101 protein-coding genes, 1 tRNA gene and 1 riboswitch (2 of these 103 cut by a window edge) are annotated in these 113,382 nt (G+C 66.9%); of the genes, 50 read left to right on the top strand and 52 right to left on the bottom strand.

Translation table 11 applies throughout. The features are described 5' to 3' along the window. The 3 genes from ACOYJQ_RS13615 to hemB all read right to left on the bottom strand — a co-directional run. Positions 1-953 carry the 5' portion of a cell division protein FtsX gene (locus ACOYJQ_RS13615; protein WP_433459123.1) on the bottom strand. Its footprint begins 46 nt before the window's first position, so only the first 953 of its 999 coding nucleotides appear in the window; it begins with the start codon at positions 951-953; its stop codon lies beyond the left edge, outside the window. A gap of 13 nt (positions 954-966) precedes the next feature. After that, positions 967-1,626, bottom strand: coding sequence for a cell division ATP-binding protein FtsE (gene ftsE / locus ACOYJQ_RS13610; RefSeq protein WP_433459122.1), 660 nt, complete (start codon positions 1,624-1,626; stop codon positions 967-969). 321 nt (positions 1,627-1,947) lie between these two features. After that, the gene (gene hemB / locus ACOYJQ_RS13605) at positions 1,948-3,006 is read right to left on the bottom strand and encodes a porphobilinogen synthase (protein ID WP_433459121.1); all 1,059 of its coding nucleotides are present in this window, start codon (positions 3,004-3,006) and stop codon (positions 1,948-1,950) included. A gap of 288 nt (positions 3,007-3,294) precedes the next feature. On the opposite strand from hemB, the gene ACOYJQ_RS13600 reads away from it, so the two are divergent. The 11 genes from ACOYJQ_RS13600 to ACOYJQ_RS13550 all read left to right on the top strand — a co-directional run bounded on the left by ACOYJQ_RS13600 (position 3,295) and on the right by ACOYJQ_RS13550 (position 14,040). Continuing rightward, complete coding sequence (locus ACOYJQ_RS13600; RefSeq protein ID WP_433459119.1) at positions 3,295-3,807, top strand: DUF6163 family protein; 513 nt, start codon at positions 3,295-3,297, stop codon at positions 3,805-3,807. A 168-nt stretch (positions 3,808-3,975) separates the two neighbouring features. Beyond that, complete coding sequence (locus tag ACOYJQ_RS13595; RefSeq protein WP_433459118.1) at positions 3,976-5,250, top strand: L,D-transpeptidase family protein; 1,275 nt, start codon at positions 3,976-3,978, stop codon at positions 5,248-5,250. Between the two features lie 281 nt (positions 5,251-5,531). Continuing rightward, on the top strand, positions 5,532-6,839 hold the full coding sequence (gene glyA / locus ACOYJQ_RS13590) for a serine hydroxymethyltransferase (protein WP_433459117.1): 1,308 nt from the start codon (positions 5,532-5,534) through the stop codon (positions 6,837-6,839). A 12-nt stretch (positions 6,840-6,851) separates the two neighbouring features. Continuing rightward, positions 6,852-7,382: a transcriptional regulator NrdR gene (gene nrdR, locus ACOYJQ_RS13585; protein WP_433459115.1), complete on the top strand. Its 531-nt coding sequence runs from the start codon at positions 6,852-6,854 to the stop codon at positions 7,380-7,382. Then, complete coding sequence (gene ribD / locus ACOYJQ_RS13580; protein ID WP_433459114.1) at positions 7,366-8,511, top strand: bifunctional diaminohydroxyphosphoribosylaminopyrimidine deaminase/5-amino-6-(5-phosphoribosylamino)uracil reductase RibD; 1,146 nt, start codon at positions 7,366-7,368, stop codon at positions 8,509-8,511. Before nrdR ends, ribD begins: the two co-directional genes overlap by 17 nt. After that, a complete protein-coding gene (locus ACOYJQ_RS13575) occupies positions 8,511-9,149 on the top strand; it encodes a riboflavin synthase (RefSeq protein WP_433459112.1) in 639 nt (212 codons plus the stop codon). Before ribD ends, ACOYJQ_RS13575 begins: the two co-directional genes overlap by 1 nt. A gap of 46 nt (positions 9,150-9,195) precedes the next feature. Next, on the top strand, positions 9,196-9,684 hold the full coding sequence (gene ribH / locus ACOYJQ_RS13570) for a 6,7-dimethyl-8-ribityllumazine synthase (protein WP_433459111.1): 489 nt from the start codon (positions 9,196-9,198) through the stop codon (positions 9,682-9,684). After that, complete coding sequence (gene nusB, locus ACOYJQ_RS13565; RefSeq protein WP_433459110.1) at positions 9,684-10,148, top strand: transcription antitermination factor NusB; 465 nt, start codon at positions 9,684-9,686, stop codon at positions 10,146-10,148. Before ribH ends, nusB begins: the two co-directional genes overlap by 1 nt. Before the next feature lie 34 nt (positions 10,149-10,182). After that, positions 10,183-11,175, top strand: coding sequence for a thiamine-phosphate kinase (gene thiL, locus ACOYJQ_RS13560; protein WP_433459109.1), 993 nt, complete (start codon positions 10,183-10,185; stop codon positions 11,173-11,175). Between the two features lie 290 nt (positions 11,176-11,465). Next, positions 11,466-13,589: a sodium-translocating pyrophosphatase gene (locus ACOYJQ_RS13555; RefSeq protein WP_433459108.1), complete on the top strand. Its 2,124-nt coding sequence runs from the start codon at positions 11,466-11,468 to the stop codon at positions 13,587-13,589. Positions 13,590-13,964: 375 nt separating this feature from the next. Then, positions 13,965-14,040: transfer RNA gene (locus ACOYJQ_RS13550), tRNA-Lys, on the top strand. Positions 14,041-14,433: 393 nt separating this feature from the next. Here ACOYJQ_RS13550 and ACOYJQ_RS13545 read toward each other — a convergent pair. Further along, the gene (locus ACOYJQ_RS13545) at positions 14,434-14,856 is read right to left on the bottom strand and encodes a DoxX family protein (protein ID WP_433459107.1); all 423 of its coding nucleotides are present in this window, start codon (positions 14,854-14,856) and stop codon (positions 14,434-14,436) included. 445 nt (positions 14,857-15,301) lie between these two features. Between ACOYJQ_RS13545 and ACOYJQ_RS13540 the strand changes: the two genes are divergently transcribed. The 5 genes from ACOYJQ_RS13540 to ACOYJQ_RS13520 all read left to right on the top strand — a co-directional run bounded on the left by ACOYJQ_RS13540 (position 15,302) and on the right by ACOYJQ_RS13520 (position 21,790). Further along, complete coding sequence (locus ACOYJQ_RS13540; RefSeq protein ID WP_433459106.1) at positions 15,302-16,462, top strand: acyl-CoA dehydrogenase family protein; 1,161 nt, start codon at positions 15,302-15,304, stop codon at positions 16,460-16,462. Beyond that, positions 16,462-17,583: a CaiB/BaiF CoA transferase family protein gene (locus tag ACOYJQ_RS13535; RefSeq protein ID WP_433459105.1), complete on the top strand. Its 1,122-nt coding sequence runs from the start codon at positions 16,462-16,464 to the stop codon at positions 17,581-17,583. Before ACOYJQ_RS13540 ends, ACOYJQ_RS13535 begins: the two co-directional genes overlap by 1 nt. After that, on the top strand, positions 17,583-18,419 hold the full coding sequence (locus tag ACOYJQ_RS13530) for an FAS1-like dehydratase domain-containing protein (RefSeq protein ID WP_433459104.1): 837 nt from the start codon (positions 17,583-17,585) through the stop codon (positions 18,417-18,419). Before ACOYJQ_RS13535 ends, ACOYJQ_RS13530 begins: the two co-directional genes overlap by 1 nt. Beyond that, positions 18,413-19,252 (top strand): HpcH/HpaI aldolase/citrate lyase family protein, encoded by an 840-nt coding sequence (locus tag ACOYJQ_RS13525; RefSeq protein WP_433459103.1) that lies wholly within the window; start codon positions 18,413-18,415, stop codon positions 19,250-19,252. The genes ACOYJQ_RS13530 and ACOYJQ_RS13525 overlap by 7 nt, the downstream gene beginning before the upstream one ends. 84 nt (positions 19,253-19,336) lie before the next feature. Beyond that, the gene (locus ACOYJQ_RS13520; protein ID WP_433459102.1) at positions 19,337-21,790 is read left to right on the top strand and encodes a DUF3772 domain-containing protein; all 2,454 of its coding nucleotides are present in this window, start codon (positions 19,337-19,339) and stop codon (positions 21,788-21,790) included. A 126-nt stretch (positions 21,791-21,916) separates the two neighbouring features. On the opposite strand, the gene ACOYJQ_RS13515 is transcribed toward ACOYJQ_RS13520, so the two are convergent. Together ACOYJQ_RS13515 and ACOYJQ_RS13510 are read right to left on the bottom strand one after the other, a co-directional pair. Further along, positions 21,917-23,527: a hypothetical protein gene (locus ACOYJQ_RS13515; protein WP_433459100.1), complete on the bottom strand. Its 1,611-nt coding sequence runs from the start codon at positions 23,525-23,527 to the stop codon at positions 21,917-21,919. Between the two features lie 11 nt (positions 23,528-23,538). Beyond that, a complete protein-coding gene (locus ACOYJQ_RS13510) occupies positions 23,539-23,994 on the bottom strand; it encodes a type III secretion system chaperone (RefSeq protein ID WP_433459098.1) in 456 nt (151 codons plus the stop codon). A 365-nt stretch (positions 23,995-24,359) separates the two neighbouring features. Between ACOYJQ_RS13510 and ACOYJQ_RS13505 the strand changes: the two genes are divergently transcribed. Both ACOYJQ_RS13505 and pbpC read left to right on the top strand, forming a co-directional pair. Then, positions 24,360-29,594, top strand: coding sequence for an alpha-2-macroglobulin family protein (locus tag ACOYJQ_RS13505; RefSeq protein ID WP_433459097.1), 5,235 nt, complete (start codon positions 24,360-24,362; stop codon positions 29,592-29,594). Further along, positions 29,591-31,678 carry a penicillin-binding protein 1C gene (gene pbpC / locus ACOYJQ_RS13500; RefSeq protein WP_433459095.1) on the top strand — a complete coding sequence of 696 codons (2,088 nt, stop codon included), beginning with the start codon at positions 29,591-29,593 and terminating at the stop codon, positions 31,676-31,678. The genes ACOYJQ_RS13505 and pbpC overlap by 4 nt, the downstream gene beginning before the upstream one ends. Before the next feature lie 7 nt (positions 31,679-31,685). Here the strand turns inward: pbpC and ACOYJQ_RS13495 are convergent, their stop codons facing one another. From ACOYJQ_RS13495 to ACOYJQ_RS13480, 4 genes are all read right to left on the bottom strand, one after another. Beyond that, positions 31,686-32,360, bottom strand: coding sequence for an exopolysaccharide biosynthesis protein (locus ACOYJQ_RS13495; RefSeq protein ID WP_433459094.1), 675 nt, complete (start codon positions 32,358-32,360; stop codon positions 31,686-31,688). A 148-nt stretch (positions 32,361-32,508) separates the two neighbouring features. Continuing rightward, positions 32,509-33,234 (bottom strand): Bax inhibitor-1/YccA family protein, encoded by a 726-nt coding sequence (locus tag ACOYJQ_RS13490; protein ID WP_433459093.1) that lies wholly within the window; start codon positions 33,232-33,234, stop codon positions 32,509-32,511. Between the two features lie 93 nt (positions 33,235-33,327). Continuing rightward, positions 33,328-34,077 (bottom strand): anti-sigma factor family protein, encoded by a 750-nt coding sequence (locus tag ACOYJQ_RS13485; RefSeq protein ID WP_433459091.1) that lies wholly within the window; start codon positions 34,075-34,077, stop codon positions 33,328-33,330. Then, positions 34,064-34,660: a sigma-70 family RNA polymerase sigma factor gene (locus tag ACOYJQ_RS13480; protein ID WP_433459090.1), complete on the bottom strand. Its 597-nt coding sequence runs from the start codon at positions 34,658-34,660 to the stop codon at positions 34,064-34,066. Before ACOYJQ_RS13480 ends, ACOYJQ_RS13485 begins: the two co-directional genes overlap by 14 nt. Positions 34,661-34,984: 324 nt before the next feature. Between ACOYJQ_RS13480 and ACOYJQ_RS13475 the strand changes: the two genes are divergently transcribed. Genes ACOYJQ_RS13475 through ACOYJQ_RS13465 form a run of 3 tightly spaced genes read left to right on the top strand, consistent with a single transcriptional unit; the run spans position 34,985 to position 38,405 of the window. Then, positions 34,985-36,541, top strand: a complete 1,557-nt coding sequence (locus ACOYJQ_RS13475) for a TerC family protein (protein ID WP_433459089.1) — start codon at positions 34,985-34,987, stop codon at positions 36,539-36,541. A 33-nt stretch (positions 36,542-36,574) separates the two neighbouring features. After that, the gene (locus ACOYJQ_RS13470; RefSeq protein WP_433459087.1) at positions 36,575-37,897 is read left to right on the top strand and encodes a UDP-glucose dehydrogenase family protein; all 1,323 of its coding nucleotides are present in this window, start codon (positions 36,575-36,577) and stop codon (positions 37,895-37,897) included. A 13-nt stretch (positions 37,898-37,910) separates the two neighbouring features. Further along, the gene (locus ACOYJQ_RS13465) at positions 37,911-38,405 is read left to right on the top strand and encodes a YbaK/EbsC family protein (RefSeq protein WP_433459086.1); all 495 of its coding nucleotides are present in this window, start codon (positions 37,911-37,913) and stop codon (positions 38,403-38,405) included. Positions 38,406-38,423: 18 nt separating this feature from the next. Here the strand turns inward: ACOYJQ_RS13465 and ACOYJQ_RS13460 are convergent, their stop codons facing one another. Further along, complete coding sequence (locus ACOYJQ_RS13460) at positions 38,424-38,993, bottom strand: HNH endonuclease (RefSeq protein ID WP_433459084.1); 570 nt, start codon at positions 38,991-38,993, stop codon at positions 38,424-38,426. 357 nt (positions 38,994-39,350) lie between these two features. On the opposite strand from ACOYJQ_RS13460, the gene ACOYJQ_RS13455 reads away from it, so the two are divergent. Beyond that, the gene (locus ACOYJQ_RS13455; protein WP_433459083.1) at positions 39,351-40,244 is read left to right on the top strand and encodes a DMT family transporter; all 894 of its coding nucleotides are present in this window, start codon (positions 39,351-39,353) and stop codon (positions 40,242-40,244) included. An 89-nt stretch (positions 40,245-40,333) separates the two neighbouring features. Here the strand turns inward: ACOYJQ_RS13455 and ACOYJQ_RS13450 are convergent, their stop codons facing one another. Next, positions 40,334-41,257, bottom strand: coding sequence for a D-alanine--D-alanine ligase (locus ACOYJQ_RS13450; RefSeq protein ID WP_433459081.1), 924 nt, complete (start codon positions 41,255-41,257; stop codon positions 40,334-40,336). A gap of 134 nt (positions 41,258-41,391) precedes the next feature. Between ACOYJQ_RS13450 and ACOYJQ_RS13445 the strand changes: the two genes are divergently transcribed. The 4 genes from ACOYJQ_RS13445 (at position 41,392) to ACOYJQ_RS13430 (ending at position 43,003) form a co-directional block, all read left to right on the top strand. Continuing rightward, positions 41,392-41,520, top strand: coding sequence for a hypothetical protein (locus ACOYJQ_RS13445; RefSeq protein ID WP_433459079.1), 129 nt, complete (start codon positions 41,392-41,394; stop codon positions 41,518-41,520). Between the two features lie 5 nt (positions 41,521-41,525). Beyond that, a complete protein-coding gene (lysM, locus tag ACOYJQ_RS13440) occupies positions 41,526-41,972 on the top strand; it encodes a peptidoglycan-binding protein LysM (RefSeq protein WP_433459077.1) in 447 nt (148 codons plus the stop codon). Positions 41,973-42,059: 87 nt separating this feature from the next. Then, positions 42,060-42,362, top strand: coding sequence for a SelT/SelW/SelH family protein (locus ACOYJQ_RS13435; protein WP_433459075.1), 303 nt, complete (start codon positions 42,060-42,062; stop codon positions 42,360-42,362). 89 nt (positions 42,363-42,451) lie between these two features. Next, a complete protein-coding gene (locus ACOYJQ_RS13430) occupies positions 42,452-43,003 on the top strand; it encodes a DUF1269 domain-containing protein (RefSeq protein ID WP_433459073.1) in 552 nt (183 codons plus the stop codon). A 66-nt stretch (positions 43,004-43,069) separates the two neighbouring features. On the opposite strand, the gene mnhG is transcribed toward ACOYJQ_RS13430, so the two are convergent. Genes mnhG through ACOYJQ_RS13400 form a run of 6 tightly spaced genes read right to left on the bottom strand, consistent with a single transcriptional unit; the run spans position 43,070 to position 49,184 of the window. Next, positions 43,070-43,474, bottom strand: coding sequence for a monovalent cation/H(+) antiporter subunit G (mnhG, locus tag ACOYJQ_RS13425; RefSeq protein ID WP_433459072.1), 405 nt, complete (start codon positions 43,472-43,474; stop codon positions 43,070-43,072). After that, on the bottom strand, positions 43,471-43,779 hold the full coding sequence (locus ACOYJQ_RS13420) for a K+/H+ antiporter subunit F (RefSeq protein ID WP_433459071.1): 309 nt from the start codon (positions 43,777-43,779) through the stop codon (positions 43,471-43,473). The genes mnhG and ACOYJQ_RS13420 overlap by 4 nt, the downstream gene beginning before the upstream one ends. Beyond that, positions 43,776-44,264 carry a Na+/H+ antiporter subunit E gene (locus tag ACOYJQ_RS13415; protein ID WP_433459147.1) on the bottom strand — a complete coding sequence of 163 codons (489 nt, stop codon included), beginning with the start codon at positions 44,262-44,264 and terminating at the stop codon, positions 43,776-43,778. Before ACOYJQ_RS13415 ends, ACOYJQ_RS13420 begins: the two co-directional genes overlap by 4 nt. A gap of 8 nt (positions 44,265-44,272) precedes the next feature. Continuing rightward, positions 44,273-45,913: a monovalent cation/H+ antiporter subunit D gene (locus ACOYJQ_RS13410; RefSeq protein ID WP_433459069.1), complete on the bottom strand. Its 1,641-nt coding sequence runs from the start codon at positions 45,911-45,913 to the stop codon at positions 44,273-44,275. Continuing rightward, positions 45,910-46,254: a Na+/H+ antiporter subunit C gene (locus ACOYJQ_RS13405; protein WP_433459068.1), complete on the bottom strand. Its 345-nt coding sequence runs from the start codon at positions 46,252-46,254 to the stop codon at positions 45,910-45,912. Before ACOYJQ_RS13405 ends, ACOYJQ_RS13410 begins: the two co-directional genes overlap by 4 nt. After that, entirely contained in the window at positions 46,254-49,184 is a 2,931-nt protein-coding gene (locus ACOYJQ_RS13400) for a monovalent cation/H+ antiporter subunit A (protein ID WP_433459067.1), read from the bottom strand. The genes ACOYJQ_RS13405 and ACOYJQ_RS13400 overlap by 1 nt, the downstream gene beginning before the upstream one ends. A 142-nt stretch (positions 49,185-49,326) precedes the next feature. Here ACOYJQ_RS13400 and ACOYJQ_RS13395 point away from each other — a divergent pair, with 142 nt between their 5' ends. Then, a complete protein-coding gene (locus ACOYJQ_RS13395) occupies positions 49,327-49,584 on the top strand; it encodes a transcriptional regulator (protein ID WP_433459066.1) in 258 nt (85 codons plus the stop codon). A gap of 131 nt (positions 49,585-49,715) precedes the next feature. Here the strand turns inward: ACOYJQ_RS13395 and ACOYJQ_RS13390 are convergent, their stop codons facing one another. The 5 genes from ACOYJQ_RS13390 to ACOYJQ_RS13370 form a co-directional block, all read right to left on the bottom strand. Further along, the gene (locus ACOYJQ_RS13390; protein WP_433459064.1) at positions 49,716-50,642 is read right to left on the bottom strand and encodes a metal ABC transporter solute-binding protein, Zn/Mn family; all 927 of its coding nucleotides are present in this window, start codon (positions 50,640-50,642) and stop codon (positions 49,716-49,718) included. A gap of 119 nt (positions 50,643-50,761) precedes the next feature. Continuing rightward, positions 50,762-51,517: an ABC transporter ATP-binding protein gene (locus ACOYJQ_RS13385; protein WP_433459063.1), complete on the bottom strand. Its 756-nt coding sequence runs from the start codon at positions 51,515-51,517 to the stop codon at positions 50,762-50,764. Positions 51,518-51,519: 2 nt separating this feature from the next. Further along, positions 51,520-52,524 carry a FecCD family ABC transporter permease gene (locus ACOYJQ_RS13380; RefSeq protein WP_433459062.1) on the bottom strand — a complete coding sequence of 335 codons (1,005 nt, stop codon included), beginning with the start codon at positions 52,522-52,524 and terminating at the stop codon, positions 51,520-51,522. After that, positions 52,521-53,345: an ABC transporter substrate-binding protein gene (locus ACOYJQ_RS13375; RefSeq protein WP_433459061.1), complete on the bottom strand. Its 825-nt coding sequence runs from the start codon at positions 53,343-53,345 to the stop codon at positions 52,521-52,523. Before ACOYJQ_RS13375 ends, ACOYJQ_RS13380 begins: the two co-directional genes overlap by 4 nt. Before the next feature lie 83 nt (positions 53,346-53,428). Next, positions 53,429-55,399 carry a TonB-dependent receptor plug domain-containing protein gene (locus ACOYJQ_RS13370; protein ID WP_433459060.1) on the bottom strand — a complete coding sequence of 657 codons (1,971 nt, stop codon included), beginning with the start codon at positions 55,397-55,399 and terminating at the stop codon, positions 53,429-53,431. Between the two features lie 116 nt (positions 55,400-55,515). Continuing rightward, positions 55,516-55,701: riboswitch (cobalamin riboswitch) on the bottom strand. Positions 55,702-55,976: 275 nt separating this feature from the next. On the opposite strand from ACOYJQ_RS13370, the gene ACOYJQ_RS13365 reads away from it, so the two are divergent. From ACOYJQ_RS13365 to ACOYJQ_RS13350, 4 genes are all read left to right on the top strand, one after another. Beyond that, the gene (locus tag ACOYJQ_RS13365; RefSeq protein WP_433459058.1) at positions 55,977-59,171 is read left to right on the top strand and encodes a DNA translocase FtsK 4TM domain-containing protein; all 3,195 of its coding nucleotides are present in this window, start codon (positions 55,977-55,979) and stop codon (positions 59,169-59,171) included. Positions 59,172-59,275: 104 nt separating this feature from the next. Next, complete coding sequence (locus tag ACOYJQ_RS13360; RefSeq protein WP_433459057.1) at positions 59,276-60,244, top strand: outer-membrane lipoprotein carrier protein LolA; 969 nt, start codon at positions 59,276-59,278, stop codon at positions 60,242-60,244. A 108-nt stretch (positions 60,245-60,352) separates the two neighbouring features. Continuing rightward, the gene (locus tag ACOYJQ_RS13355) at positions 60,353-61,186 is read left to right on the top strand and encodes an exodeoxyribonuclease III (protein ID WP_433459055.1); all 834 of its coding nucleotides are present in this window, start codon (positions 60,353-60,355) and stop codon (positions 61,184-61,186) included. Between the two features lie 166 nt (positions 61,187-61,352). After that, a complete protein-coding gene (locus tag ACOYJQ_RS13350; protein ID WP_433459054.1) occupies positions 61,353-61,730 on the top strand; it encodes a flagellar export protein FliJ in 378 nt (125 codons plus the stop codon). Positions 61,731-61,769: 39 nt separating this feature from the next. Here the strand turns inward: ACOYJQ_RS13350 and ACOYJQ_RS13345 are convergent, their stop codons facing one another. Genes ACOYJQ_RS13345 through ACOYJQ_RS13335 form a run of 3 tightly spaced genes read right to left on the bottom strand, consistent with a single transcriptional unit; the run spans position 61,770 to position 63,599 of the window. Continuing rightward, positions 61,770-62,654, bottom strand: coding sequence for a metal ABC transporter permease (locus ACOYJQ_RS13345; RefSeq protein ID WP_433459053.1), 885 nt, complete (start codon positions 62,652-62,654; stop codon positions 61,770-61,772). Positions 62,655-62,664: 10 nt separating this feature from the next. Next, on the bottom strand, positions 62,665-63,441 hold the full coding sequence (locus ACOYJQ_RS13340) for a metal ABC transporter ATP-binding protein (RefSeq protein WP_433459146.1): 777 nt from the start codon (positions 63,439-63,441) through the stop codon (positions 62,665-62,667). Positions 63,442-63,470: 29 nt separating this feature from the next. After that, positions 63,471-63,599 carry a hypothetical protein gene (locus tag ACOYJQ_RS13335; RefSeq protein WP_433459052.1) on the bottom strand — a complete coding sequence of 43 codons (129 nt, stop codon included), beginning with the start codon at positions 63,597-63,599 and terminating at the stop codon, positions 63,471-63,473. Between the two features lie 196 nt (positions 63,600-63,795). Here ACOYJQ_RS13335 and ACOYJQ_RS13330 point away from each other — a divergent pair, with 196 nt between their 5' ends. Further along, on the top strand, positions 63,796-64,437 hold the full coding sequence (locus tag ACOYJQ_RS13330) for a LysE family translocator (protein ID WP_433459051.1): 642 nt from the start codon (positions 63,796-63,798) through the stop codon (positions 64,435-64,437). Between the two features lie 68 nt (positions 64,438-64,505). Then, positions 64,506-65,750: a multidrug effflux MFS transporter gene (locus tag ACOYJQ_RS13325; RefSeq protein ID WP_433459050.1), complete on the top strand. Its 1,245-nt coding sequence runs from the start codon at positions 64,506-64,508 to the stop codon at positions 65,748-65,750. 6 nt (positions 65,751-65,756) lie between these two features. On the opposite strand, the gene ACOYJQ_RS13320 is transcribed toward ACOYJQ_RS13325, so the two are convergent. After that, positions 65,757-68,444: a hypothetical protein gene (locus ACOYJQ_RS13320; protein ID WP_433459048.1), complete on the bottom strand. Its 2,688-nt coding sequence runs from the start codon at positions 68,442-68,444 to the stop codon at positions 65,757-65,759. Then, on the bottom strand, positions 68,441-69,556 hold the full coding sequence (locus tag ACOYJQ_RS13315) for a metallophosphoesterase family protein (protein ID WP_433459145.1): 1,116 nt from the start codon (positions 69,554-69,556) through the stop codon (positions 68,441-68,443). The genes ACOYJQ_RS13320 and ACOYJQ_RS13315 overlap by 4 nt, the downstream gene beginning before the upstream one ends. Between ACOYJQ_RS13315 and ACOYJQ_RS13310 the strand changes: the two genes are divergently transcribed. Genes ACOYJQ_RS13310 through ACOYJQ_RS13295 form a run of 4 tightly spaced genes read left to right on the top strand, consistent with a single transcriptional unit; the run spans position 69,446 to position 73,872 of the window. Beyond that, entirely contained in the window at positions 69,446-69,718 is a 273-nt protein-coding gene (locus ACOYJQ_RS13310; RefSeq protein ID WP_433459150.1) for a hypothetical protein, read from the top strand. The two genes, ACOYJQ_RS13315 and ACOYJQ_RS13310, sit on opposite strands and share 111 nt — an antisense overlap. Next, positions 69,715-71,748, top strand: a complete 2,034-nt coding sequence (gene uvrC / locus ACOYJQ_RS13305) for an excinuclease ABC subunit UvrC (RefSeq protein WP_433459046.1) — start codon at positions 69,715-69,717, stop codon at positions 71,746-71,748. Before ACOYJQ_RS13310 ends, uvrC begins: the two co-directional genes overlap by 4 nt. A gap of 41 nt (positions 71,749-71,789) precedes the next feature. Beyond that, entirely contained in the window at positions 71,790-72,434 is a 645-nt protein-coding gene (pgsA, locus tag ACOYJQ_RS13300; protein ID WP_433459045.1) for a CDP-diacylglycerol--glycerol-3-phosphate 3-phosphatidyltransferase, read from the top strand. A 16-nt stretch (positions 72,435-72,450) separates the two neighbouring features. Beyond that, the gene (locus ACOYJQ_RS13295) at positions 72,451-73,872 is read left to right on the top strand and encodes an MATE family efflux transporter (RefSeq protein ID WP_433459144.1); all 1,422 of its coding nucleotides are present in this window, start codon (positions 72,451-72,453) and stop codon (positions 73,870-73,872) included. A 148-nt stretch (positions 73,873-74,020) separates the two neighbouring features. On the opposite strand, the gene ACOYJQ_RS13290 is transcribed toward ACOYJQ_RS13295, so the two are convergent. The 10 genes from ACOYJQ_RS13290 to ACOYJQ_RS13245 all read right to left on the bottom strand — a co-directional run bounded on the left by ACOYJQ_RS13290 (position 74,021) and on the right by ACOYJQ_RS13245 (position 82,215). After that, complete coding sequence (locus ACOYJQ_RS13290) at positions 74,021-74,668, bottom strand: hypothetical protein (protein WP_433459044.1); 648 nt, start codon at positions 74,666-74,668, stop codon at positions 74,021-74,023. A 46-nt stretch (positions 74,669-74,714) separates the two neighbouring features. Next, positions 74,715-75,212: a hypothetical protein gene (locus ACOYJQ_RS13285; RefSeq protein ID WP_433459043.1), complete on the bottom strand. Its 498-nt coding sequence runs from the start codon at positions 75,210-75,212 to the stop codon at positions 74,715-74,717. Between the two features lie 40 nt (positions 75,213-75,252). Then, complete coding sequence (locus tag ACOYJQ_RS13280; RefSeq protein ID WP_433459042.1) at positions 75,253-75,735, bottom strand: hypothetical protein; 483 nt, start codon at positions 75,733-75,735, stop codon at positions 75,253-75,255. A gap of 96 nt (positions 75,736-75,831) precedes the next feature. Continuing rightward, on the bottom strand, positions 75,832-77,019 hold the full coding sequence (locus ACOYJQ_RS13275; RefSeq protein WP_433459040.1) for a hypothetical protein: 1,188 nt from the start codon (positions 77,017-77,019) through the stop codon (positions 75,832-75,834). Positions 77,020-77,173: 154 nt separating this feature from the next. Further along, positions 77,174-78,190, bottom strand: coding sequence for a hypothetical protein (locus ACOYJQ_RS13270; RefSeq protein ID WP_433459039.1), 1,017 nt, complete (start codon positions 78,188-78,190; stop codon positions 77,174-77,176). A gap of 65 nt (positions 78,191-78,255) precedes the next feature. Then, positions 78,256-78,840, bottom strand: a complete 585-nt coding sequence (locus ACOYJQ_RS13265; RefSeq protein WP_433459038.1) for a hypothetical protein — start codon at positions 78,838-78,840, stop codon at positions 78,256-78,258. 132 nt (positions 78,841-78,972) lie between these two features. Continuing rightward, on the bottom strand, positions 78,973-79,389 hold the full coding sequence (locus tag ACOYJQ_RS13260) for a hypothetical protein (protein WP_433459037.1): 417 nt from the start codon (positions 79,387-79,389) through the stop codon (positions 78,973-78,975). Continuing rightward, positions 79,386-79,808, bottom strand: coding sequence for a hypothetical protein (locus ACOYJQ_RS13255; protein ID WP_433459036.1), 423 nt, complete (start codon positions 79,806-79,808; stop codon positions 79,386-79,388). Before ACOYJQ_RS13255 ends, ACOYJQ_RS13260 begins: the two co-directional genes overlap by 4 nt. Positions 79,809-79,846: 38 nt before the next feature. After that, on the bottom strand, positions 79,847-81,775 hold the full coding sequence (locus ACOYJQ_RS13250; RefSeq protein WP_433459035.1) for a hypothetical protein: 1,929 nt from the start codon (positions 81,773-81,775) through the stop codon (positions 79,847-79,849). 17 nt (positions 81,776-81,792) lie between these two features. Beyond that, positions 81,793-82,215: a hypothetical protein gene (locus tag ACOYJQ_RS13245; protein ID WP_433459034.1), complete on the bottom strand. Its 423-nt coding sequence runs from the start codon at positions 82,213-82,215 to the stop codon at positions 81,793-81,795. Between the two features lie 245 nt (positions 82,216-82,460). Between ACOYJQ_RS13245 and ACOYJQ_RS13240 the strand changes: the two genes are divergently transcribed. Both ACOYJQ_RS13240 and ACOYJQ_RS13235 read left to right on the top strand, forming a co-directional pair. Then, a complete protein-coding gene (locus ACOYJQ_RS13240; RefSeq protein WP_433459033.1) occupies positions 82,461-85,355 on the top strand; it encodes a hypothetical protein in 2,895 nt (964 codons plus the stop codon). A 201-nt stretch (positions 85,356-85,556) separates the two neighbouring features. Further along, on the top strand, positions 85,557-86,735 hold the full coding sequence (locus ACOYJQ_RS13235) for an alpha/beta fold hydrolase (protein ID WP_433459032.1): 1,179 nt from the start codon (positions 85,557-85,559) through the stop codon (positions 86,733-86,735). Positions 86,736-86,801: 66 nt separating this feature from the next. Here ACOYJQ_RS13235 and ACOYJQ_RS13230 read toward each other — a convergent pair whose 3' ends face one another. The 3 genes from ACOYJQ_RS13230 to ACOYJQ_RS13220 form a co-directional block, all read right to left on the bottom strand. Continuing rightward, positions 86,802-88,127, bottom strand: coding sequence for a hemolysin family protein (locus ACOYJQ_RS13230; RefSeq protein ID WP_433459031.1), 1,326 nt, complete (start codon positions 88,125-88,127; stop codon positions 86,802-86,804). A 212-nt stretch (positions 88,128-88,339) separates the two neighbouring features. After that, positions 88,340-89,329: a site-specific tyrosine recombinase XerD gene (gene xerD, locus ACOYJQ_RS13225; RefSeq protein WP_433459029.1), complete on the bottom strand. Its 990-nt coding sequence runs from the start codon at positions 89,327-89,329 to the stop codon at positions 88,340-88,342. 31 nt (positions 89,330-89,360) lie between these two features. Continuing rightward, positions 89,361-89,504 (bottom strand): histidine kinase, encoded by a 144-nt coding sequence (locus ACOYJQ_RS13220; protein ID WP_433459028.1) that lies wholly within the window; start codon positions 89,502-89,504, stop codon positions 89,361-89,363. Between the two features lie 233 nt (positions 89,505-89,737). Between ACOYJQ_RS13220 and ACOYJQ_RS13215 the strand changes: the two genes are divergently transcribed. The 4 genes from ACOYJQ_RS13215 (at position 89,738) to ACOYJQ_RS13200 (ending at position 94,797) form a co-directional block, all read left to right on the top strand. Further along, a complete protein-coding gene (locus ACOYJQ_RS13215) occupies positions 89,738-90,418 on the top strand; it encodes a shikimate kinase (protein WP_433459027.1) in 681 nt (226 codons plus the stop codon). Between the two features lie 55 nt (positions 90,419-90,473). Continuing rightward, positions 90,474-91,637 (top strand): 3-dehydroquinate synthase, encoded by a 1,164-nt coding sequence (gene aroB / locus ACOYJQ_RS13210; protein WP_433459026.1) that lies wholly within the window; start codon positions 90,474-90,476, stop codon positions 91,635-91,637. A 71-nt stretch (positions 91,638-91,708) separates the two neighbouring features. Continuing rightward, positions 91,709-94,291 (top strand): DUF3772 domain-containing protein, encoded by a 2,583-nt coding sequence (locus tag ACOYJQ_RS13205; RefSeq protein WP_433459024.1) that lies wholly within the window; start codon positions 91,709-91,711, stop codon positions 94,289-94,291. Continuing rightward, positions 94,288-94,797 (top strand): CAP domain-containing protein, encoded by a 510-nt coding sequence (locus ACOYJQ_RS13200; protein WP_433459023.1) that lies wholly within the window; start codon positions 94,288-94,290, stop codon positions 94,795-94,797. The genes ACOYJQ_RS13205 and ACOYJQ_RS13200 overlap by 4 nt, the downstream gene beginning before the upstream one ends. Positions 94,798-94,839: 42 nt before the next feature. Here the strand turns inward: ACOYJQ_RS13200 and ACOYJQ_RS13195 are convergent, their stop codons facing one another. The 11 genes from ACOYJQ_RS13195 to phnF form a co-directional block, all read right to left on the bottom strand. Continuing rightward, positions 94,840-96,420, bottom strand: a complete 1,581-nt coding sequence (locus tag ACOYJQ_RS13195; protein ID WP_433459021.1) for a peptide chain release factor 3 — start codon at positions 96,418-96,420, stop codon at positions 94,840-94,842. 183 nt (positions 96,421-96,603) lie between these two features. Then, the gene (locus ACOYJQ_RS13190) at positions 96,604-97,818 is read right to left on the bottom strand and encodes a lytic murein transglycosylase (RefSeq protein ID WP_433459020.1); all 1,215 of its coding nucleotides are present in this window, start codon (positions 97,816-97,818) and stop codon (positions 96,604-96,606) included. Between the two features lie 49 nt (positions 97,819-97,867). After that, on the bottom strand, positions 97,868-99,085 hold the full coding sequence (locus tag ACOYJQ_RS13185) for an MFS transporter (protein WP_433459018.1): 1,218 nt from the start codon (positions 99,083-99,085) through the stop codon (positions 97,868-97,870). Positions 99,086-99,197: 112 nt separating this feature from the next. Then, positions 99,198-101,624, bottom strand: coding sequence for a DNA topoisomerase (ATP-hydrolyzing) subunit B (gene gyrB, locus ACOYJQ_RS13180; RefSeq protein ID WP_433459017.1), 2,427 nt, complete (start codon positions 101,622-101,624; stop codon positions 99,198-99,200). 216 nt (positions 101,625-101,840) lie between these two features. Next, positions 101,841-102,395: an RBBP9/YdeN family alpha/beta hydrolase gene (locus ACOYJQ_RS13175; protein ID WP_433459015.1), complete on the bottom strand. Its 555-nt coding sequence runs from the start codon at positions 102,393-102,395 to the stop codon at positions 101,841-101,843. Beyond that, positions 102,395-103,702: an adenylosuccinate lyase gene (gene purB, locus ACOYJQ_RS13170; protein WP_433459013.1), complete on the bottom strand. Its 1,308-nt coding sequence runs from the start codon at positions 103,700-103,702 to the stop codon at positions 102,395-102,397. Before purB ends, ACOYJQ_RS13175 begins: the two co-directional genes overlap by 1 nt. A gap of 25 nt (positions 103,703-103,727) precedes the next feature. Continuing rightward, positions 103,728-104,435, bottom strand: coding sequence for a ribulose-phosphate 3-epimerase (gene rpe, locus ACOYJQ_RS13165; protein WP_433459011.1), 708 nt, complete (start codon positions 104,433-104,435; stop codon positions 103,728-103,730). 69 nt (positions 104,436-104,504) lie between these two features. Then, entirely contained in the window at positions 104,505-105,086 is a 582-nt protein-coding gene (locus ACOYJQ_RS13160; RefSeq protein ID WP_433459010.1) for a cytochrome b, read from the bottom strand. A gap of 89 nt (positions 105,087-105,175) precedes the next feature. Then, a complete protein-coding gene (locus tag ACOYJQ_RS13155) occupies positions 105,176-106,174 on the bottom strand; it encodes a MaoC family dehydratase (RefSeq protein WP_433459008.1) in 999 nt (332 codons plus the stop codon). 117 nt (positions 106,175-106,291) lie between these two features. Further along, positions 106,292-107,590 (bottom strand): MgtC/SapB family protein, encoded by a 1,299-nt coding sequence (locus ACOYJQ_RS13150; protein ID WP_433459007.1) that lies wholly within the window; start codon positions 107,588-107,590, stop codon positions 106,292-106,294. Between the two features lie 11 nt (positions 107,591-107,601). Then, positions 107,602-108,390 (bottom strand): phosphonate metabolism transcriptional regulator PhnF, encoded by a 789-nt coding sequence (gene phnF, locus ACOYJQ_RS13145; RefSeq protein ID WP_433459006.1) that lies wholly within the window; start codon positions 108,388-108,390, stop codon positions 107,602-107,604. Between the two features lie 223 nt (positions 108,391-108,613). On the opposite strand from phnF, the gene phnG reads away from it, so the two are divergent. The 7 genes in view from phnG to ACOYJQ_RS13110 are tightly spaced (at most 36 nt apart) and all read left to right on the top strand, a layout consistent with a single transcriptional unit that may run on beyond the window. Then, complete coding sequence (phnG, locus tag ACOYJQ_RS13140) at positions 108,614-109,084, top strand: phosphonate C-P lyase system protein PhnG (protein WP_433459005.1); 471 nt, start codon at positions 108,614-108,616, stop codon at positions 109,082-109,084. Beyond that, positions 109,084-109,710: a phosphonate C-P lyase system protein PhnH gene (gene phnH / locus ACOYJQ_RS13135; RefSeq protein WP_433459004.1), complete on the top strand. Its 627-nt coding sequence runs from the start codon at positions 109,084-109,086 to the stop codon at positions 109,708-109,710. Before phnG ends, phnH begins: the two co-directional genes overlap by 1 nt. A 2-nt stretch (positions 109,711-109,712) precedes the next feature. Further along, the gene (locus ACOYJQ_RS13130) at positions 109,713-110,822 is read left to right on the top strand and encodes a carbon-phosphorus lyase complex subunit PhnI (RefSeq protein WP_433459003.1); all 1,110 of its coding nucleotides are present in this window, start codon (positions 109,713-109,715) and stop codon (positions 110,820-110,822) included. Next, positions 110,819-111,745, top strand: a complete 927-nt coding sequence (locus tag ACOYJQ_RS13125; RefSeq protein ID WP_433459002.1) for an alpha-D-ribose 1-methylphosphonate 5-phosphate C-P-lyase PhnJ — start codon at positions 110,819-110,821, stop codon at positions 111,743-111,745. Before ACOYJQ_RS13130 ends, ACOYJQ_RS13125 begins: the two co-directional genes overlap by 4 nt. Continuing rightward, a complete protein-coding gene (gene phnK, locus ACOYJQ_RS13120) occupies positions 111,735-112,520 on the top strand; it encodes a phosphonate C-P lyase system protein PhnK (protein WP_433459000.1) in 786 nt (261 codons plus the stop codon). Before ACOYJQ_RS13125 ends, phnK begins: the two co-directional genes overlap by 11 nt. After that, on the top strand, positions 112,517-113,227 hold the full coding sequence (gene phnL, locus ACOYJQ_RS13115) for a phosphonate C-P lyase system protein PhnL (protein ID WP_433458999.1): 711 nt from the start codon (positions 112,517-112,519) through the stop codon (positions 113,225-113,227). Before phnK ends, phnL begins: the two co-directional genes overlap by 4 nt. Positions 113,228-113,263: 36 nt before the next feature. After that, a protein-coding gene (locus tag ACOYJQ_RS13110; protein ID WP_433458998.1) for an alpha-D-ribose 1-methylphosphonate 5-triphosphate diphosphatase crosses the window boundary here: on the top strand, positions 113,264-113,382 show its start. The gene runs 1,036 nt beyond the window's last position; the window shows 119 of its 1,155 coding nt (coding positions 1-119); it begins with the start codon at positions 113,264-113,266; its stop codon lies beyond the right edge, outside the window.

Genomic DNA, 113,382 nt, shown 5'->3' with positions numbered 1-113,382 from the left:
GCCGCTGTCACGATGGCCACGACAGCCGCGACGGCGAAAATCGTCGCATATCCCTTCCAGTCCATGTTGAAGGCGCCGAAAAGCGCCTGCAACTGATCGCCGCCGGGGCTTGCCCGCCACCATGCCGACATCACGCCGGCGCCAGCGAGAACGAACACGGCCGATATGCTGCCGAGCAGCCCGCCTCGCAGCCCCATGTGAAAGAAACGGGACCGATACTCGCCGACGATAAATCTGTCATCAGCGCCCACAAAATGCAACACGTCCAGAATCTCGCGATCGCCCGCCACAGCGCCGCGCGTCGTGGTGGCGATGGCCAGCGCCGCGGCCACCACGACCAGCGCCACGATCAGCGTCGCGACCAGAACCACCGTGCGCGCCATCACCGCGAGCCGTTCGATCCAGTTGCGATGGTCGTCGAGCGTGGCGCCGGGGATGGTGTCCGTCAGCTGCTGACGCAATTCGGCAAGATCCGTCGCCGTGGTTTCGCTGCCCTCGCGCAGGCGCAGGACGACGAGGCGCGGCACCGGCAGTTCCGCGAAATCCGCGCCCTTGCCCAGCCACGGCTCCAGCAGCCGCTCCGCCTCCTCGCGCGACTGCGCCTCGACGCCCGCGATGGAGGGATAGGCGCGGGCGATCTCGGCGGCCTGAAGCACATCCTCGTCGGCGTTTCGGCGCGCATCCGGCTTGATCTGGATGGTCGCCTCGCGCGCGATGGTGCTCGTCCAGTTCTGCGAGGCGGTGGTCACGAGCTGCGCGATTCCGGCGGCCAGCGCCGCCAGAAAGGTGAGAATCGCCACCACCGTCACCAGTGCCCGGCCTGACGTCGAATCAGGAGGCACCAGGGGCAGATTGCGCGAGAGATTGTCGGGAAGCCGGTCCTCGCCCTGCGCCGGCGTGACGATTGCGGCATCGGGCGCGTCATCGGCGAAGGAGCTGACGGAATCGCTCATGGATCGCTCCTTTTCAATCGAAGATGTGGAGCCGCCCGTCGCCCAGCACGAAGCGGCGGGCGTCGACGAGATCCATCAGGGTCAGGTCGTGGGTGGCGATGACGACGGAAGTGCCGAGACGGTTCAATTCGACGAAAAGCCGCAGCAGCCGCCGCGCCAGCGCCGGATCCACGTTGCCGGTCGGCTCGTCCGCCAGCAGCAGTTCGGGGCGCGCGATCAGCGCGCGAGCGATCGCCGCGCGCTGCTTTTCACCGCCCGAGAGCACCGGCGGCAGCACATGCATGCGCTCGCCGAGTCCCACCCAGCGCAGAAGCTCCACCACCTCGGAGCGATATTGCGCCTCTTCCTTGCCTTGCACGCGCAGAGGCAACGCCACGTTCTCGAAGGTGGTCAGATGGTCGAGCAGGCGGAAATCCTGAAACACGATGCCCATGCGCCGGCGCATCGCCGTCAGTTCCTCGCCCGAAATGTCGGAGACGTCGCGGCCGAACAGCGATACGAGCCCGCGGGTGGGCTTCAGCGAGAGCAGGATGAGGCGCAGCAGGGTGGTCTTGCCCGCTCCCGAGGGACCGGTGAGAAACTGAAAGGAGCGCGGTGCGATGGAGAACGTGAGATCCCGCAGGATCTCCGGGCCCATGCCGTAACGCAGGCCGACATTTTCAAAACGGACCAACAGCGCTTTCTCCCGGTTTCTGGCAAGGCCGCAGTTTCCCGCATGACCGTAACCCGGCGGGAACGGCGCGGCATCGTGCGGATTGAGCGGGAGCGAATTCTAGCATGCTTCGGTAAAGCATGTTCAAACGAAGTTGCCGCGCTGCACACGCAAATGCGACCCCCGAAAATCAGCCTCAGGGAATCGCCCGTGCCTCAGCGGGACAGCCGCAAAGCCCCCGACCGGCATGATTGTTTCGCCATGTCGGGGCGATTTTGTGGCGAAACGCGCCGTTCGCGTCCAAAGCGACTGCGGGAAAGGCAACCTGTGGAAAGCAGCCTGTCAGAGGCGGCCCTGCCTGAGGCGCTGGGCGACGCGCAGCGCGAAATAGGTCAGCACCCCGTCGGCGCCGGCGCGCTTGAAGGCGATCAGGCTCTCCAGCATCGCCTTGTCACCGTCGATCCAGCCCTGCCGAGCGGCACCCTCGATCATGGCGTATTCGCCGGAGACCTGATAGGCGAAAGTCGGCACGCGAAAGGCTTCCTTCACCCGGTGCACCACGTCGAGATAGGGAAGGCCGGGCTTCACCATCACCATGTCGGCCCCTTCGTCGAGATCGAGCGCGACCTCGCGCAGCGCCTCGTCGCCATTGGCAGGGTCCATCTGGTAGGTGCGCTTGTCGCCCACGAGGGTCGCGCTGGAGCCGACCGCATCGCGGAACGGGCCGTAGAAGGCCGAAGCGTATTTGGCGGCATAGGCCATGATCTGCACGTCGCGAAACCCTTCGCGGTCGAGCGCGGCGCGGATGGCGGCCACGCGCCCGTCCATCATGTCGGAGGGGGCGATCACGTCCGCGCCGGCGGCGGCCTGCACCAGCGCCTGCTCGACGAGGGCGGCGACCGATTCGTCATTCAGCACGATGTCATCGCGCATCAGGCCGTCATGCCCGTGGCTCGTGTAGGGATCGAGCGCGACGTCGGTGATGACGCCGATCTGCGGCACCGCCGCCTTGATGGCGCGCGTGGCGCGGCAGACGAGATTGCGGCTGTTGTGCGCCTCGCTGCCGGTTTCGTCGCGCAACGACGGATCGGTGTAGGGAAACAGGGCGATCGCGGGAATATCCAGCGCGGCGGCTTCCTCGGCCGCGCGCACGGCGGCCGGGATGCTCAGGCGGCTGACGCCGGGCATGGCGTCGACCGCGATTTCCGAATCGCCGTCGACAATGAAAAGCGGCCAGATCAGGTCGTTGGCGGTCAGTTCCACTTCCCGCACGAGGCGGCGCGACCAGTCAGCCCGGCGATTGCGCCGCGGGCGCTTGGTCAGGCCCAGATCGGTGAAGGGGATCGTATCGGCGTGAACGTCCTTGCGACGCTCGAAAGGGGTGACGACGCGGCTGACCATTGCCCTCATTTCCTGTCGGTGGCGCCATCGTGCTCCGGCACGCGACGCTTCTTGTATATATCGATATCACATAGGAACGGTTCAAAAAAAGTCGGATAAGTCGTCGCAGGCAAAGAATATGCACTTTCGTGCGCCGAAGGGCCCGCGGGGCCGCCGCCGGCGCGCGAGGGACGTTCCGTCAAGGAGTTTGCGCCGGGGCGCTGTTTTCACGCGCGGCGCGGTGCCATACTGAGGGGGAAGCAGTCGCGGCCGGCGGGCGCCGGGCCGCCAACGACAGGAAGACGCACATTGACCATCGACTCATCGGTTGTGACGGCTTCGGAGCCGGCCGCCCCCGGCGATTCGCCGGGCGGCATCCGGCAGCAGCGGGCCGTTCCCGCCCGCGAGTTTCCGCGCGGCGGCGCGCTGCACCTCGACGGACCGAAAAAGCCCTTCCGCTGGGACATCGCGCTCGTATGGTTCATGCGTGTGATCGCCGTCGTCTGGATCGCCAAGGGATTGGCGTACTGGGTGATCCTGCTCGGCTTTCTGCCGCAGGCGCCGGTTTTCGAGGCGCAAACGCTGCAATGGCAATCGGCAATCGTGTATTTCGCCGTCATCGACCTCGTGGCGGCCGTGGGCCTGTGGCTGGCGAGCGCCTGGGGCGGCGTGATCTGGCTGCTGTCGGCGATGAGCTACATCCTCACCGGCATATTCTGGCCTCACGCAGTTGTGAGCGGGCCGGCGGTGCCGGGTGTTCTCGGCCTTCTCGTCGTCGCATATTTCATACTGTCTTGGTTTGCCTCGCGAATCGAGCCCTGACCGGGTGTGCGGGCGGGCAGGGGGCGGCACCGCGGGCTTTTCATGCGCCGCGATCACCGTTGCTTAACTTCGGCGATGCTAAGGTGTAGACAATAATTGTTGGCGGCGGCGCGATCGGAATATCGAAGCGATGTCTCCGCCGGATCGCCAGAATTCGAGGTCAGGTTCGTGAAAGCTCGCATCGCCCGTTTCTCCACTGTCGCCGCAGGAGGCCTTGTCCTTGCGGCCTCCCTGGCGGCGGCTGCGCCCGCCACCGCCCAGCAACTGGCCTTCGGTCAGGCCGAATGGCAGCAGAACTATGATTCGGCGCAACGTGCGCGGGTGTCGCGCTCCAACACGCCGACGCTGTCGCCGGACGCGCTTGCGGCCACAGAGCAGACCATCGGATATTATCGCGCTCTCGTCGAGCGGGGGGGCTGGGCGCAGATCGGCAATGAGCGGCTGCGTCTGGGATCGCGCGGCCGCGCCGTGCAGGCGCTGCGCGAGCGGCTCGTCGCCTCGGGCGACCTCGATCCGTCGGCCGCCCAGGGCGATATCTTCGATTCCTACGTCGAAGCGGCGCTGCGCCGCGCGCAGGACAGGCACGGCCTGAGCGCCACCGGCGCGCTCAACCCCGGCACCATCGCGGCCCTCAACGTGCCCGCCGACGTGCGGCTGCGTCAGCTTGAGCTGAACCTCGTGCGCCTGCGCTCCTATTCCGGCAACCTCGGCCACCGCTATGTCGTGGTGAACCTGCCCGGCGCCGTGGTCGAGACGGTGGAAAACAACCATGTCGTCACACGCCATGCCGCCGGCGTGGGCAAGACCGACCGCCAGTCGCCGATCTTCAATTCCAAGATCACGGAAATCAATTTCAACCCGTTCTGGACGGTGCCGGCGTCGATCATCCGCAAGGATCTGATCCCGAAGATGCGCAAGGATCCGACCTATCTGACCGACAACAAGATCCGCATCTACAACGCGCAGGGCGAGGAAATCCGGCCGGAGCAGGTGGACTGGAACACCTATGAGGCCACGCGCTACCGTTTCCGTCAGGATCCGGGCGCGGACCTCAACTCGATGGGCTTCGTGCGCATCAACATCCCCAATCCCTACGGCGTCTACATGCACGACACGCCGGCGAAGGGCGTTTTCGGCGACGATTTCCGTTTCGTGTCCTCGGGTTGCGTGCGCATGCAGAACGTGCGCGACTACATCGGCTTCCTCCTCGCGGACACGCCCGGCTGGGGGCGCGAGCAGATCGAGGCCGCCATCGATTCCGGCAAGCGCATCGACGCGCCGCTCGCCAATCCCGTGCCGGTCTTCTGGACCTATATCACGGCGTGGGCGACGCCGGACGGGCTGGTTCAGTTCCGTTCCGATATCTACAATCGCGACGGCCTGGGGCTCGGCGGCCAGATCGCGGCGCTCGAGGCAAACGATTCCGAAGCGTCGCAATACTGAGCGGCGCGGAGCGTCCGCTTCGCTTGAAGACGTTCCCGGCGGATCAAGGACCACGGCGCGCAAGGCGCCGTGGTTTTTCGCATGTCAGGCGTGCCGCGTCATCGCGGCGCTTGCGGCAGGTCGGGCTTGATGTCGGGGCGAAAAAGAGCGCATGGTAGCGTCCTTGCCGAATCGCGGCGCGGCGAAGCGATGTCGCCAGCGCATGCGAGCCGGCCGCAACCCGACTGACGATCCTGCCGATGGTAATGGGGAACATCTCTCCCCGATGCGGAGCCTTGCTGATGAGCGCGAACGACCTTTCTCCCCGGAACACCCTTTCCAACAGCTTCTTTTCCGCGCCGCTCGCGGAAAGCGACCCGGAGATCGCGCGCGCCATCGGCCTCGAACTGGGTCGCCAGCGTGATGAGATCGAGCTGATCGCTTCCGAGAACATCGTGTCCCGCGCGGTTCTGGAAGCGCAGGGCTCCGTGCTCACCAACAAATACGCCGAAGGTTATCCCGGCCGGCGCTATTATGGCGGCTGCCAGTTCGTCGATATCGCGGAAGATCTTGCCATCGAGCGGGCGAAGAGGCTGTTCAACGTCGGTTTCGCCAATGTTCAGCCCAACTCGGGCTCGCAGGCCAACCAGGCCGTGTTTTTCGCGCTGTTGCAGCCCGGCGACACTTTCCTCGGGCTCGATCTCGCCGCGGGCGGGCATCTCACGCACGGCGCGCCGCCCAACATGTCGGGCAAGTGGTTCAAGCCCGTTTCCTATACGGTGCGCGAAGACGACCATCGCGTCGACTATGATCAGGTCGCGCGTCTGGCCGAGGAGCACAAGCCCAAGCTCATCCTTGCCGGCGGCTCGGCCTATTCGCGCTTCTGGGATTTCGCCCGCTTCCGCGAGATCGCGGATTCCGTGGGCGCGTGGTTCTTCGTGGATATGGCCCACTTCGCCGGGCTCGTCGCCGGCGGGGCGCATCCTTCGCCGTTCCCGCACGCGCATGTGGCCACCACCACCACGCACAAGACGCTGCGCGGCCCGCGCGGCGGCCTCATTCTCACCAACGACGAGGCTCTGGCGAAGAAGTTCAACTCGGCGATCTTTCCGGGCCTGCAAGGCGGGCCGCTGATGCATGTGATCGCCGCCAAGGCGGTCGCCTTCGGCGAGGCGCTGGAGCCCGAGTTCGGGCTTTATGCGCGCGCGGTCGTCGACAATGCGGCCGTGCTGGCGCAAACCATTGCGCAGGGCGGCTACAGCATCGTTTCCGGCGGCACCGACAACCACCTGTTCCTCGTCGACCTGCGCCCCAAGGGTCTCAACGGCAAGGCGGCGGAAGCCGCGCTGGGGCGCGCCCACATCACCTGCAACAAGAACGGCGTGCCGTTCGACACCGAGAAGCCGACCGTCACGTCGGGCATCCGCCTCGGCACGCCCGCCGGCACGACGCGGGGCTTCGGCGAGGCGGAGTTCCGCGAGATCGGACAGCTCATCGTGACCGTGCTCGACGGCCTTGCCGCGAACGGCGAGGACGGCAATGCCGATGTCGAGACGCAGGTGCGGGAAAAGGTCCATGCACTGACGTCGCGCTTCCCGATCTACGGCTGATCGGGTTCGTCCATGCGCTGCCCCTATTGCGGAAATCTCGATACGCAGGTCAAGGATTCCCGGCCTGCGGAAGACGGTTCCGCAATTCGCCGGCGGCGCGTGTGCCCGGAGTGCGGCGGTCGCTTCACGACCTTCGAGCGGGTGCAACTGCGCGAGCTTATGGTGCTGAAACGCTCGGGCAAGCGCGTGCCGTTCGACAGGGACAAACTGGCCCGGTCGGTGATGATCGCGTTGCGCAAACGCGCCGTCGATCCCGAACGGACCGAGCGCATGATCAGCGGCATCGTGCGCCGGCTGGAACGGACGGGCGACACGGATGTCACCAGCGAGCAGATCGGTGAACTGGTGATGGAGGGGTTGCGCCAGCTTGACAGCGTGGCGTTCGTGCGCTTCGCGTCGGTTTATCGCAATTTCCGCGAGGCGCGGGATTTCGAGGAATTCGTCGGCGAACTGGCCAATTCCACGCCGGCGCTCGCCGGCACGGCGGAAGACGTGCTTCCCGACGACACGAGACGGGCATCATCCGATGGCGCGCAACGATGACGACCGGCGTTTCATGGACATGGCGCTGGCGCTGGGGTGGCGCCAGCAGGGGCTGACGTCGCCCAACCCGTCTGTCGGTTCCGTCATCGTGCGTTTCGACGGCGATGCGCCCGTCGTCGTGGGGCTCGGCGCGACGCAGAAGGGCGGGCGTCCGCACGGCGAGCCCGTCGCGCTCGCCATGGCCGGAGAGGCGGCGCGGGGCGCGACGATGTATGTCTCGCTCGAACCCTGTTCCCACCATGGCCGCGCCGGTCCCTGCTCGGACGCCATCATCGCGGCGGGCGTGGGGCGCGTGGTGACGGGCATCGAGGATCCCGATTCCCGCGTCGCGGGGCAGGGCCATGCGCGCATGCGCGCCGCCGGCCTCGCCGTGGATGTCGGCGTGCGCGCGGACGAGGCGTTTCGCATGCATCGCGGCCATATCCTGCGTGTGACGCAGGGGCGCCCGCTGGTGACGCTCAAGCTGGCGCGCACGCGCGACGGCTACGCGGGACGGCGGGACGGGAGGCTGCGGATCACCGGCGCGGCCGCCAATGCGCAGGTGCACCTGCTGCGCGCGCATGCGGACGCCGTCATGGTGGGCGCGGGCACGGTAGCGGCGGACGATCCGCAACTCACGGTGCGGCTGCCGGGGCTTGGCGACCGCTCGCCGATCCGCTTGATCATCGACAGCGGTCTCCATACGCCGCCCGAGGCCGCCGCCGTGGCAAGCGCGCGGGAGGTGCCGACATGGATCGTCACCACGCATGCCGCGCCGGCGGATGCCGAACGGCGCTTCTCCGCATCGGGCGTCGAGATCATGCGTGTCGATGCGGGTCCCGATGGGCGCGTACTTCTGCCGCAGGCGATGGCGCTACTGGCGCAGCGCGGCGTCGCGCGGGTGCTCGCAGAGGGCGGCCCACGGCTTGCGGCCGCGTTGGCGCGCGACGATCTGGTCGACGAAGCGATCCTGCTGACCGGCGCGGAAGAACTCGGACCGGTCGGCGATGACGACGGTGTCGTCGCGCTGCAACCGGTTCTCGCGGCGGCGCTCGCCGATCCGCAGCGTTTCAGGCCGCTTGACGGCGGGTGGTGGGGCAGGGGCCATGCGCGCCCGGACAGGTTCGAGATATTCGAAAGGCCGTTCTGATGTTTACAGGCATTGTTTCAGACATCGGTGAAATCGTGTCGGCGCAATCCTTCCAGGGTACGCTGCGCCGCCTGCGCATCCATTCGCGCTTCGATCCCGACACCATCCAGCTCGGCGCATCCGTCGCCTGCGGCGGTCCGTGCCTGACGGTGGTGGCCTTCGGGCCGCTTGAAGGCGGTGCGTGGTTCGAGGTCGACGCGGCGGCGGAAACGCTGGCGCTCACCACGGCGGGCGGCTGGCAGGCGGGGACGCGGCTCAATCTGGAGCGTGCGCTCAGGATCGGCGACGAGCTTGGCGGCCATATCGTCACCGGCCACGTCGACGGCGTGGCGGAACTCGTCGCGCGGGAGGAAATCACCCGCAGCGCGGAGGAAGGCGGCGAAACGGCGCGCTTCACGCTGCGCGCGCCGCGCGACCTGGCGCCCTTCATCGCCGCCAAGGGTTCGGTGACGCTGGACGGCACGTCGCTCACCGTCAACACCGTCGAGGACGAGCTGTTTTCCGTGTTGCTGATCCCGCACACGCTTCAGGTGACGACCTGGGGCGAGCGGCGGGCCGGAGACCGCATCAATATCGAGGTCGATCTGATGGCGCGCTACGCGGCGCGGCTTGCGCAGGCGCGGGCGGCGGGGTACTGAGAGGGTTGGCGCTGCGTTCGACGCATGCAACCGAAGGAGCGTTACGATGGCACAATCGATCCGGGTCGCTGATGATGATTTCTCCGCCGTTTCCGGCGCAAAGGTTCTGATCGTCGAGGCCCGCTATTATGCGGATATCGCCGACGAGTTGCTGAAGGGTGCGCGCGCCGTGCTCGAGGCCGCAGGCGCCGAGGTCGAGGTGATCACGGTTCCCGGTGCGCTGGAAATCGCGACCGCGCTCGCCATCGCGCTCGAGGAGGGGCCCGAGGTCGATGCGGCCGTCGCTCTGGGCACCGTCATCCGCGGCGAGACCAGCCATTTCGATATCGTGGCGACGGAAAGCGCGCGGGCGCTGACGGATCTGGCGCTGGAGTTTCTGCTACCCATCGGCAACGGCATTCTCACCGTCGAGAATGAGGAACAGGCGTGGGCGCGGGCGCGCGTCGCGGGCGAGGACAAGGGCGGCTTCGCCGCGCGGGCCGCGCTGGCCGTGCTCGGTGTCCGCCGCCAGATCGCCAGCAGGATCGACGACTGATGTCGAGAACGGAGAAACGCAGCGCCGCCAGGCTCGCCGCCGTGCAGGCGCTGTACCAGATGGAATTGACGGGGGCCGGCGTTCTCGACGCCGCCGCCGAGTTCGAGCGCTTCTGGAACGGCAAGGAAATCGACGGTCTGTCGTTCAAGCCGGTCGAGGAAACCTTCTTCCGCGATCTCATCGCCGGCGTGGTGCGTGAGCAGAAGACCGTCGACCGGCGCGTTGACGAGGCGCTCGCCAGGGGCTGGCCGCTGAAGCGCATCGAGACGGTGCTGCGCGCCATCCTGCGCGTGGCGGCGTTCGAGCTGCTGTTTCGCAAGGATGTGCCGCCGCGCGTGACCATCTCGGAATATGTGGATGTGGCGCGCGCCTTCTATGATGACGACGAGCCCGGCCTTGTCAACGCGGTGCTCGATACGCTGGCGCGCAGCGACCGCGCGGAAGAGCTCGCGGCCCGCCACTGACACCGGCGCGGCCATTGCCGATACGGGGTGGGACATGACGGTTTTGCCGGACGAGGACGCCCTTATCAGCCAGTTGTTCGCGCCCATCGCCGGAGCGGGGTCGCTCGGCCTGCGTGACGACGCCGCGCTGCTCCCGGCACCCGCGGGTTCGGAACTGGTGCTGACCGTCGATGTCATTGTCGCGGACGTGCATTTCTTCCGAGACGATCCTCCCGGCGCGGTGGCGCGCAAGGCGTTGCGGGTCAATCTCTCCGACCTCGCCGCCAAGGGTGCGGAACCGCTGGGCTTCCTGCTGGCGCTGTCGCTGCGGCGCGATACGTCTCTCGCATGGCTCACGGCCTTTTCGGAAGGGCTCGGCGCGGATGCGCGTCTTTACGGCTGCCCGCTGCTCGGCGGCGACACCGTGCGCACCGAGGGGCCGCTGACCGTTTCCATCACCGCAATCGGGCGCGTGCCGACGGGCTATATGGTGAGGCGCACCGGCGCGCGGCCGGGCGACATTTTGGCGGTGACGGGCACCATCGGCGATTCGGCGCTTGGCCTGCGCCTGCGTCTCGACGGGCAGGAAGCCGGCTGGCGCGACGTCCTGACGCCGGCCGAACAGGCGCATCTCGCCCGGCGCTATCTTTTGCCCGAGCCCCGCAATGCCCTGGCGCTCGCGGTGCGCGAGCATGCCAGCGGCGCGATGGATGTGTCCGACGGATTGGTCGGCGACGCGCGCAAGTTCCTGCGCGCCTCCGGCGTTTCGGGCGAACTGGATCTCGATTGCATTCCGCTGTCCCTCGCGGCGCGCGCAGCGATAACGGCCGCGCCGGATATGCTGCTCGCCGCCGCGACCGGCGGCGACGATTACGAGGTGCTTTGCGCCGTCGCACCGGAGCACCTCTCCGGCTTTCAGCGCCAATGCGCGGGCGCCAAGGTGCCGCTGACGGCGATCGGCCGCGTGACGGCGGGCGACGCGCCGCTCGCGGTGCGCCTGCACGGCGCGGAAATCGCGGTCATGCAGGGCTCTTTCTCCCATTTCTGAGGCCGTCCGGCGGGAGCGCATTTCGATCGAACGGACTCATTCGATCGACAAGAATTTGCTCAAAATCAAAGGATTGGATCATATCGGCGTTTCGTCGAGACGATGACGTGACGCAACGCGGATTGTGACGGATTTTCTCCCGCCTTCACCGCAACGGCCGTTTGCCAAAGGCGTGTAATTCTGGTGCATTGAAGGCGGCGCATAATATCAAGCCGCACATGCTTTCGCGCCGGAGAGGCAGCGTCCGCCTCTCCCGAAAGCGTTTCGGTACGCCAGGGGGAGAAACAAGTATGCTCGCACTCGCGATCATCATCGCCGCAGGCGCATTATCCATTGTTTACGGCATTGTCACGGTCCGCGACGTCATGCAGGCCGATACCGGCACACAGCGCATGCGCGACATCGCCGGCGCCATCGGGGAGGGCGCGCAGGCCTATCTGCGCCGCCAGTACATCACCATCGCGCTGGTCGGCGCCGTGCTGTTCGCGCTGCTCGGCATAGGGCTCGGCTGGCTCGTCGCGGGCGGTTTCGCCGTGGGGGCCGTGCTTTCGGGAGCGGCGGGCTTCATCGGCATGAACGTGTCGGTGCGCGCCAACGTGCGCACCGCGCAGGCGGCCTCGAACTCGCTGGCGCAGGGTCTCGACATCGCCTTTCGTTCCGGCGCGGTGACGGGGCTGCTCGTGGCGGGGCTGGCGCTACTCGGCGTCGCGGTGTCGTTCACGGTTCTGGTGCACGGGCTCGGGCTTGCCGCTGACAGCCGCACGGTCATCGATACGCTGGTGGCGCTGGGATTCGGCGCATCGCTCATTTCGATCTTCGCCCGGCTCGGCGGCGGCGTCTTCACGAAGGGCGCGGATGTCGGCGGCGATCTCGTCGGCAAGGTGGAAGCGGGCATTCCCGAGGACGATCCGCGCAACCCGGCCACCATCGCCGACAATGTGGGCGACAACGTGGGCGATTGCGCCGGCATGGCGGCGGACCTGTTCGAGACCTATGTCGTCTCGGTCGTCGCGACCATGGTGCTCGCCGCCGTCGCCTTCGCCGGCCAGCCGATGCTCGACGCCGCGCTGCTCTATCCGCTGGCCATCGGCGCCGCGTGCATCGTCACCTCCATCGCCGGCACCTATTTCGTGCGGCTCGGCGTGACGGAGTCGATCATGGGCGCGCTCTATCGCGGCTTCATTGTGGCGGGTATTCTGTCGTTCGGCGCGCTGGCTCTCGTCACCTGGCTGGTTTTCGGCGATCTGACCGCCCCGCTGGCCACGGCGGGCGGCGAGCGCTTCACGCCGCTGGCGCTCCTCGGCTGCGGCGCCATCGGGCTGCTGCTGACCGCCGCCATCGTAACGATCACGGAATATTATACGGGAACGCATTACCGTCCCGTCCATTCGATTGCGGCTGCGTCCCGCACGGGCCACGGCACGAATGTCATTCAGGGTCTCGCGATCTCGCTGGAGTCGACCGCGCTGCCGGCGCTGGCGATCATCGCGGCCATCGTCGCCGCCAATGCCCTCGCCGGTCTGTTCGGCATCGCCATCGCGGTGACGGCGATGCTGGCGCTATGCGGCTTCGTGGTGGCGCTCGACGCCTTCGGCCCGGTGACGGACAACGCCGGCGGCATCGCCGAGATGGCGGGACTGCCGGCGCATGTGCGCGCCGCGACGGATGCGCTGGACGCAGTCGGCAACACGACGAAGGCCGTGACGAAGGGTTATGCCATCGGCTCGGCCGGGCTCGGCGCGCTGGTGCTTTTCACCGCCTATACGTCCGACCTTGCCTATTTCACGGCCCATGCGGACCGGCATCCCTATTTCGCCGGCGTAGCGGTGGATTTCTCGCTGTCGAATCCGTTCGTCGTCGTGGGGCTGCTGTTCGGCGGCCTGTTGCCCTTCGTGTTCGGCGGGCTCGCCATGACGGCCGTGGGACGCGCGGCAGGCGCGGTGGTGGAGGAAGTGCGCCGGCAGTTCCGCGAGCAGCCCGGTATCATGACCGGCGAAGCGCGCCCGGACTACGGCAGGGCGGTGGACCTGCTGACGCGCGCGGCCATCCGCGAAATGATTCTGCCGTCGCTGTTGCCGGTGCTGTCGCCGCTGGTGTGCTTCGGCGTGGTGTTGCTCGTGGCGGACAGAAGCGATGCCTTCGCGGCCGTGGGCGCCATGCTGCTGGGCGTCATCATAACCGGCCTGTTCGTGGCCATCTCGATGACCTCTGGCGGCGGCGCGTGGGACAACGCCAAGAAGTTCATCGAGGAAGGCCATTTCGGCGGCAAAGGGTCGGAAGCGCACAAGGCGGCGGTCACGGGCGACACCGTGGGCGATCCCTACAAGGATACCGCCGGACCGGCGATCAACCCGATGATCAAGATCGCCAACATCGTCGCCCTGCTGCTGCTGGCCGCGCTCGCGCATGCTTAGAGCGGCGTGCATTCAAGTGGAATCGTCACGCCGCTCCAAATTCTATATTTTACCGCAACTTGCATTCAATTCGATGGATCGATTTGCAATTCGATGGATCGATTTGAACGCAAACTGCTCTAGCGCGGCATCAGGGGTTTCCCGCCGGCGGGACAGGCTGTGCGCAAGCGTGGAAAATGGTAACTATCTGATATAAAATTATTATTTTTTGCCTCCATCGCGTCCGGGCCGTCATGCGCGGCCCGGACGCCAAAAAAGTGATAAAATTGCCGGCAAGGTACTGGACACGACAGCATGGGTTTGCTACTCAACATTCACACGCGGCGCGGTCCTGACGGGTTGGCGCTTGGAGCGGTTTTAACCGCTGGTGTCGATGGGCGCATAGCTCAGTTGGTAGAGCAGCTGACTCTTAATCAGCGGGTCGTAGGTTCGAGCCCTACTGCGCCCACCATCGACAAAGCTGAAATGTTTCAGTAAGTTATCTCGTCATGTTAAGTTGCGTGTTAGCCCTATTCCGACATGTCGCAAGCTGCTCATTCCGACAAATGCCCCGATTGCGCTCCAGTTTCCCTGCGCATCCGGGTATCGGTAGCGGCCTTATCAACGCCTGTTTTGGAGTATTTCGGAAGCCGACCCGGCCGATCGGCTTACGGGCTTTTCGTTGAAACGCCGAAAAAACTGTAAATTTTTTTTTACGCATTATCCTCACGCCAAGCGGCATCCGTTATGCGTGAAAGCGATTTAGAACGGCGTGCATTCAAGCAGAATCGTCACGCCGCTCTAAATTCTATATTATACCGCAACTTGCGTTCAAATCAATCAATCGACTTGAACGCAAGTTGCTCTAGATGCCGGCCTGGGCCGGCGCCGGGGTCGAGCGATCCTTGCGTGACGTGGCCCATGCGACGACCAGCAAGGCGCCGATGATGCTGATATGCTCCACGACGACGTAGAACTCGATCGTCCGTATCGGCTCCTCCATGGTCCAGAAGGTATGCGCGATGGGAATGGTTGCAGCCGTGAAGACGGCGAGCGCGAGGGCGCCTGCCCAGGCATGAAAGTTCAGGATGATGAGCGCGGAACCGCCGAGCTGCACGACGATGGTGGCGACATTGAAGAACGCCGCCGGCTCCAGACCAAAGTGCGTCATCTCGGCCATTCCGGCGGAGAAGTCGATCGATTTTGCCAGACCGCTTGCCCAGAACATGAACGTGAGAACCACGCGTGCGATAACACCGAACCAATTCTTGGCGAAAATACGCTCCATTTGGCCGACCCCTCTGAAATCCTCGCGGAGAATTTGCGATCTACCTTCGCCGTCTGAACAGCGCGGCGCACCATTTCATGCTTCCTGCCCCTTCTCAATCCCTGCTTTTGATAATTCGGGAATGCTCCCCTGAAGCGGGCAAGCCAGAGCGTCTTCCAATTGTCGCATCGCTCGAAAACGCTATAGAATATTGCTATATCTATAAGAGAAAAATAGCATTTTTTTATCCCTGTCCGGCGCGTTACGAAGGCATTGGCTACGACGTCGGAACAACATCGCGATATCGGCTTTCCGGCCTCCTCGGCGGTTGCGATCCGGCTACCCCGGCCGTGAGAAAGCCCGGCGCTCCACCAATATCCGCGAACCAAACGCGTCTGGCTGAACCTTGCCGAGGGCGTTTCAAACCCCTCGCGCCGCGGTGATTTTTGTTTTGTCGGGTGAGGCGATGCAAACCGTATCAGAGCAGTATCAGGACATTCGTGAGGCGATCCGCGATCTTTGCGCGCAGTTTCCGGCGGAGTATCATCGCAGGATCGACGAGGCCCGCGCCTACCCGGAAGAATTCGTCGACGCGCTGACGAAAGCGGGCTGGATGGCGGCTCTCATTCCCGAGACATACGGCGGCTCGGGGCTCGGGCTGACCGAGGCGTCGGTGATCATGGAGGAGATCAACCGCGCGGGCGGCAATTCCGGCGCCTGCCACGGCCAGATGTACAACATGAACACACTGGTGCGCCACGGCTCGGAGGAGCAGCGCCGCCGGTATCTGCCGAAAATCGCTTCGGGCGAGTTGCGCCTGCAATCCATGGGCGTGACGGAGCCCACCACCGGCACGGATACGACGAAAATCAAGACCACCGCCGTGAGGAAGGGCGACCGCTACGTCATCAACGGTCAGAAGGTCTGGATCAGCCGCGTCCAGCATTCGGACCTGATGATCCTGCTCGCCCGCACCACGCCGCTGGCGGAAGTGAAGAAAAAGTCGGAGGGGTTGTCGATCTTCATCGTGGACATCCGTGAAGCGACCGGCAAGGGCATGTCCGTCCGGCCGATCCTCAACATGGTGAACCACGAGACGAACGAGCTGTTCTTCGACAATCTGGAGATCCCGGCCGAGAATCTCATCGGCGAGGAGGGGCAGGGCTTCAAGTACATCCTGACCGGTCTCAACGCCGAGCGCACGCTGATTGCGGCCGAATGCATCGGCGACGGCTATTGGTTCATCGACAAGGTGTCCGAATATGCCAAGGAGCGCATCGTGTTCGGCCGCCCCATCGGCCAGAACCAGGGCGTGCAATTTCCCATTGCCGAAGCCTTCATCGAGGTGGAGGCGGCGAACCTGATGCGCTTCGAGGCATGCCGCCTTTACGATGCGCATCAGCCTTGCGGCACGCAGGCCAACATGGCGAAATATCTCGCGGCCAAGGCGTCGTGGGAGGCCGCCAATGCCTGTCTCCAGTTCCACGGCGGTTTCGGCTTCGCCTGCGAATACGATGTCGAGCGCAAGTTCCGCGAGACGCGGCTTTATCAGGTGGCGCCGATCTCGACCAACCTCATCCTTTCCTACGTCGCCGAGCATGTGCTCGGTCTGCCGAGGTCGTTCTGATGGCGGGCGTGCAGCTTCCACTGGCGGGCATCACCGTCGTCGCCATCGAGCAGGCGGTCGCCGCGCCTTTTGCATCCTCGCGTCTGGCGGATGCCGGGGCGCGTGTCATCAAGGTCGAGCGGCCGGAAGGGGATTTCGCCCGTGGCTATGACGATGTGGCGGCCGGCCTGTCGAGCTATTTCGTCTGGCTGAACCGGGGCAAGGAATCGGTCACGCTCGATCTGACGAAGCCGGAAGGGAAGGCCGCGCTCGCGGCGCTTCTCGGCGATGCCGACGTGCTGATCCAGAACCTCAAGCCCGGCGCGCTGGACAGGCTGGGTTTCGATCGGGGGCGATTGTCGCGCGATTTTCCCCGGCTGATCACCTTGTCCGTTTCGGGCTACGGCGAAGGCGGGCCGATGGCCTCGCGAAAAGCCTACGACCTGCTGATCCAGGCGGAATCCGGTCTTTGCTCGGTCACGGGCGGGCCGGAGAGCGCGGCGCGCGTGGGCATCTCGATCGTCGACATCGCCACCGGGGCCACCGCCTATGCGGCGATTCTCGAAGCGCTGATCCGTCGCGGAATCACGGGGAAGGGGGCCGATATCGGCGTCTCCATGTTCGACGTGATGGCCGACTGGCTGACCGTGCCGCTGCTCAACCACGAGGGCGGCAAGTCGCCGCGGCGGATCGGCCTCGCGCATCCCTCGATCGCGCCCTACGGCGTTTTCAGCACGAAGGATGGCAAGCAGATCCTCATTTCGGTGCAGAGCGATCGCGAATGGCGCAATCTGGCGCAGGTGTTTCTCGGCGATGCGGCGCTGGGCACCGATCCGCGCTTCGCCACCAACCTGGCGCGCGTGCGCAACCGGGCGGAAACCGATGCCGTCGTGGCCGCCGCCTTCGCCGCCCGCACGGGTGACGCGGCGTTGGCCGATATCGAGGCGGCGGATGTCGCCTTCGCCTCCGTGAACGACATGGAAGGTCTGTCGCGCCATCCGCATCTGCGCCGCATCACTGTCGACACGCCCAACGGGCCGGTATCCTATCCCGCGCCCGGACCGGTTTTCGCGGGCGAGGAGCGCCTTTACGGCGCGGTCCCGCCGCTGAACCGTGAAACGGCCAGCATGGAGAACGTCTGATGGACGTCGATATCGCTCATCTGAGGGAATGGATCGGACGCGAGGAAAGCGCCTCGGAGGAGGTGACGCCGGCGCTGGTGCGCCGTTTCAACGCCACGCTCGATCTCGCCGGCGCAAGTGCGCCCGGTGCGTCCGCGCCGCTGCTGATCCATCTCTGTCTCGGCCAGCCCGCGGTCGACGGCGCTGAACTCGGCCCGGACGGCCATCCCGCCCGCGGCGGCTTCCTGCCGCCGGTGCCGATGCCGCGGCGGATGTGGGCGGGCGGCGCATTCACCTTCCACGACGATATCCGCATCGGCGAAACGGTAACGCGCGCCTCATGCATTCGCGATGTCGTGCTGAAGGAAGGCCGCACCGGGCCGCTCTGCTTCGTCACCGTGGAACACCGTGTCACGGCCCACGGCCGCCATGTCATCAGCGAGCGGCAGGATATCGTCTACCGCGACGCGGAAAGTCCGAAACCGGCGGCCGCCGCGCCGACCGCCGCGCCGGAAGGGGCGCATCACCGCCGGATCGTGCCGACGCCGCCGCTGCTGTTCCGCTACTCGGCGCTGACCTTCAACGGCCATCGCATTCACTATGACGCGCCGTATGCCCGCGATGTGGAAGGCTATCCGGGGCTCGTCGTCCACGGGCCGATGCAGGCGACGATGCTGGTCCATCTCGCCGCCGGGGTTCGCGGCGGGCCGCCGGCGCGCTTCTCGTTCCGCAGCCTGTCGCCGCTGTTCGACAACGCGGATTTCACGCTCAATGCGGATGAAGACGGCGACGGCCTCAAGCTCTGGACGGCCCGCGCCAATGGGCCGGTGGCGATGGAGGCAAGGGCGGAATGGTAGAGCGGAGCAGAAGGGAAATCGTCGCCGCGATCCGCGCGCCTCTTTTCGTGCCGGCCGATCGCCCCGATCGCTTCGTCAAGGCGGCGGCTTCGGGCGCGGATGCGGTGATCCTCGATCTGGAGGACGCCGTCGCCGCCGATGCGAAGGATGCGGCGCGCGCGGCGCTCGCCGCGGATTTCACCGACCTGCCGGTGATCGTGCGCATCAACGCCGCCGGCACCTCCTGGCATGAGGCGGATGTGGAGGCCGTGCGCAAGCTGCCGGTCGCGGCCGTCATGCTGCCCAAGGCGGAAGATCCGGCGGCGCTCGCGGCGGTTTCCGCCGGGCTTGGCGGCGACGTTGCGCTGATCGCGCTGATCGAAAGCGCACGCGGCGTCGCGCGGGTGCGGGAAATCGCCGAAACGCCGGGCGTCGCGCGGCTCGCCTTCGGCTCGGTGGATTTCTGTGCCGATCTGGGCTGCGCCCACCTGCGCGAAGTGCTGTTGCCCATACGCCTGCAACTCGTGCTGGCGTCGCGTCTGGCCGCAATCGCCGCGCCCGTCGACGGCGTGACGGTGCAGCTCGGCGATCCCGCCATCGCGCATGATGATGCGGCGCATGCCCGCGCGCTCGGCTTCACGGGGAAACTGTGCATCCACCCGAAGCAGATCGCCGAAGTGAAGCGCGCCTTCGCTCCCGCCGCCGATGAGATCGCCTGGGCGCGGCAGGTGCTGGCCTCCGGCGATGGCGCGGTTTCCGTCGATGGCGCCATGGTGGATGAACCGGTGCGCATCCGCGCCCGCACCATCATCGCGCAGGCTGGCCAGACGGAGAGCGGAACCAATCGCCGCTGACAGTGTTCTTGCGTGGCAGCTTGTTCTATGATCCCGCCCCGGTTTCATATTCACGCCCCGGCCCCGCGAGGAAAACTGTCAGCCATGCGTCATGCCGAATCCGGCCTTCCCCAATACCTGTCCCTGCTGATCGCGTGTTTATTCTGCACATGTCTGTTCTGTGCGTGGGCAGGCGCGTCTTCCGCCCTTGCCGTGACCGATCCGGCGCCGCTGACGCAGCAGCTCGATACGATCAGGGCCTCGCTGGATCAGATCGAGAAGGATGTCGACGCGGACGAGCATGCCGATCCCGGCATGTCGCGTCTGCGCCAGTCCATCGACGGGCTGAGGGCCGAAATTCTCGCCGTCATCGGCGATCTGACGCCGCGCGCGCAGGCGCTCAACGCCCAGCTCGAACAACTGGGCGCCAAGCCGGAGGACGACGCGCAGCCCGAAAGCGAGAGCATTGCCGGCGAACGAAAGGAAAAGAGCGCCGCTCTTGCCGACCTGAATGCAGGCATCAAGCTCGCCGAAGCGCTCCTGGTGCACGCGAACCAGATATCGACACGCATCAGCGATTTGCGGCGCACGGCTTTTACCCGCTCGCTGCTTGCGCGCAGCGCGAGCCTCTGGAGCCCGTCCCTGTGGCGTGACGTGGCCACGGCGCTGCCCGGCGATTTCCGCGCCCTGCGCGGCGCGTTCGGCAATTGGGCCTGGGACGTGCGGCAACGGTTCGAGAGGGGCGGGCTGTCTTATGTGCTCGTCGCCGGTCTCGTCGGCGCGCTGCTGCACTGGCTGCGATTGCGCGTGCTGCCGCGCCTGACGTGGCGAGACCCCGCCGATACGGAGCCGAGCCGGCTGGAAAGGGTGCTGAAGGCGCTGGGAATCACGCTCGCCCGCTCGGTGCCGGTGGCAGGCGCGAATCTCGTGCTCTACATGGCGCTCGATTCGGAAAATCTGCTCGGCGGGCGTCTCGCTCCCGTCATTTCGTGGCTGCTGTTCGGCATCGTGTTCCTCGTATTCATGCGCGCGCTCGCCGACGCGCTGTTCGCACCCGAGCTGACCGCATGGCGGCTGTTCGAGGTGGATGACGAAGCCGCCCGCCACATGTCCCGCGTCACGAATCTGGGCACCATCGTCATTCTCGCGGGAACGGTGCTGCAATCCATGGTGGCGGCCATCAGCGCCACTCTCCCCCTTGTCGTCGTCACCGACGGCATTCGCTCGCTGGCGGTGGCCGGGCTCATGGCCTGGGCGCTACGGGGGCTGAAAAGACTGGCGCCGCCGGAAGTCGACGATTTCGGCCCCTATGTGCCGGCGGAAACGGATTACCGGGGCATCACGGTGGCCGTCTGCTGGCTGGCGGTGCTCGCGATCGTGCTGGCGGTGACGATCGGTTACATCGCCTTTGCGTCGTTCGTGGTGGATCAGGTGGTCTGGATCCTGAGCGTCACGGGCATCTATTTCCTGCTGCGGGTCTTCACGGAGGAGTTGCTGGAGAAGCTGCCGGGACGCCATTCCCGGACATCGCTCTTCCTGCAAACGAACATGGGACTGCGCCGCCGCGCGGTGGAGCAGCTCAGCGTGCTCACGGCCGGTATCTTCAAGCTCGTGCTGCTCGTCATCGCCGTGCTTCTGGTTGTCGCGCCGTGGGGAATGGAGACGCACGATCTCTATGCGCCCTTGCAGGCCGTGCGGATGGGTTTCAGCATCGGCGAAATATCGATCGCGCCCGCCGATATCGTCAGCGCGGCGCTGACGTTCGCCGTCGTAACCCTCGTGACGCACGCGTTGCAGCGATGGCTGGAGAACAAGTATCTGCCGACCACCGGCTTTGACGCCGGCATCCGCAATTCCATCCGCACGGCCGTCGGCTATGTCGGTTTCTTCATCGCCGTGGCGCTGGCCTGCACGCAACTGGGCCTCAGCCTCAGCCGCATCTCGCTCGTCGCCGGCGCGCTGTCCGTGGGCGTGGGCTTCGGCCTGCAATCCATCGTCAACAACTTCGTATCGGGCCTCATCCTGTTGTGGGAGCGTCCGATACGCGTGGGAGACTGGGTCGTCGTCGGCTCGGATCAAGGCTACGTCAGACGCATCAACGTGCGCGCGACGGAAATCGAGACATTCGACCGTTCGTCCGTCATCATCCCGAACTCGAATCTCGTATCCGGCGTGGTGAAGAACCGGCTGCACACCGGCAGGACCGGGCGCATCATCATTTCGATCGGCGTGGCCTACGACGCGGACGAAAACGAAGTCCGCCGCCTGATGGTGGATTGCGCGCGGGACCATTCGTCCGTCCTGAAACACCCCGAGCCCGTCGCGCATCTGATGGAGTTCACGGACAGCAAGATGCGCTTCGAACTGTGGTGCTTCATCGGCAACATCCAGGAATCGACCTCCGTCACCAGCCAGCTCAACCTCGCCGTCCTGCAACGGCTGCGGGCGCGCGGCTTCATACCGCCCAGGCCGCTGGAGGCGGAACCGTGGGGATTCGGCCGGCGGGCGCGAGAGACCGCGCCCGTGGAGCAGCCTGAAACCGGTAACGACACGGCCTGATCGCCGCCGCACCGATCTCCGCGGGACAGGCGGCCGGAGGGCCGCGCCGCGCGGACGAACTTTCCATCTTCGCCGAACGCCGTTGACGTCCGACGAAGATCTCGTCGTGCCGGATGCCGCTTTCCGTCAGTCCTCAGGCCCGTTCAGCAGCGCGATCGCAGCAGGGGAGGGCGCCGACGAGCCGGCGTGCCGCGTCGGCTCCCTGCGCCATCCGTGTAGCCGCACTTCGCTGCCTATGCGCTCGTGGGGTGCCGCAGTGCCCAGATCCGTGGAAGCGGCGGTTACGTCTTTCATCACTGCGGCAATCGGGTCCACGACGGAGGGCCGATCGTGGCCTTTGGTATCAAGGATGTTCTCCGCCGCCGTGAACGTTCCGGCGAAACCGCTCTTCTCGATGTTCCCGACGATCATGCTGCGCCGGTCCGGCGCGATTTCGACCAGCCTCGTCGTTGCGTCCTTCAGAATCTTTCCAACTACGCCCTTGTTGGGTTTTTCGCCGCGATAGTGCCCGGGATTGCTGTCCTTGACGAAATGGAGCGTATGCCCCAGGCAGCGCCAGACGGCGTTGCTCGTGCCCAGAATCCGCTCGCCCCAGCCATCGGCGAGATCCGCATTCCTGCCCCCGAGCCCGAGAGTCGTCGGCATGCCGCCCGACTCGGGCTTGAGCATGAGCGCCGCTTCCGTTCCGTTCGTCGCGTAGATGCTGGCGAACAGCACCGCGCCGCCTCCCGGACCCGGCAGCTTGTTGTCGGCGTCCTCGATCCCGCGCTGAAGGGGCTGACCATTCGCGGCATAGGCGAAAGCCGCCGCGAAACCACCTTCCCACAGCGCTTTCATGCCGCCTGCGAAACTGCTGTCGCGGTTCTGGGTGAACTCCTTCATGTGAGTCGAGCACCGGCCGTAGGCGTTGTCCGAAGCCGACAGAAAGGTGCCGACCCTGTTGCCGGAGTCCGGGATGACGAAGGTGACGGACGGAGAGTTAAGATCGATCGGCGCCTCGCTCGCGCGGTGATTGTCGGCGATCGCCTTGGCATAGGTATACCAGCTTATGGCGCGCGCCGTATCGCGGTCGGATTCGAGCCTCACCTCCCTGCCGTTGATCCGGAGCGGATCGCCGTTGGCGGCGCGCAGCGTCACAGGAGGCACGCCGTCGCTTTCGTCCCTTGTCAGCTCCGTGATGAGAGCTTCGCCAAGGGCGACATACATTGTCATTTCCTCTGACGAGATGCGCCCGTCGAGCGTGAGGCGATACTTCTCCAGCGCTTCCCCGACGGAGATTTCTTCGCCGTTTACTGTCGAAAGCTTCTCGCCGAGGATGCACTTCTCCTGCTGCGTCTGGCTGCTGAAATAGGCGTGCAGCGCGGCGCGCTCGCTCCGCAATTTGTTCAGACTGCTGATAATACCGGAATCCTCGACGAATTTGACGGCCCTGCCGACGACCTGGCCGACGATGCCGAGCGTGAGGCCGAGAGCCAGTTTCGTCATTCCGAACGGAATGACGAGAATGCCCGCGACCACCCCGGTCATGACGCGCCCCCAGGGCAGCGATGCAAGACGCTTCTTGCTATTCTCCCGCAACGTCTCAACGTTTTCGGACGCGGATTGAACGAAGGTGACAGTGACAGGGCCGTTCTCGGACGTATGGCCACTATGCTGTACCGATCTCGTGCTCGCGTTCGATTGTCCGGAGAGGGCCTGTAGCAGTCCAGCTTCTGCCTTGGTTCCGAGTAATTGCATGGCCGTCCCTTTCATATGCGAATAAGAGTTTCTCCGGCAATGTCAGCCGGATATTGAACATGGCCTTCCGTGCGGGCGGCCTCGATGAAATCCGCCCACTTGCGGGCGACGTCGACGAAGAATCGGATCACGGCCGCGAAGCTTTCCGGCTCGAGACCGGCAAGCGGCATGCGGTAGCAGATGATCACCTGGCGGGTATCGGAGTTCACGCCAAGCGTCGCATCGGCCGTCGCGGACCAGAGAACGTTCGCTTCCAGAAGGATGCGATAAACCTCAAGCTCGTGCTCTCGCGGCACTTCCCCGAGTTGGGCATGGACGATGACCTCGCTCACGCCCGATCGCAGATCTTCGGAAATCACGACGGGCAATCCGTCGTATCTGAACTCGACCGGACTCTCGATTGTGCCGGAAAGAATAATTCCGGCTTCGCGGGCCAGGCCGACGATCAGATTCTCAAACGTCGACATTGAAATAATGCCGCCGCGAATGCGGCGAATCTCGCAAAATCAGCGTCATTATCGCTTCGATCTCCCAAACATCCGGGACGATACCGCCCCGGAACCATCCGCAATCACCACCGCTCCGGGCGGCGGATTCCTCCTGCGGCAAGGAGGAATACCATTAGAGAACTATGTCAAATATGTGCACATATCGAATTTTTTGTCAGAAATTTATGACATAAACGTCATATCAAGATGTTAACATTTCCTTGAGGAAATCCGGCGGCGGCGTCGGAGAGGCGTGCTTGCATCTGGTGGCGGGCTGGTTCATCCTTCCCGGCGCAGGTCGTTTCGGCCCCTGTCACGCGACCCCGTAGCCGTGGAGAGCACCGATGCCGTTTCCCGCGTTGTTCCGGCGCCTGATCCTGCCAGCCGCGCTGATCCTGGGGCTGCTGCCCGGCGCGGCGCTATCGCAGACCGCCTTCCAGCGCAACGATCTGGCGAGCAACGTTGCGCGCTTCGACACCACCTTGAGGCGCGGCGCGACGCAGGCCGATCTGTCGCGCTCTCTGGCACAGCTTCGCAAGGAGATCGGCGAGGCGACGGGACGGAGCGACACGGCGCGGGTTCTGGCGCTCACCGGCGCGCTGCTGCTGCGCGAGCCGGAAAAATTTCAGGAATGGCTGAACTACGCCCGTCTGGCTTCCACCTTCGAGACCGACGATTACGGGCTGCGTCTGCAATGGCTCGACCGGGCGCGGACGGCGGCTTACGCTGGCTTCCAGCGTGCCGCGCGGCCGGCCGACAAGGCGCGGGCGCTTGCGGTTCTGGGCGAGGTGCAGGTGCGCTCGGCGCTGTTTCGCGAGGCGCTCGAAAGCTACAAGGCGTCGCTCGCGCTGCACGACACGCCCGCCGTGCGCACGGTCTATGAGGAATTGCGCGCCCGCCACGGTTTTCGAATCACCGGCAACACGGTGGATTCGGACGCCGCTTCGCCGCGCGCCTGTTTCCGGTTTTCCGATCCGGTGGCGAAGGGGGTCGATTTCGCCCCCTTCGTCGCGATCGCCGGCGCCGCCGGCGCTGCCGTCACCGGAGAGGAATCGCAGGTTTGCGTGGATGGCCTGAAGCACGGCGAGCGTTACGCCGTGGTGCTGCGGCAGGGGCTGCCGTCCGCCTCGGGCGACGCGCTGCTGCGCAACGCCGATTACGAGATTTATGTGCGCGACCGCGCCCCCGCCGTGCGCTTCACCGGCCGCAATTATGTGCTGCCGTCGACGGGGCAGGAGGGCATTCCGGTCGTTTCCGTCAACACGGATGCCGTCGAGATCGATATTTTCCGCGTTGGCGACCGCAATCTTCTCGCCACGATTCGCGAGGGCGGTTTCCTCGACCAGCTCGGCCGCTGGGTGATCGACACGCTTGCCGGCGAGCGGGGCGAAAAGGTGTGGAGCGGCACGCTCGACACACCTTCCACGCTCAACAGGGACGAGATCGTCGCCTTTCCGGTGCACGAGGCCGTGGGCAAACGCCTGTCGCCCGGCGTCTACGCGATGACCGCCCGTCCCGCCGGCGGCCCCCCGGCGGAAGAAGATTACAGCCAGCGCGCCACGCAATGGTTCGTCGTGTCGGATATCGGGCTCACGGCGCTGACGAACGGCGGCGGATTGCGCGTGCTGGCGCGCTCGCTCGCTTCCGCCGCGCCGGCCGAGGGTGTGGAACTGCGGCTCGTCGCGCGCAACAACGAGGTGCTGGCGCGCATGCGCACCGACGCCGAGGGCGCGGCGACCTTCGATCCCGGCCTCACGCGCGGGCAGGGCGGCGCGCGCCCCGGCCTGCTGGTCGCGACGACGGAGGCGGGCGACTACAATTTTCTCGATCTCGAACAACCGCCCTTCGATCTCACCGATCGCGGCGTCGCAGGACGCGCGGCGCCCGGCCCGCTGGACGGGCAGGTGTTCACGGAGCGCGGCGTCTACCGCACGGGCGAGACGGTCCATGTCACCACGCTGCTGCGCGACGCGGCCGGGCAGGCCGCAGCCGGATTGCCCGTGACACTCGTGGCGCGCCGGCCCGACGGCGTCGAATACAGGCGCGCAGTCGTCGACGATCAGGGCCTCGGCGGGCGGGCGTGGTCGCTGCCGCTGCTGGCCGGAGCGGCGCACGGCACCTGGCGCGTGCTCGCCTTCGTGGACCCGAAGGGCGAACCGGTCGGCGAAACCACGTTTCTGGTCGAGGATTACGTGCCGGAGCGCATCGGCCTGACGCTCGCCCCGCGCGCGCCGGTGCTGGGCCGGGGCGAGACCGCCGATATCGGGGTGGATGCGCAATATCTTTACGGCGCGCCCGCTGCGGGGCTCGATGTCAGCGGCGAGGTCACGGTGCAGCAGGCGGCGCGGACCGCCGTGCCCGGACTGGAGGATTTTCGCGTCGGCATCGACGACGAGGCTTTCGAGAGCGTGACGCTGGATATCGCCGGCGGCGCGGTGACGGATGCCCAAGGCCGGGCGAGCCTCACCGTCGCCGTGCCGGACGTCGCCGCGCTGCGCCCCGTCGAGGCGCGGATCGCGCTGCGCGTGGCGGAAGCCGGCGGCCGGGCGGTGGAGCGGTCGGTGACGCTGCCCGTCCTGCCCTCCGGCCCGGTGATCGGCGTGCGGCCGCTGTTCGACAACCTCACCGAAGGCGCGCAGGCGACGTTCGAGGTGGTTGCCGCAGCGCCGGATGGCGCTCGGCAGGCGGGGCAGGCGCGCTGGACGCTCTCGCGCGTGGACCAGCGCTTTCAGTGGTTCAACCAGGGCGGGCAATGGTCGTTCGAGACCGTCACCACGACGCGACGGGTGCGGGACGGCGTGCTCGATCTGACGGTGCAGGAGCCGGCGCGAATCAGCGTGCCGGTGGAATGGGGGCGCTACCGGCTCGAGGTTTCGTCCGTCGGGGGCTCCTTGCAGCCGGCGAGCGTGAGCTTCGCGTCGGGCTTCGGCGGCACGGCGAGCGCGGACACGCCCGACCGGCTGGAACTCGTGCTGAACAAGTCCGCCTATACCGCCGGCGACGACCTGACCGTGGCGCTGAAGCCGCGCTTCGCCGGCAAGATCACGCTCGTCGTCGCGAGCGACCGTATCCATGAGGAGCGCACCGTCGACGTGACGCCGGAGGGGACGAGCGTCACGCTGCCCGTGAAGGCGGAATGGGGGCCGGGCGCGTATGTCGTGGCGCTGGCGCATCGTCCGCTCGATGTCGAGGCGCGGCGGCAGCCGGGGCGGGCGCTGGGGCTCGCGTGGTTTTCGGTGGATCGCGCGGCGCGCACGATCAGCGTCGATCTCGGCGGGGAACGCACGATCACGCCGCGCGGCACGCTGTCCGTGCCGGTGAAGGTGGGCGGGTTGCAGCCCGGCGAGGAGGCTTATGTCTCGGTCGCGGCCGTCGATGTCGGCATTCTCAATCTCACCCGCTACGAATCGCCCCGGCCGGAGGATCATTTCTTCGGCCAGCGGCAATTGGGCACCGATATCCGCGACATTTACGGCTTCCTGATCGACGGCATGCAGGGCACGCGCGGCGCGATCCGCTCGGGCGGAGATGCCGGCGCGCTGCAACTGGAGGGTTCGCCGCCGGCACAGGCGCCGCTCGCGCTTTATACCGGCGTCGTCAAAGTCGCGGCGGACGGCACCGCGCCTGTCGCGTTCGAGATTCCCGCCTTCAACGGCACGGTGCGGCTGATGGCGGTCGCGTGGTCGAAGGGGCGCGTCGGACAGGCGGACGCGGATGTGATCGTGCGCGATCCGGTGGTGGTGTCGGCGAGCCTGCCGCGCTTCCTCAATGTCGATGATTCGTCGCTGTTGTTCCTGGCGGTGGATAACGTCGCCGGCCCGGCGGGCGACTATCGCCTCGCGCTGACCGTCGACGGCCCGTTGCAGGTCGATGCGCGGGTGCTGGAGCCGGCCATCCGGCTCGATCGGGGCGGCGGCGAAGGGTTCGCGATTCCGGTGACGGCGACCGGCGTGGGGCGCGCCTCGCTCACGGCGACGATCTCCGGTCCCGGCGTCGATGCGTCGCAGACGCTGCAAATCGGCGTCGGCGCGGGCACGCGGCCGCTGGCGCGCCGCACGGTGCATCCGCTGGCGCGGGGCGGGAGCGTCAGCCTCTCTGGCGATCTGCTGGCGGATTTCCGGCCGGGCACCGGCGTCGTGTCGCTGTCGGTGACGCCGTTGGCGGCGCTCGACGTGCCGGCGCTGCTGGGCGCGCTCGACCGTTTCCCCTACGGCTGCACCGAACAGACGGTGAGTCGCGCGCTGCCGCTGCTCTACGCCAACACGCTGGCGGCGCTGAATGCGCTGCCCCCGGACACCGACGCCGATGCCCGCGTCGACGAGGCGATCGCGCGGGTGCTGTCGCGCCAGGATGCGAGCGGTTCCTTCGGCCTGTGGTCGGTCGGCGGCGACGACCTGTGGCTCGACGCTTTCGTAGCGGATTTTCTCACCCGGGCGCGCGAACGCGAGTTCGCGGTGCCGCAGCGCGCCTTCACCCAGACGCTCGACCGGCTACGCAACGCGGTCGTCAACAGCGCCGACTTCCCGGACGGCGAGGGCGAGGCGCTTGCCTATGCGGCCTATGTGCTGGCGCGCAACGGCCGGCCGGTCATCGGCGACCTGCGTTATTTCGCCGATGTGCGGCTCGCCTCCTTCGGCTCGCCGCTGGCGCAGGCGCAGATCGGCGCGGGGCTTGCGCTGCTCGGCGACCGCACGCGCGCCGACCGGGTGATGGCACGGGCGGCGGCGGCGCTCGAAAACGCGAAGGACAACGAGCGCGGGCGCAGCGACTATGGTTCCGTGCTGCGCGATGCGGCCGGCGTGCTGGCGCTCGTGGGTGAAACGGGCGCCGGGCGCGCGCATCTCGCCGCTATCGGCGACGTGCTGGAGCGGGCGCGCGACGGGCGCGGCCACACCAGCACGCAGGAAGATACATGGGCCGTGCTCGCGGCGGCAAGCCTTGCGCAGGAGGCGGAAACCCTCTCGCTCACCGTCGATGGCGTGCCGCACACGGGGCCGCTGTTCCGCACGCTGTCCGGCACGGACCTCGCCGCCGGAACCGTGACGATCGCCAATGACGGCGACACGCCGGTGCAGGCGGTGATCGGCGTGGCCGGCAACCCGGTGGCGCGCGAACCGGCGCTCGACCAGGGTTATGCGGTGGAGCGCTCCTATTTCCGGCTCGACGGCAAGCCGGCCGATCCCGCCGAAGTGACTCAGAACGAGCGGCTGGTGACCGTGCTGAAGGTGACGGAGCGCGATGCGCGGCAGGCGCAGGCGCTGCTGGTGGATTTTCTGCCGGCCGGTTTCGAGATCGACAATCCGCGCCTCGTCGACAGCGCCGATGTCGCCGCGCTACCCTGGCTGACGCGCGACGTGGAGCCCACCCATGTCGAATACCGCGATGACCGTTTCGTCGCTTCTTTCGCGCGCACGCCCGATCAGCCCGCGTTCTTCTCGGTGGCGTATGTCGTGCGGGCGGTTTCGCCCGGCCGCTACGGGCATCCGCCCGCCGTCGTCGAGGATCTTTATCGGCCAGACCGCTTCGGCCGCACGGGACATGGCGTCGTTGAGGTGACGGGCGCGAAGGCGGCGCCGTGATCCGCAGGCTGCTCGTGCCGGCGGGAACGCTGGCGCTCCTTGCGGCGATAGTGGCCGCGGGCGGACTCTGGTGGTTCGCGGCGCGCCTGCCGCCGCTCGATATCGCCGCCGCAGGCCGCCATTCCACCGTCGTGCTGGACAGGCGCGGCACGGTGTTGCGCGCCTTCACGTTCGGCGAAGGACGCTGGCGGCTGCCCGCGACGGTGGCGGATGTCGATCCCCGCTTTCTCGACCTGCTGATGGCCTATGAGGACCGACGCTTCCGCGACCACAGGGGCGTCGATCCGCTGGCGGCGGGCAGGGCGGCGATGCAGATGCTCGCGGAAGGCCGCGTCGTTTCCGGCGGCTCGACGCTCACCATGCAGGTGGCGCGGCTGATGGAGCCGCGCGCGGGGCGCACGATGGCCGCGAAGCTGCGCCAGGCGGTGCGGGCGGCGGAACTGGAGCGCCGGTTCACCAAGGACGAGATCCTTGCCTTCTACCTGAGCCTTGCGCCCTACGGCGGCAATCTGGAAGGCGTGCGCGCGGCGAGCCTCGCCTATTTCGGCAAGGAGCCGCGGCGCCTGTCCACGGCGGAGGCGGCGTTGCTGGTGGCGCTGCCGCAATCGCCGGAAGCGCGCCGGCCGGATCGTTTTCCCGACCGCGCCCGCGTGGCCCGCGCGCGCGTGCTGCAACGCGCCCTCGCGCGGGGGCTGATCGGCGCGGCGGAAATGGAAGCGGCCCTCGCCGCACCCATGCCGGAAGCGCGGCGCGCCTTTCCCATGCTGGCCGCGCACGTGGCGGAGGCGGAAAGGGCGGCGACGCCGGACGAGCGGATCCTGCCGCTCACCATCGACGCCGGGCTGCAAAGCGCGATGGAGGTGCTGGCGCGCGAGGCGGCGGGGCGTATCGGGCCGCAGGTATCGGCGGCGATCCTCGTCATCGACAACGCCACGGGCGAGGTGCTGGCGCATGTCGGCGCGGCGGATTTCATGGCGTCCGAACGGGCGGGATGGGTCGACGCCGCGCGGGCCGTGCGCTCGCCCGGATCGGCGCTGAAACCGTTCGTCTATGCGCTGGCGTTCGAAGCGGGGCTGGCGCATCCCGAAACCGTTCTGGAAGATCGCCCGACACGCTACGGCCTTTACGCGCCGGAGAACTTCGATCAGACGTATCAGGGCACGGTGACGGCGCGCAAGGCGCTGCAACTGTCGCTCAACGTGCCGGCCGTCGCGTTGCTGGCGGAGGTCGGCCCGGCGCATCTGCTGGCGCGGCTGCGGGCCGCCGGGGTGCGCGTGGAACTGCCGCGCGAGGGCGGGGAGCCCGGTCTCGCCATCGCGCTCGGCGGGCTCGGCATCCGGCTCACCGATCTTGCCGCAGCCTACGCGGGCCTTGCGCGCGGCGGCGCGGTGCCGGCGCTGCGCTATCGGCGCGACGGAGGAGAGACGGAGGGCGCATCCTTCGTGCAGCCGGTGGCGGCGTGGTATGTCGCGGATATCCTGCGCGGCGCTCCTGCGCCCCACAACGCGCTTGCCGGGCGGATCGCCTACAAGACCGGCACTTCCTACGGCTATCGCGATGCGGTCGCCATTGGCTTCGACCGCGGGGCGACGATCGCCGTGTGGCTCGGCCGGCCAGACGGAGGCGCGGTGCCGGGGCTTGTCGCGCGCGAGACGGCGGCACCGCTGCTGTTCGAGGCGTTCGCGCGGCTGGGGCGCGAGCCGCTGCCGCTTATCGCGCCGGGCGGCCGGCTGGTCGCGACGAGCGCCACTCTGCCGCCGCCCCTGCGGCACCTGCGCCGCGACGCACCGCGCAATCTCGCCGCCACCATCAACGCACCGCTGCGCATCGCCTTTCCGCCGGAAGGCGCCATGATCGACCTTGGACTGGCCGGCGGCACGAGGCAGGAAACCTTGTTGCAGGAACTCGCCCTCAAGGCCACCGGCGGGGTGCCGCCGCTGACGTGGGTAGTGAATGGCCGGCCGGTGGAGCAGGGGCTTTTCAGGCGCGAGACGCGCTGGAAGCCCGACGGCACGGGCTTCGCGCGGCTGTCCGTCATCGATTCACGCGGCGACACGGACAGCGTCACCGTGCGCATCCAATGAAATGCCGTCAGAAGGCGTTTGTGATGATGAAGATCGCGCTCTTGAGCAGGCCGTAGAGCACGCCGCCGACAACGGCCAGCGACACCGCCGTCGCCACGAGACCGAGCAGCACCCACACGCCGTCGCGCCCGAGAATGCCGAGCGAGAACAGACAGATGGCAAGCGCCGGCAGCATGTTGCCGAGCGGGATGGGCAGCAGCAGGATGACGGAGAGCATGAAGCAGATCGCGCCGATGAGATATTCCACCGGCGGGCGGGCGAGATGCGACAGGCGCGGCCGCAGAAGGCGCTCAGCGCGGGCGAGCCACGGCACCGCGCGCTCCGTCATGGCGGCGAAATCCTTGCGGGCCATCGAGCGGGCGGCGATGATCTGCGGCAGCCAGGGCTTGCGGCCCACCATCATCTGAGCCGTCAGGAAAACGAGCGGCGCGGCGAGAATGGCGGACGTGCCGGGCGGTGTGGGCAGGACGTTCGGGAACGCGAAGATGAACATGAGCGCGCCGAACGCGCGGTCGTGCATCGTGTCGAGCAGATCGCCGACCGAAATGCGCTCGCGGCTGGTGTCGCGGGCGAGCGTGCGCAGGATGACCCACAGCCGGCGGCCGGGCGGGCGGCGGCGGATCTTGGGAATCAGGTTCGAGCCCGAAGCGGCTCGGGTGGACGTGGCACGGGTACAGGACATCTCAACTTGCCTCCCGAAACGCCTTCTGAGCCGGGCGTCATTGTCTGGCCCCTCCGATGGCGCACCTGCCGTCATCGTGCGCCATCGGGGCAGAAACAAGCCAAACCTTGCGGATTGCGCGAATCCGCAAGGCACATATGCATGAAGCTTATTCCTGGCGCTGACCCGTCAGGGAAAGCAGGAGCTGGAACATGTTGATGAAGTTGAGGTAAAGCGAGAAGGCGCCGAAGATGGCGAGCTTCTGCTGCGACTCGGACGAGAAGTTCTCCGCGTACTGCTCCTTGATGGTCTGCGTATCCCAGGCCGTCAGGCCGACGAACACGAGCACGCCGATCACGGACACCGCGAACTGAAGCATCGTCGACCCGATGAAGAGGTTGACGAGGCTCGCGATGATCACGCCGATCAGGCCCATGATCAGGAACGAGCCGAACTGCGACAGATCACGCTTGGTCGTATAGCCGTAGAAGCTCGTGGCGCCGAACATGGCCGCCGTGATGAAGAACGTGCGCGCGATGCTCGTGCCCGTGAACACGAGGAAGATCGACGCGAGCGACAGGCCCATCACCGCGCAGAACGCCCAGAACAACGCCTGCGCGCCGCCGGCGGAGATGCTGTTGATGCGGAACGAGAAGAACAGGACGAAGGCGAGCGGCGCCAGCATCACCACCCACTTGAGCGGTGTGGAGAAGATCGGAACGTAGAGCGCGGGCGTCGTGCCGACGATGAAGGCGACGACGCCGGTCACCAGAAGGCCGAGCGACATGTAGTTGTAGACGCGCAGCATATGCTGGCGCAGGCCCTCGTCGAACGCCGCGCGGTCGAGGCCGCGGGTGGAAGTCTGCCAGCCGAAGCCGGGCTGCGTGTTGTTCATGGATATCACTCCGTGTTGAAAGTCGATGTTGCCTAACAGGTGGTCAGTGCGGCCTCCGGGCGCAAGTATCTCGCGATACCTGTCGCCCGAAACTCAATAAAGGGTTTTGACGAGATCGTCGGCGATGCGGTCGAGTTCCTCGCTCTCCTCCCGCGCGACCAGCGCATAGGCGACCTCGCCGATCTGCCAATGGGCGATGATCGTCCCGTTCGCATGCGCGAGCGTCACGGGCACCACGTTGAACACGCCGGGGCGGATGGCGATCAGCGAAACCGCCCCCAGATCGGCGGCGCGGAATCGTATGGCGACACTCGGCCCGTATCGCGACGGAGCGATGACGACATCCTCCGCACTCCAGCCCTCCGGCGGAACCGGCAGCGTGATAGCCGTCTCCGCCAGGATTCTGGCCGGATCGTAAACCGGCACGCGGGACGCTTCCTTCGTCCGGCCGGCGTCGAGCGCCTCCTTGACGAAGGCGGGCGGCAAGCCGGAGGCGGAGACGGAATCGATGCCCAGCGCGCCGAACTGCGCGTGCGCGAACCATCCCGCCATCAGGAACACGCCGATGGCCGCCATGCGCCGCAAGGCGGCGGACCGCCTGCGCCAGCGCAGCGAACGTTCCAGCCGCCGCGCGGCCTGCGTCGTCTGCGGGCGCGGCAGGCCGCCGGGGCGGGTGAGGGCGAGCCTCAACTCGTCGCGCAGCCGCATGTCCTTCATGACGCGCGCGGCCAACTCGGGATGCGCGGCAAGATGCGCCTCCACGGCGATGCGCCGCTCGACCGGCAACTGATCGTCCAGATAGCCTTGGAGATCGGCCTCGATGACAGGATCAACCGTTCGCATCGCCAGAACCTCCCACGATACGCAGATGGATGACGCCCGCGCTTGCGGGCGGGCGGGCGGCGGGCTGCTCCTCGAAGCTGCGCAGCGTCGCGCGTGCGCGCGCCAGCCGGGACATGACGGTGCCCACCGGCACGCCCAGCGCCTGCGCCGCCTCGGCATAGGTCATGCCCTCGATGGAGACGAGGTGCAGCACGGCGCGCTGCTCCTCAGGCAGCGCCATGAAAGCCTGGCGCACCTGCGCCAGCCGCAGCGCATGTTCCTGCGCGGGCAGCACCCGATAGTCGGCCGGATTGGCGCGCAGGTCGGACGTGAGTTGTTCCACGCGCCTGCGTTCGGAAAGGCGCGTGCGCACGCGGTCGATGAACGTGTTGTGCACGATCGACAGCAACCAGTTGCGCAGGCTTTTGTCCGGCCGGAAAGACGATTGCCGTTCATAGGCGTTGACCAGCGCGTCCTGGACGAGATCCTCGGCCTCGCCGTCGTCATGCGTCAGCGAGCGGGCGTAGCGCCGCAGCGCTCCGAGCTGACCGAGCACATCGGGCAGGGGATTGGTGATCCGGGAAGTGTCCTGATCGTGCTTCATACTGCATATACGGAACCGATGCCGAATCTATTCCGCCTTCGCCCGAATTTTTTTGACGTCAGCCGCAGACTTTCCCGCAACCCTTGTCGAATTCGCAATTTCCGTCTCCATTAGGGGTTGTTGGCGGCAGGGGGGTTCTTCTATATGAGGTGGGCGCACCGCCATGCGCCGATCGATCGTGGATATGGAGCCGTCAGTGTCCGCCCCCCTTGAGCCGCCTGCCTGCCGTGCCGGACGCAGGAATGAGACGTTCGCTCCGCCTTCTTTCGGTATCATGTTTCGCACACACCTCGCTGTTGCGCTATCAGCCACGGAAAACGACTGATGATGCTGGAATGGATGGCGGACCCCGCCGCATGGGCCGGTCTCGCGACTCTGGTGGTGCTCGAGATCGTCCTCGGCATCGACAATCTCGTGTTCATCGCAATTCTGGCGGACAAGCTGCCGCCCGAGCAGCGCAATCAGGCGCGCATCATCGGCCTGTCGCTGGCGCTCATCATGCGACTCGCGCTGCTGGCGTCGATTTCATGGATCGTCACGCTCACTTATCCCGTCTTCACCGTGCTGGGGGCGGAAATTTCATGGCGTGACGTGATCCTGATCGGCGGCGGCGCATTCCTGCTGTTCAAGGGCACGACCGAGCTGCACGAGAGGCTTGAGGGCCACCACGGCGAAAAATCGGCCGGCGGCGCCTATGCCGTGTTCTGGCACGTCATCGCGCAGATCGTGGTGCTCGACGCCGTGTTCTCGCTCGATTCGGTCATCACCGCCGTGGGCATGGTCAAGGACCTGTCGGTCATGATGATCGCCGTCGTCATCGCGGTGGCCGTCATGATGGTGGCCAGCAAGCCGCTGATGGCCTTCGTCAGCCGGCATCCCACGGTCGTCATCCTGTGCCTCGGCTTCCTGCTGATGATCGGTTTCAGCCTCATCGTGGAGGGGCTGGGCTACCATATCCCGAAGGGTTATCTGTATGCGGCCATCGGCTTCTCCATTCTCGTGGAGGCCGCCAACCAGGTCGGGCGCCGCAATGTCCGCAAGCGCGTGACCAGCGTCGACCTGCGCGACCGGACGGCGCGCGCCGTGCTGCGCATCCTGCGCGGCGGCAAGGACGCGCCGGAAGCATCGGAAGAGGTGGCGGCGATCATCTCGACCAGCGGCGGCGAAACGGCCTTCACGCCGGCGGAAAGAAGCATGATCGAGCGCGTGTTGACGCTCGGGGAGCGCAGCGTGCGCTCCATCATGGTGCCGCGTGTCGATACCGTATGGCTCGATGCCGCCGACGGTCCCGACGTGGTGCTGGAGGAAATCCGCCAGAGCGGCCGCTCGCGCTTTCCCGTGTGCCGCGGCGACGTCGACGACGTGATCGGCGTGGTGCATGCCAAGGACCTGCTGGACCAGCAGCGCCGCACCGGCCGCATCGATCTGGAAACGGCGGTGCGCGCGCCGCTCTACGTCAACGATACGATGCCGGTCATCCGGCTGCTGGACAGCTTCCGGCAGTCCAACGTCCACATGGCCATCGTCGTGGACGAGCACGGCACTTTCGAGGGCGTGGTGACGCTCACGGACGTGCTCACGGCGATCGCCGGCGATCTGCCGGAACTGGCCGGCGAGGACCGGCCGGAAGCGGTCCGGCGCGCGGACGGCGCGTGGGTACTCGACGGGCGCATGGACATCGGCGACGTGGAACGCACGCTGTCGCTGGAAGACATGGGGGAAGAGGGCGATTTCATCACACTGGCCGGCTTCATGCTGGCGCACCTCGGTCATCTGCCGGAGAAGGGCGAAGCGTTCACCTGGCGCGGCTGGCGGTTCGAGGTCGCGGATATGGACGGACGGCGCATCGGCAGCGTGATCGCCGATACCAAAGGGGCTTGATCCCGGATTTCATCTTGCCTTCAGGAGCTTGACATGCGTGTTACGATGATCGGTGCCGGTTATGTCGGCCTTGTTTCAGGGGCCTGTTTTGCGGATTTCGGCCATGTCGTCACCTGTGTCGACAAGGATCCGGCCAAGATCGCGGCCCTTGAGAAAGGGCACATTCCGATCTTCGAGCCCGGCCTGGCCGATATCGTCGCCAGCAACGTACAAGCCGGCCGGCTGTTCTTCGCCACCGAACTGACGGAAGCCGTGCGTTCGGCCGATGTGGTGTTCATCGCCGTTGGCACGCCGTCGCGGCGCGGCGACGGACATGCGGACCTGACCTACGTCCATCAGGCGGCGCGCGAGATCGCGGCGGCGATCGAGGGCTATACCGTCATCGTCACGAAGTCCACGGTGCCGGTCGGCACCGGCGACGCCGTGGAGGCGATTATCCGCGAGGTGCGGCCCGACGCCGATTTCGCCGTCGTCTCCAATCCCGAGTTTCTGCGCGAAGGCGCCGCGATCGCCGACTTCAAGCGCCCCGACCGCATCGTGGTCGGCACCGAAGACGAGCGCGCCGGCGAGGTGATGCGCGCGCTCTACCGGCCGCTTTATCTCAACCAGTCGCCGTTGATCATCACCAACCGCCGCACGGCCGAGCTGATCAAGTATGCGGCCAATGCTTTTCTCGCCACCAAGATCACCTTCATCAACGAGATCGCCGATCTGTGCGAGAGGGTCGGCGCGAACGTGCAGGAGGTGGCGCGCGGCATCGGCCTCGACAACCGCATCGGCCCGAAATTCCTGCACGCGGGGCCGGGCTACGGCGGCTCGTGCTTTCCCAAGGATACGCTGGCGCTGGTGAAGATCGCGCAGGACGCGGACTCGCCCGTGCGCATCGTCGAGACCGTCTCGGCCGTCAACGAGGTGCGCAAGCGCGCCATGGGCCGCAAGGTGATCGCCGCTTGCGGCGGCGACGTCGCCGGCAAGACCGTCGCGGTGCTGGGCCTCACCTTCAAGCCCAACACGGATGACATGCGCGAGGCGCCGTCCATCGCCATCATCCGCACGTTGCAGGATGCGGGCGCCACCGTCCGGGCCTACGATCCAGAGGGCGTCGAGCAGGCCAAGACCGTGCTCGACGGCGTGATCTACGCCGAGAACGTCTATGCCGCCATCGACGGTGCGGACGCGCTGGTGATCATCACCGAATGGGACGCCTTCCGCGCGCTCGATCTCGATCGGGTCAAGCAATTGCTCAGGGAGCCGGTCGTGGTGGACCTGCGCAACATCTATCCGCCGCAGGACCTGCTGGGACGGGGCTTCACCTATGTCAGCGTCGGCCGTCCGCAGGCATTGTACGAAGACTGAACCGGAGCGGGCTATGAGCGTTGAATCCGTGCGCGCGTTTCTGGCAACGCGCGCGCCAGACATCGAGATCATCGAACTGTCGGTCAGCACGGCGACCGTCGCGCTTGCGGCGCAGGCGCACGGCGTGGAGCCGGGCCGGATAGCGAAAACGCTTTCGCTGCGCTTCGGCGACAAGGTCGTGCTGGTCGTCGCGCGCGGCGATGCGCGTCTGGACAACCGCAAGCTGAAAGCCGCCTTCGGCATGAAGGCGAAGATGCTCGACCCGGCCGAAGTCACCGAGCTGACCGGCCATCCGGTCGGGGGCGTCTGCCCCTTCGGTCTCGCCACGCCGCTGCCGGTCTATTGCGACATATCGCTGCGGGCGTTCGACGCCGTGGTGCCGGCGGCGGGGTCCATCAATTCCGCCGTGCGCATCGATACGTTGCGCATGGCCGAGATCGTCGACGCCGTCTGGATCGACGTCTGCCAGCCGCCGCAGGATGACGCTCGCGCCGCCGCGACAGCATGAGGTCGCCGGCGGGCGGTGTCAGGGCTCCAGTTCCACGTCCCAGTAGAGATAGTCGAGCCAGCTTTCGTGCAGGTAGTTGGGAGGAAACTGGCGGCCGTTCTGATGCAGGTCGTGAACCGAAGGCGCATAGGGCATCTGCATGGGCCACATGTCGATTTCGCGGGGCATGCGGTTGCCTTTGCGCAGATTGCAGGGAGAACACGCTGTCACCACGTTCTCCCAGGTTGTCTGACCTCCCTTGGAGCGGGGGATCAGGTGATCGAACGTCAGGTCCTCGCGGGAGCCGCAGTACTGGCAGGAAAACCTGTCGCGCAGAAAGACGTTGAAGCGGGTGAATGCCGGGTGGCGCGAGGGCTGAACGTAGGTTTTAAGACAAACGACGGAGGGAAGGCGCATCTCGAAAGTGGGACTTCGCACCGCCGTTTCATACTCGGAGACGATATTCACCCTGTCGAGAAACACCGCCTTGATTGCATCCTGCCAACTCCAGAGAGAAAGCGGATAATAGCTCAACGGCCGAAAATCAGCGTTGAGGACAAGCGCCGGACAGGCTTCCGGCGTAACGGGAAGTGGGACGTGAACCGTCACCTTGCCGTCTCCGTATGTCCCTGATGGGATTTCCAAAAACAGACTATTCTGCTTCGGGACGGATATTCTACAGCCCTTGTGACGTTGATGTGAAGGTTATTTGTAGCGATTGTGGAAGAGAACCCGCATCCGGCGTTAACCGTCTTCATCCATTGAACAAACGGATATCGCCTTCGGATCGCGGCGGGGCGGGGCGGGCCGGCTGCGGTCGACCGGCCGTCATCCGCGCCGCGCATGCGAATCGGGAAAGGGGCATTGCGGCCTGGGGTGTTCTCCCGGCGCGCCATTCGTGCCATAGAGAGGCGGACGGGCCAGTTCGATGTGTCGTGCCGCGTCGAATGATCCCGGAGCCTGTCGTTGAGCGTATCGTCACATTTCGCCGGCCCTGAAAGCCGGTGGCGTTCCTATCTGCCCGAGATCGTGTTGCTGCTGATCACCGTGATCTGGGGCACGACTTTTCTTGTCGTGCAGCATGCGCTGACGGTGACGGGTCCGTTCTTTTTCGTCGGGGTGCGTTTTGCGGCGGCAGCGCTGTTGCTGGCCGTCACTTCCATGCGCGCCATGGCCGGCATCACCTGGTTCGACCTGCGGGCGGGGAGCGCCATCGGCGTTGCGCTGATGCTCGGCTATTCGCTCCAGACGGTCGGCTTGCAGACGATACCGAGCAGCCAGTCGGCTTTCATCACCGCGCTTTACGTGCCCTTCGTGCCGCTGCTGCAATTGTTGTTCATGCGCCGCGCGCCGAAGTTCGCGGCCTGGGTCGGCATCGTGTTGTCATTCATGGGGCTGATGCTGCTGGCGGGGCCCGAAGGGGCGACCATCCGTTTCGAAACGGGCGAATTGTGGACACTGGCGTCGGCGGTCGCCATCGCGGGCGAGATCATCCTGATCGGCCTCTTCGCGGGCCGTGCGCACGCGCGGCGGGTGACGGTGGTGCAGCTTGCCGTGGCTTCCCTGCTGAGCTTCGCCGCCATGATACCGATGGGGGAGAGCGTGCCGCCCTTCTCGTGGCTGCTGGTGGCGACCGCCGTGGGCCTCGGCGCCGCGAGCGCCGCGATCCAGTTCGCCATGAACTGGGCGCAGCGCACCGTGTCGGCCACGCGCGCGACGCTGATCTACGCCGGGGAACCCGTGTGGGCCGGCATATTCGGCCGGATGGCGGGCGAGCGGCTCGGGCCGGTCGCCATTCTGGGCGCGGTGCTGATCGTGGCGGGCGTTCTGGTCAGCGAATTAAAGTGGAAGAAGCGCTGACACATGTCATCGTTTCACCGAAACGATCACATGTTTCCTTTCCTTGATTTTGGGCCGGTTCCGATCGCGAGGCGCCTCGCGGACAAGGATCAGTCGTATCTCGCGATCGCCACCAGCCGTTCGACGAGATCGCCGAAATCCATGCCGACATGGCGCGCCTGCTCGGGGGCGAGGCTGAGCGGCGTCATGCCGGGCTGGGTATTGGTCTCCAGAATATAGAGTCCGCCCGCCACGCCCGCGCCCGGATCGTCGTTGTAGCGGAAATCGGAGCGGCTGAGGCTGCGGCAGCCGAGCGCCTCATGCGCGATCTCCGCCCAACGCAGGGCCTGCCCGGCGATTTCCTCCGGCACCGGAGCCGGCAGGATGTGTTGCGTGCGGCCCTCGGTGTATTTGGCGTCGTAATCGTAAAAGCCTTCATTCGTGCGCAGTTCCGTCACCGCGAACGCCTTGCCCTCCAGCACGGCGACCGTCAGCTCCCGGCCCGGGATGAAGCTTTCGACCAGCACCTGATCGCCATAGGCCCAGTCCTCTTCCGAGGCGATGAGATTGTCGCCGCTGGCGACGATGCGCACGCCCTTCGACGAGCCCTCGGCCACCGGCTTGATGACATAGGGCGGGGGCAGGGGATGCCCGTCGCGGAAATCGCCCTGCGTGCAAAGCTTGCCGGCGGCGCAGCGCAAGCCCGCGCGGGCGAAGATGTCGCGCGCCAGCGCCTTGTTCATGGCGATCGCGGAGGCCAGCAGGCCGGAATGGGTGTAGGGCACACGCAGCAGATCGAGCAGGCCCTGGATGGAACCATCCTCGCCCGGCCGCCCGTGCAGCGCGTTGAACACCATATCGCGCGCCGGATCGAGCGCATTCACGAGCGCGGGAATGCCGTCCGCCGGGTCCAGGAGCGCAACCTGATGCCCGCGTTCGCGCAGCGCCTGCGCGCAGGCGCGGCCGCTGACCAGCGACACCTCACGCTCGGCGGAAAAGCCGCCATAGAGCACCACGATTCGTTTGTCCGCCATCGATCCGTTCCCGTTATCTGGCCGTCGCATATATAAAGCGGCATTCTGGGCCGAAATGATGAACGAATTGCCGCAGGAGGATATCGCCGCAGCCGGCGGCGCGAGGAAAGCCGCCGGAAACATACTGGCGGTTAATGATTGAGATTGCCGCCTCTCCTGTTATCCTGTCGCGCGACTTTTCCGATATCGTTCACGCGATGGCGAAGGCGCCGGGTGCCGTTGCGCAGATGGCGGCATCGCTCACCAACCAACCGACGAGGTGACAATCATGGGTTTGCTGAGCTTCATCAAGGGTGCGGGCGAAAAACTGTTCGGAGCGAGCGAGGCGCAGGCTGCTTCGGCCGATGACCTCAAGAAGGAAGTGGAAAAGCACGGCTTCAACACCGAGGGTCTGGACATCCAGGTGGATGGCGACAAGGTGACGGTGAAGGGCAACGCCACCTCGACCGAGGAAGCCGAGAAGATCGCGCTCGCGCTCGGCAACACGGTGGGCGTCGCCGCCGTCGAAAGCGAGATCAAGGTCGATACCCCCGCCGCCGAAGCCACGTTCTACACCGTGGTAAAGGGCGATACGCTGTGGAAGATCGCCGAGACGCACTACGGCGCCGGCAAGGGCGCGAAGTACGAGGTCATTTTCGAGGCCAACAAGCCCCTGCTGAACCATCCCGACAAGATCTATCCCGGTCAGGTGCTGCGCATCCCCCCGCTCGACTGATCCTTCCGGTTTCGCCTCGGGCCGCGCGCATCGACGCGGCCCGACGGTGACGGCGATTCTCGCCGCGAACATTCCTTCGGAGCCGACATGAGCGACTCGCCTGCATCCACCGGCGCGCCCCGTCCAGTAATCGTCATCACCTATTGCACGCAATGCCAATGGCTTTTGCGGTCGGCATGGATGGCACAGGAACTGTTGTCCACCTTCTCCACCGATCTGGCGCAGGTGGCGCTCGCACCCGGCACCGGCGGCGTGTTCCGTATCGATTACGACGGTGACACGATCTGGGAACGCACGCGGGACGGCGGCTTTCCCGATGTCAAGACTCTCAAGCAAAAGGTGCGCGACAGGCTCGATCCAGCGCGCAACCTTGGCCATATCGACAAATAGGCGATTTCCGGTCAGATTGTACGGACCGATCGACAAGAAGTCGCTCGTAACGGCATCGTTTGCATTTCAGCCCCTATCGGGAGTTTACCATGAGCGATCTCATCTTTATCGCCTTTCCTAACGAGGAAAAGGCCGTCGAAGTGCGCAACCGTCTGCTGGAGCTTCAGCAGGAATATCTGATCGAGCTTGGCGACGCCGTTATCGCCGTCAAGGAGCAGGACGGCAAAATCCGTCTCAACCAGTTGCTCAACCTGACTGCGACGGGCGCGGTTTCCGGTGCGCTCTGGGGTGCGCTGATCGGCCTCATCTTCCTCAATCCCCTGCTGGGCACGGCTGTCGGCGCCGGCGCGGGCGCCCTCAGCGGCAAGCTGACCGACGTCGGCATCAACGACGACTTCGTGAAGCAATCCGCGCAGGCGTTGCAGCCGGGCACGGCCGGCCTGTTCCTGCTCGTGCGCAAGGTGACGGGCGACAAGGTGCTGAAGGAATTCGAGGGCGTCGGCGGCATCGTCGTTTCCACCTCGCTCGACGAGGAGAAGGAAGCCGCGCTGCGTGAGGCGCTCGCGGGTCATTCGGTCGGTGAGCCGGTGGACCAGCGTCCTGCGCCGGCCACGACGACGGAAGGCGGCGCGGCAAGCTGACGCCACGCAGTGACGCGGTACGAGCATCGATCAAAGAAGGGCCGGCATCCCGCCGGCCCTTTTGCATCAGTCGTGACCGGAAGAGGCATCCCCGGCGGGCCATTTGGCGGGCGCCGGATTGCCTTCCGGGACGTTCTTGTCGCCTTCGATCCGGTCCCGATAGAGCGCCGCACGCACGAGCAGCATGAAACCGACCGGCGTGGTGATCGTCAGAAATACCGCTATCAGGATCTCATGCACCGACGCCTCGCCGCGCAGGACGGAAAAGCAGATCATCGACGCGACGAGAATGAAGCCGGTACCCAGCGTGGAACCGAGCGTCGGCGGGTGGACGCGCTCGTAAAAGGTCTTGAGCCGCAGCAACCCGACCGAGCCCACGAGAGCCAGAAGCGCGCCCATGACGACGCAAAAAGCCGTCAGCAGCGCGGCCCAGGCAGGCAGATCCCTGAAGGCGAGATCGATGTCGATCATTCGATCACCTCGCCGCGCATCAGGAACTTGGAGAGGGATACGGTGCCGATGAAACCGAGCAGGCCGATCACCAGCGCGATCTCGAAATAGACCGTGCTGGTGACGCGGATGCCGTAGGTGAGCAGCAGAAGCATCGCATTGACGTAGAAAGTATCGAGACCGAGCACCCTGTCCTGCGCGCGCGGCCCGAAGATGATGCGCCAGGCCGCGCATGCCATCGCGAGCCCGAGAAACAGTTGCGCGATGAACAGTGACCAGTCGAGCACGACGAACGACCAACCGGCGGGAAGAAGTAAATCGCTCATTCAAAAATCTCCATCAGCCGCCGCTCATAGCGATTCTTGATGGTATCGACCCATTCCGCTTCATCCTGAAGGTCGAGCACATGGATCAGCAGAACACCCGACTGCGCGGAAAAATTCGTCCAGATGGTGCCGGGCGTCGAGGTAATGATGATCGCCAGTACGGCGAGACCGTAGGGATTGCGCATGTCGAGCTTCACCGCCATGAAGCCGGGCGATCCCCGCCGGCCGGCCGGCCGAAGCACGATCCGGGCCACCGCGATGTTCGAGCGGACGATATCGATGAACACGACCAGAGCGAGCCGGATAATCGTCAACGGGCGGCGGATGCGCGGGCTCTCCTGCCCGAGCGCCGTCATGCCCCAGGCACCGACGAGCGCCAGCACGCTGCCGAAGACGAGATGGCCCGGCGAGGCGGACTGGTTGAGCAGCAGCCACATGACGAGAATGGACAACGACAGCAGCGGATAGGGCAGGAGATAGGCCATCAGTCGCTTCACGGTGCGGCTCCTTCTCCGGCGGCCGCCGGCCGCGCCGGCAACACGCTGTCGATGTAATCCGTGGGCGCGTGCAGGGAAAGGGCGGTGCTCTCCATGAAGTCGAACACCGGCCCGGCGCGGACCGTCAACGCCACGCACAACAGGAGCAGGAATGCGACCGCCGCGATCTCGACCGCACGCACACCCGGAACGACGCCCTCGATCGGCGACCAGAAAGTCTGAATGCCGATGCGCGTCATCGCCAGCATGGCGGAAAGGCCGGAGAGGATCAACAACGCGATCAGCACCCATGTCACGATATATTGCGGCCCGCCGGTGCCGATTCCGGCCGGGTCCATGATCGCCGCGAGCAGGGCGAACTTGGCGATGAAGCCGGAAAGCGGCGGCAAGCCGGCCAGCAGCAGCGCGAAGGCGATGAAGCTGCCGCCGAGGAATGCGAGAACTGTCGGAATCCGCTCGCCGACCTCGACTTCTTCCGCCACGTCATCCTCGTCGGTGTAGCCGTAGGCTTCCATGGTGACGGCGAGAACGTCGGCGCCGGGATCGCGCCCGCGCTCCACCAACTCGATCAGAAGGAAAAAGCCGCTGATCGCCAGCGTGGAATTGACGAGGTAGAACAGCGCGCCGCTCGTCGCCGTCGCATTGCCGACACCGATGGCCGCGAGCAGCGTGCCGGAGGAGACGAGCACGCTGTAACCGGCAAGCCGCGACATCGTTTGCGTGGCGAGCACGCCCACGGCGCCGAAGGCGATGGTGGCCATGCCGCCGTAAAGCAGCACCTGCGCGCCGAAATGGGCGGATTCGCCGGCGCCGTTGCCGAACAGCAGCAGCGACAGGCGCAGCAGCACATAGACGCCCACCTTCGTCATGATGGCGAAGATGGCCGCCGCCGGCGCGCTCGCCGCCGCATAGGCGGTCGGCAGCCAGAAGCAGAGCGGCCACATGCCGGCCTTGACGAGAAAGGCGACGCCCAGGATGGCCGCGCCGGCCTCAAGGAACATGCGGTCGTGATCGCCGAGAGCGGGAATGCGCAGCGCCAGATCCGCCATGTTGAGCGTGCCGGAAACGCCGTAGATCAGGCTCACCCCGATCAGGAACAGGGAGGAGGCGGCGAGGTTGACGACGATGTAGTGAAGCCCCGCCTTCACCCGCACGGTGCCCATGCCGTGCAGGACGAGGCCGTAGGAAGCCGCCAGCAGAATCTCGAAGAAGACGAAAAGGTTGAACAGGTCGCCCGTGAGGAACGCGCCGTTGACGCCCATGAGCTGGAAAAGGAACAGCGTGTGGAAATGCGGCCCCGCCCGATGCCAGCGCGCCAGCGAGAACACCAGCCCCGCCAGCCCCAGAATGCTGGTGAGCAGCACCATCATGGCGGCCAGCCTGTCGAGCACCAGCACGATGCCGAAGGGCGCCGGCCAGTTGCCGAGCGGATAGGACACCGTCTGCGGCAGCGACGTCTGCCCGTCGGCGCGCCACACCAGCAGCGCGGCGATCACGATCAGCGCCGCCGTCGCAGCCACCGACAGCAGCGCCTTCAGCGGTCGGCGGCGATCGTCCATCAGCAGCAGGAGCGCGCCGACCAGCATCGGCAGCACGATCGGCGCGATGATGAGGTGATTGGCGAGGGCCGTCGTCACCGGTCGCTCTCCCGTCCGTCGACATGATCGGTGCCGGTAAGACCGCGCGAGGCGAGCAAAACCACGAGGAAAAGCGCCGTCATGGCGAAGCTGATCACGATGGCCGTGAGCACGAGCGCCTGCGGCAGCGGATCGGCGAGCGTCGCGAGGTCTCCCGAGGTTCCCGGCTCAAGGATGGGCGGCGCGTTGGGGCGAAGCCGCCCCATGCCGAAAATGAACAGGTTCGTCGCATAGGACAGCAGCGACAGGCCGATGATGACCTGGAACGTGCGCGGACGCAGCAGGAGCCAGAGCCCCGATCCCGTCAGCGCGCCGATTGCGACGGCGATGATGATTTCCATCAGCGGCCTCCCGTGCCCGCCAGGGGCGGCGCGCCCTTGCGCGATATTTTCGGACTGCGGATCGACTGGTGCGCCAGCGCGATCAGCATCAGCACCGTCGCGCCCACGACCAGCGAGTAGACGCCGAGATCGAACAGCAGCGCGCTCGCCATCGGCACCTTGCCGATCACCGGAAGCGTCACGTACTGGAAATGCGATGTCAGGAAGGGATAGCCGAACAGCCACGCCCCCAGCCCGGTGAACAGGGCCGTGAGCAGGCCGATGCCGATCCAGCGCACCGGCAGGATGCGCAGGTGATCCTCAACCCAGCGCGTGCCGCTCGCCATGTATTGCATGACGAATGAAACCGACATGGCGACGCCGGCGGCAAAGCCGCCGCCCGGCATGTCGTGGCCGCGCATCAGGATATACACGGCGAACACGCCCACCACCGGGAACAGCCACAGCATGATGAGGCGCGGCAGCATCATGTATTCCGCCACCGTGTCACCCGCCTTGCGGTCGGGATGGGCGGTGTCGTAGGCCGCCTGCAACCGCTGCTGCTCCGGCATGCCGATGCTCTCCGGCGCGGGGCGGAAACGGCGCAGCAGCGCGAACACGCTGAGCGCGACGATCGCCAGCACGGTGATCTCGCCGAGCGTGTCGAAGCCCCGGAAATCCACCAGAATGACGTTGACGACATTGGTGCCGCCGCCCTCTGTATAGGCGCGCTCGGCGAAGAAGGCGGCGATGCTGTCCGGCAGCGGGCGTGTCATGACGGCGTAGGAAAGCATCGCGATGCCGAGGCCCGCCGTGATCACCACGACGAGATCCCACGTCCGGCGCACATGCATGCGGGCGGAAGCGCCGGCGGCCTCGATGCGCTTGGGCATCCAGCGCAGACCGAGCAGCAGCAGCACCATGGTCACGACCTCGACCAGCAACTGCGTCAGGGCAAGATCGGGCGCTGAAAGCCACACGAACGTGATGCATGTGGAAAGCCCCGCGCCGCCCATCATGATGAGCGCGGCGAGGCGGTGGTACTTGGCCTGGATCGCCGCCATGACGGCGCAGGCGATGCCCACGAGCCACATCAATGCGAAAGCCGTGTCGAAACCGTGCCATTCGAGCGTTCGGAAGGACAACCGCCGCGGCCCGAAACCTTCGATGTAAAGCGGATAGATGCCCGCCAGCAGCGCGAGACAGATCAGCAGGCGCAATTGCGGTTGCAGGCGCCGGGTGCCCAGAAGGGTTTCGAGCTGCCGGGCCCATTTCCACGAGACGGCGACCAGGATGCGCTCGAAAATGCGCTGCGCCCTGAGGCGGCGCATGAGGGGCGGGCCTTCCTCCCCCGTCGTCAGATAGCCGCGCAGCAGCAGATAGACGAGCACGCCGCCGATCATCGCCACCAGACTCATCAGCAACGGAAAGTTGAGACCGTGCCAGACGGCGAGGCTGTAATAGGGCGTCTGATCGCCGAGAATGGACGATACCGCGATATGCAGGAACGGCCCGATCGTGAGCACGGGAATGATGCCCACCAGCAGGCAGGCCAGCACCAGCAACTCGACGGGGAAGCGCATCCAGTGCGGCGGCTCGTGCGGCGTGCGCGGCAGGCCGACGGGCGGCGGCCCGAAGAAGACATCGATGATGAAGCGCAGCGAATAGGCGACGCTGAACATGCTCGCCACCGTGGCGAGGAACGGCAGCGCCTCGTCGAACAGGGAATCGACATGCTCGGTGATGGTCTCGGCGAAGAACATTTCCTTCGACAGGAAGCCGTTGAGCAGCGGCACGCCGGCCATCGCGGCCGCCGCCACCATGGCGAGCGTCGCCGTGATGGGCATGAAGCGGAAAAGACCGCTGAGACGGCGGATGTCGCGGCTGCCGCTCTCATGGTCGATGATGCCCGCCGCCATGAACAGCGAGCATTTGAACGTCGCATGGTTGATCAGGTGGAACACCGCCGCGACGACGCCGAGCGGACTGCCGAGCCCCAGCAGCAGCGTGATCAGCCCCAGATGGCTGATGGTCGAATAAGCCAGCAGGCCCTTGATATCCTGCTGGAAAATGGCGATGTAGGCGCCAAGCAGCAACGTGGTGACACCCGCCCCGCCGACGATCCAGAACCACGGCTCGGTGCCGCCGAGAACGGGCCACAGCCGGGCGAGCAGGAATACGCCGACCTTCACCATCGTGGCGGAATGCAGATAGGCGGAAACCGGTGTCGGCGCCGCCATCGCCTGCGGCAGCCAGAAATGGAACGGAAACTGCGCGCTCTTCGTCAGCGCGCCGAGCAGCACCAGCACCAGCGCCACCCGGTAAAGCTCGTGGGAGCGAATGACTTCTCCCGCGCCCAGCACCTGGTCGAGATCGTAGCTGCCGACGATATGGCCGATCACCAGAACGCCCGCGAAAAGGCACAGGCCGCCGATGCCCGTCACCGTCAGCGACATGCGCGCGCCCTCGCGCGCGCTCTGATTCTGATGCCAGTAGCCGATCAGCAGGAAGGAGAACAGGCTCGTCAGCTCCCAGAAGAACACCATCTGGATGAGGTTGCCGGAGAGCACGACGCCGAGCATCGCCCCCATGAATGCGAGCAGAAAAGAAAAGAAGCGCGGAACGGGATCGCGCTTCGACATGTAATAACGCGCATAGACGACGACGAGAAAGCCGATGACCGTGACCAGACAGGCCATGATCCAGGCGAATCCGTCAAGGCGAATCGTGAAATCGAGCCCGAGGCTCGGCAGCCACGCCACCGTGGTGCGGACGACCCCCGCGCCGGCCATGTCGCCGTAGAACGATGCGACGATCAGCGAGGCCAGCAAGGCGACGGCGCCCGTGACCGCCCCGGCCGTATCGCGGGCGTCACGCGGAAGAAGCGCGACGACGACGCTGCCCAGAAAGGGGAGAGCGATCAGGAAAAGAAGCCGCGCGTCGTCCCACATGGTTTGCCGTGGCGCCGTTCTGGAGGTTTGGGGGGTGATGGATGCCTGACCGTTGCGGAAAGTCACCCATTATGGTTTAATTCGAATAACAGACGCCAAGGTGCCCATGCAAGGGAAGATGTCCCGAGAAGGTAAATTCAGTTTGCTGCCGGAACAGTGCCGCGCGGCGCGCGGGTTCCTCGACTGGACGCAGGACTGCCTTGCCGAGCGCGCCGGCGTTTCCCGCAGCACCATCCGCAGTTTCGAGGGGCAGCGCCGCGGGCTTCATCGCGCCACCGAGGAGCAGCTCGTGCGCGTGCTGGAAGACGCGGGCATATGCTTTCTCAGCGACGGCAGGCATGGGCCGGGCGTGCGGCTGCGCCGTTTGCGGACGAACGCGACGAAGCCTGCGCAGGCGTGAGCGAATTTTCTTTCATGCATCGTTTCGCTTCCGGGTGCGCTGACGATCGCCGCCGCGCCTGAGCCTATAATGAGAACGCAAAAAGGGCCGCAATGCGGCCCTCCGATATTATGTTCCCGCTCCGGCCGCCTTTACGGCGCGCCGGTCAGCGCCGAGATGATTTGCCGGGCATTTGATTCGATGAGGCCCAGATAGGTCGACGCGGGTTCGTCCGGGGTCGTGAGCGCATCGGAATACAGCCGCCCGCCGATTTTCGCGCCGGTAGACACGGCGATCTGGTCGGTGAGTTTCGGGCTGGCGATATTCTCGACGAACACGGCGCTGATTCCCTCGCTCCTGATCTGATCGATGATCCGCGCCACGTCCGCCGCCGACGCGTCGCCGCCCGTGCTCGCACCGCGGGGATCGACGAACGTGACGCCGTAGGCGTCGCCGAAATAGCCGAAGGCGTCATGCGAGATCACCACCTTGCGCCGCGCTGCCGGAATGGCGGCGAACCGCTCCTTCAGCGTTGCGTCGAGCGCTTCCAGCTTCGCCGTATAGGCCGCCGCGCGCGCGCGATAGGCTTCGGCATGGTCGGGATCGACCTTTTCCAGCGCCGCGGCGATATTCCTGACGTAGATCACGACATTTTCGACATTCTGCCACGCGTGGGGATCAGCCGGGCCGTGGTGGTGATCCGCATGGCCGTGATGATCATGATCGTCGTGCGCGCCATAGCCGCGCGGCGTCACGCCCGCCGAGGCCACGACGCGGACGCCGCCGAAACCGGAGGCGGCGATGAGACGCGGCAGCCAGCCCTCGAAATCGAGGCCGTTCTCGAACAGGATGTCGGCCTCGCCAAGCTTGCGGGCATCCGCCGGCGTGGGCTCGTAGACATGCACGTCGCCATTGGCGCCGACCAGCGTCGCGACCTCCACCCGATCGCCGCCGACTTCCCGCACGAGATCGCCGAGAATGGAAAAACTGGCGACGGCCTTCACCCTTCCGTCCCCGGCGAGGGCCGAAGCAGCGAAGATCGTGGCCGCGAGGGCGAGCAAAAGACGCCGATGCAACATCGAACGATACTCCATTGACAGATCGCGCAAACCCGCCCGACCATCGGGACGCGACCAAGAGCGCTATGTTATAATGTTTGTTATACGGTGCATATTCCCGATGCAAGCCGGCCGTGCGCTCACAAAGGCTGCCAGGGCACGACGAACGGCGCGCCGTCGCGCTCGCCGCGCGCCACGCTCACCTGGAAGGCGGCGGCGATGGAGGCGTCCGAAAGGACGCTCCCGCTTGGCCCGTCAGCGAGAAGCGCGCCCTCGCGCATCAGCACGAGGCGGTCGCAGAAGCGGCCGGCGAGCGCGAGATCGTGCAATACGGCGATGACCAGCGCTCCTTCCGCCGCCTTGCGGCGCAGCATGCCGAGAACGAGCAGTTGCTGGCGCGGATCGAGGCCGGCCGCGGGCTCGTCGGCGAGCAGCACGGGAGCCTCCACCGCCAGCGCCCGCGCGAGCAGAACCCGCGCCCGCTCGCCGCCCGAAAGCGTATCGACATCGCGGCGGCGCAGATGCGCCGTGCCGGTCGCGGCAAACGCCCGCGCGATCGCTTCCTCGTCCTGCCGGGGACCGGCGCGATGGGGCAGACGGCCGAGCCGCACCAATGCCTCGGCGGAGAGGTTCCAGTGCGCCGGGCCGGTCTGGGGCAGATAGGCGAGCAGCCGCGCACGTCTCTGCGGCGCGATGGCGCTCACCGGCTCGCCGTCGATCCGCACCGTCCCGCTGCTGGCGGGAACGAGGCCGGCGACGGCGCGCAGCAGCGTGGACTTGCCCGCACCGTTGGGGCCAATCAGACCGATCAGCCGGCCGCGTCCCAGCATCAGGTCGATGCCCTTGAGAACGGTCGCGCCGTCCAGCGAAACATGCAGTCTCTCGGTGAGGATCATCGTCAGGCCGCTCCCCGCAGGCGCCGGAGCAGAACGAGCAGGAAGGGCGCGCCGACAAGAGCCGTGACGACGCCCAGATTGAGCTCGGGCCGCAGCGGCAGCAGCCGCAGCGCGATATCGGCGGCCAGCGTCAGGAGCGCGCCGACGAGCCCGGCCGCCGGCAGCAGGCGGCCCGGCTCGCGGCCGGCGAGCGGGCGCGCGAGATGCGGCGCGACGAGCCCGACGAAGCCGATCATGCCCGTCACCGCCACGGCGCTGCCCACCGCGAGCGCCGTGCCGAGAACGAGGCGCGCGCGCAGGCGGGGCAGATCGAAGCCGAGGCTTTGCGCCACGTCTTCCCCCAGACTGAGCGCGTCGAGCCCCCGCCCGCAGCCGAGCAGCAACCACCAGCCCGCCAGCGTCGGCGCGAGCATCAGCCCGATGTCGGCGAGGCTGCGGTCGGCGAGCGAGCCCATGAGCCAGAACACGATCTCCGTCACCGCGTAGGGATTGGGCGACAGGTTGAGCACCAGCGAGGTCAGCGCGCCCGCGAGCGCGTTGATGGCGACGCCCGCCAGCACGAGCGTCGTCGTGCCAAGGCCCCGGCCGGCCAGCGCGAACAGGACGGCGCTCGCCGCCGCCGCGCCCGCCATGCCGCCGAGCGGCAGCGCGAAGGGGAGGGCGGCCGACAACCCGGCATAGAACACGATCACCGCGCCGAGCGCCGCCGCGCCAGACACGCCCATCACGCCCGGTTCCGCAAGCGGATTGCGCAGCAGGCCCTGCATGGCCGCGCCGGCGAGCCCGAGGCCGAAACCCGTGACGGCGCCGAGCAGCGCGCGCGGCAGCCGCAGTTCGACCAGAACCAGCGCCGCGAGCGTCTCCCGCCCGCGCATGACGTCGCCGGCCGCCGCAACGATGTCGAGCCGCGTTTCGCCCACCGCGACCGAAAACACCGCAAGCAGGAGAGTCGCGGCCGCGAGCGCGCCGATGGTACGGCGGTGGGAAAGCGGCCAGCGTCCGGTCATGGCGCTTCTCCGGTTCCGGCCGCAAGTGCATGGCGCAGATAGGCGACGGCTTCCGCCGCGCCGGGGCCCGCGCAGGTCCACAGGCGGGAAGGGGCCGCGATCACGCGCATCGCGCCCTGCCGCGCCAGCGCCGCGAGGGCCGGATGCCGCAGGGCGCGTGTCGCGAGGGCGGGAGCGCCCGCATTGCGCTCTTCATCCGAATCGACGATCAGGATGTCGGGCGGGCGGCTTACGATCGCCTCCAGCGACATCCGCCCGTAGCCGGCGATGCCGTCCCGCGCCGCGAGGTTGACGAGGCCCGCCTGTGCGAGAACGCCGTCGATGAGCGTATCCCGCCCCACGACGATGTTGTTGGCTTGCAGCACCAGCGCCGTGGCGCGCGCCGGCGCGTCCGATGCGGCCGCGGCGAGGCGCGCGGCCATGCGCCGTACTTCCCGCTCGCCGTTTTCGGGGCGGCCGAGCAGCCGCGCCACCTCGCGCATCTGGTCCGCGATGCCGTCGAAGGTGTGGGGAACGCCGAGCGTGGCAAGCGGCACGCCGAGCCGGCGCAGCATGGACAACGTCGCCGGAGCGGTGAACGCGCTCGCGAGCACGAGATCGGGCGCAAGCGCCATCACTTCTTCCGCCCGGCCATGAGTGACGGGATACGCGGCGGCCTGCGCGGCAAACGCGCTGTTGCGCGGGTCGCGCGACAGGTGGCTGACGGCGGCGATGCTCCCGGGCTCCGCAAGGCGCAGAAGCAGTTCATCCGCGCACATGTTGATGGATACCACGCGGATCGGTTCGGCCGCTCCGGCCATCGGCCAGAGCGGAAGCATCATGAGCGGGAGCTCCCGCCATACCCGCCTTGCACGCTTTCTCCGATGCATCATGGCCCGCCGCGCCGCAATGGCGCCCCCATCCGTCAGGGCGGCGTGAAGCGCAACCCGGCGTAAACGCCGAGTCCCGGACGCCGGAAGCCGACCGGGTTCTCATACCGGCGGTCGAACAGGTTGTCGACGCGCGCGAAGATCGCCGTGCTGTCGTCGGCCTTGTAATCGGCGGCGATGTCGACCGTCGCATAGCCCGACGCGCGCAGGCGCGGGATGGAGAAGTCGCGGTTGCCGTCCACCCACGGGCCGATGTAGATCGCCGTCGCGGACAGGCCCAGCCGCTCGGTGGCCTGCCAGCGCGCGGTGAAACTCGCCTTGTGGCGGGGGCGGCGCAGCAATTCCTGCCGGGCGATATCGTCGCGTGCGAGCGTGAACGTGTAATCGGCGCGCAGATCCACCGTCCGCGTCAGCGCCACCGCCGCGAAAGCCTCGACGCCGCGCGTCGTCGCCTTGCCGACATTGGTATAGGAGGTGAAATCGGCGTTGGTGTTGATGAGATTGTCGATATCGTTGTGGAAATAGGTTGCGCCGATCAGCACGCGCTCGCCCGCCAGCGGCTGCTCGAAACCGATGTCGTATCCGGTGCTTTCCTCCGGCAACAGATCGGGATTGCCGTAGAAGTTGTAGAGCGGGCGCGAGTCCATGAAACGCTGGCTGAGAGTGGGGGCCTTGAAGCCGGTGCCGACGCTGGCCTTGAGGCGCGTTTCCAGCCCCGGCAACGTCAGCGTGGGGGCGATGCGCCATGTCGTGTGAGCGCCGAAATCGTCGTTGTCGTCGTGGCGAATGTTGGCGGCGAAGGACAGCCGGTCGAAGACCTGCCCCTGCCACTCTACGAAACCGGCGCTGTTGCCGGACGAGACGACGAGGCTGTCGTCGTCGAGGCGTTCGCGCTCGTGCTGGAGGCCGAGGATGAGCTTGTGCCCGGTCGCGACGGCGATATCCGTGCGCCAGTCGTAGATCGTCCGCTCTCCCAGATAATTGCTGACGCTGCCCGGCCCGAAGGCGGTCGCCGGCTCGCGGCTTTCGCGATCCTCGTTGGCGTAGCCGATGCCGAACGTGTTGGCGACGCGCCCGTCCCACAGCGACCAGACGCCCTCGGCGCGGGTGACGAAGCGCTTGTTGCGCTGCTCGCTGCGGGCCGCGTTCGGCGCGCCGGGCCAGCCGCCGTCGGTCGTGTTCTTCAGCAGCGCATCGGTGTAACGGCCGACGACCGAGAGGCGAACGCTGTCGGAAAGCGTTACCCCGAGCCGGGTGGCGAATGACCGGTTGTCATAAAAATCGTCGTTGACGCGCTGGCCGGGCGGCACCAGTTCCGGCGGCGTGACCGGCGTCGCTTCCGTGCGCAGGTGGGCGGCGGAAAAGAAATAGTCGAAGCGCCCGTCGCCGCCGGAAAGGCTGGCGCGCTGATTGAACGTGCCGAACGATCCGCCCTCGGCCTCGATCGCCGCCCGCGGCGGGCCGTCGCCCGCCTTCGTGGTGATGCTGACGACGCCGCCCAGCGCGTCCGCGCCGTAAAGGCCGCTCTGCGGCCCGCGCAGCACCTCGATGCGCGCCACATCCGCCGTCATCAGATGGCCGAAATCGAATGCGCCGCCCGGCGTCGAGGGATCGTTGACCGGAACGCCGTCGATCAGCACCTTGACGTGATTGGCGTTGGTGCCGCGCACGAACAGCGACGTCTGCCCGCCGGGGCCGCCGGTCCGGACGGCATTCACGCCGGGAACGGTGGCGAGCGCATCCGCGACCGTGCGCCGCTGCGCGCGCTGGATATCCGCATCCGTCACGACCGTCACCGACGAACCTACCTGCCGGACGGGGAGAGGCAGCGCGGTGGCGCTTACCGTGATTTCATCCAGCGTGAAAGACGCCGCCTCCCGAGCGACACCCCGGCCGGGCGCCGTCAGGCCGGCGACCGCCAGCGCCGGAAGAGAGAACAGAACGGCCAGACGGCGCAAGCGCACCGACCCGGAGGCAAGGAACAGGAACACGGCGGCACCTCTCAAGGCGGCGCCGGACGCTCGCGCGGCGCACGTATCGGCACGTCACCGCGACAAGACACCACCGCTTATCCGTCAAGGAAAACGGCAAGCTCCATCGGCACACCCCGACCGACGATCCGCTGTGACCACATTCGACGGCAGGTCTCCTGGCTCGCGGTTGCCGCCCGCGCCGCCTTCCCGGACCACAGGTCCAGTGGCATCATGGCGCAAGCCTGCCGCTCACAGTTGCGGGGACAGCCGCAGATTCGCGCGCGCTCACTGCGTTCCCTTTTCATCCCGAAGGAACCGTCGCGGAGAAATTATCCTGCCCAGGTCGAGCTGTCAAAGCCGGCCCGTCGACGTCGCGCCGTCAAAACGGGACAGGCCGCCACGCGACACGATTGACACAAAGCGGCGAGCGTCACGTCGCAATAACGTCATATAAGGCGTGCAAAAGCCGCAATCGACGTTGACGAAATGATTATAGCAGACACGCCATCGACTTAACCGCCAAATCATGTTGGAGAGTTAATTCGGGCTTAACCGGCCCCAAGGTACATTTGCCCGCGAATCAAGCCATTCCGCGAGCGCTATCCGAAACATGCGAACCATCAGACGGACACCGTCCCACGCCGATGATATCTCCGACGCGCTGCGCCGCTTCCTGGCCCAGCGCGCCGCCGAACTGGCCGGCCTCGGCCTGCTTGCTTTCGTCGGAGCCGCCGTTCTGGCGTTGATGACGTGGTCTGTGGAAGACCCGAGCCTCACGCATGCGACCGAAGGGCGCGTGGCCAACATGCTGGGCCGGCCGGGAGCGGTTTTCGCCGATCTCACCATGCAGATTTTCGGTCTCGGCTCGGTGGCGCTGCTTTTGCCCTGCGCGGTGTGGGCGATCCGGCTCGTCAGCCGCCGCCCCCTGCCGCGGCCGTTGCTGCGGCTGGGGCTCTGGCTGGTGGGCGCGGGCGCCGCCGCCGCGGTGGCGAGCGCCTTGCCGGAAACCGCTCGCTGGCCGCTGCCTTCCGGGCTCGGCGGCGTGGTGGGCGACGCGCTGCTGTTCGGCGGGCACGGACTTTTCGGCGGTGGCGGCATCGGCGCGCTGATCGGGGGCCTTATCTACGCGGCGGTGGCGATACTCGCTTTGTCGGCGGCGTCGGGTTTCGGCCTCGCGCAGCCGGCGCGCGAGCCTTCCCCCGACGATCCGTACGAGATGTCGCCGGCCGAAGACGACGGCCGCGATGAGCCCGGTTGGGGCATCGTGTCGCTGGGTGCGGCGATTCATGCGCTGATGACCGCGAAAACGGCCCTCGTGCGCCGGTTTCGCCGGCCCGATCCGCTGGATAGGCGCGCGCCGGCAACCGCGCGCGCCATGCAGGAGCCCATGTTCGCCGGCGTGTATCAGCCGATGGACGTGCCGGCTGCGCCTGCGCCGGCCACCCCTGCAAGCATCGACGCTTTCGACGACATCCCGCCGGAGGTCGCGGCCTTCGCTCCCGCGCGGGAGCGCTCCTCGCGCGTGCAGGTGCATATCCCTGCCGCCGCCCCGGATCTGCCGGCCGCTTTCGAGCCCGAAACGATGGCGGAAAGGCTGGCGCCCGATCTTCCGCCGCCCGCAGAAGAGATGCGGGACGAGGTTCCCGCATGGCGCAAGCCGTTCCAGTTACCGCCCAACGTGCGCTTCACGCGCAGCACCGATCGCGAACTGGCCGAGCGCCAGCGCCTGACGCGGGGCGATGACGCGCACGACATGTCGCTGGCGGATGATTTCGCGCCGGCGGACGAGCCGGCATTCGAGAACGCGGACGATCGCGGCGTTTTCCGCGACGCGCCGGGCGACGAGCATTATTATGGCGTCGAGGTCGATCTGTCGCCGGCGGACACCGAAAGCGGCCGGCCGGAAGATCGCCTGGTGTTCGATCCGCCGCGTGGCGAGGAGGCGGATTTCAGCGGCGACGCCCCGCATGCGGGCAGTCCGTTCGCGGACGAGCCGTCTCCCGACGACGATGCCCTCGCCCCGCCGGTGATCTTGCGGCACACGATGCGCCCGCCCGCGCTCGCGCCCTCCAACGACGACGATCCGTCCGCCGCTCCGCCGCCCGTCGCGGCCCGCGCGCCGCAACCCGCTCCCCGACCTGCGCCGCGGCCCGCTGTTCCCGCACGCACGGAAGCGCCGGTTTCCCGGCGGGCGGTGGTCGAAGCGCCGGCGGCGCGCCAGCAGCCTTCGCCCGGCGTCACGACGCGCCGCGTGCAGCAGACGATCGCGGCTGCCGGCGAGTACGAGATGCCGCCGCTGTCGGTGCTCGCGCTGCCCACCGGACCGAAGGACACCATTTCCGAGGATGCGCTGGAGCAGAACGCGGCGCTGCTGGAAAGCACGCTCGAAGACTTCGGCGTGCGCGGCGACATCATCCACGTGCGCCCCGGCCCGGTCGTCACGCTGTATGAGCTGGAGCCCGCGCCGGGCACGAAATCCTCGCGCGTGATCTCGCTCGCCGACGACATCGCCCGCTCCATGAGCGCGATCTCGGCGCGCGTGGCGGTGGTGCCCGGCCGCAACGCCATCGGCATCGAACTGCCCAACGCGCGGCGCGAAACCGTCTACCTGCGCGAATCGCTGGCCTCCGAGGAGTTCCAGAAGTCGAAGTTCAAGCTGGCGCTCTGTCTCGGCAAGACCATCGGCGGCGAACCCGTCATCGCCGATCTGGCGCGCATGCCGCATCTGCTGGTGGCGGGCACGACGGGCTCAGGCAAGTCGGTGGCCATCAACACCATGATCATGTCGCTCCTCTACCGGCTTCGGCCCGAGGAATGCCGGCTGATCATGGTCGATCCCAAGATGCTCGAACTTTCCATCTACGACGGCATTCCGCACCTGCTCACGCCCGTCGTCACCGATCCCAAGAAGGCGGTCGTGGCGCTGAAATGGGCCGTGCGCGAGATGGAGGAGCGCTACAAGAAGATGTCGAAACTGTCGGTGCGCAACATCGACGGATTCAACGCCCGCGTGCGCGACGCCAAGGCGCGCGGCGAGGTCATCACCCGCACCGTGCAGGTCGGTTTCGACAAGGATACCGGAGAGGCCATCTACGAAGACGAGATGATGGACCTCGAACCGCTGCCCTACATCGTCATCGTCGTCGACGAGATGGCCGACCTGATGATGGTCGCGGGCAAGGAGATCGAAGGGACCATCCAGCGTCTGGCGCAGATGGCGCGCGCCGCCGGCATCCACGTCATCCTCGCCACGCAGCGCCCCTCGGTCGACGTCATCACCGGCACCATCAAGGCGAACTTCCCGACCCGCATCTCGTTCCAGGTCACGTCCAAGATCGACAGCCGCACCATTCTCGGCGAGCAGGGGGCGGAGCAGCTTCTGGGGCAGGGCGACATGCTCTACATGGCGGGCGGCGGGCGCGTGGTTCGCGTGCACGGCCCGTTCGTCTCCGACGACGAGGTGGAGAAGATCGTCGCGCATCTCAAGACGCAGGGAAGGCCGCAATATCTCGAAGCCGTCACGGCGGAGGAGGACGGCGCGGCCGAGTCGGACGGCGGCGCGGTGTTCGACAACACGACGCAGGGTTCCGCCGGCGGCAACGATCTTTACGATCAGGCCATCGCCATCGTGCTGCGCGACAAGAAGGCGTCGACATCCTACATCCAGCGTCGCTTGCAGATCGGCTACAACCGCGCGGCCTCGATCATGGAGCGCATGGAGCTGGAAGGCATCGTCGGCCCGGCCAACCATGCCGGAAAGCGCGAAATACTGCTCGGCGGCGATGAGCATGCGGAGCAGGGGTGACGGGTCGATCTTGATTTTGCCGGATAGTCTTGCAACGGAGTAGGCACATTCGCCATATCCCGGTGTTGAAGGCGTCGGCGCGGCGCTCTGGTGCAGAAGGTGACATGACGAGACGGTATTCGCGGCGGCAGTCCGCAACCCTGCGTGCGATGATCGTGGCCGTGTCGATATTGCCGGCGACGGCGGGGCACGCGCAGGATCCGCTGAGCCGTTTTCTCGACGGTCTCTTCAAGAACGAGCAACAGGCTTCCCCGCCGCCGGCGCCCGTTTATGCGCCGGAAGCGCCGCCCGCCGCGCCCGCGCCGCCGGCGCCGCCCGCAAGACGTTCGCCCGCCGGAGCCTCCGCGCCGCCCGCGCCCCTTACGCCTCTGTCCGTGACGGGGCCCGCAACCGCCGTCGCACCCGCGCCGGCGACGACCGCGATGCCGTTGCCGCCGCGCCGGCCGGCCGGGCTGGGCGGTGCTGTCGCGGGCGCACCGATCCCCGCCCCGGAGCCCGTGGCGATCGCCCCGACACCCGCCGCCGCGCAACCCGCCGTCGTGGCGCAGCGGCCGGCACGCCCCGCCGCCGACGTGCCGCGCAACGCCGCCGAGGCCGTGGCGCGCGTCAACGCCTACCTCAACGGCATCAACACGCTCACCGCGCGTTTCCTGCAAACCGGAGCGGACGGCCGCCAGGCAGGCGGCACGCTCTATGTGCAGCGGCCCGGCAGGTTGCGTTTCGCCTACGATCCCCCGAGCACGCTCGAAATCGTCGCCGACGGCCGTTCGGTCGCGGTCAGGGATTCGAAGCTGCGCACGAACGACGTCTATTCCATCGGCCAGACGCCGCTGAAGTTCCTGCTGCGCGACAACGTCGATCTGGCGCGCGACGTCAAGGTGAGGAACGTCGACATCGCGCCTTCCGGCGCCGTCGATATCACGCTGGAGGACAGCGCCACGCTCGGCGGCACCTCCACCGTCACGCTGCGGTACGATGCCCGCGGCGACGTGCTGCGCGAGTGGCGGATCGTCGATCCGCAGGGCTACGACACCACCGTCGCGCTGTCGGGCGTGCAGGTGACGCGCCGCTGACCGCGATGCGGGCTTGTGCGGAACGGGGATGAGGGGCAAGCTGTTTCTGCCTTTCATCCGCGCCGTGGCTGCACCATCCGCCCCGTCGGTCCTGTCGAAGAGTTTCCCGTGTCGTTCTCGATCACCACCTGGAACATCAATTCCGTCCGACTGCGCATCGAACAGGTGACGCGCTTTCTCGCCGAGCACGAGCCTGACGTGTTGTGCCTTCAGGAAACGAAGTGCCCCAACGCCCAGTTTCCCTCGGCGGCGCTGCGCGCGCTCGGCTATCAGCACATCGCGCTCAATGGACAGAAGGGCTATCACGGGGTTGCGATCGTCTCGCGCATTCCTTTCGCCGATGTCGAGATGAGGCGCTTTTGCGACAAGGACGATTCGCGCCACATCACGGTGGAGCTGGCGGGCACGGGCGCCGCCGGCGGCCCCAAGGGACGCGCCAAGGGCGTGCGTATCCACAACTTTTATGTACCGGCGGGCGGCGATATTCCCGATCCCGAAATCAATCCCCGATTCGCGCACAAGCTCGCCTTTCTCAACGAGCTGGGCGAATGGAACGAGAGCGAACGGCCGGCCGGCCGGCCGAGCATTCTGGTCGGCGATCTCAACATCGCCCCCTATGAGACGGACGTCTGGAACCACAAGGCACTGCTGGGCGTCGTCAGCCACACGCCCGTGGAGACGGAAGGGCTGGAGGCTTTCCGGCGGACGAGCGGCTACGTCGATGCGGTGCGCACGCTGACGCCGGAGCCCGAGAAGGTTTTCACCTGGTGGAGCTATCGTTCGCCGGATTGGTCCGCCGCCGACAAGGGGCGACGCCTCGATCACGTCTGGCTCGCGCCCGATCTCGCGCCCGCGCTCACGGCCTCCGCCGTCGCGCGCGACGTGCGCGGCTGGGAGCGGCCCTCCGATCATGCGCCCGTGACGGTGACGCTAGACCTCTGAACGCTGTCGGCGCCTGTCGATATAACATGCCGCCGCGTCTCGAAAAATGGCGACGGCGGCGTATCCTCGGGTCGGTAACGAAGGATCAACCTGCATCGGTGAAGATGGCTGCGAGCATCGACCGGAGCCGGAGAGTCGGCTGCGTCTGACGGGAGCATTATCAGCGATGAGACCTCGCAGCGGCATCGTGCAGTTGAAGACATTCCGCGTTCAGGAGAAGCGCCGCCGCCTGGCGCAGATCGAGGCGATGATTGCCGATTTCCAGCGCATGGCGGAGGATCTCGACAGGGAAATCGCCGCGGAAGAAAAACGCTCGGGCATCACCGACGTCAATCATTTCGCCTATCCGACCTATGCGCGCGCCGCCGCCCAGCGGCGCGACAACCTGCTGCAATCGGCCGACGACCTGAAAAGCCAGCTCAACGAGGCGCTCGCCGATCTCGACGAGGCGCTGTCCGAACTGCGCAAGGCGGAAGCGCTTGACGACCGGGAGGCCGTGCGCGAGCGCCCGGCGCTGCGCGCGGCGGGCGCGGCGCATCCGTAACATCGACGCCGCCGGCTTGGAGGCTGCGGCGGCTTCGCCTCAGCCGGTCTTGTGGCGAAGTTGAATGGCGCTGGCGGCGATACTGTCGTATCGCCCCGCGATGACTGAGAGGATATAAAGGCTTCCCGCCGCGAGAATGATGGCGGGGGAGGCGGGCGCGCTCCAGTGGTAGGAGGCGAGAAGGCCGGCGACGCTCGAGACGATGCCGAAGATCACGGCCGTTGCCATCTGCCCCGATACGCTCTGCGACCAGAAGCGGGCGGCGACGGCCGGGAGCATGATCAGGCCCACGACCATCAGCGTGCCGAGCGCCTGAAAGCCGCCGACGAGATTGAGCACCACCAGCGCGACGAAGCCGAGATGAATGAGCGGCCCCAGGCCGATGACCCGCCCGCCGCCAACGGCGCGCAGGAAACCGGGATCGAGGCATTCCAGAATCAACGGCCGGTAAATGACTGCGAGCGTCAGCAACGTCACCGTCGCGATGGAAACGATGAGGATCAGTGCGGCGTCGTCGAGAGCCAGCACCGTGCCGAACAGGACATGCAGCAGATCCATGTTCGAGCCGCGCATCGAGACGATCAGCACGCCGAGGCCGAGCGAAATCAGGTAGAAGGCCGCGAAGCTCGCATCCTCCCGCAACGGCGTGGCGCGCGAGACGAGCCCCGCCGACAGCGCCACCGCAAGCCCCGTGGCGATGCCGCCGATGGTCATCGCCGCCAGCGAGAGGCCGGCGACCAGAAAGCCGATCGCAGCGCCCGGAAGGATGGCGTGGGCGAGGGCGTCGCCCATCAGACTCATGCGGCGCAGCACGAGCAGGATGCCGAGCGGGCAACCGCCGAGCGACAGCGCGAGGCAGCCCGCGAGCGCGCGGCGCATGAAACCGTAATCGGCGAAGGGCAAGATGAGAAAATCGTAAAGCATGATGAGATGATCAGGCCGCGTCGCGATGGCAGACGGGGGCATCCGCATCGAACCCCTCGCACATGCGCCGCGCCTGCAACATGTTGGCGGCGGTGAGCACCTGCGCCGCCTCTCCCCATGCCACCTTCGAGCGCGCGAGCAGCAGCGCCTGCGGAAAATGCTCCCGCACGAGGTCGATGTCGTGCAGCACCGCGATGATGGTGCGGTTTTCGCCGTGCCAGTCGCGGATGAGGCCGAGCAGGTCGGCCGTGGTCCTCATGTCCAGCGCCGTGAACGGCTCGTCGAGAAGCAGAAGGCGGGCGTCCTGAAGCAGCATGCGCGCGAAGAGCGCGCGCTGGAACTGCCCGCCGGACAGCGTGCCGATGGGGCGGTCGGCGAGGTCCGCGAGGCCCACGGTGGCGATGGCTTCCTTCACCCGCCGCATCATGGCCGCCGTCATCCCGCCGAAGGCCCCGCAGCGACGCCACAGGCCCATCGAGACGAGATCGAGCACGCAGATCGGAAAACTGCGGTCCAGCTCGCTGATCTGCTGCAAATATGCGATGTCGCGCCGATCGATGCCGGAAATGTCGATGCGGCCGGAGTCGGGCCGCAGGTTGCCCATGATCGCCTTCAGCAGCGTAGACTTGCCCGCGCCGTTGGGCCCCACGACAGCCGTGAGCGAACCCGGCGCGAACTCGCCCGAGAGATGATGCACCGCCGGGTGGCGGCGATAGGCAAGGGTGACGTTCTCCAGCCGGATTCGTGGCGCTGCGGCCGCGATGCGGCCATGATCGCCCGACACCATATGCCCATGACCGTGCGCGTTCGCCGCCATCAGATCCAGTCCATCGCCCAGAATGCCACGACCCACAGAAACACCGCCAGAATCGCCGCCAGACGCAGGCGACCCAGGGCGGAATTGCGCAGGACGGAACCGTTCTCGCCTTCGATGTCGCCGGGCAACCGCCTTCCTCCTCGCGTCGCGTTATTCAGAAGAATGTTATAGTATATCACGCCCAAATTACAACCGCCGGCGAACGATGCCGGATGCGCCGCCTCCGGTCAGGAGTGTGACGCATTGGAGCCCATCCGAAAGCAGCCTACCTGGCGGGACGGGCCTCTGCTAGTTTCGCTTAAAACAAGGGGAAGCGGATCGCACATGGTTGAGTTTCTTCCACAATTGCTGACGCTTGCGGGTGTCATGCTGCTGGCCTGCATCAGTCCGGGGCCGGATTTCATCGCCGTCACCTCGCATTCCCTGCTCGGGCGCCGCTTCGGCCTCGGCGCGGCGTTGGGGGTGGGCGCGGCCTGCGCGATCTGGGCCGCGCTCGCCGTGTTCGGGTTCGGCGTGGTGTTGTCCCGGATCTCCTGGGCCTACGATATCCTGCGCCTCGTCGGCGCGGCCTATCTGGTCTATCTCGGGCTGCGCATGCTCCACGGCCTGCGCCACGGCGGCGGGGTGCCTGAAGTGACGCAGGCGGAAGTGGGCGAGAGCGGCCGCGCCGCCGCCCTGTGGCCGTCCGCGCGGCGGGGTTTTCTCGTGGGCATGACCAACCCCAAATCCGCCGCGTTCTTCGGTAGCCTCTTCGTCACCGTGTTGCCGGTGGGCGCGCCGCACGGCGTCTATGCCGCCACCGTCGCCATCGTCGCGGGTGTGGCGCTCGGCTGGTTCTCCACTTTGGCCGTGATATTTTCGTCACGAAGTGTGCGCAAGGTCTACGCGCGGTTGCGACGTCCGTTCGACGCGCTGATGGGGGCGGCGCTGATCGGGCTGGGGGTGAGGCTCGCCGCCGGCAGGTAACGGCCGTTTCTCCATACTTTCCATAAAGGGCGCCGGTCGGCGCCCGATGTTTCAGGACATTCCCCATCATGACCTCAACGGCGCCCGCGTCGGAACGTGCTGTCCGCTATCCTCCTTTCGGCGAGTTCATTGCGCTGATCGCGCTGATGATGTCCATCATCGCGCTGTCCATCGACAACCTGCTGCCGGCCTTCGTGCCGATCCAGCACGAGTTCGGCCTCTCGCACGCCAGCGAGGTGCAGTTCATCATTTCGAGCTACATGATCGGCTTCGCCGTCAGCCAGCTTTTCTACGGGCCGTTGTCCGACGCCATCGGGCGCAGGCCGTCCATGCTCATCGGCCTTGCGATCTACCTCGCGGGCACGGCGCTGGCGATCGTGGCGACCAGTTTCGAGACGCTGCTCGCGGCGCGCGTGGTGCAGGGCGTGGGGGCGGCGGCGTCGCGGGTGCTGGTGATGACCATCGTGCGCGACCGTTATCACGGGCAGGAAATGGCCCGCGTGATGTCGTTCGTGATGATGGTGTTCATCATCGGCCCGGTCATCGCGCCCGGCAGCGGCGCGCTGATCCTGCTCTTCGGGTCCTGGCGGCTGATCTTCGTGAGCATGCTCGGGCTGGGTCTGGCGCTTCTCCTGTGGTTCCTCCTGCGCATGCCCGAGACGCTTGCTCCCGGCAACCGCATGAAGCCTTCCGCCGGGGCGGTGCTGGAGGGCTTCCGCCAGTGCGTCACGAACCGCGTCACCTTCGGCTATACGCTGGCGATCAGCCTGATGCTGGGCACGCTGATGGGCTATATCAACTCGGCGCAGCAGATACTGGAAACGGACGTCTACGCGCTCGGCGCGTGGTTTCCGCTCGTGTTCGGTCTGATCGCGGCGGCGATGGGCATCGCCTCCTTCGCCAACGCGCATCTGGTGCGGCGCATGGGGCCGCGTCGGCTTTCCCACATATGCGCGGTGGCGTTCGTGCTCACGGCGCTGGTGCTGGTGCTGGTGTCGCTTTTCTATGGCGGGCACCCGCCGCTGGTGCCCTTCGCGATCCTGCTGGCGAGCCTGAACTTCCTTTTCAGCCTGTCGGTGCCGAACTTCAACGCGCTCGCCATGGAGCCGATGGGACGGATCGCGGGAACGGCGTCCTCCATCATCGGTGCGACGACGACGGCGCTGAGCGCCATTTTCGGGCTCGCCGTCGGGCAGGCGTTCGACGGCACGGTGCTGCCGCTGGCGTTCGGCTATCTTTCGTTCAGCCTGATCGGGCTGGCGGTCATCTGGTGGACCGAGCGCAGGCTGGTGTTGCGCCGCGCCGGCGCGTGACGGACCTCACGGGCCGGCCGGCCTGATGGCGAGGGGCCGCCCGCCGAGCGGCGCGAAGGCGCGGGAGCGGCAGGTGAGCACGATCACCTGCTGCGTCTCGCCCGCGCGGCTCAAGGCGTCGAACATGCGGGCGATGCGCCCGTCATCGGAATAGACCAGCGCATCATCGAGAACGATCGGCACCTCAAGACCGCGCTCCGCCAGCAGGGAGCCCATCGCGAGCCGCGTCAGCACCGCGATCTGCTCCTGCGTGCCGTCCGACAGATTCTCGAACCGCTCCGCATCCTCCGCGCCGCGCCGCACGCCGGCGATGACGTATCCGTCGCCGAGCGCGATCTCGGCGGCGGGAAAGACGTCGTTGATATAGGGCGCGAGGTGGCGGCGCAGCGGCGCGGTGAGCCGGTCGCGATGCCGGCGGTAGCAGGCTTCCACGGTGTCGCGCAGCAACCGCAGGGCGGCGGCGCGCCGTTCGATCCGCGCGACCTCCTGCTCCGCCAGCAGCAGGTCGGCCCGCAGCGTCCCGGCGCGCTCGCCAAGGCCGTCGCCGCCGGCGCTCTCGATGCGCCCCTCCAGATTGGCGATGACGCGCTCCACGTCCTCCTGCTGCGCCCGCCGATGGCTCATGGCGTCTTCCAGCCGCCGGATGCGCAGGCGCAGCCTGTCGATATCCTCGACGGAAGGCGCCTGCCGCCGCTGCCCCTCCAGCGCCGCCGCCTGCGTCTCCAGCGCCTCCCGCGCCCGCAACAGCGCAGCGTCGCCATCGGCAAGCCGCGTGGCGCGCGTGGCGTCCGGCAGTACGGCGAGGTCCGCGTCGAGGCTCGCGCTTATGCCGGCCAGCGCCCCCGCCATCTCGCCCACCCGCGCGGAGAGCTTCGCGAATGTACCGTTGAGGGCGGAAAGGCGCGCATCGAGCGCCAGCCCCCGCCGGGTTGCCGCCTCCCGATGCTCCCGAAGCGCGGCAAGCTGCGCGGCGATATCGGTTTCGGAAAGGCACGCCTCGGGATCGTCCGCGGCCGGGTTCGCTGCGTGCTGGCTGACGATACGCGCGATGGCGACATCGAGCCCGGCGATATCGTCGGAGAGCGCGCCGGCCGTGACGCCGGCGGCGCGAAGCTCGGCCTTCAGCGATGTGGCATCCGCCTCCAGCGCGGCGCGTGCGGCGCGGCCGAGACGCAATTCCTGCGGGCTCCCGCAGCCCGTCTGCTTCAGCAGCGTCTCCAGCGCCGCCTCATGCTGCCGGCGCAGCGCCACGGTCCGCGCATCGGCGGGAGGCGGCGTGACGGTCACGGTCGCGATGTCGCTCACGGCAATGGTGATCGGCCGCAGCGCCGCCCGCACGCCGTCGTCGTGAACGGCCTTGCCGTCGATCCGCACCCGCCCCGCGCCAGACGGCCCCAGCGCCACCGACACCTGCGCGGCGGAAGCGGTGAGGCGCGCGTCGCAAACGGCGATTTCCCGTTGCAGCCTGTCAAGCTCCGCGATGGCCTGCACCGTCGCGCGGTTGGCGTCCAGTCCCGCAGCATTGGCCAGCAGCCGCTCCCTGAGCGTGGCGCGCTCTGCCCGGCGGCGGCGAAGAACGTCCAGCTCCGCCATCCGCGCGCGGGCGGCCGATATCCCTTGCAGCGCCCGTTCACGGGTTTCTTCCCGATGGATGTCGGCGGCGAGGGCAACCTTGTCGGCTTCAACGGCAACGATGCCCGCACCGGCAGCCTCGAGCTGCGCGTCGAGCGCATCGCGTTCGGCAACCATATCCGCCAGCCGCCGGCGGCCCTCGTCGATGCGGGCGGCGCACCGCCTGTCCTCGGCGAACGCGCGTTCGGCGTTATCGTGGGCGAGCCGCGCCTTCTGCTCCGCGACCTCGAATCGGGTGAGCAGGGCTTGCGCGGCCTCGCCGTCCGCCAGCGCCTTTCGCGCCTGCGCCAGATCCCCGGCAAGCTCGGCGGCGAGCGCCGGATCGCTGAGCACGGCACGCTCGCGCAGGCGGCCGGCAAGTTCCGTGAGGCGCGCGTCGAGATCCGCCAGATGCGCCTCGACACCGGCCAGCTCGGCTGCCAACCCGTCGCGGCGCTGGATGGCGGCCGCAAGCGGCCCGCCCGCGCGCGGCCGCCCCTGCGCGGTGACGAGACGGTCGAGATCGCCCGCAACGGCGGCCAGCACGAGCTGCGCGCGCTCGCCGCCGACCAGCGTGCCGACCTCCTCATGAATGGCGCGGTTGAGCGCGGCAGCCGCCGCCTCCGAAGGATCGGGCACGAGGAAGGATTGGCGCTGCCCCACCCACAGGATGCCGAACGCCGCCTCGTCGACGCCGGCGCGGCCGCTGCCGGGCGCGACGCCGATCAGTTCCCAGACGGCCTCATCCGCCGCCCGGTCGCGCGCGACGAGCGTCCCGTCGCGGAAAAACTGCGCCGAGCGGCTGCGCAGGAACGACTTTTCGATGCGGTAGGCGGCTCCCGCATGCTCGAAATCGAGCGCAACCCTGACCGGCAGCGACAATCCGGCGCTGGCGAGCGCGCTCACATCCTCCCGGGTGGTGCCGTGCCGCTCGAAGAGGCAGGCGCGCACGGCGCGAAACAGCGTCGACTTGCCGGCCTCGTTGTCGGCCGCGAGCACGTTGACGCCCGGTCCCAGCCCGGAAACGGCCACCGGCGTGGCGAACTTGCCCACGCCCTCGACCCTGATGCCCGTCAGCCTCATGCCGCGCCGTCTCCCGTCACCTGCGGGCCGCCGTCACCGGCGACGCGGGTATAAAGCTCCACCAGCGCATCTTCCGCCTGTCGGCGCTCGTCCGGCGGCCTCGTCTCGTCACGGGCGAGGGCGCGCAGCAGATCGGCGGCATGGCGCAGCACGCCGCCGAAATCGATCGATTCGAGATCCTGATCGGTGGGACGGGCGACGAGCTTCGTCATGTCGGCGTCGAGATGGAACAGCGCCGCCGACAGCGCCAGCAGCCGCGCGTCCAGCGCCGCCCGATCGGCGAGGGAAACCGCCCCGGAAAGACGGAGCCGCAGCACCAGCGCCGACAGGCCGCCGAGCCCGCGCACGCGCGCATCGAGCGCCTCGATATCGTCGGCTCGCGCGATGTGTTCCTCCACCGTCAGCCAGCGATAACGGCCGGTTTCCAGCGGCGTGACGGCCGGCGCGGCGAGCGGGCCGGGAATGTCGACGAGCAGGGCCGTTCCCCGCTCCTGGCCGCCGGCGCGATCGGGCTCCGGCGTGCCGGCGTACCAGACGCGCGCCGAGATACGGGCCGTGCGATGCCAGTCTCCCAGCGCGAGATAGGCGAGCGCCGCGCGCTCCGCCCGGCCGGGATCGACGGGATTGCCGGCTTCGCCCTCCGTGCCGAAACCGGCGACCGCGCCATGCGCCAGCCCGATGCGCGGCACGCCGGGCGGGCTTTCGGCTCCGTCCATCCAGCGCGTGAGGTCGCCCGTCTCGCTCTTGCGCGTCAGGGGGGCGGGCAACAGCACCGCTTCCTCGCCCAGCGGGACGGGAGCAGGCGTCAGATGCGCGTGAACGTTGGCGGGCAGGCCATGAGCATGCAGCCTGTCCCACAGGCCGCGCGGGCGATGCGGATCGTGATTGCCGGGGATGAGGTGCCACGCGACGCGCGGAAACTGGCGCATGCGCTCCAGAGGCTCCAGCAGCGTGCGCGGAGAAGGCTGCTCGCTGTCGTAGACGTCGCCGGCGACGAGGACATGGGCGACGTCCTCGCGCATCGCCAGTTCGCCGATTCGTTCGACAGCGGCGAGGCGGGCCTGGCGCAAGACGCTCTCGCGGTCGCGGAACTGCCTGAAAGGCTTGCCGATTTGCCAGTCGGCCGTATGAATGAAGCGCATCGTTGTCTGCAATGGAGAAGCCAGCTTCGCACTATGCCCGCAAATGAACGGCCGATGAAGGCGCAGGGTGCAATTTTGCCGGCATTGTCCTACATGAAAGAGCAAATCGTGGAACCGTTCCGACAATCATGATGCAATCCGACGATCCGCCATCCGGCAACGCCGCGCCGGAAGACGCGGAAGACAACGATACCGAAGAGCTTGCCGACACCGATCTGTGGGCCGACGACGCGAGCACGCCGCCGTCGCTGCGCGCTGGCGCGCAGGTGATCCGGCGCTTCTGGAAGACGCTGCCGCATCTGCCCGGCGTCTATCGCATGATCGACGCCAATGGCGAGGTGCTGTACGTCGGCAAGGCGCTCGACCTGAAGAAGCGCGTCGCCTCCTATGTGCGCGGCATCGGCCACGGCGGCCATCGCACCATGCGCATGATCGCGCAGACGGCGGCGATGGAGTTCATCACCACCGAGACCGAAACGGCGGCGCTGCTGCTGGAAGCCAACCTGATCAAGCAGTTGCGCCCGCGCTACAATGTGCTGATGCGCGACGACAAGTCGTTTCCCTATATCCTGCTGACCGGCGATCATCCGGCGCCGCAACTTGTCAAGCACAGGGGCGCGCGCGTGCGCAAGGGGCGCTACTTCGGGCCATTCGCCGATGGCGGCGCCGTCAACCGCACCGTCAACGCCATGCAGCGCGCCTTCCTGCTGCGCACCTGCACCGACAGCTATTACGAAAACCGCACCCGCCCGTGCCTGCTGTTCCAGATCAAGCGCTGCGCCGGCCCTTGCACCGGCGAGATCTCGCTCGCGGATTACGCCACGCTCGTCGGCGAGGCGGCGGATTTCCTCTCCGGCCGCTCCACCGCCGTCAAGCGCCGGCTGGCGCAGGAGATGCAGGAGGCGGCGGAGGCGCTGGAGTTCGAACGCGCCGCGCGCTACCGCGACCGCCTGGCGGCGCTCTCCACCGTGCAGGGCACGCAGAGCATCAACCCGCAGACCGTCGACGCGGCGGATGTTTTCGCCATCGCCGCCGAGGCCGGTCTCTTCTGCATTCAGGTGTTCTTTTTCCGCAACGGCCAGAACTGGGGCAACCGCTCCTACTTTCCGCACGCGGACCGCGACCTGCCGCTGGAGGACGTTCTTTCCGCCTTCCTGGCGCAGTTCTACGCCGACAAGCCGTGCCCGCGGCTCGTGCTGCTGTCGCACCGGCCTTCCGATCACGATCTGCTGGAAGGGGCGCTTTCGGCCGGCGCGGGCCATGCGGTCGAACTGGCCGTGCCCCGGCGCGGCGAGAAACGCACGCTGGTCGCCCATGTCGCCCATAACGCGCAGGAGGCGCTGGCGCGCCGGCTCGCCGATACGGCCTCGCAGGACAAGCTGCTCGGCGCCGTGGCGCAGGCGTTCGGCCTGCCGCACGCGCCCCGCCGCATCGAGGTCTACGACAACTCCCACATTTCCGGCACCAACGCGGTCGGGGCGATGATCGTGGCGGGCCGGGAAGGCTTCATGAAAACCCATTACCGCACGTTCAACATCCGCTCGCAGGAGCTGACGCCCGGCGACGATTTCGGCATGATGAAGGAAGTGCTGCACCGCCGTTTCTCGCGCCTGGTCAAGGAGGCGCCGCGGCCTGACCCGACCGCCGAACCCGCCGTGGAAACGGATGCGGAGGAGGGCGATGCGCCGTTTCCGGCCTCGTTCCCCGCCTGGCCCGACCTGCTGCTGATCGACGGCGGACAGGGGCAGGTGGCGGCGGTGCGCGCGGTGCTGGCCGACATCGGCGTCACCTGCGTTCCCGTCGTCGGCGTGGCGAAGGGTGTCGACCGCGATGCCGGGCGCGAGACTTTCTTCGTCGAGGGCCGTGCGCCGTTCCGCCTGCCGCCGCGCGATCCCACGCTGTATTATGTGGAGCGGCTGCGGGACGAGGCGCACCGCTTCGCCATCGGCACGCACCGGGCGAAACGCAAGCGCGAGTTCACCAAAAGCCCGCTCGACGAGATCCCCGGCGTCGGCCCGGCGCGCAAGCGGGCGCTGCTGCTGCATTTCGGTACGGCGAAGGCGGTTTCGCAGGCATCGCTGGAGGATCTGCGCGGCGCGCCGGGAATCAATGCGGCGACGGCGAAAATGGTCTATGGCTTTTTCCATGAGCGGGATGGATGATCCCGCGCAGGGATTCGTCCGCAAATCAGGCCGGTGCATGCATGAGCCCTTCCTCCCATAACACTTCCGCCAGGCCGCAGGAGCCGCGGCCGGGGAGGGCGTCGAGCGCGCTGAACCTGCCCAATCTGCTGACCTACGGGCGCATTCTGGCCGTTCCCGCCGTCGTGGCGTGCCTGTTCTGGCCCAACGAGCAGGAGATGCGCTGGGCCGCGCTCTCCATCTTCGTGCTGGCGGCGGTGACGGACTATCTCGACGGCTATCTCGCGCGGGCGTGGTCGCAGCAATCGGCGCTGGGGCGGATGCTCGATCCGATCGCCGACAAGCTGCTCGTGGCGGCCTCGCTGCTGATGCTGGTGGCGGACGGCACCATCCGAAGCTGGTCCCTCTGGGCGGCCATCATCATTCTGTGCCGCGAAATCCTCGTCTCCGGCCTGCGCGAGTTTCTGGCCGACCTGCGCGTCAGCGTGCCGGTCACCAGAGTGGCCAAATGGAAGACGGCGGCGCAGCTCGTGGCGCTGGCCTTCCTCATCGCCGGGCAGGCGGGCGAAACGGTTTTGCCCGGCACGGTGCGCATCGGCATCGCGCTGCTCTGGATTTCGGCCCTGCTCACGCTTTATACGGGGTGGGATTATCTCAATCACGGCATCCGCCACATACTGGCGCAAGACGAGCGTTCGCGGGAGTGATGCGGCCATGATGGAAATGTCGTCGCCGGCCGCGCCGCCCCGCGTGCCGGAGGGTGGGGCGCGCCCATGGTTTCGCGAGTTGCGGGCCACGGCGGCGCTCGGCTGGCCGCTCGTGCTCACGACACTGGCGCAGATGGCGATCACGGTGACGGACGTCATCTTCATCGGCCGGCTGGGCGCGCAGTCGCTCGCCGCCGCCGCGCTGGCGACGAACCTTTTTACGCTGGTCATGCTCTTCTCGCTCGGCCTGCTGACGGCCGTGTCGCCGATGATCGCGCGCGAACTCGGCAAGAGCCGCTTCGCCCTGCGCGAGGTGCGGCGCACGGTGCGGCAGGGATTGTGGTCGGCCACTGTCGTCTTCATTCCGTGCGCGCTGTTGCTGTGGAACGGCGAAGCGTTTCTGCGCGCGATCGGGGAGCCGGCCGAATTGTCGCGCCTCGCCGGCGATTATCTGCGCGTGTTCATGTGGGGGCTGCTGCCGTTTCTGGGCTATCTGGTGCTGCGCTCTTTCATCTCCGCGCTCGAGCGGCCGCAATGGGCGCTGGTGGCCGCCGTCGTCGCCATTCTCGTGAACATTCTCGGCAACTGGCTGCTGGTGTTCGGCAACCTCGGCTTTCCGCGGCTGGAAATGGTCGGCTCCGGCATCGCGGGGGTGATCGCCAACGTCATCCTGTTCGCGACGCTGGCCATCGTGGTGGTGCGAGACCGGCGCTTCCGCCGCTACCGTCTGTTCGGATTCTTCTGGAAAGCGGACTGGCCGCGCTTTGTCGCCCTTTGGCGGCTGGGGCTGCCGATCGCGGCGCTGTCCACTTTCGAGATCAGCATCTTCAATGCCGCCGCATTCATGATGGGCTGGATCGGCGAGGCGGAACTCGCCGCGCACGCGGTCGCGATCCAGCTTGCGGGCATCGCGTTCATGATACCGGTCGGCCTCTCGCAGGCGGTGACGGTGCGCGTGGGGCGGGCCTTCGGCGCGGGCGACCGGGCAGGCGTGGCGCGCGCCGGGTGGATCGGCATCGGTCTCGGCCTTGGCGCGATGGTCGTGACCGCCTTCCTGATGACGGTGATGCCGGTGACGCTGGTGAGCGTGTTTCTCGACATTCACGACCCGGCCAACGCGCCGGTAGTCGAGCTCGCCGTCACCTTTCTGGCCTTCGCGGCGCTGTTTCAACTCGCCGACGGCGGACAGGTGCTTGGCACCGCCGCGTTGCGCGGCCTGCACGACACGCGCGTGCCGATGATCTACGCCGTCGTCGGCTACTGGTGCGTCGGGCTGCCGCTCTGCGTGGGGCTGGCGTTCGGCGCAGGATTGAGGGGCTCGGGCATCTGGGCGGGTCTCGTCGCAGGTCTCGTGACGGTAGCCCTGCTGATGATGGCGCGCTGGACGAGGCGCGAGCGCATCGGGCTGGTGCGGTTCTCGCCGAAAACCGTTGCCTGAAGCGTCTTCAAGCAAAGCGGATACTGCCTTTCTTGAAGAAAACACGCCGGATCAATAAGATAAAGCATTTCGGTGTTTCAACAAAAAACCGAAATGCTTTAAACGATTTCGACCTGAAGACGCGACGACATCAGTCTGGCGGCCGGCCTCAGCGGCCGGCGCTGCGTGGCGTCGGGGCGGAGGCCGGCGGTTGCGCGGCCTGCCGCGCTTCCAGCGCCATGCGCAGGCGTTTTGCATCGCGGATAATGGCGGGGGGCGTTTGTGCCGATGCGCGCGCATCATAGGCGGCGAGGCACAATCCCGCCTGCGCCCACTGCTTCAACGCCACGGTCAGTTCCAGCGCATGAAAATGCGGAATTTCCCATTCGGGACGCAGCATCGCGGCGGCCTCAAAGGCCCGCAGCGCGTTTTCGGGCTGCCCCTTCATGCGCAGGCATACGCCGTATCCCACCCAGTAATCCGCGCTGCGGCTCTCCAGCAGGCAAAGGGCGCGGAACAGCGGCTCGGCGCGATCGATCCGCCCCTGCGAAAACCAGTTGTGCGCCCGCGCGTAAAGCGCCTCGACGACCCCGGCCGGAACGGACAGCGCCTGCGCCAGATTCTGCCCCGCGGCGAGTCGCTCGAACACCGGCGCGCCATTGATGCCGAGCGCCGCCATCATGTCGCGGAAGGCGGCGCCGACCACGGCCTCCTCCTCGGAGCCGATGCCGAGCGAGCGGCCCGGCGGGCTCCCGCCCTGCCGCCGCACTTCGGGGTCATCAGCGGCAGAAACGACGCCGGCAGGACGTTGCGCCATGAAATACCTCCCGAAACTGCCCGTCGCACGGTTTCCACCGCAGCCGTCACTGTGCCGCCTGTGCCCGCATTTCCCCCGCAATCACGGCACGCTCCAGAATGGATGACGCATCCCGCTGCATGGCGGTGTCGCCTGCCGCCTCGGCGAGACGCACGGCTTCGCGAAGGTCGCCGATGGCGGCGTCGAGATCGCGCAGGCCGAAAGCGGCGCGACCGGAAATGAAATAGCCCACGGGATTGTCAGGAAAAAACGAAACGATCGCCGATGCCGCCTGCATGGCGAGGTGATATTCCTTCATCTCCAGCGCGCACGACGCCAGACCGACCTGAAAACGGATCTCCGTTGGCTCGCAGAACACGAGGGCGGCATACATCCGCATCGCCTTGTCCTGCTCTCCGCGCCGGAGCATTCCCGCCGCGATGTCGAGCCCCACCAGCAGATGTTTCACCTCAAGGCCGAGAAGCTTGCTCAACGACGGTGATTGCGCCGACGAAGAGGCCTCCCCGCCGGGCAGCGCGGTTGCAGCGGATTCCGTGACAGTCATTTCATGCCTCCCGAACGCAACGTTCTAAAAGTATAAATGCTCAAAGACGAAAAATAAATTCCGAATCCTGCGATTTTCCACCGTCGACACGGGTATTCTGATGACCGCCATTGCCCGCTTCCTCACCGGACAGAAGCCTGTATACGTTCGAAAAATGGATGCAAAACCTGTCTATTGCCTCCGCCACAGCTCCCGTTCCACCATATGAGTAGTCTATATTACGCTGGATGACGATCGCCTCTCCGCTATCCGTGCCGCGCACAAGCACCGATGCGGGGCTGACGCGCAGATGGCGCATGTTGCTTTGCAGCACCTGCCGCACCTGCACGGCGCGCTCGTGCGCATCGTCGGCAAGCGGGCGTATGGCGGCGGAAAGCACCATCCGCCGGCCGCCGTTGCCGGGGCTCAGGCGAACCGCCACCGTTTCCGTCTCCAGCATGATCGAGTCGTCAGCCGCGAAGGCGGGCGCGCCGAGGCCGAGCGCGTCCCATAATTCGCCGACGACGCTGCGGAAGCCGTTCATCGAATGACTCCCCGTCCGTGTCCGCCCGTTACCGGCCTGTTCATCGCATGCCCGTCCATGTTGGTTGACCGGCCCCGGTCGGGCCGGTCGTCAGCCTCAGCCCTTGCGGGTGACGGCCTCCTTGGCCTGCTGATCGGCCTCGAGGATTTCCTTGATGGACTGGATGAGCGAACTGACCGTCGTGACCAGCGCCTGCACGATGTTCTGCTCCATGCTCATCTGGGCATTGGTCTCCTGCGCTTTTGCCGCCTCCTCGCTGCCCTCGGCTTCGAGAACCTTGATCTCGGCGCCCCAGAAGCCGCTACCGGCTTCCTTACCGGCATTCAAGACCATTCCAAGACCTTGCATTATCATGGAATGGGCTCTTGCGGCGTCGCCCGCCGAGGCGACATCGTCCGATGCGTTCCCCGTCTTGCCGGAAGCGCCGCCGGCCTGGGCGCCGCCGTCGGCCGGGGGGGAAGCTTGCGGGGAGCCGCCATCAGCGGGAGCAGCCGCAGGAGCGGTCGTTTCAGGTGTAGCCGCGGGAGCGGCAGCAGGTGCAGGAGCTGTCGCCTCAGACGCAACCGGAGTAGCAGCGCCGGACGACGGCGCAGGCGTCGCAGTATTGGTCGTGGCCCCTGGAGTGACGGTCGACGTCGTTTGAGTTTGAGTCCGGACCGCACTGCCTGCGCCCCTGGCCGCCATGACGCCGCCGGCGAACGATACGAACCCCGAAACACCGCCGATGACGGCATTGCCGATCGCCATATCCTCCATCTTCTTCGCCGCATCCATCATCTTGTCGGCCTGGCCGAGCAGGAACGACTTGGCCACTTCGGCGAAGGCGAGCGTCGCCAGACGTTCCGACTGGAACGTCTGATTCGAGGCCTCGATGATCAGCTTGGCCAGCAGGCTGGTGTCACGGGCGCCGGCGTACAGAGAATCGCGGAGAGCCTGAAGCTCCTCGTCGGTCAGCGTCTCCGTGTCTTCCGAGCTTGCCGTCGTGCCGGCCGTGCTCGCGGATTTGGCGCTGCCGCCGACAAGCTGGTTGAACAGCGCCTCCAGCTTGATGAGGGCGGCATCGAGGACCTCGACATCCTCCGGGCTCAGGTCGCCGGCATAGTCGGAGATCTGAAGGCCGGCCAGTACGCTGGCCGGCGGAAGCGCACCGCTGTCGCCGTAATTGCCCTTGCCGGCGGTCGCAACCGCCACCGTATCGATGCTGTCCGTCCGAGTGCTGTCGTAGGACTGGGTGCTGTCGTAGGACTTGACGGAAGCGCCGGTAGAAACACTGGATGCGCTCATGATCGGACCTCTCCGAAACGATGTTGAAATATGATCTTCAAACAACCCGCGCCGACGCGCCCGCTCCGAACCGGCTTCGGGGAAGCCCCGTGCCGAGCGGACGCCGCGGAGCGAAACCGGACAGACCGGACGTGTCCATCCGATTGAAAAAACGTCAGAACTTGACGCCGGCGAGGGTGCGGCCGTCGTCATCTTTTTCCGCAGCGAGAGATTCGAGGACGGCGGCCATGATCTCGCCGACCTTCTTCAGCGTATCCAGCAGCAACTGCATGTATTCCTCGGTGAATGCCGTTTCGGCCGCGTATTCGGACGCATCCGCGGCCTGCTTCTTCGCCTCCGACTGCGCCATGTCGGCTTCGTAACCATGCGCGGTGGTGTCGGCGGTCGAACCGGCCTGCATGAGGGATGTCGACGCCACGAGCACCAGAGTGGCGGTCTTGACGGCATCCGCGGTCTTTGCGCCCACCGAGATCATGGCAACGGAGGAAGAAGCGCTGGCCGCGCCGAAGCCAAGCGCGACGGAGGCCAGAAGCAGCGCGGCCGTGAAGGCGAGGTCGCCCCATTTGGCCCCCTCATCGCCGGCGATCTCCTTGCCGATATGCCCGCCGATGCCCATGCCGGTCGTTTCCTTGAGGATCAGGTCGGTCACGGCCAGAGTGGCGATGAGGCCCGCGGCGGCAACGATGCCGGGGCCGGCCGCGAAGGCGAGGGCGCCGACGGAGATGACCGACGCGGCAACGCCCATATAGGAGCTGACCTTGGCGAAGAGCCCGTTACCCCTGGACTTGTTGTCGGCCTTCTCCTGCGCTTTCAGGGCCTTTTCGTTCTCCTCGGCACGCTTCGCGGCCTCTGCCTGCTGCTGCGCGGTCGTTGCCTCGATGGAGACTTCCGCGTTCTCCTTCGACGCCTCATCCATCGCGGCCATGATCTCCCGCACCAGCGTTTCGGTATCGGTCGACCCCAGCGACGACAGCATCGTGCCGAGATGCGCCAGGGCGTTGAGGAAGAGTTGAGCCGCTCCGGCGGCAGCCGATCCGCCGCTGTCCGGCACGGCGGTGGTCGTGCCGTTGACGCCCGAGCCCGCGCCGGTGCTTCCCGTCGTCGTGGTGGTCACGGTGTAGGTGGTAGAGGTGGAGGTGTAATATTCGTTGCCAACATTGCTGACGGACATGAAACGATCTCCAGTATCGATGCGCAGGCATGATCATCCTGCCGATGAAAGCTGATGGTTTGAAATCATTCCTTGCTGATGATCGAGCGTCGTGCGTCGATGACAGCAAGTACCTTCCTGGCCTGCTCGGCGGTCAGCGCATCCTTCGCCTCTTCGGCGGTGGAGAGCGCGCCGGCCACGAACTCCCGCGCCTCGTCAAGCACGCCCTCGCCCAGCAGGCATTCGCCGATTCGCAGATAGCCCGCGGGATCGTCCGGCTTCGCATAAACGTAGCAGGCGTAGATGCGGCCTGCGTCCGCATAGCGGCGCTGTATCTGGAGCGTCACCGCGGCGGCGTAGATCGCCCGCGCCTCGTGCGGATCCAGCATCATGGCCAGCAGCAGCTTTTCCTGCGCCTCGGGAAGCGCGCCGGCCTGAATCAGGTTGTGCGCGGTGGCGAGAAGGGCTTCGATGTGCTCGCTCGTCAGGCCGAGGGTGTTTTTCGGCGTGCGCCCGGCGTCCATGGCCTTGAAGACTTCCGCGAAGACTTCATCGGGATCGCGGTCGATACCGTGGACATTGCGAAAGAATTTTCCGGCAACGTGTTTGTAGGCGGCCGATGCGGCCTTCGCCTCGGCCGGCGTGGGCGGCGTGACGTCGAGAAAGGACATCGTGAAATCCCCCGGATTGTGCTGACGGCGCGACCGCCATCCAATGCCCGGAAGCTACAGCCCTTCGCCTTCCTCATCTGTGCCGTAAATGACACCTGCGCGCCGTTTGCGGAATTTTGATGCCGGCGCGGATCACTCGGGCTCTTCCAGCCCGCTTGTTCCATGGCGCAAATAGGCTTCCAGTGTGTCGCCGGCGCTGTCGTGCAGGTTGAGCGCGAACAGGCTGCGCGCCTTCATGTAGCGACGCATGCGCTGGTGGAGGGTGGGGCGGTAAGCGCCGAAACGCTCGATCGGATCGGCATGGTCCAGTTCCTCCAGCGCGCGCAGCGTGTCGGCCCAGTCCTGCATCAGGAAGCGCGCGATGGCGCGGGCGAAAAGCACTTCCGTCGCCGTGTCGCCCATCAGGTGAAGCGCGTCGGCCAGCGTGCGCGCACGGGCGAAATAGCCGTGCTGCGCCAGCACGAAAATGTTGAGCAGCAGAAAATCCCGCTCCCGCCGGGTGGGAGCGGCGGCGCTGGCGGGCGGATGGCGGCCGACGACCCTGCTCATCCGCGATAGAGCGCGGCGAGCGAGGCGCGCACCTCGGCATCGAGCAGCAGGTTGCCGTCGATCAGGTCCAGCGCCTGCTCCAGCACGGCCCGGCGCGGGCCATCGGAAAGCGCGATGTGCGCGGCGAGCAGCGTGCGCACGTCCAGCCGCGTGTCGGCGAGGCCGGCGGGGGCCATCAGCTCCGGCGCGACCGTCGCCGGCTGGAGCAGGTCCGGCAGGCGCTCGTCCAGCGTCGGCCGGTGAAGCACGTCGTGAAGCGGGCGGTAGGCCGGCTTCCACGCCGGCGCGCCGACCGGCTCCTGCGGCAGGTGAAATTCATCGCGCACCCGCCAGCGGGAAATGGATTCGATGCCGATATCGAGGTCTTCGACACGCCGGGGGAAGTGCCCCACCGCATCGATTCGCGGGTCGAGTGGCATGGATCAAGGCTTTCCGATGGTGAACCGTGTGCACGCCGTCACACGGCGCGGGCAATACTCTGGACGACTTCGTTCAGTTTGGAAAGCGCGTTGTTGGCCATTTCGAAATAGCGGTTCTTTTCCTTCTCCGCCGTGCTGATGGCGTTCATCTGGATCTGCGTTTCCTGATTGATGACGGTCACGGCGTCGGAAAGCTGCGTCGCCATATTCGACCAGGCGGAACTCTTGTAACGTATCAGCTGGCCCTCGTTATTAACGATTTCGAATTGTGGCCGCGTGATCCCGCGCAACGTTTCCAGCGGATGGGCGGGCTGCACCATCTGCTGTGCAGTCGGAGATCCATTGTGAGAATATAATATTTTCATAAACATGGATATGGGTTTTGCGTTTTCAGCCGATACGTTATGTCCACCGCTATATCCAGTGTTCATGTATCTGATCTTGTTTCCGCTATTCGTGGCAATGCTTATTGTTTCATTCATTTTAATCTGAGCTTCATTATATGTTTTCAGCAAACCGTTCTGTTGTTCGACATCCTCCGAGAGAATTTCAATCTGTGCTTCCGCATCCAGCATGTAATAAAGCTGGAACATATAGACGAGCGAGGGGACATCCAGCTTCTTGCCATAGGTATCGGTATGCGTGCTCGCCAGCGCGTCGCGCGCCCGACCCAGCTCCAGAAGGCGCTCCTCCTGCGTGTAATAGTTTTTCGCCCCGTCGATGAGAAGCGCGTTGTCGTCCGAACTTATCGTATAAGTATAGTAGCTTATACCTGAATCAGGGTTTGTTTTGTCGTTTCTCACGCGTAAATACTCCGGCTGCGGCGGCAGGCTGCCATAGGCGAGGGCCCGGTCGAAGCGCTCCAGGATGTCCGCCGCTTTCGCGTCGATCTCGCTTTGCAGAAAAACCGACATCGCCGAGACCTGGCTGATGAGCAGGTTGATCTCATCCAGAAACATCTGCTTCTGGGTGGCCGTGAAGTTCGTGTCCTGACCGTTCTTCGCCGGTAGCGCCGTGTTCTTAACGGTATTTAAAAGGCTCGTCAGGGAAGCGGGCACCGTGGTCGACAGCCCCAGCTTCAGCGCCACGTTAGCGAAACCCGGGCGATCGACGACGGCCGCCTGTTCCGATTCGGACAGCAGGCCGATGGCCTGGCTGTCGAGCTGCTCCAGGATGATCGGCTTCGTTCCCGCGTCGTTCAGCACGGCCGTCAGCGTGGGATTGGAGGAGCCGGCGGGTAATTCCATGTAGAGGGCGGGCGGGCTGGTGTCCACCAATCCGTATCGGATGAGAATGGCGGTCTGATCGGCGGAATGCAGGGCGAGAAAATAGTCCTCGAACGACTTCGTTACCCCGCCCACGGTGATGGTGCTCGGCGGCGACGAGTGGCTGCTCGTATAGATGGCGCCGGCGGCGACGGGCGTGACGGTGTTTTCCTCCTGATTGAGGAAATTACCCTTCCCGTTGCGTTTCAGCGTCACGGGCAGCCATTTGGTATCACTGGTCGACTCGTTCTTGATCACCATGTAGGTGAGGGGCGAGCCATCGGGCAACTGCGTCGCGTCGAGCCCGAGGATCGCTCTCGCCTGCGCGACCGACGTGAAGGTAAGCATGGTGCCGTTGGCGAGGATGTAGTTTTCGTCCGCGCTCGCCCATTCGCTGGCGGAAACAACGGAAGCCGCAGTCGTCGCGGTCGCGGTGGCGGCCATCGGTGTCACTGTTGCGAGAGAATCGGCCGCCGCAAGGGTTTCCGCCTCCGCCGCGAGAGCGGACAGCAGCGATTCGGAAGCCGGCGTCTCGATCACCGTCGACGCGGCGCTCCCCTGCGCCGCGGCGCCTGTCGTCTCCGCGGTTTCGGTTTGTCCGCTTTCGGCTTGCCCGCTCCCGGTGGTAGCGGCGGTTTGCGTTTCCGCATCCGTCTCCGAATAATAGACGGTGCTTTCGGGGAGAGAAGTTGAAATCGACATGGTGCTCTCCTTGACGGTCAGAGCCTGAGCTTCATGCGCCTGGCGGGGATTTTTCTCGCGGCGGGCGGGGATGGGGGCGCGGATGGGGCCACGGGAGGAACGATCTCCGCCGATTGCACCTGAGCGAGCACCACGGCAACACGCTCGGCCAACTGGTCGATCAGCAGCAGAAGATCCGGCATGCTCCTGGCGCGTGTGAGAGCCGCGAGAAGACGCCGGACGGCACGGTCGTTGCTCACGTAGGGCGCGCGCTCGATCTCGCGCAGCCTGTCGCCGATCTGGGTCAGCAGGCCGTGCCAGTCCGGTTCGGTCCGGTTCCTGCGCTGCCGCCGCCAGGCCTCGATCGCCGCGATGGCGGCGGCCGCGTTGCCGCCGGCGGCGGCGAGTGCGGCAATGGCCTCCTCGTGCGGGGAAGTCGGGGAAGGAGATGGCGCGCTCATGCGGATGGTCCTTAGCCGGCGGTTCTTGCTGGCGGTTCTTGCTGGCGGTTCTTGCCGATGGTCCTTGCGATCAACCGTTCCCGGACCATAGCGATTGCCCGGCCCGCGCCCTGTGCCGAACGTCACAGGCGGCTTGCAACGTCCGGGCGTGATATTCGGCACAGGGAGAGCGGGGCGCGCATGCATAATGGCGGACAAGGAAGGCCGTGCCGTCGGCCAATCTCGCCCGATACTGGAGACCGATCATGTCGACCACCGTCGTTTCCGGCAGCGCCCCCGTCACGATTGCCGCAACCACCGAAGAGCCGGAAAGCGTCGTCGTCCCTTCCGCCTCGGGATCGTCGGCCTCCGTGTCGACGACGCAATACCAGGTGCCCGATTCCACCTTCTCCTGGTCCATCCCGACCGCCGCGGTCAGCATCCGCTCGCCGACCGGCACCAGCGACCTCGGCGTCAGCGTCGCCGAGGTGCTGGCGGAAAACGAGGCGCTGCGCGGCGAGCTCGACAAGGCCCACACCATTTCCCTGAGCGCCCGCATCAGGCAGACCATCGAGACGACGGTGGCATCCACGGCGAAGATGCAAAAGCTCGAGGATGAAGTCGCCGCTCTCGAAGCCCAGCGCGAGGGATATGCGACGCCGCGCGATACCTTGCAGGATTCCGTCAACAGCAAGAGCAACCAGAAAAACACGGTTGAAAGCCAGATCGCCGCCAAGCGGCAGGTCATCAACGAGCAGAACGCGCTCATCGCGAACCTCGACAGCGCGCTGGCCGCGCTCGACGCGGGTGGAGACGTGAGCGCGCGCGATACCCTGCAAGCGCAGCTCGACGGACTCACGACGAGCCGCGCCACGTTGCAGGCGGAGCTCGACGCGCTGGAGGAAGCGCGGAACATCGACGCCGGGGATTCGCTGCAATCGATCACAGATGCCATCGACGCCTCGCTGACGCAGCTTTCGGCGGAACTCGCCGCGCTGGGCGAGGGCGCGGAAAACGACACCGCCCGCAGGGCGCTTCAGGAACAGATCGCCGTGCTCTCGGCGCTGAAGCCGGCGCTGGAAACCGCCGTCGCCGATCTCGCCATAGACCCCGAAGCGGGCGCCGTGCAAACGCTGGAAGCCTTCCACACGGCGGTGCAATCGGCGACCGACGCCCTGCGGATCGGGCTCGAAAGCACCGGCGACGAGGAGACCGGCGAAAGCGAAGGGACGGGCGAGACGGAAGAGGAAGGGGATTCCGACGAATCCGATATCGTCTATGAGATCAGCGGCGAAACGATCCTGAAAAAGCAGATCGAGACGCTGGAGAGACTCGCCACCCTGCTGGACAGCCAACTGACGGCGCTGAGAGGCGCCGACGAGAGCGATGAGGACGAGATCGAGGACGGTGCCGGCGAAACCGATCCCGCGGACGAAGCCTTCATCGATCCTGGCGCGGCCGAGGGCCTGCGCCTCGTCGTGAGCGCGCTTTTCGACACGGTGTCGAAAACGCAGGCCAACATGGCCACCCTGATGAGCTACGACAGCTATTCCGCCAGCACCGCGCTCCAGCAGGCGATCGACGAGCTGAACGCCGGTATCGCCGCGCTTCAGTCGGAACGGGATAATCCCGAGCTGGACGACGCCGACGACGGGGAGGAGCCGGGCGAGATCGACGACGAGGCCGCGCAGGCGGCGCAGGAAGCCTACGCGGACGACATCGCGGCGTTGCAGGACCTGGTTGCGCTGCTGGAGGGCAAGCTATCCGCGCTGCCGGATACGAGCGGCCTTTCCGAAGCCGAGGCGCTGCAAGCGGAAATCGACGCGCTCGCCGAAGCTTACGACGCCATGGCGACGATCCTCGGAATGGATGTCGACGACGAGACCGCGGCGGACGGCGTATCCGCACGGGTTCTGGAGTTTGGCGAGAATGCGGCGTCCTTGCTCTCGAATTCGGCGGAGAGCCTGACGAACCATCTGGCGAACGTGAACGACGGCGAATTCATTGCCGACAGGACATCGACCCTGCTCGGGTATTCGTCGGTCGCGGATGCCCTGAGCGGGCTCGTCGCGCCCCTTGAGAGCGCGATCGTGGCGTTCGGCGACGACACGGTCGCCAACACGATCTATAGTCTCGAATACCAGATCGCCGCGATGGATACGAGCATCGCCACGCTCCAAACCGAGATCGACAGCATCGACGCGGGCGCCAGCGCGCGGCAGGCGCTCGCCAACCAGCTCGAAACGGTGGACGCGCAGACCGCGACCGTGCTCGCCGATATCGCCGCCATCGACGCGGAAAGCGGCACGCGGGCGGAACTGGCGGGCCAGCTCGATGCGCTGCAAGCCCGGAGCGTCTCCCTTGAGGCTGAAATCGATGCGCTGGAACCCGGAAGCGCCGAACGGCTGACGCTTGAAGAACAGCTTGCGGCGCTGCAAACGGACGCCGCATCGCTTCAGGCCGAGATCGACGCCATCGATGCAAGGGCGGCCGGGCGGCCGGCGCTGGAAGCACAGCTTGCAACGCTGCAAACGGACGCCGCATCGCTTCAGGCCGAGATCGACGCCATCGACGCGGCGAACGACACGCGCCTGCTGCTCGAAAACCAGCGCAACGCCGCCACCGCCGCCATCGGCGAGGCCAACGCGGCAATTACCACGCTCACCTCACAGAAAAACACGCTCCAGAGCGAGATCACCGCGCTGAACAACCAGATCAGGATCTATAATACCTCGATCGCCACGATCGACACGCAGCTCGCGGCCAAGGAAACCGAGTACGACGCGCTCGTGTCGGCCGCCGCGACCGATACCGAAACGACGAGGACGCAAAGCACCGCAACCGCCAGCACCCTTTTCCAGACCCTGTTCGACAGCATTCTCGAAAGCCTCGGCGAGGAGTTCGACCAGATCAAGAAGTCCGGCAACCGCCAATGGCATTGGGGGGCGACGGCCGAGGAGCGGGCCACGCAAATACTGGACGACGGCGCGGGGCGTCCGGCGGCGGTCTACGGAGACCGCGAATCGCCGGCCGTGAAACAGCACGCACAGCGAATTGCATTGCAGGTCGCCGAGATCATGGATGCCGTGATCACGCTGAGATCGGAGACCGAGGCGCAGCAGGACGACGAAATGGAGCAGCACCAGCGGATGCGCGCCTGAGGCGGGGGCGGACGAACGGTCGCACGGGCTATCTTCCCTTTACAGGACATGCCATAAGATAACCCCTGAAGGTTATGGCAAATGCAAATGCGCCCAGCCGCATGAGCAGATGCCGGAACCGGACATCGGGACGGCGCGCGCCAGGACCTGACGGCGTTCGCCGCCTGATGAATGAGGGAGGCATGCGAGGGAGGCATGGCGGTGGAGGCGACGAAGCACCGTTTCCGTCCAGAGCCGGATGATGCGCGTCCGATGTCCGTCGCGCCGTTCGGTCTGTTCCGGCTGCCCCTGTTGTGGAGCGCCCTTGCCATCGACGCATCCGGCTGGATGGCGTCGACCGTGGCGAAAAATCTCACCGAACTGGCCACCGGCGAAATCGCGCAGGAGACGCCGGCCCCGCCGGACTGGACCACCGATCACACGGTGACGCTGGAACTGGAGGCCATGACGCTGCGCTCCTTCGCGCCGCCGCCGGATGCCTCTTCGCGGCCGCCGGGCGGTCAGGCCACGCTGATCTGCACGCCGCTGGCGTCCGTGCGCCCCCTCATCGCGGATTTCGCGCCGGATCACAGCGTCGTCGCCAGCCTCATCGGCGCGGGCGTGCCGGGCCTTTCCGTCATCGACTGGCGGTCCGCGACCGGAGAGATGCGATACAAGTCGCTGGACTCTTATTTCTGCGATCTCAACGTGATCGTCGATCATCTCGGCCCGCCCGTCAATCTCATCGGCCTGTGTCAGGGCGGCTGGATGGCGCTGGCCTACGCCGCCCGTTTCCCCGACAAGGTGGCCAAGCTGGTGCTCGTCGGCGCGCCGATCGATCTCTCGGCGAGAACCACGCGGCTGACGACCTTGGCGGAAAGGATTCCGCTTCCCGTCATAGAGCGGCTGGTCGCGCTCAACCACGGAATCGTCGAGGGCGCGCGCTTCCTGCGCTTCTGGGCGCCGGCGGGCATCAACGACGATTTCATATTCAGGTCGCTGCAATTGGCCGCGGACACGCCGCAGGACGCGCGCGCGGCGCTCGCCGGACGGTTCAGCCGCTGGTTCTGGTCCACCAACGACATGCCGGGCCGCTATTTTCTGGAGGTCGTGGACCGGCTGCTCAAGCGCAACGGCCTCGCCAACGGACAATTCACGGTGCTCGGCGTGCCGGTGGATCTGGCGCGCGTGCGTGCGCCGGTGTTTCTCATCGCGGCCGAACAGGATGAAGTCGTCGCCAGCGAGCAGCTTTTCGCCGCCGAAAGACTCATCGGCACACCGGCGGCGGACATTCGCAAGATCGTCGCGCCGAGCAACCATCTCGGCCTATTCATCGGCGCAAACACCAACAGGCGGATATGGCCCGATGTCGGGCGCTGGCTCACCGGCGGCGGCAAATAGCGCGACGGAGATTCAAACGTAATCCGCCGCCCCGTCTTTTTGTTTACAAGTCAATATGTTTGCCGGTCAGCCCGCGCCGATCCGGGTGGCGAGCAGCTTGTCGACGCGCCGGCCGTCCATGTCCACGACTTCAAGGCGCCAGTCCTGCCAATCCACAGTGTCGCCCACGGAAGGGATGCGGCCGAGTTCGTGCAGCACGAAGCCGGCGATGGTGTGAAAGTCGCCGCCGTTGGGCAGGTCCCGCAGACCGAGGCGGTCGAACGCCTCATGCGCGGGCATCATGCCATCGATCAGCAGCGAACCGTCGGCGCGCTCCACCACGGAGGGCTCGCCGTCGTCGACGCCCGGCAGCTCTCCGGCGATGGCCTCGAGCAGATCCGTCTGGGTGACGATGCCCTCCACGCCGCCGTACTCGTCCACGATCACGGCCAGCCGCACCGGCCGCTGCTTGAACTGGTCGAGAATGCGCAGGAACGGCGTCGCCTCGTGAACCACGAGCGGCTCGCGCGCGAGCCGCGCGACATCGATGGGCGCATGGTCGAGAGCGCTGTCGAGCAGGTCTTCCTTGAGGACGATGCCGACCACCTCGTCAAGCTCGCCCCGGCTGACCAGCAACTGCGCATGGCGGCATTCGCGAATCGTCTTGAGTATTTCCTCCGGCGGATCGTCGGCGTCGATCCACTCGATATCCAGACGCGGCGTCATGAAATCGCCGATGCGCCGGTTGCTGAGATTGATCACGCGCTCCACCACCTCGAGCTGCGCCTGCTGGAGAATACCGGCGCGCTGGCTGGCCGCCATCAGCAGCTTCAGCTCCTCCGGCGAGTAGTTCGACGCCTGATCCTCGCCGCCGCGCAGGCCCGCCAGCCTGAGCACGAGGTTGCCCATGCCGTTCAGCGTCACGATCGCGGGGCGGAAAAAAAGCTGGAAAATCGAGAGCGGGCGCACGATGGCAAGCGCCGTCGCCTCGCTGCGCTGCAACGCGAGGCTCTTGGGCGCAAGCTCGCCGAGCACGATATGCAGCGCCGTGATGATGGTGAAGGAAATGATCACCGCAATCGTGTGCGCCCCGGCGGAAGCCATATTGCCGGGAAGCGAGACGAGCAGCGGCTCGATGAGATGGGCCAGCGCCGGCTCGCCGATCCACCCGAGCGCCAGCGACGAGATGGTGATGCCGAGTTGCGTGGCGGCCAGGTTGCCGTCGAGGTGATCGACGGCTTTTTGCAGCGCGGAAGCGTTGCGCCGGCCCGCGGAGACGAGTTCCGCCACCCGGCTGCGCCGGATGGCCACGAGGGAAAATTCCGCGGCGACGAAAAATCCGTTGGCGAGAACGAGAAAAATAACCGCCGTCAGTCCGATGACGTCGGTCCACCCAGCTTCAACGCCTGCCATAATCTCCTCGGGCCTGTCTTTTCGTCCTGCGTCCGGCCGCGCGGCAATATGCGGACCGGCTCTGTCAATTCCTGATGCGAGGCGCGCCGCAACGACCGCCGATAGCTTATGGACCTACAAATGTTCCGAACAGATGACAGCCCGCTCGCTTGCAGGCGCCAGAATGGCATGCGGGCGGGGCCGCGCGCAATATCAAGCTTGGCCGCAAAATTTCAGGCCCGGCCCGAATCGGGCGCCGGCGCGTCCGCGAGCGGATGCAGATCGCGCACCATCGCCTTCATGCGCTCGTCGAGAACATGGGTATAAATCTGCGTCGTGGCGATATCGGCATGGCCGAGCAATTCCTGCACCACGCGCAGATCCGCGCCGTTATGCAGCAGGTGGCTGGCGAAGGCATGCCGCAGGACATGCGGGCTGACGCGATCCGGCGCGAGCCCGGCCTGCACGGCGAGATCCTTGAGATCGCGGGCGAAAGCCTGACGGGTGAGATGCCCGGAAGCGCTGTCGGCGGGGAAGAGCCAGCCGGTGCGCGCCGCGCCCTCCCGCACGTCTTCGCGCAGGGCGAGATAGGCGCGGGCGGCGTCGCGGGCGGCGTCGGTGAGCGGCACGAGACGCTCCCTGCCGCCCTTGCCGCGCACGATCAGGAAACGCTCACGGGTGCGCGCGGCGGCGACCGGCAGCGAGACGAGCTCTGAAACGCGCAGGCCGGTGGCGTAAAGCATTTCGAGCAGGCAGGCCATCCGCGCCCGGACGAGGCGGCGGGCAAGCGGCTGCGACGTATCGTCCGCCCCCGCATGCGCCTGCGCCAGCAACCCGTCGACCTCGGCGATCGACAGCACCTTCGGCAGCGCCTGCCCGCGCCTGGGGCCGTCTATGGCGGCGGAGGGGTCCGTCCGGCAACGGCCTTCGCCGTAGAGAAAGCGGTGAAACTGGCGAACCGCGGAAAGCTTGCGCGCGGCTGATGTCGCTTTCAGGCCGCGCTCGTCCAGCTCGGCGAGAAAGGCGCGAATCGTTTCCGACGAGGCATCGTCCGGGGAGAGGCGGCGCGCCTTGAGAAAGGCGGTGTAGTCGCCGAGATCGCGGCGGTAGGCGTCGAGGGTGTTGCGCGCCGCGCCGCGCTCCGATGCGAGCATGTCGAGATAGAGCGCGACCGCCGCTTCCGGCAGGATGGGGGCGCTCTCGCTTTGAGGAACGTGACGCATGTCTGGCCTGACGGGCAAGAAAGCAGGGAGATCAGCGGCCGATGCGGTCGGCGGGAATCGTGATCGACATTTCGCGCTGCTCGGGAGTGAAGACCGTCGCAAGCGCGAACATGCCGGCGTAGCCGAGGCCCGCGAGAAATCCCAGGATCACGAGAAGGCGGAAGAGTGTCGGCATGGTCGCTCCTGTTCCGCCACGGTGATGACGACAAACGTCGGGGCTATCTTCCGGCGGGGCAATGTGCCAACTTCTATTCCATGATAGTAAACGGCTGATGATCGACAAACATGACCTTTTGACGCATTGTCGCCGGCATATAATCGGAAGGCGCGGCTTTCGGGAACGCGCCGGAGGGAGAGAGAGGGCATAAAGGTGTGGGCCTTTGGCAGGCCGGGCGGGAGCGTTCGGCAATGACGGCGGCGGAACTGGAAGGGCCGCCGCCCGCGGCAGGTACGGACGGCGGGGCCGAAGGGCGCTTCCGGCAGGATGGCGTCGAACGCACGGAACCGGCTTCAGCCGGCGCTGCCCGGCCGGCGGCGGAAGAAGCGGAGCGCATGGCGCATATCCGCGCACGTCTCGGCAGGCGGCCCGTCGTGCTGGTCGGCATGATGGGCGCCGGCAAGAGCACCATCGGCCGCCGCCTCGCCCAGCGTCTCGAACTGCCTTTCGTGGACGCCGATACCGCCATCGAGACGGCGGCCGGCATGTCCATCGCCGATATGTTCGCGACGCATGGCGAAGCGCATTTTCGCGAGGGCGAGAAGCGGGTGATCGAGCGCTTGTTGCAGGAGGGGCCGCAGGTGCTGGCCACGGGCGGCGGCGCCTATCTCAACCCGGAGACGCGCGATCGCATCGCAAAGGCCGGCGTTTCCGTCTGGCTGAAGGCGGACGCGGAGACGCTGATGCGCCGCGTTCGCAAGCGCCCCACGCGGCCGCTGCTCCAGACGGGCGATCCCGAGGCGACCATGCTGCGGCTGATCGAGGAGCGGTATCCGGTCTATGCGCTGGCCGACTTCACGGTGTTCTCTCGCGATGTGGCGCACGAACTGATCGTTGACGAACTTGTGTCACTTTTGAATACAAGTCTGTAAACATCAAAGCGCGAATCGGCCAGCCAAACCTGCTCATTCCGGGAGACCGCACCTCATGACCGACGCACCCGTTTCGCCCGCGTCCGATGCCGGCGTCTCCGCCATCAGGACGGTGCCGGTGGCGCTTGGCGATCGCGCCTATGACATCCTGATCGGGCGCGGCATCCGGGCCGCCGGCGCGCGCGGCGTCGCCGCCCTGGCGCCGGGCGGGGCGGTCGCGATCGTAACCGACGAGACAGTCGGCGGCCTGCATGCGGATGAAATCGCTGCCGCGCTGGAAGGCGAGGGCCTGCGCGTGGCGCGCGTCACGGTGCCGCCCGGCGAGGCGACCAAATCCTACGCGCAATTCGCCGCCGTCTGCGATGCGATCATCGCCGCCAGGATCGAGCGGGGCGATCTCGTGGTGGCGCTCGGCGGCGGCGTCGTCGGCGATCTGGCCGGGTTCGCGGCCGCTTCCGTGCGCCGGGGCGTGCGCTTCGTGCAATGGCCGACGACGCTGCTGGCGCAGGTCGATTCGTCCGTGGGCGGCAAGACGGGCATCAACTCGCCGCACGGCAAGAACCTCGTCGGGGCCTTCCACCAGCCGTCGCTCGTGATCGCGGACATGGCGTTGCTGGATACGCTGAGCCCGCGCGAGTTCCGCGCCGGCTACGCCGAAGTGGTGAAATACGGGCTGATCGACGATCCGGCCTTTTTCGCGTGGTGCGAGCGGCACGGCCCTGCGGTATTCGGGGCGGGAGAGGAATGCGCGCATGCCGTGGCGAAAAGCTGCGCGGCGAAAGCGGCCGTCGTGGCGCGCGACGAACATGAGAACGGCGACCGGGCATTGCTCAACCTCGGCCACACCTTCGGCCACGCGCTGGAGCGCGCCTGCGGCTACGACGGCGCGCGGCTCGTGCACGGCGAGGGGGTCGCGGTCGGCATGGCGCTGGCCTTCCGTTTTTCCGTCAGGCTCGGCCTTGCGAGCGGCCAGGATGCGCAGCGCGTGGCGCGCCATCTCGAATCGATCGGCCTGCCGACGCGGCTTCAGGACGTGCCGGGCGATATCGGAAACGCCGACAGCCTGCTGGACGCGATGGCGCAGGACAAGAAGGTGCGCCGCGGCGCATTGACGTTCATTCTGGCGCGCGGCATCGGCGAGAGCTTCATTGCCCGGGACGTGGCGCGCGAGGATGTGCGGGCCTTCCTGAAAGACGAATTCGCCGATAGCGCGCGCTAGGACCGTCTGTGACCATGAGGGCCTGGATGAGGTCGCCGGCAGCCCCTGAAGAAGCGGCATCCGTTTCCCGGATGAAACCGACGCAGCGGCGACACATGGGCCGCCATGGCGGGGGCGCGGCGTTCCTGCGTCTGTCGCTCGCCTTGCTCGCGTTCATCTTCCTTGCCGCCTTCGCCGATGCGTGGACCAATCCTTCGCAGGCCAATCCGTCGGGTGTGCTCGGCGCTCCGGGGCAGGCGCGCGCCGCCGTGGAGGCCGCGCTGCGCGACAAGGCCGGCGAGGAGAAGCAGGAAACCGCCCGTGCCGCGCCCGAGCAGGTTCTGAACGATGCGCGCACGGCGCTCGAGGAACTCGAAAAACAGATCACGTCGGGCACCCTGTCCGACGAGGAACTGCTCCGCATGCGTGACAGGGCCGCCGCGACGGCGACCAGCGTCCGGGCGGTGGTGAACGACCTGTCGCCCCGTGCGGCCGCAATCGGCGCCCAGCTCGCACAACTGGGGCCGCGCCCCGCGGAAGATGCGCCGCCCGAGGCGGAAACCACGACCCGCGAGCGCGAGGAGCGCAGCAGGGCGCTGGCGGAATTGCAGGCCGGCATCAGCCTGGCCGAGACGCTTCTCGTGCAGGCGGGGCAGGTCACCACGGCGATCAACGACTACCGACGCCTCGTTTTCGCCAACGAACTCTTCGCGCGCGGCCGCAGCGTCCTCAGCCCGCTGCTGTGGCAGGAAGCCGTTCGCGGCGCGCCGGAGGCGCTGGAGCGAAGCCGCAGGCTGTTCGGAGACTGGCTGGCCCAGGCCGTGCAGCGGGCGCGCGACGGCATGGCCGCGGTAACGCTCGCGGCGCTGATCGTCTGGGGCGGGCTGCACGGCTTGCAGCGCCGCTTCCTGCCGCAGCTCACGCATCGCGACCGGGAGGAGACGAACCCCGGGCGCCTGCGGCGCGTCACGAAGGCGCTCGGGATGATTCTCGGCGCCACGGTGCCCTTCGTCGCCGCGATCGCGACCCTGTTCATCGCGCTCAATGCGGAGGGGCTGGCGGAAGGGCGCATGGAGACGGTGATCGTCTGGCTGCTGCTGGGCGCGGGTTTCGTCGTCCTCATGCGCGCGCTTGCACAGGCCCTGTTCGCGCCCGGCCTGCCGACATGGCGGCTGTTCGCGCTCGACGACCATACGGCGACGCGCCTCAGCAGCGCCAGCGTGGTGCTGACCGTCGTGCTGGTCGTCGGCCAGATGTTGCAGGTCGTCGTGGCCGCCGTCGACGCGAACCTGTCGATCGTCGCCCTGGTCGACGGCGTCGCCGCCCTCGCCATCGCCATGGTCATGTTCACGACATTGCAGGGGCTTCGTCATCGCACGAGGCCCGTCGAGGACGACTTCGGTCCCTACGTGCCGCAGGAACCGCAGTTGCGCGGCTTTCTGCGCGCGGTGGCCTGGCTTGCGACCTTCGCCATCATCATCGCCGCCGCGACCGGCTTCATCGCTTTCGCCTCGTTCATCGTCGATCAGGTCGTGTGGACCGCCACCATCATCGGCCTGTTCTTCCTGCTGACCACGCTGGTCGACGAGATGGCGGTGGAACTGCCCAAGCGCAACTCGCGGGTGTCGCTCGTGCTGCAAACGAGCGTGGGCCTGCGCCGGCGCACGCTGGAGCAGATCGGCATCCTGTTCTCCGGCATTTTCAAGCTGGTGATGATCGCGCTCGGCGTCATGCTGATTCTCGCTCCCTGGGGCGTCGAATCGAACGACATGTTCTCGTCGCTGCGCGCGGTCCAGAACGGCTTCACCATCGGCGAAGTGCGCATGTCGCCGGTGGATATCGTCGGCGCGATCATTACTTTCGCCATCGCGCTGACGGTCAGCCGCATCATCCAGCGCTGGCTGTCGATCCATTTCCTGCCCGCCACCGGCCTCGACATCGGCATCCGCAACTCCATCGCGACCGGTGTCGGCTACATCGGTTTCTTCCTCGGCTTCGCGCTGGCCTTCATGCAGATCGGCCTGAGCCTCGACCGGATCGCGATCGTCGCGGGTGCGCTGTCGGTCGGCATCGGCTTCGGCCTGCAATCCATCGTCAACAACTTCGTTTCGGGCCTCATCCTCTTGTGGGAGCGCCCGATCAAGGTGGGCGACTGGGTCGTGGTCGGCCCCGAGGAGGGCTACGTGAAGCGCATCAACGTGCGCGCCACGGAAATCGAGACCTTCGACCGCGCGGCGGTGATCGTGCCGAACTCGAACCTCGTGTCGGGAACGGTGAAGAACTGGCTGCACCGCGACCGCATGGGCAGGCTCATCATATCCGTCGGCGTCAGCTACGCCGCCGACCCGGACGAGGTGCGCGAGCTGATGCTCGCCTGCGCGCGGGAGCATCAGCAGGTGCTAGAGACGCCGGCGGCCCATGTCCTCCTGCGGGCGTTCGAGCCGACCATGCTGCGTTTCGAGCTGCGGTGCTTCATTCCCAACGTCGAGAACAGGCTCACGGTATCGAGCGAACTCAACTTCGCCGTGCTGCGGGCGCTGCGCGATCGCGATCTCGTGCCGGTGCGGCCGATGGTATGGGAAGAATGGCGGTTCGGGCGCAAGGGGCCGCTCACGGACGAGGCGGGCTACAACCTTCATCAGGGGCAGGATGACACGGGAGCGACGATATCATGATCACGGCGGGGCTCTCGTTGGCAAAGGCCGCCCTGCTGGCCTGCCTCGCGCTGGGGCTGACATCCTGCGCGGAAAAACCGCCCGTCACGGGCGGCGTCGCGCCGTTCTACCGTCATCTCGACCGTCAGGACGCGGCCGTGGACGCACAGGCGGCGGCGGAAATTCTCTCCGCCTACCGGCGTAACCACGGCCTCGCACCGCTGACCCTCGACCCGGCGCTGTCCGCCGCCGCGCAGGCGAGCGCCTCGGCAGCGGCGCGCGCGGACAAACCCGCATCCGCCGATGCGCTCAAGGCGCGGCTGGCGGGATCCGGCGTGAGATCGCCCGGCGCCAACCTCTCGGCCGGCTACCGGACGCTGGCGGAAGCCTTTTCCGGCTGGCGCGAGTCACCGCAGCACAACCGCGTGCTGCTGCAACGGTCCGCCACGCGCTTCGGCATCGCGACGGCCTACGCGCCGGGCTCGAAATACAGAGTCTACTGGGCGCTCGTGGTGGCCGCAGATTGAGTGCGGGCGCCACGAGCGGGCAGGGCAGGGCAAATCGATACGTCAGGCGCTGACCTGATAATCCTTCACGTCGGTAAAACGTATCTGCGGCCAGCGTTCCACCTCGTAATTCAGCGAGAACGCCGTCGAGGCCATGAACACCGGCGCGCCGTCGAGATCGACCGCGAGCGCCGAGCCGTTGGCGTTCATGAACTTGTCGAGCTCTTCCCGCGTGTCGCTGTCGACCCAGCGGCAGACCGAGAAACGCGTCGTCTCGTAATCGATCGGCAGGCCGTACTCACCCATCAGGCGCGTTTTCAGCACGTCGAGCTGGAGCGCGCCGACGACGCCGACGATGGGGGCCGAGCCGTCCTGGGGCAGGAAAAGCTGCACCACGCCTTCCTCCGCCATCTGTTGCAGCGCCTCGCGCAGCTTCTTGGCCTTCATGGCGTCGGTCAGCTTGATGCGGCGCATGATTTCCGGCGCGAAGGAGGGCACACCGCGAAAGACGACATCCTCGCCCTCGGTCAGCGTATCGCCGATGCGCAGGGTGCCGTGGTTGGGAATGCCCACGACGTCGCCCGCATAGGCTTCGTCGGCGATGGCGCGATCCTGCGCGAAGAAAAACTGCGGCGCGGAAAGGCTCATCGGCTTGCCGGTGCGCACGAGCTTCGCCTTCATGCCCCGCGTGAGCTTGCCCGAGCAGATGCGCATGAAGGCGATGCGGTCGCGGTGGTTCGGGTCCATGTTCGCCTGGATCTTGAACACGAAACCGGTCATCTTCGGCTCGTCCGCCCGCACGGTGCGGGTCTGCGCCTGCTGCTCGCGCGGCGGCGGCGCGAAGGCGCCCATCGCGTCGATAAGGTCCTTCACGCCGAAATTGCGCAGCGCGCTGCCGAAGAACACGGGCGTCAGATGGCCTTCCCGGAACGCGGCGAGGTCGAACGGGCGACAGCCCTCGCGTGCCAGTTCGACTTCCTCCAGCCACGCATCGCGCTCGTATTCCGGCACAAGCTCCAGCACCGCCGGATCGCCGGGACCGTCGACCTCGATCGCCGGGCCGTCCTTGTCGATCTGGCGGATGGTGTCGTTCGCCAGATCGTAGGTGCCGGCAAAAGTCTTGCCGCGGCTGATCGGCCAGTTGACGGGCGCGGTATCCAGCGCAAGCGTCTTCTCGATCTCGTCGAGCAGGTCGAAGGGATCGCGGATATCACGGTCCAGCTTGTTGATGAAAGTGACGATCGGAATATCGCGCAGGCGGCAGACCTCGAACAGCTTGCGCGTCCGCGCCTCGATGCCCTTGGCGGCGTCGATCACCATCACCGCCGAATCGACGGCGGTCAGCGTGCGGTAGGTGTCTTCCGAAAAGTCCTCGTGGCCCGGCGTGTCGAGCAGGTTGAAGACATGGCCGCCGTATTCGAACGTCATCACCGAAGTGACGACCGAAATGCCGCGCTCGCGCTCGATCCCCATCCAGTCCGAACGGGTCTGGACGCGGTTCTTCTTGGCCTTGACCTCGCCGGCAAGCTGGATGGCGCCGCCGAAAAGCAGGATCTTTTCGGTCAGCGTGGTCTTGCCGGCGTCGGGGTGGGAGATGATGGCGAAGGTCCGGCGAAGGGCCTCCGGGGAAGGTTTGTCGCTCATTGCATGCCGGGTGGGTGACGGAAAGCCGCTTTTCGCGCGAAACGACGCGCAATGCAAGCGGCGCGTCACGACCCGGCGGAACGCGAAGTCTTTCCGTGTTTCATTGCAACGCAGAAAGACAAAGCTTTTCAACCCATCGCGTTTCCTTCACGCAAGCCGATATTCGCCTTGCCCGAAAACGCTTCAATTGCCGCCGCGCAGCCGCTCCAGCAGCGTGGCGGTCGGGTAGCCGTCCGCCGGCAGGCCGTAACGAAGCTGGGCCTCGCGGGTGCCGGCCCGCGTGTCCGCGCCGATCATGCCGTCGACCTTGCCGGCAGCGAAGCCGCGCGCATTCAGCAGGCGCTGCAACTCGCTGACCTGCTTGGGCCCCAGATGATTGATCTTGCCGCCGCGCCGCACGGCAGGCTCGCCGTCCAGCCGGTTGGCGAAGTAGCCGACCGTGGTGACGTAGATGAAAGACTGATTCCACTTCAGCAGAATGTGGAAATTGGGATAGGCGAGGAAAGCCGGGCCGTCCTTGCCCATCGGCAGCAGCAGGGAGGAGGACAGGCCGTCGGCAGGCAGGCGGGAGCCGTCCGCGCGGGTGACGCCAAGGCTCGCCCAGCGCGAGCGCGGCTGGTTCCGGTCCAGCCCGGCGTTCTCCCATGGCAGTTCAGCCGGCACGCGCACTTCCTCCAGCCACGGCTGTCCGCGCCGCCAGCCGAGTTTCGACAGGTAGTTGCCGGCGGAGCCGAGCGCGTCGGCGGTATCGCGGATGAGGTCGCGCCGTCCGTTGCCGTTGTAGTCGAGCGCGTGACGAAGGTAATCGGAGGGCATGAACTGCACCTGCCCGATTTCGCCGGCCCACGCACCGACCATCTGCGAGGGAGCGAGATCGCCGCGCTCGATGAGCCGCAGCGCATCGATGAGCTGCGGGCGGAAAAGCTGCGGGCGGCGGCAGTCGTAGGCGAGCGTGGCAAGCGACCTCAACGCCGGGAACTTGCCGTTGTTGGCGCCGAAATCCGTCTCCAGCCCCCAGAACGCGGTGATGATGGAGGCGGGCACGCCGAAATCGGCCTCGATCCGCTGAAAAGTGCCGCGATGCGCGGCGATCTGCTTGCGCCCCTGCTGCAAGCGCCCGGCGGACACCATGCGATCGGAGAATTGCAGGAAGCTCTGTCCGAAAACGCCCTGTCCGCGGTCGAGCGACACGACCTTGGGATCGTAGGCCACGCCGTCGAGACCGGCGGAAACGGCGGCGGGCGATATCCCCGCGGAGAGGGCCTCGCGCCGAACGCCTTCAAGCCACGATCCGAAGCCGCCCTCCCGCTGACAGGCGGCGTTCGCGGCGGCGGGAAGAAACATTGCCGAAGCGGCGAGAGATGCCGCGATAGCGGCCCTGATCACATTGCGCTGCATATCGTGGCCCCTCATTCCGACGGGGAGTTTGGCAGATGTCGCCGGTACGTCAAGACCGCGCCGAAAACAATCGCGGCCCGAGCAGATGAAACGCGATGCCGGCCGCCGCAAGGCCCGTTCCCGCCAGCGCCACGCCCGGCCAGCCGCCGAATCGCCATGCCAGCGTGCCGATGAACGAGCCCGACGTGCCGCCGATGAAATAGGCCGTCATGAAGATGGTGTTGACGCGGTTGCGCGCCTGCGGCTGAAGGGCGAAAATGCGCGTCTGGCTGGCGATCTGCACGCCTTGCAGGCCGATATCGAGCACGATGACGCCGACGACGAGGCCGATGAGGAGATGGCCGGAGACGCCCATGATGGCGAAGGCCACGACGAGCAGCACCGTTGCCCCCCCGACGATGGCGCGCGGCGCGATATGGTCGGCGAGCCGCCCGGCGATGGTTGCCGTCAACGCGCCCGCAAGGCCGATCAGGCCGAACAGGCCGGCCACCGTCGGCCCGTAGCCGAGTTCGGGACTGGCGAGATGCGGCGTGAGCGTGGTCCAGAACACGTTGAACGTGGCGAAGGCGAAGGCGGCGACGACGGTCGCCTCGCGCAGCACCGGCTCTTCCCGCCACAGCGGCAGCAGGGAACGCAACAGCGCGCCGTAGCCGAGCGACGACGTGGCCGCGAGCGGCGGAAGGGCGAAGCGCACGACGCCCGCAACGAGCACCATCATCGCCGCCGCGATGAGGAACATCGCCCGCCAGCCGGCGAGGTCGGCAACCAGCCCGGCCAGCGCCCGCGCGCCCAGAATACCGGTGAGCAATCCCGCCATGACGATGCCGATGACGCTGCCGCGCGTTTCCGGCGGGCTCAATGCCGCCGCCATCGGAATCGTGTATTGCGCGACGATCGAGAACATCCCGACGCAGAAACTCGCCAGCAACAACAGCGGAAACGTGGGCGCGGCGCTCGCCGCCAGCAGCGCCAGCACGAGCAGCCCAATCACGCGCAGAATGAGGCCGCGCCGCTCGAAGCGGTCGCCCAGCGGCGCCAGCAGCGCAAGGCCGATGGTGTAACCCGCCTGCGTCGCGGTGGTGATGAAGCCGGCGGAGGTCTCGGGCGCCCCGAGGTCGCGCGCCATCAGCACCATCATCGGCTGGTTGTAGTAAGTGTTGGCGACGGCGAAGGCGCAGACCGCCGCCATGGCGAAAACCGTGGAGAAACCGAGGGCGTGCGGCGCAGGCGCGGCGGCGGCGGATGACGGCGTGCGGAGGGAAGCCATTGTCACTTTCCCATGCGAGTGGAAGCGGCAGGGAACGCCGCCGGCGAAAAGTGCCGACAGGCTCCCTCCCGCGCAAGGGCCGACCGGACATGGCCCCGCTGCGTTGCCGTCATTACACGTCGAGATTGGCGACAGCCAGCGCGTTGTCCTGAATGAACTCGCGCCGCGGCTCCACCACGTCGCCCATCAGCTTGACGAAGATATCGTCCGCCGCCGCCACCTCGCGCACGCGCACCTGCAACAGTGAACGGTTGTCGCGATCGAGCGTCGTTTCCCACAACTGATCGGGGTTCATCTCGCCCAGCCCCTTGTAGCGCTGCATCTGCAAGCCTTTGCGGCCGGAGGCCGTCACGCTCTCGAACAGCGACACCGGACCGGTGACGACGGACGTCTCGCCCTTGCGGGTCAGGCTCGCCGGGCGGCCGTAGGCGTCCTGAAGGCGGGGCGACAGCTCGTCGAGACGCCGCGCGTCGGCCGATTCCAGCAGGGCGAGGTCGAGCGTGGCCACCTGCCGCACGCCCCGCACCGTGCGCGAGAGCACGAAACCGCCGGCGGCGACGCTGCCCTCCCAGCCGCGTTCCGTCTCGTCGGAAATCGCGTCGAGCCGGCGGGCGACATAGGCCGCGGCCTCCAGCGCCTTGTCGGGCTCGTCGAGCAGTTGCGGGCGCAGCGCCCCGGCGATGGCCGCCTGCTCCACGACGACGCGGTTGTAGCGCGTGTGCAGATGGTCGAGCACCTGACGCACCATGCGCGCCTCTTCCACCAGCGTGCGCAGATCAGCGCCCGCGCGCTCCTCGCCGCTCGCGACCTTGAGCACCGCCCCGTCGGTGCCCACCTCGATCAGATAATCCTCGAGCGCACGCTCATCCTTCAGGTATTGCTGGGATTTGCCGCGCGTCACCTTGTAGAGCGGCGGCTGGGCGATGAAGATATGGCCGCGCTCGATCAGTTCAGGCATCTGGCGGAAGAAGAACGTCAGCAGCAGCGTGCGGATGTGGCTGCCGTCGACGTCGGCGTCCGTCATGATGATGATCTTGTGGTAGCGCAGTTTCTCCGGCTTGAAATCCTCGCGCCCGATGCCGGTGCCCAGCGCCGTGATCAGCGTGCCGATTTCCTGGCTGGAGAGCATCTTGTCGAACCGAGCGCGCTCGACGTTGAGGATCTTGCCCCGCAGCGGCAGCACGGCCTGATACTCGCGGGCGCGGCCCTGCTTGGCGGAGCCGCCGGCCGAGTCGCCCTCGACGAGGAACAGCTCGGATTTCGCCGGATCGCGCTCCTGACAATCGGCGAGCTTGCCGGGGAGCGACGCGATGTCGAGCGCGCCCTTGCGGCGCGTCAGCTCGCGCGCGCGCCTCGCCGCCTCGCGGGCCGCCGCCGCTTCCACCACCTTCGCCATGACCGTCTTCGCGTCCGCCGGGTTTTCCTCGAACCACGTCGCCAGCGTTTCGTTGAGCACGCTCTCGACCACCGGGCGCACCTCGGAAGACACGAGCTTGTCCTTGGTCTGCGAGGAAAATTTCGGATCGGGCACCTTCACGGAGACGATGGCCGTGAGCCCCTCGCGGCAATCGTCGCCGGTCAGCGACACCTTTTCCTTCTTCGTCGTGCCGGAGGATTCCGCATAGCCGTTCACCTGCCGGGTGAGGGCCGCGCGGAAGCCGGCCAGATGCGTGCCGCCGTCGCGCTGCGGGATGTTGTTGGTGAAGCACAGCACATTCTCGTGATAGCTGTTGTTCCACCACAGCGCGACCTGCACCTCGATGCCGTCGCGGCGGCCCTCCACCACGATCGGCTTCTCGATGAGCGGCTGCTTGGCGCGGTCGACATAACGCACGAAAGCCTCGATGCCGCCCTCGTAATGCATCTCCTCCGCCTTGCGCTCGGCGGAGCGGTTGTCGGTGAGCAGAATGCGCACGCCGGAATTGAGGAACGCGAGTTCCCGCAGCCGATGCTCCAGCGTGGCGTAGTCGTACTCCGTCATGGAGAAGGTTTCGGGGCTTGCCAGAAACGTCACCTCCGTGCCGCGCCGGCCGGCTGCATCGCCGATCGCCGCCAGCGGCGCCACCGCCTCGCCGTGGCGAAACTCGATGAGATGCTCGCGGCCGCCGCGCCAGATGCGCAGCTTCAGCCAGGTGGAAAGCGCGTTGACGACCGACACGCCGACGCCGTGCAGACCGCCGGAAACCTTGTAGGAATTCTGGTCGAACTTGCCGCCGGCATGAAGCTGGGTCATGATGACCTCGGCCGCCGAAATGCCTTCCTCCGCATGGATATCGGTGGGGATGCCGCGCCCGTTGTCGGTGACGGTGACGGAGCCGTCGGCGTTGAGCGTGACGGTGACGAGATCGGCATAGCCGGCAAGCGTCTCGTCGATGGCGTTGTCGACGACCTCGTAGACCATGTGATGCAGGCCGGAGCCGTCATCGGTATCGCCGATATACATGCCCGGCCGTTTGCGAACGGCGTCGAGCCCCTTCAGCACCTTGATCGAGTCGGCTCCGTATTCGTCGGGCTGAAGCTCACGGGCGGGTTCGGACATTACGCTTCCTTGAGGTATACACGCCACGGGGGCGGGGAGATCCATCGGCGCGGAACAGGCGAGCGCAACCGGACGAATCGCCGCGCGGCCGACAAGCTAATGTAATGTCGGGAAACGAAAATTGCACCCTTCGCGGGCCATTTCCCCACGCGATCCGGGCTTATGACACCCGCGCCGCCGTCGGGGCATGGGAGCGACGGCGCTTCAGGGAGCGCCTCAGCCGAGCCGGCCCAGAAAATGCCCCAGCCGCATCAGTCCCTCGGGCCAGGGACCGTGACCGGAGGCCGCATTGAGGTGGCCGACCTCTCCGGCGTCGACGATCTGCGCCCCCCAGTCGAGCGCGATTTCCTGCGCACGGGCGAAGGTGCAGAACGGATCGTTGCGGCTGGCCACCAGCAGGGCCGGAAAGGGCAGGGGCGCCGTCGGGACCGGCGCGAACGCACCGACCTGCGGCGGCAGATCGGCCGCCTGCTCCGCATCGGGAACCGCGACGAGAAAACCGCCGATCACCTTGCCCGCCGCGAACCGGGGCGCCGCATGCGCGGCGGCGAGGGTGCCGAGGCTATGGGCGACGATCACGGCCGGCCGCGTCGCGGCCGCGACGGCCTGCACGAGATTCTCCACCCACGCCTCGCGGTCCGGGTTGTGCCAGTCCGCCTGTTCGACGCGCGTCGCCGACGACAGGCGTTCCTCCCAGCGGCTTTGCCAATGATCCTCATCCGAACCCGCAAGACCGGGCACGATCAGCACGTCGCATTGAGAAATGCGCATCACGACTCTCCGAAGACCCGCCGGAAAATGGTATCGACATGCTTGAAGTGATAGCCGAGATCGAAATTCTCCTCGATTTCGGCATCGGACAGAACGGCCCCGACCTCCTTGTCGTTCTTCAGCAGCGTGAGGAAATCGCCTTCCCCGCGCCACACCGGCATGGCGTTGCGCTGCACCAGCCGATAGGCGTCCTCGCGGGAGACGCCCTTCTGCGTCAGCGCGAGCAGCACCCGCTGAGAGTGCACCAGCCCGCCGAGCCTGTCCAGATTGGCCTGCATGTTCTGCGGGTAGACGACCAGCTTGTCGATGACCCCGGCAAGCCGCGCCAGCGCGAAATCGAGCGTCACCGTCGCATCCGGCCCGATCATGCGCTCGACGGAGGAATGCGAGATGTCGCGCTCATGCCACAGCGCCACGTTCTCCATCGCCGGCAGGGCATAGGCGCGCACCATGCGGGCGAGGCCGGTGAGGTTTTCCGTCAGCACGGGGTTGCGCTTGTGCGGCATGGCCGAAGAGCCCTTCTGCCCTTCGGAGAAGAACTCTTCCGCCTCGTAAACCTCGCTGCGTTGCAGATGGCGCACCTCCACGGCCAGCCGCTCCACGGACGAGGCGATGACCGCGAGCGTCGCGAAATACATGGCATGCCGGTCGCGCGGGATGACCTGCGTGGAGACGGGCTCCACCGACAGGCCGAGCTTTTCGGCGACATAAGCCTCGACGGAAGGGTCGATATTGGCGAAGGTGCCGACCGCCCCCGAAATGGCGCAGGTCGCGATTTCCGCGCGCGCCGCGACGAGCCGCTCCCGCGCGCGGGAAAACTCCGCATACGCCTGCGCCAGCTTCAGCCCGAAAGTCACGGGCTCGGCATGGATGCCGTGCGAGCGGCCGATGGTGGGCGTGAGCTTGTACTCGAAGGCGCGCCGCTTCAGCGCCGCGAGCAGCGCGTCGAGATCGGCGAGGAGGATGTCGCTTGCCCGCGCAAGCTGGACATTGAGGCAGGTGTCGAGCACGTCGGAAGACGTCATCCCCTGATGCACGAAGCGCGCCTCGGGACCGACGATCTCGGCCAGATGCGTCAGGAACGCGATGACGTCGTGCTTGACCTCGCGCTCGATGGCGTCGATGCGGGCGACGTCGAACGTGGCCTTCGATCCCTTCTCCCAGACGATTTCCGCCGCTTCCTTCGGCACCACGCCGAGTTCGGCGAGTGCGGTGGTGGCGTGCGCCTCGATCTCGAACCAGATGCGGAACTTCGTTTCCGGCGACCAGATGGCGACCATCCCGGGGCGGCTGTAACGCGGAATCATCTCGGTACCTCAGGCAAAAATTCTGTCAGACCCATTCACCAATAACGGATTCGCCGGCCTTGCGAATGGCGGAAATATTATCGGCATACGCCGCGGGCCCGCCACGGAACACGGCCGAGCCGGCCACGAGCGCGCGCGCGCCGGCGCGCACGATCGCCGGCGCGGTTTCCGCGGTCACGCCGCCGTCGACCTCGATCACGATCGGCCGCTCGCCGATGAGCGCACGCGCCTGCGCCACCTTCCCGACGGCGGCGGGGATGAAGGTCTGTCCGCCGAAACCGGGGTTGACGCTCATCACCAGAATGAGATCCACGTCATCCAGCACATGTTCGAGCGCGCTCACGGGCGTCGCCGGGTTGAGCGCGACGCCGGCCTTCTTGCCCAGATGGCGGATGGTTTGCAGGGTGCGGTGGAGATGCGGCCCGGCCTCGACATGGGCGGTGATGATGTCGGCGCCCGCGTCGGCAAACGCCGGCAGGTAGGGATCGACGGGCGCGATCATGAGATGCACGTCGAGAATCTTGCGCGTCAGCGGCCGGATGGCGCGCACCACCTCCGGCCCGAAGCTGATGTTGGGCACGAAGTGACCGTCCATCACATCGACATGCACCCAGTCGGCGCCCGCGCCGTCGATGGCCTTGACCTCCTCGCCGAAGCGGGCGAAATCGGACGCGAGAATCGAGGGAGCTATAGACAGAGACGACATGCCGCGCACCGGGTTGACAGGTTCCATGAACATGTCAGGCGCGTAGCATGTCAGGGGCGGGAGCGCAACGCGGCAATGCCTGCCGCGCATTTTCCGTCACCGCGCGGGAGAGGCCGTGCCGCCCGCAGCCCTTCTTCCGGCGGCGGGCAGCATCCGGCCCGCCACGTCGTCGCGCCAGATGAACTGATGCACCAGCACCATGCCGACATGGCCGGCGATGAGAAGCAGCAGCACCCATGCCAGCAGGCCGTGCGCCGCATTCGCCGGCGCCATCAGCCACGCGGTCTGTTCTCCGGTGGCCGGAAACAGCGGGATGCCGAAGGGCTGGAAACCCCGGCCCGAACCGTAGGCGCGCAGAAGCGCCAGCAGCGGCACGACCAGCATCAGGACGTAAAGCGCGAGATGCCCCGCTTTCGCCAGCAGCCCGAGCACGCCGGGCTCGTAGAAGGGGCGACGGCTGCGATTCGTCAGCCCCCAGAGCAACCGCACGACGATCAGCGTGAAAAGCAGCGCACCGATGGCGCCGTGCGAGCCGACGAAGAAGGAAACCGGCGGAACGCGCCCGAATATGCCGCGCAGCACCATCCCCGTGAACTGCCAGAGCAACAGCCCCGCCATGCCCCAATGCAGCACACGGCTGACGATGCCGTATTTTTCCCGCGTATCAAGCCATTGCATCGTCTCATGCCTCAACTGATGCGAAATCCGTCCGGCCAGACTGACCGAAACTGCGCCGTGCGACAAATGACAATGACGTGTGGGGCGCGTCAACCGGCGTTTTGCCGCTCCCAGAATACCGCGCCGGAGAAGCGGAAGACCGTCTCGCCGCCCGCGTTGACGGCCAGATTGTCCGTTTCCACGATGCCCCAGCCCGGCCGCGACGATGACACGCGCCGGGCCGTGATCGTGCTGCTGTAGGTCAGCCGATCGCCGGCATAGACGGGCCGCAGCCAGCGCAGTCCGGTGAAGCCGGGCGACGGGCCGAGCCGGGCCGCCGGCGCGTCGGCCGAGCGCGTTTCAGCCTCCCGATAAGCCACGTTGAGCTTCATCCACACCGCCGCCGTATGCCACCCGGAGGCGCAAAGCGCACCGAAATGCGTGCCGCGCGCGGCCTCGGGATCGGTATGGAAAGGCTGCGGATCGAATGCATGGGCGAAACGAACGATCTCCTCGGCGGTAAAATGATGGCTGCCGAGCGCCACCGTGCTGCCGACGGCAAGATCGTCGAGCCAGAGGCGCGGCGCACCGGCGAGCGGCGCTTCCGGCTGCGCCGGCACGCCGGCGGGCGGGCGCTCCTGCGGCCGCGCCGCTGCGGGCAGCGCGTCGCGGCGGCCGAACATCACCCACGCACGCTGCCGGTAGACGGTTTCCTCGTGCTGGTTCAGCACGTCGAAAGCGAAATCCACCAGCCCCATGTCCGGGCGGCTGCGGGATGCGCGCGTCTCGACGATGGTCTGACGCACGCGCAACGTGTCGCCCGGCCGCACAGGCTTCACCCAGCGCCCCTCGTCGACGCCGGGCGAGCCCATGCTGGTGGAATCCACGAGCACGTGATCGTAGAACATCCGCATGACAACGGCGCAGGTATGCCAGCCGGAGCCGATCAGCGTGCCCGCGAAACTCATGCGCGCGGCCTGTGCGTCGACATGCATGGGCTGGGGATCGTATTCGCTCGCAAAGGCGATGATATCGTCCGCGCTCAGGGTGCGCGAGCCGTAGGTCACGACATCGCCGGCAACGAAATCCTCGAAGAAACAGGTGGCCACGCCTTCATCTCCTGTGCGCTTCCGATGGCCGGCGATCGTCCCGCCCGCCTCCCCGTCGTGCCGGTTCCGCCCCGCCGGCGTGGCCGGCGCGGCGTCCTAACACTTGTTTGTTTCTTGCTACACCAGTGTCACGGCCGCCACAAGAGCCCCGGCGACGAGGGAGGCGAGGGAGACGGCCGCGATGAGCAGGCCGTAGCGCCGCGAGCCGAGGGCGAGGCTGTAGGCCATCTTGGCGAGAATGTTGGTGGCGATGGCGGCCAGAATCGACAGTTCCCGCGTGCCGGCCGACAGCGCCGCGTCCGACAGGCGGGTGATCGAGAGAATGACCGAGTCGATATCGACCAGCCCCATGATCACGGAAACGGCGACGGTTCCCTGATCGCCGAAAGTCGCCGCCGCGACGCGCGCGGCGACGGTGGCGAAGGCGATGATCGCGGCAAGCTTCACCACGGAGCCGATCTCGAACGGATTCTCCGCGCCCGGCCGGGAGCGATCGGCGGATGCGGCCGCGTCCGGCGCCGCAACCGTCATCATGGAGCAGACGACGGCCGCGGCGGTGATCACGACGGTGATGCCGGCGAGCGCCGGGAGCAGCGTCGACAGCATGGCGGGCGCGAACAGCATCACCAGAACGATGCCGCGCGTCACCGACACCGCGCTCGCGGCGAGCGCGCCGGCGGCGATGGTGTGAACCGGCAACGGTCCGGCCGCCGAATCCCGCGCCGCCGTCAGCGCCACCGCCGTCGAGGAGACGAGCCCGCCGGCGATGCCGGCGATCAGCGGGCCGCGCGAAGCGCCGAAAATCCGCTCCGCCACATAGCCGACGAACGACACGCCCGCCAGCGCGATGGCGAACACCCATATCTCGGCAGGGTTCACGGCGTCGAAGGGGTCGACGGTGCGGTCGGGCAACAGCGGCAGCACGATGAAGGCCATCGCGAGCAGGAAGACGGCGGAACGCAGCTCCGGCCACGTCAGGCGGGCGACGAAGGCATGCAGCGTCTCGCGGCCGGCCAGCAGCAGGGTGAGCGCGATGGCCGCAGCCCCCGCCGTGGCGGGATCGCCGAGAACGGCGAGGCAGCCGAGCAGCAGTGTGGCCTGCCCGGCGATCACCGTGGTGACGCTGAAATCGTGCTCCTCCTGCGCCTCCCGCCATTTGAACAGGCCGAACACGGCGGAAAAGGCCAGGAACACCGCGCCCGCGAGCATGGCGGGAGCCGATGGAAATGCGGCGGCGCCCGCCTGCGCCACCGCGCCGGTGAGCCCGCCGAGCAGGCCCGTGATGCCGAAGGTGCGGATGCCGGCCGTGCGCGCCCCCGGCGCATCGGCGCGGTCCCGCCAATGCCGTTCCGTGCCGACGAGCAAACCGATCGCCAGCGACAGCCCGAGCTGAAAAACGAGCGACGACGTATCCATCCGCCGTCCGCTCAGCCTCGCTCGTCGCTGGTGACGACGAGTTCCACCCTGTCGGCGGCGAAAGCGGTCTGCCCGAGCTGGATCGGCACACCGTCCACATCGGCGTCGATGCCGGTCGCCGTGATCACCAGCCGGCCCGGCGCAAGGTCGAGATGGACGGCTTCGTCGCGGGTCGCCGTGCGGGCGGAAATGCGCGTCTCCACCCGGAAAAAATCGGCGACGCCGCAATCCGCCATCGCCGGCGTGACCGCGAGGTGCCGGCGGTAGGCCTCCTCGAACCCCTCGAAACGCGGCAGCGGCAGGTAAAGCATGCTGCACGACACCGGCGTGCCGTCGGCGAAGCGCCGCGCTCTCACCGCAAGCACGGGAGCGCCTTCCGCCACGCCGAGCGCGCGCGCCACCATCGGCGCGGCCGGCTGCCGCTCCGCGCCGAGAAACTCGCCCCCCGGCTCATGACGCTCGCGCAGGACGTTCTCGGAAAAGCGCGTGCGCGGGCCGATGGGATAGGCGAGCGGCCTGTTCTCGACGAAAGTGCCGCGCCCCTGCGTGGCGCGCAGGAGCCCGCGGTCGGCCAGCGTCGCCAGGGCGCGGCGCACGGTGTGACGATTGACCCCGAAACGCGCCGCCAATTGCGCCTCGGTGGGCAGTTGCGTGCCGGGCGCCAGGCGCTGGGTCGCGATATCCGCCTCGATCTCATCGGCGATGCGCCGCCATGCTGCCACGCCTTCGCCGCGCACAAGCGCCGGCGAGGGCTCGTGCACACCTTCCCGGACGGCCGAAGCTCCCTGTCGTGTCGTCATCTTCCGGTCGTCCATTTCCCTTAGTTGTCGATGATCGTCCCGCTGGCCATGCGGCCTTCGACGGCCTGTCATCAAACCGTCACTGGACACTTTCAATCCTGTTGTCTATACATGTAAACAAATTTGTTGTCGGGTAAGGTCGGTCCCGCAAGTCCGGCCTTCGATTGCGGCGACGTTATCGTTCCCGATCCCGATGTCACCTGCAACCGCAAAAGACGAAAATATGGTCGATACAGCCAGCATTGGCGCGGAATTTGCCCAGCAACCGGCCCGCCGGCGCGTGATGGCCCTGTGCGCTGCGGCGACGTCGGACGACTTGCGCGAGGCGCTCGGTTCGCTTGCCCCGGCGTCCGGGCCGGCGGATCTGCGCCCGCCGGAGACGGGCCTCGTGATGGTGCAGGGGCGCATGGGCGGCGACGGTGCGCCGTTCAACATCGGCGAGGCGACCGTTTCGCGCGCCGCCGTGCGCGTAGGCGACCATAGCGGCTTCGCCTACCATCTCGGCCGCGACCGGGAGCGGGCGCGGCTCGCGGCGACCCTCGACGCGCTCTGGCAGGACGAAGCGCACCGCGCGGCGGTGGAGGCGGCGCTTGCGCCGGTCGAGGCGCGTCTGGCGGAGGAAGCGGGCGTGCGGGCGGCGCGGACGGCGGCGACCCGCGTCAATTTCTTCACCATGGTGCGGGGAGAGGATTGATGACCGATGCGCTCCATTCTCTTCCGGCAGCGGGTTTTTCCGATGCGGCAGGCCAGTCGCAGGCGCTTTTCCGCGTGCTGATGGATGCGCTGGCCCGCCCCGGCACCATCGGGCGGATGCCCTTCGATATCGCGCCGCCCGCGCCGTTGACGCCGGAAGTGGCGGCCGTCGCCCTGACGCTGGCCGACCGGGAAGCGCCTCTGTGGCTCGACGCGGCGCTGTCGGAGGCAGAGGCCGTATCCTCCTACCTGCGCTTTCACACCGGCGCGCCGGTCGTCGGCGATCCGGCCGATGCCGCCTTCGCGCTGATCAGTGATCCTGGCCGCATGCCGGCGCTGGAGACGTTCGCGCAGGGGCTTGAGGATTATCCCGACCGTTCGACCACGCTCGTCATCGCGGCCGAGACGATCACCGCCGCGCCGGCGGACGACGCCGGCGCCCTCGTTCTCGAAGGTCCGGGCATCGCGGGGCGGGCGGCGCTTGCCGTCGCGCCGCTGCCGGCGGATTTCCGGGCGCAGTTGCGGCGCAACCGGGCGCGCTTTCCGCGCGGCGTCGATTGCCTGTTCGCCGGCGGCGGGCGGATCGCCGCCATCCCGCGCTCGTCCACTTTGATCGAGGGGATGTGACGATGTATGTCGCGGTCAAGGGCGGCGAGGCCGCCATCGACAACGCCCACCGGCTTCTCGCCCATGCCCGGCGCGGCGACCCGGCGACGGCCGAAATCACGCCGGCGCAGATCGCCGGCCAACTCACGCTGGCGACCGAGCGCGTCATGGCGGAGGGCTCGCTTTACGATCCCGCGCTCGCCGCCCTGGCCATCAAGCAGGCACGCGGCGATCTCGTGGAGGCGATCTTTCTCGTGCGCGCCTTTCGCACCACGTTGCCGCGCTTCGGGCAATCGGCGCCCGTCGACACGGCGGCGATGGCCATCGAGCGGCGCATTTCGGCCACCTACAAGGACCTGCCGGGCGGGCAGGTGCTGGGGCCGACGTTCGACTACACGCACCGGCTGATCGATTTTCTGCTGGAGGCGGGCGGCACAGTGCCCGAACCGGCGCAGGCCGGCATTGACACTGACACGAACATCGGCGACGGGCCGGCCGCCGCGCCGCGCGTCACCGACCTGCTGGACCATGAAAGCCTGATCGAACGCGAGCCGGGCGGCGAGGGAGGCCCCGCGCCCGACATCACGCGCGAGCCGATGGCTTTTCCCGCCGGACGCGACCAGCGCTTGCAGGCGCTGGCGCGCGGCGACGAAGGTTTTCTGCTCGCGCTCGGCTATTCCACCCAGCGCGGCTACGGGCGCACGCATCCCTTCGTGGGCGAAATCCGCTTCGGCGAGGTGGCGGTGGAATTCGTGCCGGAGGAGCTTGGTTTCGCGGTGCCGCTCGGCACCATTCGCCTCACCGAATGCCAGATGGTCAACCAGTTCCGCGGCTCGGCCGACAAGCCGCCGCAGTTCACGCGCGGCTACGGCCTCGTGTTCGGCCAGAGCGAGCGCAAGGCGATGGCGATGGCGCTCGTGGACCGCGCCTTGCGCGCCCGCGAGTTCGGCGAGGAAACCGGCGCGCCGGCGCAGGATGAGGAATTCGTGCTCTCCCATTGCGACAACGTGCAGGCGACGGGCTTCGTGGAGCATCTGAAACTGCCGCATTACGTCGATTTCCAGGCCGAGCTGGAGCTGGTCCGCCGCATGCGCGGCGAGCGGACGGGCGAAACGGAAGGAGCGCGGGAATGAGCGAAAGCGGAAACGCGCCGGAAGCGGGCCGGACGCACGGCTACAACTTCGCCTATCTCGACGAGCAGACGAAGCGCATGATCCGGCGCGCGATCCTCAAGGCGATCGCCATCCCCGGCTATCAGGTGCCCTTCGCCTCGCGGGAAATGCCGATGCCCTACGGCTGGGGCACCGGCGGCGTGCAGGTGACGGCGGCGATCATCGGCCGCGACGACACGCTGAAGGTCATCGATCAGGGCTCGGACGACACGACGAACGCCGTATCGATCCGCAAGTTCTTCGCCAGGACGGCGGGCGTCGCCACCACGACGCATACGGCGAAGGCAACCATCGTCCAGACGCGCCATCGCATTCCCGAAAAGCCGCTGAAGGCGGGGCAGATCATCGTCTATCAGGTGCCGATCCCGGAGCCGCTGCGCTTTCTGGAGCCGCGCGAGACCGAAACCCGCCGGCTGCACGCGCTGAGGGATTACGGGCTGATGCAGGTCAAGCTTTACGAGGACATCGCCCGCCACGGCCACATCGCGACGACCTACGCCTATCCGGTGGAGGTGGCGGGACGCTATGTGATGGACCCGTCGCCGATTCCGAAATTCGACAATCCCAAGATGCACATGAGCGAGGCGCTGCAACTCTTCGGCGCCGGCCGCGAGAAGCGCATCTATGCCGTGCCGCCGCACACGAGCGTCCGCAGTCTCGACTTCGAGGACCATCCGTTCAGCGTGCAGCGGTTTGCCGCCCCTTGCGCCCTGTGCGGCGCGGAAGACGTCTATCTGGACGAGGTGGTGCTCGACGACCGGGGCGGGCGCATGTTCGTCTGCTCGGACACGGATTTTTGCGAGGAGCGGCGCGCGCAGGGTTTCGTCGGCACGATGTCGCCCGGCTGGCAGGAAGGCGGCGGGAGGAATGCGGATGAGCGTTGACGAGGACCGGCCGCTGCTGTCGGCGCGCGGCCTGACGAAATACTACGGCGAGCGCCTCGGCTGCGCGGATGTTTCCTTCGATCTCTTCGAGGGCGAGGTGCTGGCCATCGTGGGCGAATCGGGCTCCGGCAAGTCGACGCTGCTGTCGCTGCTCGCCAGCGAGCTCGCGCCGACATCGGGCGCGGTGCTCTACCGCATGCGCGACGGCGAGACGCGCGATCTCGCCGGCCTGACGGAAACGGAACGCCGCCTGCTGCTGCGCACGGACTGGGGCTTCGTGCGCCAGGACGCGCGGGAAGGGCTGCGCATGGGCGTCTCGGCGGGCGGCAATGTCGGCGAACGGCTGATGGCCGTCGGCGCCCGCCACTACGGGCGCATCCGGGCCACGGCCGGCGACTGGCTGGAGCGCGTGGAAATCGATGTCGGCCGCATCGACGACACGCCGAAAAGCTTTTCCGGCGGCATGCGCCAGCGCCTGCAAATCGCACGCAATCTGGTGACGGGGCCGCGCCTCGTCTTCATGGACGAGCCCACTTCCGGCCTCGACGTCTCGGTGCAGGCGAGGCTGCTCGATCTCGTGCGCGGGCTCGTGCGCGAAATGGGGCTCGCGGTCGTCATCGTCACGCACGATCTGGCCGTCGCACGATTGTTGTCTCACCGCATTATGGTGATGAAAGCTGGCCATGTCATCGAGGCCGGCCTTGCGGATCAGGTGCTGGACGATCCGCGTGAAGCCTATACCCAACTTCTCGTTTCTTCGGTGCTGGCGGCATGAGTACGCAACCTGTGGTGATTCTCGACAACGTCTCCAAGAGTTTCACGCTCCATCTTCAAGGCGGGACGCGGATCGGCGTGGTCACGGACGTGAGCTTCACCGTCGATCCGGGGGAATGCGTGGTGCTGGGCGGCCCGTCGGGCGCGGGCAAATCGTCCATCCTGAAGATGATCTACGGCACCTATCGCTGCGATCGCGGCTCCATTCTCGTCGATGACGGCGGGAGCTACGTCGATGTCGCCACGGCGTCGCCGCGCCGGGTGCTTGCCCTGCGCCGCAGGTCCATGGGCTATGTCAGCCAGTTCCTGCGCGTCATTCCGCGCGTGCCGACGCTGGAGATCGTGGCCGAGGCGGCGCGCGAGGGCGGGCTCGCGCCCGAGCAGGCGCGGGCGCACGCGCGCAGCCTGCTGGCCATGCTGAACGTGCGGGAAAACCTGTGGACCCTGCCGCCGGCGACGTTCTCGGGCGGCGAGCAGCAGCGCGTGAACGTCGCGCGCGGGCTGGCCGCGGAGCAGCCGCTGCTGCTGCTCGACGAGCCCACCGCCTCGCTGGACGCCGACAACCGGCGGGTGGTGGTCGATATGATCAACGAGCGCAAGCGCCGCGGTATGGCCATGATCGGCATATTCCATGACGACGACGTGCGGGCGCGCGTGGCCGATCGCATCATCGACATCCGCGATTTCGCCGAATCACGCGCAGCCTGAAACCAGCCGACACGAATGCCGGGAAGCAGAGACTTCATGACGACGACCGACAATTTCATCCTGGAAAACGCAACCCTGATCCTGCCCGACCGCGTGGCGCCGCAGGGCTGGATCGCCGTTTCCGGGGGCAGGATCGCCGAAATCGGAGAGGGCGG

Source organism: Pseudochelatococcus sp. (genome assembly GCF_050946405.1).
Classification (GTDB): domain Bacteria; phylum Pseudomonadota; class Alphaproteobacteria; order Rhizobiales; family Beijerinckiaceae; genus Pseudochelatococcus.
This window is presented reverse-complemented; position numbering and strand designations above follow the sequence as displayed.

Bases quoted from the DNA above. Each gene is read 5' to 3' on its own strand.
- ACOYJQ_RS13360 (WP_433459057.1), top strand. From the start codon at position 59,276: ATGACGAGACGGTATTCGCGGCGGCAGTCCGCAACCCTGCGTGCGATG.
- ACOYJQ_RS13415 (WP_433459147.1), bottom strand. From the start codon at position 44,264: ATGGCCTATCTCCTGCCCTATCCGCTGCTGTCGTTGTCCATTCTCGTC.
- ACOYJQ_RS13545 (WP_433459107.1), bottom strand. From the start codon at position 14,856: ATGGAGCGTATTTTCGCCAAGAATTGGTTCGGTGTTATCGCACGCGTG.
- nusB (WP_433459110.1), top strand. From the start codon at position 9,684: ATGTCGAGAACGGAGAAACGCAGCGCCGCCAGGCTCGCCGCCGTGCAG.
- ACOYJQ_RS13350 (WP_433459054.1), top strand. From the start codon at position 61,353: ATGAGACCTCGCAGCGGCATCGTGCAGTTGAAGACATTCCGCGTTCAG.
- ACOYJQ_RS13525 (WP_433459103.1), top strand. From the start codon at position 18,413: ATGGTAGAGCGGAGCAGAAGGGAAATCGTCGCCGCGATCCGCGCGCCT.
- ACOYJQ_RS13345 (WP_433459053.1), bottom strand. From the start codon at position 62,654: ATGCTTTACGATTTTCTCATCTTGCCCTTCGCCGATTACGGTTTCATG.
- ACOYJQ_RS13375 (WP_433459061.1), bottom strand. From the start codon at position 53,345: ATGATGCTTCCGCTCTGGCCGATGGCCGGAGCGGCCGAACCGATCCGC.
- ACOYJQ_RS13390 (WP_433459064.1), bottom strand. From the start codon at position 50,642: ATGTTGCATCGGCGTCTTTTGCTCGCCCTCGCGGCCACGATCTTCGCT.
- uvrC (WP_433459046.1), top strand. From the start codon at position 69,715: ATGATGCAATCCGACGATCCGCCATCCGGCAACGCCGCGCCGGAAGAC.
- ACOYJQ_RS13340 (WP_433459146.1), bottom strand. From the start codon at position 63,441: ATGGTGTCGGGCGATCATGGCCGCATCGCGGCCGCAGCGCCACGAATC.
- ACOYJQ_RS13215 (WP_433459027.1), top strand. From the start codon at position 89,738: ATGACGGCGGCGGAACTGGAAGGGCCGCCGCCCGCGGCAGGTACGGAC.
- ACOYJQ_RS13450 (WP_433459081.1), bottom strand. From the start codon at position 41,257: ATGGCGGACAAACGAATCGTGGTGCTCTATGGCGGCTTTTCCGCCGAG.
- hemB (WP_433459121.1), bottom strand. From the start codon at position 3,006: ATGGTCAGCCGCGTCGTCACCCCTTTCGAGCGTCGCAAGGACGTTCAC.
- ACOYJQ_RS13465 (WP_433459086.1), top strand. From the start codon at position 37,911: ATGAGCGTTGAATCCGTGCGCGCGTTTCTGGCAACGCGCGCGCCAGAC.
- ACOYJQ_RS13420 (WP_433459071.1), bottom strand. From the start codon at position 43,779: ATGAGCGATTTACTTCTTCCCGCCGGTTGGTCGTTCGTCGTGCTCGAC.
- ACOYJQ_RS13530 (WP_433459104.1), top strand. From the start codon at position 17,583: ATGGACGTCGATATCGCTCATCTGAGGGAATGGATCGGACGCGAGGAA.
- ACOYJQ_RS13515 (WP_433459100.1), bottom strand. From the start codon at position 23,527: ATGCAATTACTCGGAACCAAGGCAGAAGCTGGACTGCTACAGGCCCTC.
- ACOYJQ_RS13130 (WP_433459003.1), top strand. From the start codon at position 109,713: ATGTATGTCGCGGTCAAGGGCGGCGAGGCCGCCATCGACAACGCCCAC.
- ACOYJQ_RS13435 (WP_433459075.1), top strand. From the start codon at position 42,060: ATGAGCGACTCGCCTGCATCCACCGGCGCGCCCCGTCCAGTAATCGTC.
- ACOYJQ_RS13485 (WP_433459091.1), bottom strand. From the start codon at position 34,077: ATGCGAACGGTTGATCCTGTCATCGAGGCCGATCTCCAAGGCTATCTG.
- ACOYJQ_RS13245 (WP_433459034.1), bottom strand. From the start codon at position 82,215: ATGAGCGCGCCATCTCCTTCCCCGACTTCCCCGCACGAGGAGGCCATT.
- ACOYJQ_RS13160 (WP_433459010.1), bottom strand. From the start codon at position 105,086: ATGCAATGGCTTGATACGCGGGAAAAATACGGCATCGTCAGCCGTGTG.
- ACOYJQ_RS13445 (WP_433459079.1), top strand. From the start codon at position 41,392: ATGATTGAGATTGCCGCCTCTCCTGTTATCCTGTCGCGCGACTTTTCC.
- purB (WP_433459013.1), bottom strand. From the start codon at position 103,702: ATGATTCCGCGTTACAGCCGCCCCGGGATGGTCGCCATCTGGTCGCCG.
- ACOYJQ_RS13280 (WP_433459042.1), bottom strand. From the start codon at position 75,735: ATGAACGGCTTCCGCAGCGTCGTCGGCGAATTATGGGACGCGCTCGGC.
- lysM (WP_433459077.1), top strand. From the start codon at position 41,526: ATGGGTTTGCTGAGCTTCATCAAGGGTGCGGGCGAAAAACTGTTCGGA.
- ACOYJQ_RS13285 (WP_433459043.1), bottom strand. From the start codon at position 75,212: ATGACTGTCACGGAATCCGCTGCAACCGCGCTGCCCGGCGGGGAGGCC.
- rpe (WP_433459011.1), bottom strand. From the start codon at position 104,435: ATGGAACCTGTCAACCCGGTGCGCGGCATGTCGTCTCTGTCTATAGCT.
- ACOYJQ_RS13475 (WP_433459089.1), top strand. From the start codon at position 34,985: ATGATGCTGGAATGGATGGCGGACCCCGCCGCATGGGCCGGTCTCGCG.
- ACOYJQ_RS13200 (WP_433459023.1), top strand. From the start codon at position 94,288: ATGATCACGGCGGGGCTCTCGTTGGCAAAGGCCGCCCTGCTGGCCTGC.
- glyA (WP_433459117.1), top strand. From the start codon at position 5,532: ATGAGCGCGAACGACCTTTCTCCCCGGAACACCCTTTCCAACAGCTTC.
- ribD (WP_433459114.1), top strand. From the start codon at position 7,366: ATGGCGCGCAACGATGACGACCGGCGTTTCATGGACATGGCGCTGGCG.
- ACOYJQ_RS13270 (WP_433459039.1), bottom strand. From the start codon at position 78,190: ATGTCCGTCAGCAATGTTGGCAACGAATATTACACCTCCACCTCTACC.
- ACOYJQ_RS13380 (WP_433459062.1), bottom strand. From the start codon at position 52,524: ATGACCGGACGCTGGCCGCTTTCCCACCGCCGTACCATCGGCGCGCTC.
- ACOYJQ_RS13330 (WP_433459051.1), top strand. From the start codon at position 63,796: ATGGTTGAGTTTCTTCCACAATTGCTGACGCTTGCGGGTGTCATGCTG.
- ACOYJQ_RS13185 (WP_433459018.1), bottom strand. From the start codon at position 99,085: ATGGCTTCCCTCCGCACGCCGTCATCCGCCGCCGCCGCGCCTGCGCCG.
- gyrB (WP_433459017.1), bottom strand. From the start codon at position 101,624: ATGTCCGAACCCGCCCGTGAGCTTCAGCCCGACGAATACGGAGCCGAC.
- ACOYJQ_RS13535 (WP_433459105.1), top strand. From the start codon at position 16,462: ATGGCGGGCGTGCAGCTTCCACTGGCGGGCATCACCGTCGTCGCCATC.
- ACOYJQ_RS13505 (WP_433459097.1), top strand. From the start codon at position 24,360: ATGCCGTTTCCCGCGTTGTTCCGGCGCCTGATCCTGCCAGCCGCGCTG.
- ACOYJQ_RS13195 (WP_433459021.1), bottom strand. From the start codon at position 96,420: ATGAGCGACAAACCTTCCCCGGAGGCCCTTCGCCGGACCTTCGCCATC.
- ACOYJQ_RS13385 (WP_433459063.1), bottom strand. From the start codon at position 51,517: ATGATCCTCACCGAGAGACTGCATGTTTCGCTGGACGGCGCGACCGTT.
- ACOYJQ_RS13150 (WP_433459007.1), bottom strand. From the start codon at position 107,590: ATGGATACGTCGTCGCTCGTTTTTCAGCTCGGGCTGTCGCTGGCGATC.
- aroB (WP_433459026.1), top strand. From the start codon at position 90,474: ATGACCGACGCACCCGTTTCGCCCGCGTCCGATGCCGGCGTCTCCGCC.
- ACOYJQ_RS13400 (WP_433459067.1), bottom strand. From the start codon at position 49,184: ATGTGGGACGACGCGCGGCTTCTTTTCCTGATCGCTCTCCCCTTTCTG.
- ACOYJQ_RS13310 (WP_433459150.1), top strand. From the start codon at position 69,446: ATGGGCGACGTCCTCGCGCATCGCCAGTTCGCCGATTCGTTCGACAGC.
- phnK (WP_433459000.1), top strand. From the start codon at position 111,735: ATGAGCGTTGACGAGGACCGGCCGCTGCTGTCGGCGCGCGGCCTGACG.
- ACOYJQ_RS13520 (WP_433459102.1), top strand. From the start codon at position 19,337: ATGCGTCATGCCGAATCCGGCCTTCCCCAATACCTGTCCCTGCTGATC.
- nrdR (WP_433459115.1), top strand. From the start codon at position 6,852: ATGCGCTGCCCCTATTGCGGAAATCTCGATACGCAGGTCAAGGATTCC.
- xerD (WP_433459029.1), bottom strand. From the start codon at position 89,329: ATGCGTCACGTTCCTCAAAGCGAGAGCGCCCCCATCCTGCCGGAAGCG.
- ACOYJQ_RS13250 (WP_433459035.1), bottom strand. From the start codon at position 81,775: ATGTCGATTTCAACTTCTCTCCCCGAAAGCACCGTCTATTATTCGGAG.
- ACOYJQ_RS13365 (WP_433459058.1), top strand. From the start codon at position 55,977: ATGCGAACCATCAGACGGACACCGTCCCACGCCGATGATATCTCCGAC.
- ACOYJQ_RS13255 (WP_433459036.1), bottom strand. From the start codon at position 79,808: ATGCCACTCGACCCGCGAATCGATGCGGTGGGGCACTTCCCCCGGCGT.
- ACOYJQ_RS13260 (WP_433459037.1), bottom strand. From the start codon at position 79,389: ATGAGCAGGGTCGTCGGCCGCCATCCGCCCGCCAGCGCCGCCGCTCCC.
- ACOYJQ_RS13325 (WP_433459050.1), top strand. From the start codon at position 64,506: ATGACCTCAACGGCGCCCGCGTCGGAACGTGCTGTCCGCTATCCTCCT.
- ACOYJQ_RS13265 (WP_433459038.1), bottom strand. From the start codon at position 78,840: ATGTCCTTTCTCGACGTCACGCCGCCCACGCCGGCCGAGGCGAAGGCC.
- ACOYJQ_RS13240 (WP_433459033.1), top strand. From the start codon at position 82,461: ATGTCGACCACCGTCGTTTCCGGCAGCGCCCCCGTCACGATTGCCGCA.
- ACOYJQ_RS13405 (WP_433459068.1), bottom strand. From the start codon at position 46,254: ATGGAAATCATCATCGCCGTCGCAATCGGCGCGCTGACGGGATCGGGG.
- ACOYJQ_RS13480 (WP_433459090.1), bottom strand. From the start codon at position 34,660: ATGAAGCACGATCAGGACACTTCCCGGATCACCAATCCCCTGCCCGAT.
- phnG (WP_433459005.1), top strand. From the start codon at position 108,614: ATGGTCGATACAGCCAGCATTGGCGCGGAATTTGCCCAGCAACCGGCC.
- ACOYJQ_RS13430 (WP_433459073.1), top strand. From the start codon at position 42,452: ATGAGCGATCTCATCTTTATCGCCTTTCCTAACGAGGAAAAGGCCGTC.
- ACOYJQ_RS13290 (WP_433459044.1), bottom strand. From the start codon at position 74,668: ATGGCGCAACGTCCTGCCGGCGTCGTTTCTGCCGCTGATGACCCCGAA.
- ACOYJQ_RS13555 (WP_433459108.1), top strand. From the start codon at position 11,466: ATGCTCGCACTCGCGATCATCATCGCCGCAGGCGCATTATCCATTGTT.
- ACOYJQ_RS13175 (WP_433459015.1), bottom strand. From the start codon at position 102,395: ATGCGCATTTCTCAATGCGACGTGCTGATCGTGCCCGGTCTTGCGGGT.
- ACOYJQ_RS13190 (WP_433459020.1), bottom strand. From the start codon at position 97,818: ATGCAGCGCAATGTGATCAGGGCCGCTATCGCGGCATCTCTCGCCGCT.
- ACOYJQ_RS13470 (WP_433459087.1), top strand. From the start codon at position 36,575: ATGCGTGTTACGATGATCGGTGCCGGTTATGTCGGCCTTGTTTCAGGG.
- ACOYJQ_RS13125 (WP_433459002.1), top strand. From the start codon at position 110,819: ATGAGCGAAAGCGGAAACGCGCCGGAAGCGGGCCGGACGCACGGCTAC.
- ACOYJQ_RS13320 (WP_433459048.1), bottom strand. From the start codon at position 68,444: ATGAGGCTGACGGGCATCAGGGTCGAGGGCGTGGGCAAGTTCGCCACG.
- ribH (WP_433459111.1), top strand. From the start codon at position 9,196: ATGGCACAATCGATCCGGGTCGCTGATGATGATTTCTCCGCCGTTTCC.
- mnhG (WP_433459072.1), bottom strand. From the start codon at position 43,474: ATGATCGACATCGATCTCGCCTTCAGGGATCTGCCTGCCTGGGCCGCG.
- ACOYJQ_RS13540 (WP_433459106.1), top strand. From the start codon at position 15,302: ATGCAAACCGTATCAGAGCAGTATCAGGACATTCGTGAGGCGATCCGC.
- ACOYJQ_RS13490 (WP_433459093.1), bottom strand. From the start codon at position 33,234: ATGAACAACACGCAGCCCGGCTTCGGCTGGCAGACTTCCACCCGCGGC.
- ACOYJQ_RS13575 (WP_433459112.1), top strand. From the start codon at position 8,511: ATGTTTACAGGCATTGTTTCAGACATCGGTGAAATCGTGTCGGCGCAA.
- ACOYJQ_RS13205 (WP_433459024.1), top strand. From the start codon at position 91,709: ATGAAACCGACGCAGCGGCGACACATGGGCCGCCATGGCGGGGGCGCG.
- phnF (WP_433459006.1), bottom strand. From the start codon at position 108,390: ATGACGACACGACAGGGAGCTTCGGCCGTCCGGGAAGGTGTGCACGAG.
- ACOYJQ_RS13295 (WP_433459144.1), top strand. From the start codon at position 72,451: ATGTCGTCGCCGGCCGCGCCGCCCCGCGTGCCGGAGGGTGGGGCGCGC.
- pgsA (WP_433459045.1), top strand. From the start codon at position 71,790: ATGAGCCCTTCCTCCCATAACACTTCCGCCAGGCCGCAGGAGCCGCGG.
- ACOYJQ_RS13510 (WP_433459098.1), bottom strand. From the start codon at position 23,994: ATGTCGACGTTTGAGAATCTGATCGTCGGCCTGGCCCGCGAAGCCGGA.
- thiL (WP_433459109.1), top strand. From the start codon at position 10,183: ATGACGGTTTTGCCGGACGAGGACGCCCTTATCAGCCAGTTGTTCGCG.
- ACOYJQ_RS13275 (WP_433459040.1), bottom strand. From the start codon at position 77,019: ATGAGCGCATCCAGTGTTTCTACCGGCGCTTCCGTCAAGTCCTACGAC.
- phnH (WP_433459004.1), top strand. From the start codon at position 109,084: ATGACCGATGCGCTCCATTCTCTTCCGGCAGCGGGTTTTTCCGATGCG.
- ACOYJQ_RS13230 (WP_433459031.1), bottom strand. From the start codon at position 88,127: ATGGCAGGCGTTGAAGCTGGGTGGACCGACGTCATCGGACTGACGGCG.
- ACOYJQ_RS13220 (WP_433459028.1), bottom strand. From the start codon at position 89,504: ATGCCGACACTCTTCCGCCTTCTCGTGATCCTGGGATTTCTCGCGGGC.
- ACOYJQ_RS13495 (WP_433459094.1), bottom strand. From the start codon at position 32,360: ATGTCCTGTACCCGTGCCACGTCCACCCGAGCCGCTTCGGGCTCGAAC.
- phnL (WP_433458999.1), top strand. From the start codon at position 112,517: ATGAGTACGCAACCTGTGGTGATTCTCGACAACGTCTCCAAGAGTTTC.